Origin of the sequence: Collinsella sp. SGI.095 (assembly GCF_050314535.1) — a bacterium.
Lineage (GTDB): Bacteria > Actinomycetota > Coriobacteriia > Coriobacteriales > Coriobacteriaceae > Collinsella.
This window is the reverse complement of sequence record NZ_JBNPNG010000006.1, coordinates 1-108,872: the sequence shown is the minus strand read 5'-3', so window position 1 is coordinate 108,872 and position 108,872 is coordinate 1. Positions and strand designations below refer to the sequence as shown.

The 108,872-nt window shown below is 56.3% G+C and carries 79 protein-coding genes, 6 tRNA genes and 1 pseudogene; 58 read left to right on the top strand and 28 right to left on the bottom strand.

The window, feature by feature from the left end; genetic code table 11:
- Positions 1–79: 79 nt before the first annotated feature.
- The 4 genes from ACQRCA_RS04110 (at position 80) to proB (ending at position 3,472) form a co-directional block, all read left to right on the top strand.
- A tRNA-Ala gene (locus ACQRCA_RS04110) sits at positions 80–152 on the top strand.
- A 64-nt stretch (positions 153–216) separates the two neighbouring features.
- A complete protein-coding gene (locus ACQRCA_RS04105; RefSeq protein WP_427718842.1) occupies positions 217–675 on the top strand; it encodes a hypothetical protein in 459 nt (152 codons plus the stop codon).
- Positions 676–759: 84 nt separating this feature from the next.
- The gene (locus ACQRCA_RS04100; protein WP_427718840.1) at positions 760–2,265 is read left to right on the top strand and encodes a nicotinate phosphoribosyltransferase; all 1,506 of its coding nucleotides are present in this window, start codon (positions 760–762) and stop codon (positions 2,263–2,265) included.
- A 79-nt stretch (positions 2,266–2,344) separates the two neighbouring features.
- Positions 2,345–3,472: a glutamate 5-kinase gene (gene proB / locus ACQRCA_RS04095; protein ID WP_427718838.1), complete on the top strand. Its 1,128-nt coding sequence runs from the start codon at positions 2,345–2,347 to the stop codon at positions 3,470–3,472.
- A 99-nt stretch (positions 3,473–3,571) separates the two neighbouring features.
- Here the strand turns inward: proB and ACQRCA_RS04090 are convergent, their stop codons facing one another.
- Positions 3,572–4,990: an alpha/beta fold hydrolase gene (locus ACQRCA_RS04090; protein WP_427718836.1), complete on the bottom strand. Its 1,419-nt coding sequence runs from the start codon at positions 4,988–4,990 to the stop codon at positions 3,572–3,574.
- Between the two features lie 113 nt (positions 4,991–5,103).
- On the opposite strand from ACQRCA_RS04090, the gene ACQRCA_RS04085 reads away from it, so the two are divergent.
- Both ACQRCA_RS04085 and ACQRCA_RS04080 read left to right on the top strand, forming a co-directional pair.
- Positions 5,104–6,390 carry a glutamate-5-semialdehyde dehydrogenase gene (locus tag ACQRCA_RS04085; RefSeq protein WP_427718833.1) on the top strand — a complete coding sequence of 429 codons (1,287 nt, stop codon included), beginning with the start codon at positions 5,104–5,106 and terminating at the stop codon, positions 6,388–6,390.
- 171 nt (positions 6,391–6,561) lie between these two features.
- Positions 6,562–7,161 carry an HD domain-containing protein gene (locus tag ACQRCA_RS04080; protein ID WP_427718831.1) on the top strand — a complete coding sequence of 200 codons (600 nt, stop codon included), beginning with the start codon at positions 6,562–6,564 and terminating at the stop codon, positions 7,159–7,161.
- An 884-nt stretch (positions 7,162–8,045) separates the two neighbouring features.
- On the opposite strand, the gene ACQRCA_RS04075 is transcribed toward ACQRCA_RS04080, so the two are convergent.
- Complete coding sequence (locus ACQRCA_RS04075) at positions 8,046–8,531, bottom strand: CarD family transcriptional regulator (RefSeq protein WP_154518254.1); 486 nt, start codon at positions 8,529–8,531, stop codon at positions 8,046–8,048.
- Between the two features lie 342 nt (positions 8,532–8,873).
- On the opposite strand from ACQRCA_RS04075, the gene argS reads away from it, so the two are divergent.
- The 4 genes from argS to ACQRCA_RS04055 all read left to right on the top strand — a co-directional run bounded on the left by argS (position 8,874) and on the right by ACQRCA_RS04055 (position 16,303).
- On the top strand, positions 8,874–10,727 hold the full coding sequence (gene argS / locus ACQRCA_RS04070; protein ID WP_427718827.1) for an arginine--tRNA ligase: 1,854 nt from the start codon (positions 8,874–8,876) through the stop codon (positions 10,725–10,727).
- A 980-nt stretch (positions 10,728–11,707) separates the two neighbouring features.
- Positions 11,708–14,086 carry a transcription termination factor Rho gene (rho, locus tag ACQRCA_RS04065; RefSeq protein WP_427718825.1) on the top strand — a complete coding sequence of 793 codons (2,379 nt, stop codon included), beginning with the start codon at positions 11,708–11,710 and terminating at the stop codon, positions 14,084–14,086.
- A 312-nt stretch (positions 14,087–14,398) separates the two neighbouring features.
- Positions 14,399–15,847 (top strand): hypothetical protein, encoded by a 1,449-nt coding sequence (locus tag ACQRCA_RS04060; RefSeq protein ID WP_427718823.1) that lies wholly within the window; start codon positions 14,399–14,401, stop codon positions 15,845–15,847.
- Between the two features lie 6 nt (positions 15,848–15,853).
- Positions 15,854–16,303 carry a VanZ family protein gene (locus ACQRCA_RS04055; protein ID WP_427718820.1) on the top strand — a complete coding sequence of 150 codons (450 nt, stop codon included), beginning with the start codon at positions 15,854–15,856 and terminating at the stop codon, positions 16,301–16,303.
- 113 nt (positions 16,304–16,416) lie between these two features.
- Here the strand turns inward: ACQRCA_RS04055 and ACQRCA_RS04050 are convergent, their stop codons facing one another.
- Both ACQRCA_RS04050 and ACQRCA_RS04045 read right to left on the bottom strand, forming a co-directional pair.
- The gene (locus ACQRCA_RS04050) at positions 16,417–17,307 is read right to left on the bottom strand and encodes an ROK family protein (RefSeq protein ID WP_427718817.1); all 891 of its coding nucleotides are present in this window, start codon (positions 17,305–17,307) and stop codon (positions 16,417–16,419) included.
- 140 nt (positions 17,308–17,447) lie between these two features.
- Positions 17,448–18,629 (bottom strand): pyridoxal phosphate-dependent aminotransferase, encoded by a 1,182-nt coding sequence (locus tag ACQRCA_RS04045; protein ID WP_427718816.1) that lies wholly within the window; start codon positions 18,627–18,629, stop codon positions 17,448–17,450.
- Between the two features lie 165 nt (positions 18,630–18,794).
- On the opposite strand from ACQRCA_RS04045, the gene ACQRCA_RS04040 reads away from it, so the two are divergent.
- The 3 genes from ACQRCA_RS04040 to ACQRCA_RS04030 all read left to right on the top strand — a co-directional run bounded on the left by ACQRCA_RS04040 (position 18,795) and on the right by ACQRCA_RS04030 (position 19,088).
- A tRNA-His gene (locus ACQRCA_RS04040) sits at positions 18,795–18,871 on the top strand.
- Between the two features lie 22 nt (positions 18,872–18,893).
- Positions 18,894–18,969: transfer RNA gene (locus ACQRCA_RS04035), tRNA-Lys, on the top strand.
- Between the two features lie 43 nt (positions 18,970–19,012).
- Positions 19,013–19,088 (top strand) — tRNA-Lys (locus ACQRCA_RS04030).
- A gap of 694 nt (positions 19,089–19,782) precedes the next feature.
- Here ACQRCA_RS04030 and ACQRCA_RS04025 read toward each other — a convergent pair.
- The 4 genes from ACQRCA_RS04025 to ACQRCA_RS04010 all read right to left on the bottom strand — a co-directional run bounded on the left by ACQRCA_RS04025 (position 19,783) and on the right by ACQRCA_RS04010 (position 23,863).
- Entirely contained in the window at positions 19,783–19,926 is a 144-nt protein-coding gene (locus tag ACQRCA_RS04025) for a hypothetical protein (protein ID WP_427718814.1), read from the bottom strand.
- Between the two features lie 161 nt (positions 19,927–20,087).
- Positions 20,088–21,614 (bottom strand): FAD-dependent oxidoreductase, encoded by a 1,527-nt coding sequence (locus ACQRCA_RS04020; protein WP_427718812.1) that lies wholly within the window; start codon positions 21,612–21,614, stop codon positions 20,088–20,090.
- Between the two features lie 491 nt (positions 21,615–22,105).
- Positions 22,106–23,110 (bottom strand): GGGtGRT protein, encoded by a 1,005-nt coding sequence (locus ACQRCA_RS04015; protein ID WP_154518278.1) that lies wholly within the window; start codon positions 23,108–23,110, stop codon positions 22,106–22,108.
- An 18-nt stretch (positions 23,111–23,128) separates the two neighbouring features.
- Entirely contained in the window at positions 23,129–23,863 is a 735-nt protein-coding gene (locus ACQRCA_RS04010; protein WP_006235554.1) for an iron-sulfur cluster assembly scaffold protein, read from the bottom strand.
- 403 nt (positions 23,864–24,266) lie between these two features.
- Here ACQRCA_RS04010 and ACQRCA_RS04005 point away from each other — a divergent pair, with 403 nt between their 5' ends.
- Positions 24,267–25,079 carry a transposase gene (locus tag ACQRCA_RS04005; RefSeq protein ID WP_427718809.1) on the top strand — a complete coding sequence of 271 codons (813 nt, stop codon included), beginning with the start codon at positions 24,267–24,269 and terminating at the stop codon, positions 25,077–25,079.
- Positions 25,080–25,712: 633 nt separating this feature from the next.
- On the opposite strand, the gene sufU is transcribed toward ACQRCA_RS04005, so the two are convergent.
- Genes sufU through sufC form a run of 5 tightly spaced genes read right to left on the bottom strand, consistent with a single transcriptional unit; the run spans position 25,713 to position 31,066 of the window.
- Positions 25,713–26,147, bottom strand: coding sequence for a Fe-S cluster assembly sulfur transfer protein SufU (sufU, locus tag ACQRCA_RS04000; protein WP_427718807.1), 435 nt, complete (start codon positions 26,145–26,147; stop codon positions 25,713–25,715).
- The gene (locus tag ACQRCA_RS03995) at positions 26,140–27,465 is read right to left on the bottom strand and encodes an aminotransferase class V-fold PLP-dependent enzyme (RefSeq protein WP_427718804.1); all 1,326 of its coding nucleotides are present in this window, start codon (positions 27,463–27,465) and stop codon (positions 26,140–26,142) included. Before ACQRCA_RS03995 ends, sufU begins: the two co-directional genes overlap by 8 nt.
- Positions 27,462–28,841 carry a SufB/SufD family protein gene (locus tag ACQRCA_RS03990; protein ID WP_427718802.1) on the bottom strand — a complete coding sequence of 460 codons (1,380 nt, stop codon included), beginning with the start codon at positions 28,839–28,841 and terminating at the stop codon, positions 27,462–27,464. Before ACQRCA_RS03990 ends, ACQRCA_RS03995 begins: the two co-directional genes overlap by 4 nt.
- Positions 28,841–30,253, bottom strand: coding sequence for a Fe-S cluster assembly protein SufB (gene sufB / locus ACQRCA_RS03985; protein ID WP_022094821.1), 1,413 nt, complete (start codon positions 30,251–30,253; stop codon positions 28,841–28,843). Before sufB ends, ACQRCA_RS03990 begins: the two co-directional genes overlap by 1 nt.
- A gap of 12 nt (positions 30,254–30,265) precedes the next feature.
- Positions 30,266–31,066 (bottom strand): Fe-S cluster assembly ATPase SufC, encoded by an 801-nt coding sequence (sufC, locus tag ACQRCA_RS03980; protein WP_427718800.1) that lies wholly within the window; start codon positions 31,064–31,066, stop codon positions 30,266–30,268.
- Between the two features lie 223 nt (positions 31,067–31,289).
- On the opposite strand from sufC, the gene ACQRCA_RS03975 reads away from it, so the two are divergent.
- From ACQRCA_RS03975 to ACQRCA_RS03965, 3 genes are all read left to right on the top strand, one after another.
- A complete protein-coding gene (locus ACQRCA_RS03975) occupies positions 31,290–31,721 on the top strand; it encodes an RrF2 family transcriptional regulator (protein ID WP_154518293.1) in 432 nt (143 codons plus the stop codon).
- Positions 31,722–31,859: 138 nt separating this feature from the next.
- Positions 31,860–33,509 (top strand): hypothetical protein, encoded by a 1,650-nt coding sequence (locus tag ACQRCA_RS03970; RefSeq protein WP_427718798.1) that lies wholly within the window; start codon positions 31,860–31,862, stop codon positions 33,507–33,509.
- A gap of 202 nt (positions 33,510–33,711) precedes the next feature.
- Complete coding sequence (locus ACQRCA_RS03965) at positions 33,712–35,508, top strand: AAA family ATPase (protein WP_427718796.1); 1,797 nt, start codon at positions 33,712–33,714, stop codon at positions 35,506–35,508.
- 11 nt (positions 35,509–35,519) lie between these two features.
- On the opposite strand, the gene ACQRCA_RS03960 is transcribed toward ACQRCA_RS03965, so the two are convergent.
- Positions 35,520–36,539: a glycosyltransferase gene (locus ACQRCA_RS03960; RefSeq protein WP_427718794.1), complete on the bottom strand. Its 1,020-nt coding sequence runs from the start codon at positions 36,537–36,539 to the stop codon at positions 35,520–35,522.
- A gap of 155 nt (positions 36,540–36,694) precedes the next feature.
- Positions 36,695–37,840: an acyltransferase family protein gene (locus ACQRCA_RS03955; RefSeq protein WP_427718793.1), complete on the bottom strand. Its 1,146-nt coding sequence runs from the start codon at positions 37,838–37,840 to the stop codon at positions 36,695–36,697.
- 111 nt (positions 37,841–37,951) lie between these two features.
- Between ACQRCA_RS03955 and ACQRCA_RS03950 the strand changes: the two genes are divergently transcribed.
- From ACQRCA_RS03950 to ACQRCA_RS03865, 18 genes are all read left to right on the top strand, one after another.
- The gene (locus ACQRCA_RS03950; protein WP_427718791.1) at positions 37,952–39,055 is read left to right on the top strand and encodes a glycosyltransferase; all 1,104 of its coding nucleotides are present in this window, start codon (positions 37,952–37,954) and stop codon (positions 39,053–39,055) included.
- A 7-nt stretch (positions 39,056–39,062) separates the two neighbouring features.
- Complete coding sequence (locus ACQRCA_RS03945; protein WP_427718789.1) at positions 39,063–40,091, top strand: glycosyltransferase family 2 protein; 1,029 nt, start codon at positions 39,063–39,065, stop codon at positions 40,089–40,091.
- A gap of 34 nt (positions 40,092–40,125) precedes the next feature.
- Entirely contained in the window at positions 40,126–41,082 is a 957-nt protein-coding gene (gene rfbB, locus ACQRCA_RS03940) for a dTDP-glucose 4,6-dehydratase (RefSeq protein WP_427718786.1), read from the top strand.
- A 100-nt stretch (positions 41,083–41,182) separates the two neighbouring features.
- On the top strand, positions 41,183–44,581 hold the full coding sequence (locus ACQRCA_RS03935) for an RICIN domain-containing protein (protein WP_427718784.1): 3,399 nt from the start codon (positions 41,183–41,185) through the stop codon (positions 44,579–44,581).
- 254 nt (positions 44,582–44,835) lie between these two features.
- On the top strand, positions 44,836–48,351 hold the full coding sequence (locus tag ACQRCA_RS03930; protein ID WP_427718781.1) for an RICIN domain-containing protein: 3,516 nt from the start codon (positions 44,836–44,838) through the stop codon (positions 48,349–48,351).
- A 71-nt stretch (positions 48,352–48,422) separates the two neighbouring features.
- Positions 48,423–51,947: an RICIN domain-containing protein gene (locus ACQRCA_RS03925; protein ID WP_427718779.1), complete on the top strand. Its 3,525-nt coding sequence runs from the start codon at positions 48,423–48,425 to the stop codon at positions 51,945–51,947.
- 30 nt (positions 51,948–51,977) lie between these two features.
- The gene (locus ACQRCA_RS03920) at positions 51,978–54,428 is read left to right on the top strand and encodes an RICIN domain-containing protein (protein WP_427718777.1); all 2,451 of its coding nucleotides are present in this window, start codon (positions 51,978–51,980) and stop codon (positions 54,426–54,428) included.
- A gap of 21 nt (positions 54,429–54,449) precedes the next feature.
- The gene (locus ACQRCA_RS03915; protein ID WP_427718775.1) at positions 54,450–57,677 is read left to right on the top strand and encodes an RICIN domain-containing protein; all 3,228 of its coding nucleotides are present in this window, start codon (positions 54,450–54,452) and stop codon (positions 57,675–57,677) included.
- A gap of 1,035 nt (positions 57,678–58,712) precedes the next feature.
- Positions 58,713–60,659, top strand: coding sequence for a DUF6020 family protein (locus ACQRCA_RS03910; RefSeq protein ID WP_427718773.1), 1,947 nt, complete (start codon positions 58,713–58,715; stop codon positions 60,657–60,659).
- A 9-nt stretch (positions 60,660–60,668) separates the two neighbouring features.
- Positions 60,669–62,519, top strand: a complete 1,851-nt coding sequence (locus ACQRCA_RS03905) for a DUF6020 family protein (RefSeq protein ID WP_427718770.1) — start codon at positions 60,669–60,671, stop codon at positions 62,517–62,519.
- Positions 62,503–63,618, top strand: a complete 1,116-nt coding sequence (locus ACQRCA_RS03900; protein WP_427718767.1) for an acyltransferase family protein — start codon at positions 62,503–62,505, stop codon at positions 63,616–63,618. The genes ACQRCA_RS03905 and ACQRCA_RS03900 overlap by 17 nt, the downstream gene beginning before the upstream one ends.
- A gap of 14 nt (positions 63,619–63,632) precedes the next feature.
- Complete coding sequence (locus tag ACQRCA_RS03895; RefSeq protein ID WP_427718765.1) at positions 63,633–64,577, top strand: glycosyltransferase family 2 protein; 945 nt, start codon at positions 63,633–63,635, stop codon at positions 64,575–64,577.
- Positions 64,578–66,278 (top strand): glycosyltransferase, encoded by a 1,701-nt coding sequence (locus ACQRCA_RS03890; RefSeq protein ID WP_427718763.1) that lies wholly within the window; start codon positions 64,578–64,580, stop codon positions 66,276–66,278.
- The gene (locus tag ACQRCA_RS03885; RefSeq protein WP_427718760.1) at positions 66,268–67,185 is read left to right on the top strand and encodes a glycosyltransferase family 2 protein; all 918 of its coding nucleotides are present in this window, start codon (positions 66,268–66,270) and stop codon (positions 67,183–67,185) included. Before ACQRCA_RS03890 ends, ACQRCA_RS03885 begins: the two co-directional genes overlap by 11 nt.
- Positions 67,186–67,351: 166 nt before the next feature.
- Positions 67,352–68,188 carry an ABC transporter permease gene (locus tag ACQRCA_RS03880; protein WP_427718758.1) on the top strand — a complete coding sequence of 279 codons (837 nt, stop codon included), beginning with the start codon at positions 67,352–67,354 and terminating at the stop codon, positions 68,186–68,188.
- 9 nt (positions 68,189–68,197) lie between these two features.
- Entirely contained in the window at positions 68,198–68,965 is a 768-nt protein-coding gene (locus ACQRCA_RS03875) for an ABC transporter ATP-binding protein (protein WP_427718755.1), read from the top strand.
- A gap of 18 nt (positions 68,966–68,983) precedes the next feature.
- Positions 68,984–69,057, top strand: a tRNA-Arg gene (locus ACQRCA_RS03870).
- A 4-nt stretch (positions 69,058–69,061) separates the two neighbouring features.
- Positions 69,062–69,589 carry an adenylyltransferase/cytidyltransferase family protein gene (locus ACQRCA_RS03865; RefSeq protein ID WP_427718752.1) on the top strand — a complete coding sequence of 176 codons (528 nt, stop codon included), beginning with the start codon at positions 69,062–69,064 and terminating at the stop codon, positions 69,587–69,589.
- Positions 69,590–69,640: 51 nt separating this feature from the next.
- On the opposite strand, the gene ACQRCA_RS03860 is transcribed toward ACQRCA_RS03865, so the two are convergent.
- Together ACQRCA_RS03860 and ACQRCA_RS03855 are read right to left on the bottom strand one after the other, a co-directional pair.
- Positions 69,641–70,789: a LicD family protein gene (locus tag ACQRCA_RS03860; RefSeq protein ID WP_427718750.1), complete on the bottom strand. Its 1,149-nt coding sequence runs from the start codon at positions 70,787–70,789 to the stop codon at positions 69,641–69,643.
- 892 nt (positions 70,790–71,681) lie between these two features.
- Positions 71,682–72,098 (bottom strand): glycosyltransferase, encoded by a 417-nt coding sequence (locus ACQRCA_RS03855; protein WP_427718748.1) that lies wholly within the window; start codon positions 72,096–72,098, stop codon positions 71,682–71,684.
- Positions 72,099–72,399: 301 nt separating this feature from the next.
- On the opposite strand from ACQRCA_RS03855, the gene ACQRCA_RS03850 reads away from it, so the two are divergent.
- From ACQRCA_RS03850 to ACQRCA_RS03840, 3 genes and pseudogenes are all read left to right on the top strand, one after another.
- Positions 72,400–73,005: an RICIN domain-containing protein gene (locus ACQRCA_RS03850; RefSeq protein WP_427718745.1), complete on the top strand. Its 606-nt coding sequence runs from the start codon at positions 72,400–72,402 to the stop codon at positions 73,003–73,005.
- Positions 72,927–74,222 (top strand): annotated as a pseudogene (locus tag ACQRCA_RS03845) (RICIN domain-containing protein); the annotation flags it as partial. The gene ACQRCA_RS03850 and the pseudogene ACQRCA_RS03845, both read left to right, overlap by 79 nt.
- Before the next feature lie 96 nt (positions 74,223–74,318).
- Positions 74,319–75,845, top strand: a complete 1,527-nt coding sequence (locus ACQRCA_RS03840) for a CotH kinase family protein (protein ID WP_427718847.1) — start codon at positions 74,319–74,321, stop codon at positions 75,843–75,845.
- Between the two features lie 237 nt (positions 75,846–76,082).
- Here the strand turns inward: ACQRCA_RS03840 and glf are convergent, their stop codons facing one another.
- The 11 genes from glf to aroF form a co-directional block, all read right to left on the bottom strand.
- Positions 76,083–77,207 (bottom strand): UDP-galactopyranose mutase, encoded by a 1,125-nt coding sequence (glf, locus tag ACQRCA_RS03835; protein WP_427718743.1) that lies wholly within the window; start codon positions 77,205–77,207, stop codon positions 76,083–76,085.
- Positions 77,208–77,360: 153 nt separating this feature from the next.
- On the bottom strand, positions 77,361–78,362 hold the full coding sequence (locus ACQRCA_RS03830; protein ID WP_427718741.1) for a hypothetical protein: 1,002 nt from the start codon (positions 78,360–78,362) through the stop codon (positions 77,361–77,363).
- Positions 78,362–78,811, bottom strand: coding sequence for a DUF4869 domain-containing protein (locus ACQRCA_RS03825; RefSeq protein WP_427718739.1), 450 nt, complete (start codon positions 78,809–78,811; stop codon positions 78,362–78,364). Before ACQRCA_RS03825 ends, ACQRCA_RS03830 begins: the two co-directional genes overlap by 1 nt.
- Before the next feature lie 129 nt (positions 78,812–78,940).
- Positions 78,941–79,378 (bottom strand): type II 3-dehydroquinate dehydratase, encoded by a 438-nt coding sequence (gene aroQ, locus ACQRCA_RS03820; RefSeq protein ID WP_022094776.1) that lies wholly within the window; start codon positions 79,376–79,378, stop codon positions 78,941–78,943.
- 100 nt (positions 79,379–79,478) lie between these two features.
- The gene (locus ACQRCA_RS03815) at positions 79,479–80,717 is read right to left on the bottom strand and encodes a shikimate kinase (RefSeq protein WP_427718736.1); all 1,239 of its coding nucleotides are present in this window, start codon (positions 80,715–80,717) and stop codon (positions 79,479–79,481) included.
- The gene (gene pheA, locus ACQRCA_RS03810; RefSeq protein WP_427718734.1) at positions 80,718–81,863 is read right to left on the bottom strand and encodes a prephenate dehydratase; all 1,146 of its coding nucleotides are present in this window, start codon (positions 81,861–81,863) and stop codon (positions 80,718–80,720) included.
- Between the two features lie 169 nt (positions 81,864–82,032).
- Positions 82,033–83,130 carry a chorismate synthase gene (gene aroC / locus ACQRCA_RS03805; RefSeq protein ID WP_427718731.1) on the bottom strand — a complete coding sequence of 366 codons (1,098 nt, stop codon included), beginning with the start codon at positions 83,128–83,130 and terminating at the stop codon, positions 82,033–82,035.
- 1 nt (position 83,131) lies between these two features.
- Positions 83,132–84,451: a 3-phosphoshikimate 1-carboxyvinyltransferase gene (gene aroA / locus ACQRCA_RS03800; protein ID WP_427718728.1), complete on the bottom strand. Its 1,320-nt coding sequence runs from the start codon at positions 84,449–84,451 to the stop codon at positions 83,132–83,134.
- The gene (aroB, locus tag ACQRCA_RS03795; RefSeq protein WP_427718725.1) at positions 84,445–85,551 is read right to left on the bottom strand and encodes a 3-dehydroquinate synthase; all 1,107 of its coding nucleotides are present in this window, start codon (positions 85,549–85,551) and stop codon (positions 84,445–84,447) included. The genes aroA and aroB overlap by 7 nt, the downstream gene beginning before the upstream one ends.
- A gap of 36 nt (positions 85,552–85,587) precedes the next feature.
- Complete coding sequence (locus ACQRCA_RS03790) at positions 85,588–86,502, bottom strand: prephenate dehydrogenase (RefSeq protein WP_427718722.1); 915 nt, start codon at positions 86,500–86,502, stop codon at positions 85,588–85,590.
- Positions 86,503–86,505: 3 nt separating this feature from the next.
- Positions 86,506–87,528 carry a 3-deoxy-7-phosphoheptulonate synthase gene (aroF, locus tag ACQRCA_RS03785; protein WP_427718719.1) on the bottom strand — a complete coding sequence of 341 codons (1,023 nt, stop codon included), beginning with the start codon at positions 87,526–87,528 and terminating at the stop codon, positions 86,506–86,508.
- 203 nt (positions 87,529–87,731) lie between these two features.
- Here aroF and ACQRCA_RS03780 point away from each other — a divergent pair.
- From ACQRCA_RS03780 to ACQRCA_RS03685, 20 genes are all read left to right on the top strand, one after another.
- Positions 87,732–87,808, top strand: a tRNA-Arg gene (locus ACQRCA_RS03780).
- A 76-nt stretch (positions 87,809–87,884) separates the two neighbouring features.
- Positions 87,885–90,602: an HAD-IC family P-type ATPase gene (locus ACQRCA_RS03775; protein WP_427718716.1), complete on the top strand. Its 2,718-nt coding sequence runs from the start codon at positions 87,885–87,887 to the stop codon at positions 90,600–90,602.
- Between the two features lie 215 nt (positions 90,603–90,817).
- Positions 90,818–91,972, top strand: coding sequence for a zinc ribbon domain-containing protein (locus ACQRCA_RS03770; protein ID WP_154516175.1), 1,155 nt, complete (start codon positions 90,818–90,820; stop codon positions 91,970–91,972).
- Positions 91,973–92,077: 105 nt separating this feature from the next.
- Positions 92,078–92,620, top strand: a complete 543-nt coding sequence (locus tag ACQRCA_RS03765; RefSeq protein ID WP_154516178.1) for a peptidylprolyl isomerase — start codon at positions 92,078–92,080, stop codon at positions 92,618–92,620.
- Between the two features lie 12 nt (positions 92,621–92,632).
- Positions 92,633–93,937 carry a tetratricopeptide repeat protein gene (locus ACQRCA_RS03760; protein WP_427718713.1) on the top strand — a complete coding sequence of 435 codons (1,305 nt, stop codon included), beginning with the start codon at positions 92,633–92,635 and terminating at the stop codon, positions 93,935–93,937.
- Between the two features lie 127 nt (positions 93,938–94,064).
- A complete protein-coding gene (locus ACQRCA_RS03755) occupies positions 94,065–95,096 on the top strand; it encodes a rod shape-determining protein (protein ID WP_006236061.1) in 1,032 nt (343 codons plus the stop codon).
- A gap of 78 nt (positions 95,097–95,174) precedes the next feature.
- Positions 95,175–96,116, top strand: a complete 942-nt coding sequence (gene mreC / locus ACQRCA_RS03750; RefSeq protein WP_427718710.1) for a rod shape-determining protein MreC — start codon at positions 95,175–95,177, stop codon at positions 96,114–96,116.
- Between the two features lie 12 nt (positions 96,117–96,128).
- Positions 96,129–96,695, top strand: a complete 567-nt coding sequence (locus tag ACQRCA_RS03745) for a hypothetical protein (protein WP_427718707.1) — start codon at positions 96,129–96,131, stop codon at positions 96,693–96,695.
- 13 nt (positions 96,696–96,708) lie between these two features.
- Entirely contained in the window at positions 96,709–98,778 is a 2,070-nt protein-coding gene (gene mrdA, locus ACQRCA_RS03740) for a penicillin-binding protein 2 (RefSeq protein WP_154516187.1), read from the top strand.
- A 9-nt stretch (positions 98,779–98,787) separates the two neighbouring features.
- Positions 98,788–100,014 carry an FtsW/RodA/SpoVE family cell cycle protein gene (locus tag ACQRCA_RS03735; RefSeq protein ID WP_154516190.1) on the top strand — a complete coding sequence of 409 codons (1,227 nt, stop codon included), beginning with the start codon at positions 98,788–98,790 and terminating at the stop codon, positions 100,012–100,014.
- Between the two features lie 18 nt (positions 100,015–100,032).
- Positions 100,033–100,962 (top strand): YcjF family protein, encoded by a 930-nt coding sequence (locus tag ACQRCA_RS03730; protein WP_427718704.1) that lies wholly within the window; start codon positions 100,033–100,035, stop codon positions 100,960–100,962.
- 9 nt (positions 100,963–100,971) lie between these two features.
- Positions 100,972–102,849, top strand: a complete 1,878-nt coding sequence (locus ACQRCA_RS03725) for a TIGR03960 family B12-binding radical SAM protein (RefSeq protein WP_427718702.1) — start codon at positions 100,972–100,974, stop codon at positions 102,847–102,849.
- Positions 102,846–103,658 (top strand): TIGR03936 family radical SAM-associated protein, encoded by an 813-nt coding sequence (locus ACQRCA_RS03720; RefSeq protein ID WP_427718700.1) that lies wholly within the window; start codon positions 102,846–102,848, stop codon positions 103,656–103,658. The genes ACQRCA_RS03725 and ACQRCA_RS03720 overlap by 4 nt, the downstream gene beginning before the upstream one ends.
- A gap of 67 nt (positions 103,659–103,725) precedes the next feature.
- A complete protein-coding gene (gene rplU, locus ACQRCA_RS03715) occupies positions 103,726–104,100 on the top strand; it encodes a 50S ribosomal protein L21 (RefSeq protein ID WP_035138585.1) in 375 nt (124 codons plus the stop codon).
- Between the two features lie 33 nt (positions 104,101–104,133).
- Complete coding sequence (gene rpmA, locus ACQRCA_RS03710) at positions 104,134–104,391, top strand: 50S ribosomal protein L27 (RefSeq protein WP_154516202.1); 258 nt, start codon at positions 104,134–104,136, stop codon at positions 104,389–104,391.
- 85 nt (positions 104,392–104,476) lie between these two features.
- Positions 104,477–105,943 (top strand): GTPase ObgE, encoded by a 1,467-nt coding sequence (obgE, locus tag ACQRCA_RS03705; RefSeq protein WP_427718696.1) that lies wholly within the window; start codon positions 104,477–104,479, stop codon positions 105,941–105,943.
- Positions 105,944–105,946: 3 nt separating this feature from the next.
- Positions 105,947–106,624 (top strand): nicotinate-nucleotide adenylyltransferase, encoded by a 678-nt coding sequence (gene nadD, locus ACQRCA_RS03700; RefSeq protein WP_427718693.1) that lies wholly within the window; start codon positions 105,947–105,949, stop codon positions 106,622–106,624.
- A gap of 87 nt (positions 106,625–106,711) precedes the next feature.
- The gene (yqeK, locus tag ACQRCA_RS03695) at positions 106,712–107,245 is read left to right on the top strand and encodes a bis(5'-nucleosyl)-tetraphosphatase (symmetrical) YqeK (RefSeq protein ID WP_427718844.1); all 534 of its coding nucleotides are present in this window, start codon (positions 106,712–106,714) and stop codon (positions 107,243–107,245) included.
- A gap of 27 nt (positions 107,246–107,272) precedes the next feature.
- Complete coding sequence (gene rsfS / locus ACQRCA_RS03690; RefSeq protein WP_427718691.1) at positions 107,273–107,728, top strand: ribosome silencing factor; 456 nt, start codon at positions 107,273–107,275, stop codon at positions 107,726–107,728.
- A 230-nt stretch (positions 107,729–107,958) separates the two neighbouring features.
- Positions 107,959–108,708 carry a transposase gene (locus tag ACQRCA_RS03685; protein ID WP_427718688.1) on the top strand — a complete coding sequence of 250 codons (750 nt, stop codon included), beginning with the start codon at positions 107,959–107,961 and terminating at the stop codon, positions 108,706–108,708.
- Positions 108,709–108,872: the final 164 nt, after the last annotated feature.

Here is a 108,872-nt window from a genome sequence, read left to right as displayed (position 1 = left end):
CAAAAAAGCCCCGTCCCAAAAAGACTGGGTATTGGGCGTTGACAGTTGGCGAGCCGTAGGTAAAATAACAACTTGTCCTGGGGACGTAGCTCAGTTGGGAGAGCGCTGCCGTCGCATGGCAGAGGCCGAGGGTTCGACTCCCTTCGTCTCCACCCTTGGATTTGATAAGCCGCTGACATTGTGTCGGCGGCTTTTTTTGAAAGAAAGGGCTGCACCATGGCCGAGCTTGATTCCCAACCATTGTCCGACGAGGAGCGCGCCGAGTTGGAAGAGCTCCGCGCTGAGAAGGCCCGCCGCGAGGCCCAGGAAGAGGCCCGTCGCGAGCGTGAGGAGCTGGCCGCCCTGCGTGCCGAGCATGCGAAGGCCGAGGAGGCTGCCGCGAGCGCCGCATCCGAGCGCAAGCCCGCGCCCGCGCCCAGGCCCGCTGCTGCGAAGCCTGCGCCTGCTGCACCCAAGCCTCAGCCTAAAAAAGCCGCTCGTCCCAAGCCCGTCGATTCCAAGCCGAGCCGTGACGAGATGACGTTTGCCCAGCGCATGGTCACTTCCAAGGAGCCCACGGCCGAGGGCGAGATCCCCGGTATGGCTCCGGCTCAAAAGATCATCATCGCGCTCGCCTTGGTCGCGTTTGTCGTCTTTATGGGCTACACGATCATGACCAGCATGGGCCTGCTCTAACCGATTTGCATCGGGCGTCATGTCCGCATGCTCTGCTCTCGTCCAACCCTCAACCTCTGCACAACGCATCCGAAAGGTCGCCCCATGGCTTTGACCGACATCTCGCATCCCACCGACATCGCAATGCTCACCGATCTGTACGAGCTCACTATGGCCCAGGGCCTGTGGGAGAGCGGCAAGGCCAATGAGCAGGGCTGTTTTACGGCGTTTTACCGTGACCATCCGTTTGGCAGCGCCTACGCCGTTATGTGCGGCACCGCCGAGCTGCCCGAGCTGGTCGAAAACCTTCGCTTTACGCCCGAGGATATCGACTACCTCGCATCGCTCCAGGCCCCGGCCGGCGGCGCGATGTTCAAGCCCGAATTCCTCGACTACCTGCGCGATTTTCGTGCGCATGTAAACATCGACGCCGTCCCCGAGGGCGAGCTCGTCTTTCCGCGCGAGCCCATGGTGCGCGTCACCGGCCCCGCGCTGGAGTGCCAGCTGCTCGAGACGGCGCTGCTCAACATTGTCGGCTTCCAGACGCTTGTCGCCACCAAGACGGCGCGCGTGGTGTTGGCGGCGGACGGCCGTCCCGTGGCCGAGTTTGGCCTGCGCCGCGCCCAGGGTCCCGATGGCGGTCTGGCCGTCGCGCGCGCGAGCTACGTTGCCGGCTGTTCCTCTACGTCCAATGTGCTTGCCGGTCGCCGCTACGGTATTCCCGTCTTTGGCACGCATGCGCACAGCTGGGTGATGAGCTTCGATTCCGAGCTCGAGGCTTTCCGTGCCTTTGCCAAGTCGAGCCCCAAGAACTGCACGCTGCTCATTGACACTTACGACGTGCGCGAGGGCTGCGAGCATGCCATTACGGTTGCCAAGGAGATGGAGGCGGTGGGCGAGCGTCTGTCGGCCATTCGCATCGACTCAGGCGACCTCGCCAAGCTGTCCAAGTATGTCCGCGGCCGTTTTGATGCCGAGGGCTTGCCCTATGTGGGGATCTCGGTTTCCAACGATCTGGATGAATACACGATTCAGTCGCTGCTCGACCAGGGCGCGCCCATCGACAGCTTTGGCGTGGGTACTAAGCTCGCGACCTGCTACGACCAACCGGCACTGGGCGGCGTGTACAAGCTTTCCGCCCGCCGTGCGAGCGAGGCGGACCCGTGGACTCCGGTGGTCAAGCTCTCCGAGCAGCCCTACAAGCGCACGATTCCAGGCGTGCAGCGCGTGCGCCGCTATTACGACGGCTTTGGCGGCCCGGTCTGCGACATGATCTATGACGAGGACCATCTGGCGGGGGAGGGCGCCGCGCGCGGCAATACCCTCGTGGCCGTGAACGATGCCGCTCTAGTGACCGACGTGTCCGAGCTTGAGTATCGCGAGCTGCTGGCGCCGATCGTGCGCGATGGCAGTGCTGTTGCCCCGCGCGAGAGCATCGAGGCCGCACGCGAGCGTTGCGCTTGGGCGCTGGACCATCTGGATCCGGTCTACAAGCGCTTCCTGTACCCGCAGACCTATGTGGTGGGCATGGAGCAGGGCCTGGCGCAGGTGCGCGACGACCTCGTGCGCAAGAACATGGCCGCGGCTTCTGCTTTCCCCTGGGCTCGCTAATTTTGTTGGGTGTAGGGTGGAATTACGTTCCCTCGGCCGTCAGCTCGCCCGAACCCTCAACAGTTGATTGGTTTGACGTATGACGACTTCTTATAAAACGATGGTGGTAAAGATCGGTTCGTCCACGGTGGTGGGCGCCGATGGCAAGGTCAACCGCGCCTTTATCGGCGGGCTTGCCGATCAGGCTGCTGCCCTGCGCAAACTCGGCTGGCGTCTGGTCGTGGTGAGTTCGGGCGCCATTGCCTGTGGCTATCCCGTGCTGGGCTTTGACCGCAAACCGGTCGGTGACCTGCCGAGCCTGCAGGCCTGCGCCTCGGCCGGTCAGTGCATCATCTCGTCGGCCTACGACGAGGAGTTCCATGCGCGCGACCTGCTCACCTCGCTCGTGCTGCTCACGCGTCACGACACGGCCCGTCGCACGTCCTATCTGCACGCGCGCGACGCGCTGCTGCGTCTGGTGGAACTGAGCGTGGTGCCGGTCGTCAACGAGAACGACACCGTTACCGTCGACGAGATCAAGTTTGGCGACAACGACACGCTGGCGGCGCTTGTGGGCTGCCTGGTTTCTGCCGACCTGTGCGTGACGCTCTCGGACATCGATGGCCTCTATACCGCCAATCCGCACGAGGACCCCACGGCCGAGTTCGTCCCAGTCGTGCATAGGATCGATGCCAAGATCATTGCCTCGGCGGGCGATTCTTCCACATCGGTTGGCACAGGCGGCATGATTACCAAGATCCGCGCGAGCCGCATCCTGATGACGGCGGGCATTCAGAGCGTGATTTGCTCGGGCGAGGAGCCCGATGCGCTCGTGCGCCTTGCCCGCGGCGAGAGCGTGGGTACGCTGTTCGATCCTCCGGCGGAGCGCCTGGACATTGCGCCCCGCAAGCTGTGGATTGCACTGGGCGACAAGGCGCATGGCTCGGTGACGGTCGATGACGGCGCCGCGAAGGCGCTGGTCAGCCGCGGTTCTTCCCTGCTTGCGGTGGGTATTCGCGAGGTCGATGGCACGTTTGCCGAGGGCGATGTGCTCGACGTGTGCGACCCGAGCGGTATGGTTGTCGCCCGCGGTATCGCCGAGGCCGATTCGGACGTGCTGGAGCTTGCAGCCGGACGCCGCCAGGACCAGATTGCCGGCAACCGCTTGCTGGCAGACTTGGCCGAGAAGCCCGCGATCCACCGAGACAACTTGATCGTCTTTGCATAAAGAAAGACAGCGCTGCGGATCGTTTCCCGCAGCGCTGTCTTTCTCGTGCCGGCACTTGGGGGCGTTTCTTATGTGCCGGCAGGTGGGGACACTCCTTTGCTAGAAGATCTGGCGCAGGTCTCCGCGGTTGAGGGCCTCGTCGAAGAGGTGCTTGAACACCACGCTGCCGTGCAGGCCGTCGTGCTCGAACTCGTTGGTCACCCAGGCGTGTGAGTTGCCCACGCGGCTGAGCGTGTCGAGCTGCAGGCCCGAATCCACGTACATGTCGTCGAAATACACCGCGGCTTGGAGCGGCACCTCGTTGCAGGCCAGGCGCTGCGGGTCGTAGATCTTGTCCCAGCTGGTGTCTTCCATCAGCAGGTCCATGGCGGGCTTGAAGGGCTTGAGCTCGGGCATCTGCTCAAACATCCACGGGAACATGGCCTCGCCGGTAAACATGAGTGGGCGCGCGAGGGTGTCGAACTCGGCACGATGGGCCTTTTCCTCGGCGGCTGCCCAGCCAATGGGCATCGTGTCGCCATCGGCGTAGATGAACTCCTGTAGCGTCCAGTACAGCGGATTCGTGCGCGTGTTGGTGCGCTCGTAGGCGCGCATCAAAAAGCTGTCTGATACCGAGGAGCCGCAACTCAGCGTACCGTCGCCATTAACAAACGCGTGGTCGATAATCCAGTGCATGCGCTCAAAGCTCGGCTTCATGCCAAAGTCGCTGCCCATGAGCTGCAGGCGCTCGACCGTCATCGGCGAGCCGTCGGGCAGTACGGGCTTTTGCTCCTCGAGGGCATCTGCCAGGGCCGCCACGCGCTCGACGTCGGCGGGGTACCGGTCGTAATACTGCTGAGTCTTGGCCGCCATACGCGGGAAGGTGTGCGCGTAGACCTCGCTGGCACTCGCCGGTACGTGCGGAATGCCACCGCAGGTAAAGCTCGCCGCCACGCCCTCGGGGAAGAGCGACAGATAGCTCAACGTCAAAAAGCCACCGTAGCTCTGGCCGAGTGTGACCCAGGGCTTGCCGCCAAAGCCCACCAGGCGCAGGTACTCAAAGTCGCGCACGATGGAGCTGGCGAGGTGGCGCTTGAGAAAATCCGCCTGCGAGCGGGCCGCATCGGAGCCTGCCGCCTCGGCGCGCTCGCCCAGTGCGGCAATCGTGCGCCCGTCTACACAGCTGCTGCGCCCGGTACCGCGCTGGTCGGGCAGGACGACGCGGAAGTGCTTGACGGCCTCCTCGATCCAGCCGTCGCTTGTGGGCGACAGCGGACGCGGGCTCTCGCCGCCGGGGCCGCCCTGCAAAAAGAGGAGGAGTGGCAGGTCGTCGTTGATACGGTCGGGAGCGCAAACCACGCGGTAGAAAAGCTTGATGCTCTCGGGTGCGCCGGCGATGGGCGCCGGCATGGCGCCGCGGCGCATGGTGCTGCCGAAGGCCAAAAGCATTGGCTCCAGGCCGCGCCAATCCAAGGGGACGTCGATGCTGTGGTCCTCGACATAGAGGCCGGGGACGTGGTACGAAGTGATGAGGGCCATGCGGTACTTCCGTTCGTTGCGGTGTTTCGGGTTGACCAATTCTACCGCCATGCGCGAGGGCATGCACAAATCGGCTACCATGGTTGGCAAACTACTAAGAGAAAGGGCCGTCCATGTCGGTCGATATAGCCACGTATGTCTACGATCTTGCCGTTGCCGCCAAGGCAGCGTCAGCCTCGCTTGCCACGGCGAGCGACGAGCAGCGCCAGGAGGCCGTGCGCGCCATGGCCGCGGCGCTGCGCGATGGCGTCGATTCCATCGTCGCCGCCAACGAGCTCGATATGTCCGCTGCGCGCGATGCGGGCACCTCGGCGGGGCTCCTCGACCGTCTGCTGCTGACGCCCGAGCGCGTCGAGGGCATGGCCGCCGGCTTGGAGAAGCTCGCTGAGCTGCCCGATCCTGTCGGCCGCGTGCTCGACCACCGCGTACTTGCAAGTGGTGTGGACCTCACCCGCGTGAGCGTGCCGCTGGGCCTGGTCGCCATGGTCTATGAGGCGCGTCCCAACGTGACGGCCGATGCCGCGGGCATCTGCATCCGCACCGGCAACGCCTGTATTCTGCGCGGCGGTTCGCTGGCCTATCACTCGTGCGCCATGATTGCCGAACTGCTGGCCGATGCGCTCGAGGCCAAGGGTTTCCCGCGCGAGGCTATCTCGATGATCGAGTCCACCGATCGCGAGGCCACCGGCGAGCTCATGAAGCTTCGCGGCATCGTCGACGTGCTTATTCCGCGTGGCGGTGCGGGCCTGATCCAGCGCTGCGTGCGCGAGTCGCTTGTGCCGGTTATCGAGACGGGCACGGGAAACTGCCACATCTACGTGCATGAGTCGGCCGACTTTGATAAAGCGCTCAACATTATCGTCAATGCTAAGACCCAGCGCGTGGGTGTGTGCAACGCCGCCGAGTCGCTGCTTGTGGACCGCGTCGTGGCAGATTCGTTTTTGCCGGCGGTCGTGGCCGTGCTGCACGACCACGGCGTGCTGATTCACGGCGACGGGGCCGCGTGTGCCGCATGCGCCGCCGCCGGTCTTGCCGAGGGCGATGACTACGTGGTCGCGACCGAGGAGGACTGGGGCCGCGAGTACCTGGCGCTCGAGATGAGCGTAAAGGTCGTGGCGAACGAGGACGAGGCCATCGCGCACATCAACCGCTATGGCACTATGCATTCCGAGGCCATCATCGCCGAGGACGCGGACGCCTGCGAGCGCTTTTTGGATGAGATCGATGCCTCGGCCGTGTATGCCAACGCCAGCACGCGCTTTACCGACGGCGGCGAGTTTGGCCTGGGCGCCGAGATCGGCATCTCGACCCAAAAGCTCCACGCCCGCGGCCCCTTTGCCGCCGAGGCCCTCACCACCTACAAATACAAGCTCCGCGGCACCGGCCAGGTCCGCCCCTAAACCTACCAAAAAGGGACAGGTTTATTTTGGCAGGTTTTATCTGCGGTTTTGCCGGGCGACGCGTTCGCCCGGCTTTTTTCTCCGTATGCCTTTTCTGCCTTTCGGCTTGAGCCGCGGCGATATACGATAGTGACACCGTGTCTTAGCACCGACTCACCTGGAGGTATTGCCATGTCTCAGACGCTTTCCGCCGGAATCACCCGTGACCGCGCGTTCGAACTGCTCAACGAGCACAACAAAGATCCGTTCCACATCACCCATGGTGAGACGGTCGAGGGCACCATGCGCTACTTTGCGCGCGAGTTCGACCCCGAGAACGAGGAGTTTTGGGGCATCGTCGGACTGCTGCACGACTTGGATTGGGAGGAGCATGAGGACGACCCCGTGAACCACACCATCTATGCGGCCGAAATCCTCGAGGGCGAGGGCGCATCGCCCGAGCTCATCCGCGCCATCCAGACGCATACCTCGGACTTCAACACCTCGCTGCCCAAGCCCGAGCTGCAGATGGAAAAGATCCTGTTTGCCTGCGACGAACTTACCGGCCTGATTGGGGCTGCCGTGATCATGCGTCCGAGCAAGAGCGTCATGGACTTTACGACCAAGTCGCTCAAGAAGAAGTTCAAGGACAAGCGCTTTGCCGCCGGCTGCTCGCGCGACGTGATTTCGCAGGGCGCCGAGATGCTGGGCTGGGAGCTCCCCGAGCTTTTCGACCGCACCATCGCGGCCATGCAGTCCTTCGCGCCCGACCGCGACACCTTCCAGGCTTAACCTGCCAAAAAGGGACAGGTTTATTTTGGTAGGTTTTATCTGGGAAAACGCTCCCGTTGAACGTTATTCAGCGGAAGCGTTTTCTGTTTGACCTGGTGACGTTGGCGAATGGCGGCGCCTCGCGGCAGGTGGCTGCGCTTCGCCGTACCCGTAACTCGGCAAACGCGACGTTAGGACGCGTTCTTGATAATCCATGTTCCGAGTCCTGTCAGCAGCTGAACTTGCTTAACGGTTAGCCCTTGTTTTCGAAGCGCGAGAATCGCCTCATTGCGAAGTGGCTTGGAGACGGATTTGAGTTCCGTCGGAGTGCATCCTGCGACACTCTGCACGATTGCCGTGCCAAATGAATATGGTTTCCCATAAGGCACCAAGCGATAAGCTCGATATTGTGTTTGGGGAGGATTGCATCGAGGATCTGAAGCATGGCGATTCGGTCCTCGGCATCGTCAAACAGCAATTGCCCTCCGTTTCCACGCAACGTGACGTGGAAATAACCGGTTGGTGACTTTGAACGAGGTTTTCTCGGCATGGCCCCTCCTTTAGCTTGGATGGGCTGAAGATACCTCATTCGGAGGCTTCGGTTGTCGAGATTCAGTTTACCGACTATAGCTGCTACCTGCCGAAATGTTATTGCGTTTTCAAATTGATGCTTTTTAATGGTAATTGAGCAAGACGGGTGCGCTTGTTGCGGATACGGGCGTTGGTTGCGTCGATCTGGACGGCCCTCGCGTGATGTCATCACAAATGGGCTTCACGCATTTTCGCGGCGATAGAAAAATGGCCGGGGCTTACAAACAAAACGGAGCACCCGACCATTTACCAATTGTTTGTTGACGTTTGGCCAGATAAAACCTGCCAAAATAAACCTGTCCCTTTTTGGCAGGTTAGTTGAGGGCGGCTTGGGCTAGGCGGGCTTCGGCGTCTTCCTCGGTGACGCCCAGGGCCACGGCAATCTCCTCGATGGAGCGGCGCTTGGCTTCCTTGAGTACGCGCATGTAATAAGAGCTGGGTTTTTTATCTGCTTCCTCGGCCTGGCGAATACGGTGCATCATTGTTTTTGCCACGCGGACCGTCTCGGGCGCACCCAGCTTGAGCTGCTGCTTAAAGTGCGTCTCCTCGAGCGAGCTGTTGCGCTCGGTAAAGGTGTCGCACTCCAGCTCGTCGTAATGGCTCAGTAGGTGCTCGGCATCTTGCTGGGAGATGGCGGCATGCAGACGGTCGGCCTGCGCCACGGGGTACATGAGGATCGTCTGCGCATGTCCCTGCTTGGTCTCGAGCAACAGCATGGGCTGCGGTGTGTCTTCCCTAAAACCGACGACGGTGCAGACTCCCTGACCCGGATGAATGACGTGTTGACCGATTGAGAACATGCTACCTCCAACTTATACGAATTTACGTATGTCTAGAATACCACGCTGACGTGCGCAAACCCTTACTTTATGCAGGAAAAGCACACAAATCCGATAGGTAAGAGTATTCGATATTCTGAGCTGCCCATGCAGATGTTTATGCATTTTCGGCGGGTGCACAACCAGCAGGCAGACCGCCATCTTTGAATGGCCTTGCGACAACTGTGGTCAATTATGTGCATATGCAATATCGATTGACTTTACCCTGCGACAGTAGTTACCGCTTGTGATAGAGTGCTGCAAACTCTGGCTTTTGCCCTACGAGTGACCAAGAGCTCGGGGGCTTTAACACAAGGAGGATCTATGCCCGAGAAGATTGAAGAGCTGGTACGCGCTGCGCTTGCTGCGGCCCAGGAGGCCGGCGACCTTTCCGCATTTGAACTTGACGATTGCGCTATCGAGCGACCGGCTGACACTTCTCATGGCGAGTGGACCTCCACCATGGCCCTGAAGTCCGCCAAGCTGGCTCACTGCGCCCCGCGCAAGATCGCCGAGGCCGTCGTTGCCCATATGCCCGAGGATCCCGCGATCGAGAAGGTCGAGATCGCCGGCCCTGGCTTCATCAACTTCTACCTCTCCGTCGCCGTCAAGAACGCCATCTTCGGCGAGGCTCGCGAGAAGGGTATGGACTTCGCTAAGTCCAACGTCGGCGGCGGCCTGAAGACCCAGATCGAGTTTGTCTCCGCCAATCCCGTCGGCCCCATGCATATTGGCCATGGCCGTTGGGCCGCTCTGGGCGACTCCCTCTGCCGTGTTATGGACCATGCCGGTTACGATATCCAGCGTGAGTTCTATATCAACGACCACGGCTCTCAGATGAACACCTTCGGCAACTCCATCAGCACACGCTATATGCAGCTTGCCGACATCATCGCCAAGCAGGGCGTGGATATCGACGAGGCTCACAAGCTGCTGATTGCCGACCGCGATGCCTTTGTTGCCGACGAGAACGACGAGCATCCCGAGACCCATCCGTATCAGGACAACTTTGCCGAGACTCTGGGCAAGGATTCCTACGGCGGCGACTACATCATCGACGAGGCCGCCGAGTTCTGGCGCACCGACGGTGACAAGTGGGTCGACGCCGATCCGCAGGAGCGTATGGAGAGCTTCCGCGAGCGCGGCTACGTAAAGATGGTCGACAACATGCGTAATCTCTGCCACGCCGTCAACTGCGATTTCGATCGTTGGTTCTCCGAGCGCTCGCTGTACGTGAAGGACACCGAGGGCGAGACCGCCGGCACCTCCGCTGTCGACCGCGCTTTCGAGAAGCTCGACAAGATGGGCTACCTCTACACCAAGGACGGCGCTCTGTGGTTCCGCTCCACCGACCTGGGCGACGACAAGGACCGCGTCCTGATCAAGTCCGACGGCGAGTACACCTACTTCGCCTCCGACGTTGCCTATCACTGGGACAAGTTCCAGCGCGTCGACCACGTCATCGACATCTGGGGCGCCGACCACCATGGCTACATCGACCGCGTCCGCTGCGTCTGCGACGCTCTTGGCTATCCCGGCAAGTTCGAGGTTCTGCTGGGCCAGCTCGTCAACCTGCTGCGCAACGGCAAGCCCGTCCGTATGTCCAAGCGCAAGGGCACCATGGTGACCCTGCAGGAGCTTGTTGACGAGGTCGGCTCCGACGCCGCCCGTTACACGCTCATCTCCAAGAGCTCCAACCAGATGGTCGACTTCGACATCGAGGCCGTTAAGAAGCGCGATAACTCCAATCCGGTCTACTACGTGCAGTACGCTCACGCTCGTGTGTGCTCCATTCTGCGCCGTGCCGCTGACGTTACGCCCGAGCAGGCTGACGAGATGGGCATGAAGGCCGTCGCCGCCAAGGCCATCGGTGAGAACGTCGACTACTCGCTGCTGACCGACCCCACCGAGCTTGCCCTTTCGCGTAAGCTCAACGAGCTCACCGACCTCATCGCCAGCTGCGCTCGCGACCGCGCCCCGTTCCGTCTGACGCACTTTGCCGAGGAGCTCGCCGGCGACTTCCACAGCTTCTATGCTGCCTGCCAGGTGCTTCCGAGCGAGGGCCGTCCCGTCGACCCCGAGCTTTCGCGCGCCCGTCTGGCCGCTTGTGACGCCGTCCGCGTGACGCTCGCCCTGGTGCTCACCCTCGTTGGCGTTTCCGCACCCGAGCAGATGTAATCTACGGGTCGTTTGACCGTGTAGGTTTGGCTTTGCTGAGCCCTATAAGCCCGATCTCCATGCGGAGGTCGGGCTTTTTGCGTTTGGCGGGGCTTTTTGGCGTGTTGGAAAATGCTACAAAAACGCAACTATACCGGTTTACGGGGCTGAATCGCTGCCTGGCGACCATAGCAACAGCAGCGAAAATAAAATCGCAGGTAGACGGCTTGCCAAATATTAAAAATGCAGGGTATGGTTGGCTTACGCCGTTCTTGCACCGTAATCCGCGATCGTTTTGAAAACGACCCCTTGGGGACGGAGGAAAACGGATCATTTTTGTCCGGTGGGAGAGCGGTGCGAAACCGTCCGCCACGAATCGGGCTTATCTACTACGTTTAGTCGCATACCCCGAACCATGCCGAAAAGTACGATATTAAAACCGCAGGTAGCGGGCTTGCGATTTTAGGAAGATCGAGGGGATGGTCAGGGGTCGCGGGTCAAACGTAGTAGATAGGCGCGTTTCGTGGCGCGGCTATTCCGGATGCCACGGCTTCACTCCTCTGGTGAGACAGAGGAAGCGCTTTTGAGGGAGAGTGTCCCTTTTGACCAGTTGTATAAGAACGTCCAATGACTAAGTTGCAGGTGGTGGCGGTTGTGTTACACTAACGCTGCGTATTTGACGTAATCATCTCGATACAGATCAATGATGCCCGTTGTGTTTTGAACGGAGCTAGACTGTTTAGCCGCCCTGAAGGTTTATGCAGGGAGCATGTGATCACAGGGCTTTAAAAGAAAGTTGAGCAAACACTGTGTCTGATCAACAGCAAGAAAATGAAATAAGCACGGCACAAACCACTCCCACTGCACCGGTTGCGTTGGACCAGATCGCGAAACCCGTACCGTCGCAGGCGTCGGTCCCCGAGACACACCAGAACGCTGCCTCGGCTTCGAGTGAGAACCCTGTTCCCGTCGCGCCTGCTACCGGGGAGGAGGCTGCGCCCGTGAAGCCCAAGCGCACGCGTCGTGTGGCCAAGCCCGCTGCGGATGGCGATGAGGCTGCAAAGCCCAAACGCCGCACCACGCGCACGACGCGTGCCAAGCGTCCGGTTTCCGCCGAGGTTTCGGCGCCGCTTTCAGATGAGGTTGCGCAGGCCCGCGCGCTTGCGCAGATCAGCGAAGCCCAGGTTGTTCGTGCTCGCCGTCGTGCCGCCGAGCGCGATGCCGCGGCTCTGACCGAACTCGCGGCTTCGTCCGCCCCCGAGGAGCCTTCGGCTCCGGCTCCCGAGCAGGTAGCAGAAAAGCCGGCTCCGCGCACGCGCCGTCGCACGGCGGCCAAGGTCCAGCAGGCTGCCGAGCAGGTTTCGTCCGATGCCGCCGAGACCCCGGTTCGCTCTGCGGCGGGGGAGGACGCTTCCTCTGCTGAGGCTGTCGTGCCTGCCGAGGCCGGCGGTGCATTTGTCGTCGATCCTGCTTTGCGCCCGCATCGCCGCGGCCGCAAGCCCAAGGCATTTGTCGAGGCGGAGAAGGCGGCCGCTGCCGCGGCTTCTGTCCAAGATGCCCCGGCGTTCGTCGAGCCTACAACGGCTGTCGTGGTTTCGGCCGAGGGTGCTGATGTTCCTGAGGTCGCTGTTTCTGCCGCTGCCGAGTCTGCCGACGTTCGTCCCGGGCGCAGCCGTCACACCGCAGCCAAACGCCCAGCTAAGGCAGAGGCGAAGTCCGGCGCCGAATCTGCGGTAGCTGAGTCTACCGAGGCGAGTGTCGACACGACTCCCGAGACGGAGGGCACCGATCGGTCGGCAGGCGAGAAGCCCAAGCGCACGCGCAAGAAATCTTCCAAGACCAAGTCTGCCGAACAGCAGGGGGATGCTGAGCAACAGCCCGAGTCCGACGCTAAGTCGGACGGCGAGACCCCGGCGACCGCCGATGCGCCCACGACGCCTGCCGTCGAGAGCGCTGAGGCCGAAGAGGGTTCCCGCCCCAACCGCCGTCAGCACAAGCGCAACGATGAGCGCAGCGAGCGCAAGGATGATCGTAACAACGACCGCCGCAGCCGTCAGCGCGACCGCAAACAGCGCAACAAGGAGCGCAACGCAGCTCCGACCGAGCCAACGCTTTCGCGCGAGGAGCTCGCGGCCATGAAGGTCGCCGAGCTGCGCGAGAAGGCCAAGGAGTTCGAGATCGAGACGACCGGCAAGAAGAAGGCCGAGCTCGTCGAAGAGATCTACACCACAGCCGCGAAGGCCGAGGGCTTCCGCGATATTAAGGGCATCCTGCAGATTCGCCCGGACAGCTCCGGCATCATCCATGCCCACGGCTACATGAAGTCCAATGACGACGCCTTCGTGCCCGCCTACCTCATCCGCTCCGCGCGTCTGCGCACGGGCGACGTGATCGAGGGCTCGCTTCGTCCCTCGCGCGGCGGCGACAAGCGTGCCGGTCTCGCCAAAATTACGACCGTCAACGGTCTTGATCCTGAGCAGGCCCGTAACCGCCCCAAGTTCGGCGATCTCACGCCGGTCTACCCCAATGAGCCGCTGCGCATGGAGCATGGCAAGGATTCCATTACCGGTCGCGCCATCGATATCGTGTCGCCGATCGGCAAGGGCCAGCGTGGCCTGATCGTGTCACCGCCCAAGGCCGGTAAGACCACGATTCTCAAGAAGATCTGCCAGTCTATCTCGATCAACAACCCCGAGGTGCACCTCATCTGCCTGCTCGTCGACGAGCGCCCCGAAGAGGTCACCGATATGCAGCGCTCCATTGAGGGCGAGGTCGTGGCCTCGACCTTCGATATGCCCGCCGACAACCATACCCGCGTGGCCGAGCTCGTCATCGAGCGCGCCAAGCGCATCGTGGAGCTGGGCGGCGACGTCGTGGTGGTGCTCGACTCCATTACGCGTCTTGCCCGTGCGTACAACCTGGCGGCGCCCGCCTCGGGCCGCATCCTTTCGGGCGGCGTCGATTCGGCGGCCCTGTATCCGCCTAAACGCTTCCTGGGTGCTGCCCGCAATATCGAAAACGGCGGCTCACTCACCATCCTTGCTTCCGCCCTTATCGATACCGGCTCCAAGATGGACGAGGTCATCTTTGAGGAGTTCAAGGGCACCGGCAACATGGAGCTCAAGCTCGATCGCGATCTGGCCGACCGCCGCATCTTCCCGGCCATCGACCCCGTTGCCTCCGGTACGCGCAACGAGGACCTGTTGGTCGACGAGCAAATGCGCCCGTTTGTCTTTGGCCTGCGTCGCATCCTCGCCGGCATGAATAACACCGAGCGCGCGGCCGCGTCGTTTATCAAGGGCCTTAAGGGCACCAATACCAACCAGGAGTTCCTGGTGCGTTCGGCAAAAAAGCACAGCGACTACGAGCAGATGTTCTAGTCCGTCCGCTGCACGCGACAGCAACCATAGACATGCCAGAAGGGCCGGGGTTTAGATCCTGGCCCTTTTCGTATAGCCGCTCGCCAACGATTATTGACCTCACGACCGGCAAGCAGCGATTTTCCCGTTTCAATTCCGCTTCGTCGCTTGCAATCCCCAAGGGGGTTTCGCATAATAGCAGTTAAGCTTCGCGACGGAAAACGCAGATGAAACGAACCTTATACCGTTGCTTTGGGGCATAGCCCCGCTTCATCTCCTCTCGCGCAGCCAACTGAATGATGCGATTTGGGTGCTGGAAGATGGGGAGAGCTCATGGCTTCTTCTGATGCAACACAACGAGCAGTCCTTGCCGGACTTTCCTGCGGGATCGGCCTTGCCGCACCCGTGGTCGTGTATGCCGCTACACTGCCGTTTTCGTCAATCAACGAGACGGTCGTCGCGGGTGCTGTTCCCTTTGCCGTGGGCGCAGTGGCCGGCGTGGGTATCTATGCTGCCTCGCTGGGTATCTCTGAGTATCGTGCGGAGCACGATGGCCGCCTGTTTGAGCCCGATGCCGTGGGCGGCGCCGCTCAGTTTAGTCGGACCTACAACGAGTTCAAGACCGCCTCTATTCCCGCGCAGCAGGAGGAGGCTGCTCCCCGGGCTGCTGCTCCTGTCACTTTGGACGAGCAGGGTCAATCCTCTTCGCTTCTCTCCGGTCTGACCGGCGCGTTTCAGCGCCGCCACGCCGATGATGGCGTTCCGACCATCGCCCGTGCCGCCAATGCCATGGACGAGGCCGATGCCTGGGCTATGATCGATAGCATGCTCGACGACGATTCGCCGGTTAGCTGCGATCCCGCTCGCTCGCGCGATGTCTACCAGGTCGCAATTGACGAGCTCACAAACGGTGAAAAGACTGGCTCCTATAACCGCGACGACATCGCTGCTGCCGCACGTGCCGTTTCGGGCTCTCATGCCGCTCCTGCGGGCAGCACTGCAGCTTTCGTGGCGCTTGTGGCCAACGCTGCCAACAATGCCGCCTATAACGGTGCTTCTTCGGCTGCGTACGACTCTGCCGCGGCGGCCGCTTCGACCGGCCAGCAGGGCGCGGCTCAGCCGGCTCCTGTCGCCGACCCCTTTGCCGATGAGCCCCTGGTTGTTGATGAGGAGACCATCGCCGCTCGTCGTGCTGCCGAAAGCTCGCTTTGGGGTGCTTCGGCCCAAATGCAGGCCGCGGAGGCGGTGCCGTACAACGCCAAGCTCGCCAGCATGCCCATCATTTCCGATGCCAAGGGTGTGGATCTCACCGATTTGGACGAGCCCGCCGCCATCACTGCCTCTATCGATGCCCAGAATCGCGTGGATACCGACAGTCTCCCCGATGCCTCCCTCGAGGAAGATATCCCCATGGCCGATTATTCGGGCCACGAGGACATGTGGGCCGCCGCTATGGCGATCATGGCCGAGGTCGCCGAGCCCGCCCCCGCGCCGATGCCCTACCCTGCGGCCTCACCTGTGTCTGTTGCTCCCGTCTATGTCGGCCGCCACAGCTCCGTGTTTCCCGAGGATACCGCGCGTATCTCGCGCGAGAGTATCGAGCGCGCCGAGGCTATCGCCGCCGGCGTTATGGAAAACCGTCGCCATGAGCGTGTCAATCAGATCCTTGAGGAAGAGATCGAGCGCCTGCAGTCCTCTACCGCCAAGCGTACGGGCCGTGCCTATTTGAGTGTTATCGAGGGCGGTACCGCCAGTTTTACGCCGCTTCGTGCCGAGGCCTAGTTCTGCATGATTAAGATCGATCGTAAGTGGGCGGTTGCGGCCTGCGTCATGGTGTTGCTGATCTGGGGCAATTCACTGGTTCCCGGCACGGGGTCCGGCTCACTGAGCTTGGCGATCATGGAGGACGTCCGCGGGTTTTTGCATAGCTTGAGCCTGCCGTATGAATGGGTAACCAACTTTGTCGTCCGCAAGTGCGCACACTTTACCGAGTATATGGTGCTCGGTGTTTTGGTGACACATGCCTTTGATATCGAGGGTCGACGCACTTTTGACAGACTGCTTCCCACGGTGGTTTTTCTGTTGCTGGTCCCCTCAATCGACGAGATGATTCAGTTATTTGTGCCGGGGCGCGCCGGTATGATCACCGACGTGATGATTGACTGCTGCGGAGCGGCTACCGGCGTCGTGCTCCGATATCTCCTCCGATCGCTTGTATGCACCAGAAAGGCCGCCTAGGACGTTTTGCTTGGTCCTAGGCGGCCTTGTGCGTTTGGGGGCCCTGCAGGGCGCGATAGCGTTGTCTGCGCGTTATACGGGCCCGGTAATACCGTGTGTCGTTGGTGCACCCTTTACTGGAGCGCCTGTGCGCCAAGGGCCAGACAGCCCATGATGCCCTGCTTACCATCGAGGCTGTTGTTGACAATGTAGGTATCGATGTCATTGACCTCGGGCGTGACGATATAGCCGTTGAGCATCTCGGCGCACTTTTTGCGGGCGAGCGGCACGATGGGGGTGTGGTCGGCCACGCCGCCGCCGATGATGATCTTTTGCGGCGCATAGCACAGCGTGTAGGTCATGAGCGCCTGTGCCAGGTAGCCTGCGAGCAGGTCCATGGCCTCCGGGTCATCGGCTATGTCTCCGGCGCTTTTGCCATCCCAGCGCTTTTTAATGCCGGGGCCAGCGATGAGGCCCTCGAGGCAGTTGTCGTGGAAAGGACAGCCGCTGTGCTCGCCGATGGTGTCGCGCGGATCGCGCGTGACCAGGATGTGGCCTGCCTCGGGATGCATCATGCCATGAACGAGCTGGCCGCCCGAGAGCACGCCGGCGCCCACACCGGTGCCGATGGTCAGATACACCACGTCGGTGAGGCCCTGGGCGCAACCAAAGGTGACCTCGCCCAGACAGGCGACGTTGACGTCGGTGTCGTAGCCACAGGGAATATTGAGCTCGTTTTGGATGGTGCCCAGCAGGTCAAAGTAGCGCCATGCCGTCTTGGGCGTCTCCAAAATCTTGCCGTATTGGGGCGAGGCAGGGTTGACTGCGGTGGGGCCAAAGGCGCCGATGCCCAGCGCGGCGATGCCCTTGTTTGCAAACCATGCGTTGACGGCCTCAACGGTCTCCTGCGGGGTCGTGGTTGCGATCTGCTCACGCTCCAGAACCGTACCGTCTGCATAGCCCGTGGCGCAGATCATCTTGGTGCCGCCGGCCTCGAGCGCTCCGATAAGCTGCTGCTCTGCCATAGTATTCCTCCCCCTGGGACGAGTTGCTCCGTGACTAAAGTATAGCGCTTTAAACAAATTAAGAAAGCGCTATAAAAAGAAGCCCCACAACGCGCGTGCGGTGCGGGGCTTCTTTGGGTGCTTTAGTTGCCGGGCCGTCCTTACCCGCGCGGCTTGATTTTATCGCGTAGCGACTTGAGGTTCTCCAGCGCCGCGTTAATCGTCTCGTCTCGCTTGGCAAAGTGGAGGCGAATCAGATGGTTGACGGGCTCACGGAAGAAGCTCGAGCCGGGCACGGCGCCCACGCCCACCTTAGACGCGAGGTCCTCGCAGAAGTCGAGGTCGCTGTCATAGCCAAACTCAGAGATGTCCATCATGACGTAGTAGGCGCCCTGCGGCACGTTATGCTCAAGACCAATGCTATCGAGCCCCTGACAGAACAGATCGCGCTTGGCTGTGTAGAGATCGAGGACCTCCTGGTAATAGCTGTCGTCGAAGTTGAGGGCGGTGACGACGGCTTCCTGCAGGGGAGCGGCGGCACCCACAGTGAGGAAGTCGTGGACCTTCTTGATGCGCTCGGTAATCTGGGCCGGGGCGATGGTGTAGCCCAGACGCCAGCCGGTGATGGAGTACGTCTTGGATAGCGAACTGCAGCTGATGGTGCGCTCGAACATGCCGGGCAGCGTGGCCATATAGACGTGCTCGTGGGGCGCGTAGACGATGTGCTCGTATACCTCGTCGGTGATGCAGTAGGCGTCGTACTTTTTGCAGAGATCGGCGATAAAGGTGAGCTCTTCGCGCGTAAAGACCTTACCGCAGGGATTGGAAGGGTTGCATAGGACGATGGCCTTGGGGTCGTTGTCGCGGAAGGCCGCCTCGAGTGTCTCGCGGTCAAAGTCGAATGTGGGCGGGTTGAGCGGCACGTAGATGGGCTCGGCACCCGAAAGGATCGTGTCGGCGCCGTAGTTCTCGTAGAACGGCGAGAAGATGACGACCTTGTCGCCGGGGTTGGTGACCGTCATCATGGCAGCCATCATGGCCTCGGTGGAGCCGCAAGTGACCACGATGTTCTGGTTGGGGTCGATCGGTATGCCCATAAAGTGCTCCTGTTTGGCGGCAAGCGCCTCGCGCATGGCCTGGGAGCCCCAGGTGATGGAGTACTGGTGGTAGAGCGGTTTGGGATCAGTGGCGATGGTGCCCAGGCTCTTGAGCAGCTGCGCTGGGGGATCAAAGTCGGGGAAGCCCTGCGAGAGGTTGACGGCACCGTACATATCGGAGATGCGCGTCATGCGGCGGATGACCGAATCGGTAAACGTTGCCGTGCGATTGGAGAGTTCTTTCATGCTTGTCCTTTCGAACATCGGGGTGGGGCAAGTTTACTCCTGTGGAACCGGTGGGATTTGCTCGAAATGGATCAGAAAAACTCTTTTCAAAATTCTTGAAAATTGGGGCTTGCGTCGCGTGGCGTTCCTTGCAATAATAGTCGAGCGCGAAGCGCACAGGACACGGTGGGTGTAGCTCAGTTGGCTAGAGCGACGGGTTGTGGTCCCGTAGGTCGAGGGTTCGAGTCCCTTTACCCACCCCAGTTCTTGCTTCGTGTTGATATCGGGTCGTTAGCTCAGTTGGTAGAGCAGGGGACTCTTAATCCCAAGGTCCAGGGTTCGACCCCCTGACGGCCCACCACACGATATCTCCTCTAAAGTCCGCCACTACGGACTTTAGCTTTGGGTCGTTAGCTCAGTTGGTAGAGCAGGGGACTCTTAATCCCAAGGTCCAGGGTTCGACCCCCTGACGGCCCACCAAAGAACGTTAAAGCGACTGGCATAGGCTGGTCGCTTTTTTGTTAACCATACATGGGTCGAACCCGAAAGGGCGCGGAGCTGAGGAAACGCGTAAGCGTTTGCCAGCGCAGCGCGCAAGGCGCGAAGCGCCGCAGCGGCCGCCTGCGCAGCAGGCTGACCCCCTGACGGCCCACCAAAGCATGTTAAAGCGACTGGCTTCGGCTAGTCGCTTTTTTGTTGACCTTGCATGGGGTCGAACCCGAAAGGGCACAGACGCTTTACAAGTCGAGCCTGCCCTCTTGGGTACGCCGAGCTGCTGCTTCATTTCCGCCGTGCTTCTGCCGCCGAATAACGCTTCATCGCCCTTCGACTTGATGATCGCGAATCCTTTGGAGTCAACGCCGCGTTTGAACGCAATACTCGAGAGCTGTTTCTCTGAATCGGATAGCGAGTGGCGCGCCTGCAAGCGCTGAATCTCTGCGAAGCGCTGTTCTATGAGCTCTTGGCGGCGCGTCTGCACGGCAAAGTATGCCTGGGCGAGCGCGATCTCTGGCTTGTTTGAATCTCCGTTCTGTGCGATTAAATAGCATGCATAGCGAGTAAGTTTGTAGTCTTTAACCGCGCGAGCGGCGACACCGGCTGTTACCATTTTCGTGGTATCACGAAAATGGGAATCAACTGGAGTTTTGTTTGTTTCGCACGAGACTTTTGCCCTCTAAACAACTTCGGCGAAGTTCTCCCATCGAGTGTACCCCATGGGTTCCATTAAATCGCGTGCGAGCCGATACTCAACGCCGTCTTCCACATTGGCGTAGCTATCAAGTTTGACACGCCACTTCTCGATATCACGACTGTCCATATCTCCTCCCCGCTGGTCTATTGTCTGTGCGGGCTTTGCCTGCTCTGTATTCAGAATAAGGATACGCTGCCGTGCGGACACGAATGGACCCCGTGCCACCTCGAGCTCACGGGGCCCATAGATATCGATTAGTTGTGTTCTGCTTTAGATGAGTGTCCAGTTTAGTCCGCTCGATAGTGCGATCCGAGGCTTTCGGTCCGTTTGCGCATGGCTTTGACCATTTCCGCTGCCAGCTGAATCTGCGATTGCAGGCGGGCGAGGGCTGCGATTTCGCTGTCCTGGGCTTTCTGCGTGCTCAAGGTCGTTGCCTCCGTCTTCAAGCCCTCAAGCTCGTGTAGTGCCTTGGATAGGCCCCCCTCGGTGCGGTTGATCATGCAGTAGGTGCTCATCGTGTGCTTGAGGCTACGGGTCAGGCGCTCGGCGTCTGTTGTGGCAATGCCATGCTGGGGGAGGGCGACATCCGCCTTTGGGGCCACCTCAGGTGCATTCTGTGCTGCTTGGGCTGCCGAGGCGCCCGCGATGCGCCCAAACACGATGCCGTTGGCGCTTGACAGACCACCAATGCGATCGGCACCGTGCATGCCGCCTGTCGCCTCGCCGCAGGCATAGAGGCCCTCAACGCCCGTGTACGCGGTCTTGTCGATTTTGATGCCGCCATTGGCGGCGTGGGCATACATCGCCACACGCATCTCGTCGGTCGGCGCGATGCCGTGCTCGTCTTGTAGCCAGGTGGCAAAGGTCTGCACAAACTCGGGGACGTTCTCGCGGGGGAAATCGTAGTGGAGCGCCAGACCTTCAGCACCCGCTTGATCGATGGCAAGATCGATGGCGCGGGAGGCCAAGCGCGAAGTGAAGGGACCATATCCGGAGCGTTGCTCAAGTAGATCGTCCAGCTTGTCGTCGGCGATATCGACCGGCTGGTCTACATGTACGTAGCGCCAGGTCTTCTCGTTAAAGACAAGGTTGCGCTTGGGCTCGATGAAGCCCGGCATCATCTGCATGAACTCTATATTAGTGAGCGTTGCGCCGTGTGCCAGCGCGATGGACTGCGAGGAGCTGAGCACGTCGGCGGAAGTGAGACTGCGCTCGAACAGGCCACCCGTGCCGCCCGCAGCGATGATGGTGGCCTTGGCTGCCATAGGCACGAGATGCTCGTTTGTGCGGTCGTAGAGTACGGCGCCGATAATCTTTCCGGTTGTGTCCTCAACAAGGTCGATAAGCTCGTGGCGGGGGAACAGGCGAATGCCGAGAGACTTGATCTGGGCCGTACACGCGTCCTCAAGGGGCTTGCGGGTGAGGCCGCGCCAATTTCGTGTCTTATGGTCAAAGCAGGGGATAAATTGCTTTTGCTGGGCGCTCTCGGCGCTTTGCGGACGATGGAGCTCAACACCTAGATCCTGCTCGAGCCATTGGATGGCCTGGGGAATGCCGTGGACGAACGTCTGGACGAGCGTAGGGTCGGCGACACCGCCGCCGACGGCTTGGATGGTGTCGATGAGATCCTGTTCGTCGTCTTCGTTAACGGGACCGATGAGACCTAGGCCCCAGGTGCCCGGGAAAAAGCTCGATCCGCTCATGGTCTTGCCGGCGCTTGCGACGGCAACGGTCGTGCCCGCGCGCGCCGCTTCTATGGCGGCACAAAGGCCCGCAATGCCAGATCCTATTACCAGTACATCAGTCGATTCCATCGGATTCCTTTCTCGTCCGGCGCATTTTCGCATGGGTGATCGACTAATGCGATGCAAAGGCCGCGCTATTCGGTAAAGGGCGAATATGGCAGGTGGACGTTATACGCATTCGCTGGCTTCGTCTCCGGGCATCTCGTATTTCGCTGCAACTGATATATCGGACATTTATTTTGGAGTAGTCAATTTGAGACGGGGCTTTACGAGCTGTCCTGCGCCTCGGGTCGATCCGCTCGCCACGAAATGGGCCTATCTACTACGTTTGAGCGGTCACCCCCAACCATACCGAGAATTACAAAATTAAAACCGCAGGTAGACGGCTTATTGATTTTCAAAAAACCCAGCTATGGTCGACCTGCGCGGGTTAAACGTAGTAGATGGGCCGTTTTCGTGGAGCAATCCAAAGCGATTGGCTGTTTTGGAATAAAAAAGAGCCGCTACCCGGGTGGATAGCGGCTCCGAAGCTCAACTATATGAGCATCGCGCGGGCGCGATTAGGCCTTGAGGGCCTCCTCGACGGCGACAGCGCAGGCGACGGTGGCACCGACCATGGGGTTGTTGCCCATGCCGATGAGACCCATCATGTCGACGTGCGCAGGCACGGAGGAAGAACCGGCGAACTGGGCGTCGGAGTGCATACGGCCCATGGTGTCGGTCATGCCGTAGGAGGCAGGGCCGGCGCCCATGTTGTCCGGGTGCAGGGTACGGCCAGTGCCGCCACCAGAAGCGACGGAGAAGTACTTCTTGCCAGCCTCGATGCGCTCCTTCTTGTAGGTGCCAGCGACGGGGTGCTGGAAGCGCGTGGGGTTGGTGGAGTTACCGGTGATCGAGATGTCGACGTTCTCGTGCCACATGATGGCAACGCCCTCACGGACGTCGTCGGAGCCGTAGCAGTTAACGGCAGCACGGGGACCATCGGAGTAGGGGATGGTCTCGACGACCTTGAGCTCGCCCGTGTAGTAGTCGAACTGGGTCTTCACGTAGGTGAAGCCGTTGATGCGGGCGATGATCTGGGCGGCGTCCTTGCCCAGACCGTTGAGGATAACGCGCAGCGGCTTCTTACGAGCCTTGTTGGCGTTCAGAGCCAGGCCGATAGCGCCCTCAGCGGCAGCGAAGGACTCGTGGCCGGCCAGGAAGGCGAAGCACTCGGTGTCGTCGGAGAGCAGCATAGCGCCCAGGTTGCCGTGGCCCAGACCGACCTTGCGGTCCTCGGCGACGGAGCCGGGAACGGTGAAGGCCTGGATGCCCTCGCCGATGATGGCGGCAGCCTCAGAAGCGTTCTTGGCGCCACGCTTGACAGCGAGAGCGCAGCCGAGGGTGTAGGCCCACTCGGCGTTCTGGAAGGCGATGGACTGGGTGTTGTTGACGATCTCACGCGGGTTGAAGCCCTTGTCGGTGCAGATCTGCAGAGCTTCCTCGAGGGAGGCGATGCCGTTGTCGGCGAGGCACTTGTTGATCTTGTCAGCGCGGCGCTCGTAACCTTCGAACGTAACAGTCATAGTTATTTCCCTCCCTTTCTACTCGTGAACCGGGAACACGCTGGCGACGGAGTGAGTCTCCTCGTCGGTGCGCGGGTCGATGTACTTGGCAGCGTTCTCCCACTGACCATAGTGGCCCATAGCGCCAGCGATGGCCTCCTCGGGGGTCTTGCCGGCCTTGACGGCGTCGGTGAACTTGCCGAGGTTCAGGAACTCGAACGCGATAATCTCGTTCTTGTCGTTGAGAGCCATGCGGGTGACGTAGCCCTGAGCGAGCTCGAGGTAACGAGCGCCCTTGGCCTTGGTGCCGAACATGGTGCCGACCTGAGAGCGAAGGCCCTTGCCGAGGTCGTCGAGGGAGGCGCCCACGGGCAGGCCGCCCTCGGAGAACGCGGTCTGGCTGCGGCCGTAAACGATCTGCAGGAAGATCTCGCGCATAGCAACGTTGATGGCGTCGCAGACGAGGTCGGTGTTGAGGGCCTCGAGGATGGTCTTGCCGGGAAGGATCTCGGAAGCCATGGCAGCAGAGTGGGTCATGCCCGAGCAGCCGATGGTCTCAACGAGGGCCTCCTCGATGATGCCGTCCTTGACGTTCAGCGTGAGCTTGCAGGCACCCTGCTGAGGTGCGCACCAACCCACACCGTGCGTAAGACCGGAGATGTCGGAAATCTCCTTAGCCTGGACCCACTTGCCCTCCTCGGGGATGGGTGCGGGGCCGTGGTATGCACCCTTGGCAACGGGGCACATGTTCTCCACTTCCTGTGAGTACTGCATGCCTCTCCTCTCTATCGTGTTGGCGTCCCGTCTGGAGGTCGTGGCTGGTGATTGCCGGGCGACCCTTCGAAAGGGACATGACATGCAACCCCTATAATACCGCGAAATGCACGGAATATTCGGCGAACGGCGCAGTTTTCGTAACGAGAAGCGCGGAACTTTCAATTGAAACGATTTAACAAGCTTGGTTGCGGTTATGCGATACGTTTTAGGGGGTCAGTTCTGGTCAAGTTATTGGTTAGTTCTTGCCCCTGTTGCGGTGTCTAGCCTGTGGTTATGATGCCATTCGCCGTCGGTTTGCCGCCTTTTACCGTCGACGGGTGCCATTTTGCGTGAATGTTTTGATGGCACGTTTCAATCGTGATGTATTGGACGGTAAGCAGATCCCGGCGAAGGGAGCGCCATGCAGCGTGTTTGGAAAACGATCACCGGTTTTTACCATGTCTGTGCCCGCGGTATGGGCAGTCAGCTGATCTTTGAGAGCGACGAGGACCGGTGGGAGTTTTTGGAGCTGATGCGCGACTGCTGCCGCGATGCCCAGGTAACGATTGTGGCGTGGTGCCTCATGGGCGACCATGTGGATCTGGTACTTTTGGATTATGAGGACAATATGAGTGCAGCTATGCAACGGTTGCTGTTGACGTATGCTCGTCGGTTCAATAGGCGTACTGGGCGATCGGGCTGCCTGTTCCGGGAACGTTTTGAGCGCTGTTCGCTCGATACCGACCGGCAGGTGATGGAGGCTGTTCGCTCCGTTCACGCCGATCCGCAGGATGCGGGCATCAACCTAATTGAGCGTTATCCCTGGAGCAGCTTTGCGGAGCATCTGCGTGTTTACGACGGTGACGAGGCAGATGCTAGGAGGGGATTTTCCGATCCTTCTTGCGTACTTGAGCTTTTTGGTTCTGCCAAAGCCTTTATTGCCTATTCGCTTTCGACGCCCGACGGCGGCGATCCGGCGATGCGCGATTTGGTAGAGATGGAGTTGGAGCGGCGCGCCTTTGCCGACGAGTTGGCGAAGGGATGCGGGGTTGCGCTCCAGGGGGTTAAGGCGGCGCCGCCGGCGCAGCGCAATATCGTTATTCTTGGCTTGCACGATGCTGGTTTTACGGTGCGCCAGATTGAGCGGTATACGGGGATAAGCAAAAGTACCGCTTCTCGTATTGTGCGCGCCCGTGCTCGAACGGCGGTGCGGACTGATGACAGCCTGGGATAGGGCTGTCTGCCCACTGGGACCATCATTCTAAATGCTTGGACGTTAACTACACTTCTAAATATGCATAGAATGATTGCCGTCTTGCATAAAACAATAGCTCAGTCCGGTTTTGCCCGTGCCTACCCCCGTCCACGCCGTGCAAAAAGCGGAGTTTTCAGCATCGTAGTGCTGTCGGAACTGCTATAACCTTGCAACTTGCGGGCCCCGAGACAATTATTTGTCTGCCAATACGCCCCGAAGCACGCGTTTGCGTCCCCGTAGACCGTAATGCCTGTTCTAAAACGCAATATATACGCGCCCGAAGGCGCTAATTTATGCTCGTGATTTGTATGCACATAGCTTGGCGTGCTGAATACTCGCAAAAATGCACGCCGCACCCTATGGGACCCGTCTGCGGCAGGCAGGAGGCGAGCCGGAGCCTAGTAGGACGGTGCCTGGCGCTTTGCTCGGCGTGCCCCGTGGCCCTGTGGCAAGCCTTTGGTACTGTGAAAAACGCTTGTGCTTGCGGTTGGCCGTGCGATAAATGGCAGATTGGGCGCCGGAAGCGTGGCTGCGCGTGCGCTCGTTATGAAAAAGCCGAGCCGCCCGTATCGGGCGGCTCGGCAATCAAAAACCTTGGATTCGGGGCATCCGTTACTGGTTAGCCTGACCCTCGAGCATGCCGTCGAGGGTGCGCCAGGCGAGCTCGGCGCATTTGACGCGGGCGGGCATGTGTGAGATGTCCTGGAGCTGAGCAGCCTCGTCCAAGTCTTCCAAGTCTTCCTCGGAGAGCTCCTCGCCACGGATCATGGCGAGGAAAAGCCCTGCCAGACGACGAGCCTCCTCGACCGTTTCGCCCGTGATGAGGTCGGCCATGATGTCGGCGCTGGCCTGGCTGATGGCGCAGCCGTGCCCGGTAAACGAGGCCTCCTCGATCACATCGTTCTCGACACGCAGCTGCAGGGTGAGCTCATCGCCGCAGCTGGGGTTGATGCCGTCGTGTTCGTGCGTGGGGGCATCCATCTCGTACTTGTAGTCGGGGTGCGAGTTGTGCTCCATAAACGTGGTGGAGGTGTACAGATTACCCATTGAACGTGCTCCAAACGTGATACAGGCCGGCGATGAACTTATCGATATCGGCCTTGTCGTTGTAGAAGGCCACGCTGGCGCGGCAGCAGGCAAGGTTCTCGACGCCCAGCCAGGTGAGCAGCGGCTGCGCGCAGTGGTGGCCGGCACGGATGCAGACGCCGTCCATGTCCATGATGCTCGCGACGTCGTGAGGGTGGATGCCCTTGACGTTAAAGCTCACGACCCCGTGGTGGTTGTCCCAATAGATGGAGCCGATGATCTGGACAAAGTCGAGCTGCATGAGCTCGCCCATCAGGTAGTGGACAAGTGCCTGCTCGCGGGCCTGGATGTTTTCGTAGCCCACTGTGTTGACGAGGTAATCAAGCGCCGCGCCCGTGGCGAAGATGCCGGCGGCGTCCTGCGTGCCGGCCTCGAACTTCTCGGGGACGGGCGCCCAGATGGCGTCCTGCTCGGTGACCGAATCGATCATCTCGCCACCGGTAAGCATGGGCGGCATGGCGTTGAGCAGATCCATCTTGCCCCACAGCACGCCGATGCCCATGGGGCCCATGGCCTTGTGCGCGCTAAAGGCAAAGAAGTCGGCTCCCAGATCGGCCACATCGACCGGCATGTGCGGCAGCGACTGCGCGCCGTCGACGACCAGATAGCCGCCGTACTTGTGCACGAGCTTGCCGAGATTCTTGACCGGGTTCTCGACGCCCAGCACGTTAGAGATCTGACCCACGGCCAGAATCTTGGTCTTGGGGCCAACCTTGGCAAGCACTTCCTCGGTCGTGAGCTGACCGGTCTTGGTGGGGTAGAGGTAGACGAGCTTGGCGCCGGTCTCGCGGCAGACCTGCTGCCACGGAATCAGGTTGGAGTGGTGCTCCATGATGGTGATGACGACCTCGTCGCCGGGTTCGAGCACCGTGGGCGCAAAGCTCTTGGCGACCAGGTTGAGCGACTCGCTCGTGTTGCGGGTGAAGACGATCTCATTAGCCTGGGAGGCGCCGATGAGGTCGGCGATCTGCTGACGCACCTTCGCGATGGCCTCGGTGGCCTCGACGGACAGCGAGTACAGGCCGCGCAGGGGGTTGGCGTTCATACGCTGGTAGAAGTCACGCTCGGCGTCGAGCACACAGGCGGGGCGCTGCGCGGTGGCGGCGCTATCGAGGAAGGCGATCTCGGGGTGTTGTTGGAACAGCGGGAACTGCGCCTTGTAGGGGTTGGTCTCGATGTCTACGGTAGGCCAGCCGCGCGAGGCCTCATCGCTGGCGTCGAACTCCATGGGCTCGGGGGCAGTACAGGTATCGCATTTAACGTGCTCGGTGTCGATCATGCGAGCTCCTCCTCAAAGTTATCGATCAGGTTGTTGCCCAGGCGGACGACGGCGCCGCGGGTGCGCTCGTCGGTCGCGGAAAGTGCGGCGTCCTCCAGCTTGGCACGGATGAACAGGTCCTCGGCGGCATTTTGGTCAAGGCCGCGGCAGGCGAGGTAGAACAGCTGCTCGTCGCGGACGTGGCCGATGGTGGCGCCGTGGTTGCCGGCGACGTCGTCCTCGTCGCAGAGGATGACGGGAACGGTCTTGTTGTCGACGCCCTTGTTGGCCAAGAGCACCGTCTCGCGCTCGGTGCCGACGGCACCCTTGCAGCCGTGCACGAGATCGATAGTGCCGCGGTAGACCTTCTTGGACGTGCCGGTCAGCACGCCGTTGGCATCGATTTCGCACTCGGTCTTGCGGCCGCGGTGACGAAGCTCGTAGTTAAAGTCGCGCACCTGCTGGCGGGCGCCCAGGTAATCGGTATCGATCGTAACCTTGGCGGTGTCGCCTAGCAGGTCGCCGGCAAGGCCGGTGGCGCTGGCGCCGGCACCCAGTACGGTGTGCTGCACGTTGACGCGCGCGCCCTCGTCCAGGAACAGGCCGGTGTCGTCGAGTGCGATCCAGCTGTCGTCGAGCGTCTGCGTACAGGCAACGTTGACGGTGGCGTACTCGTGGGCACACACACGCAGCACGGAGCCCACGACGCCCTCGCCGGTAACGGGGGAGTCCAGGGCGATCTGCAGGTCGAGCGTTGCCTGCGGGCGGGCGACGACATCGATGGCGGCGATGGCAGCCGCGGCATCGACGCCGCTCACGCGCACGGTGACCGTGGCACGGCCGTAGGCGGGCACGTCGATGACGATGCGCTTGGTGGCATGGTCGGCCAGATAGGTGTAGGCGGCCTCGCCCATGCCGGTCTCGAAGGCCTCGGCGGGGGAGAGCTCCTCCTCGAGCTTGATGGCGCCGGCCTGGTAGACGGAAGTGGCGGGCACGTCGAGCTCGGTCTCGGGTGTGATGCGGGCGCGGTCGGCGGCGTCGCCGGGGGCTGAGGCGCGGCGCTCGGGGAAGCGCTCGGCCATGGCGTCCATGGCGGCGTCGAAGGCGTCGGCCGCGCCATGGATCTGCTCGTCCAGCCCCTCGACCTCAACGGCCTCGGCGGGAGCGGCGGCAAGTTCGTCCGAAAGCTCGAGCTTGGTCTGGTTCATCTTGAGCCAGCCCCAAGTGGCGGCCGGCATCGCGTTGACGCCCCCGATCTCCTGCAGCACGCCGTCTCGGGGCTCCGACCCTCCTCGCGTACCTTTAGTACGCGTCGTCGGGCTCGTCGCTCCCGATACGTCGCACTGCAGAAGCTCGGATGACGTAAATGCGTTCGGCGTGTTGGTGGTCTGATTCATTATCCGATCGCTCCTTCCATCTCGAGCTTGATCAGGTTGTTCATTTCGACGGCGTACTCCAGCGGCAGCTCCTTGGAGACCGGGTTGGCAAAGCCGTTGACGATCATGGTGCGGGCCTCTTCCTCCGAGATGCCGCGGCTCATCAGATAGAACACCTTGTCGTCGCCGATGCGACCGATGGTGGCCTCGTGGCCGATGTCGACGTTCTTGGCGCGGATGTCCATGGCGGGGATGGTGTCGGAGCGGCTTTGGTCGTCGAGCATGAGCGACTGGCAGCTCACGGTTGCCTTGGAACCCTCGGCCTTAGGCGTGGCCACGATGGAGCTGCGGAAGGTCTGGATGCCGCCGCTCTTGGAGATGCCCTTGGTCTCGACGGTTGCCGAGGTCTCGGGCGCGTTGAGCACGACTTTGCAGCCGGTATCGAGGTTCTGACCGGCGCCGGCAAAGGTGATGCCGGTAAAGCTCGAGCGGGCGCGGCGGCCGTTGAGCACGCTCATAGGGTAGAGGTAGCCCACGTGGCTGCCGAAGGAGCCGCTGATCCACTCGATGTCGCCGTCCTCGTCCACGCGCGCACGCTTGGTGTTGAGGTTGTACATGTTCTTGGACCAGTTCTCGATGGTCGAATAGCGCAGGTGCGCGCGCTTGCCCACAAAGAGCTCCACAGCGCCGGCGTGGAGGTTGGCCACGTTGTACTTGGGTGCGGAGCAACCTTCAATGAAGTGCAGGTCGGCGTCGTCCTCGACGATGATGAGCGTGTGCTCAAACTGGCCGGCGCCCTTGGCGTTGAGGCGGAAGTAGCTCTGCAGCGGAAAATCGAGCTTGGTGCCCTTGGGCACGTAGACAAACGAGCCGCCCGACCATACGGCGCCATGCAGGGCCGCAAACTTGTGGTCGGTGGGCGGGATGAGCGTCATAAACTTCTCGTGGATGAGCGGTTCCCACTGCGGGTCGTGCAGGGCCTCCTCGATGCCGGAGTAGACGATGCCCATCTTGGACGCGGTGTCCTGCATGTTGTGGTAGACGAGCTCGGAGTCGTACTGCGCGCCGACGCCCGCCAGGTAGCTGCGCTCGGCCTCGGGGATGCCCAGGCGCTCAAAGGTGTTCTTGATGTCGTCGGGCACCGACTCCCAGTCGTGCTTTTGGTCGGTGTTGGGCTTGACGTAGGTGACGATGTTGTCCATGTCCAGGCCCTCGATGGAGGGGCCCCACGTCGGGTCGGGAAAACGGTTGAAGATCTCGAGGGACTTGAGGCGCAGGTCGAGCATCCACTGCGGCTCGTCCTTCTTGGCGCTGATCTCGCGCACGATGTCGGGCGTGATGCCGGCGTCGAGGCGCTCGAATCCCTCCTCGCCATAGGTGAAGTCGTAGAGGCTGCGGTCGATGTCCGCGACCTCGGTGCGGTTCTTGGTCATTGCGTCGCCCCTTTACGCCTGCTGCTCGGCAGCGGCGGCCTCGGCCTGGGCGCGCTGCTCGGCGGCCTCGCGCTCGAAGGCCTCAAAGCCGTTCTTGTCGATCCAAGGGATCAGCGAGGCGTCGTCCTCGCGCACGATGTGGCCCTTGACCATAACGTGGACGCGGTCGACATCCAGGTGCTCCAGGATGCGCGTGTTGTGCGTGATGATAAGCATGGAACCGTTGCAGCTCTTGCGGTAGGCGTCCATGCCGTGGCTGACGGTGGACAGGGCGTCGACGTCCAGGCCGGAGTCGGTCTCGTCCAGGATGGCGAGTTTGGGCTGCAGCAGCAGAAGCTGGAGCATCTCGACCTTCTTTTTCTCGCCGCCCGAGAAGCCTACGCCCAGCTCGCGGTTGAGGTAAGCGGTATCCATGTTGAGCTCGGCCGCGAGCTCCTTGACGCGACGGCGGAATTCCTTGCCCTTCATCTCCAGGCCGGGGCGGCCGGCGATGCTGGCGCGCAAAAAGCTCGACAGCGGCACGCCCGGGATCTCGACCGGAGCCTGGAAGCTCAGGAACAGGCCGGCGCGCGAACGCTTGTCGGTGGTGAGCTCGGTGATGTCCTGGCCGTCAAAGACGATGCGGCCGTTCTGCACGGTGTAGACGGGGTCGCCCATGACCAGGTGGCCGAGGGTGGACTTGCCGGCGCCGTTGGGCCCCATCAGCACATGGGTCTCGCCGGCGGCGACGTTGAGGTTGACGTTGTGGAGGATGGTCTTCTCGTCCACGGAGGCGGTCAGACCTTCGATGGAAAGCAGCGGATTTGCGCTCATGCTGTCCCTCTCTGTTTATGGTGTACTCATAGGTGTACTAAACCCTAGGAATCTTCTCGGAATAAAGTTACTATGGGTTCGGCGTTAGTCAAGGGAAAACCCGACTAATCCACTCGACTTTTCAGATGTGGGACATAATAGTCGGGATTGTCTGTCCCACACGCTTGGCATCGGGGGCAAACTCTGCTGATGATTTTGTCTCAAGCGCACCGGGAGGGTAGGTATGCTCATTTCTTCTAAGGGCCGCTATGCCCTCCGTTTGATGATTTATATCGCGGCGCTCGGTGACGCCGAGGGCAAAATCGCCCTGCGCGAGATTGCCGACCGTGAGCATATTTCGCAAAAGTATTTGGAGCAGCTGGTCCGTCCGCTTATGAAGGCGGGCCTGCTCAAGAGTGTGCGCGGCAAGGGCGGCGGCTACATGATGGCCGTGGACCCGGCCGAGGTGCGAGCCGGCGATATACTGCGCGCCGTCGAGGGCAGCACGGCGCCCGTCGCATGCGATGGCATCGATAACAACTGCACTCGCAGCGATCTGTGCTCTACTGTGAAGTTCTGGCGCGGTCTGGACGACGTGATTGAAAAGTACGTCGACGGCGTGACATTGGCCGACTTGGCGGCCGTGCCCGAGATTAACTTCGATATCAAGCTGTAACTCGAGCGCAATTCCTTAAGATTTCGCGGAGGGCGTTATCGTTTGTCGAGTTGTTGTTGTACGACATCGGTCTTGCTGCGATACTTAAATCTATCTTTGCAAACTGCACTTTAACTACACCAATGCAAGGAGGATCTTATGCAGCCCAAGCATTCTGCGATTGTTGCCGGATTGACGCTGGCTCTTTCGTTTGGCGCCGTTGCCGCGCCCGCGCCCGCTGCTGCGGATGAGCCCACGCCGGGCGTTGCCTCGGATGCCACCGATATCGATAAGGGTCTTTATACCCAGCAGTCTTTCTCGGGCGTGCTGAGGTCGGTCCAAGGTGTCTCGTTTGTTAATGTGACCAGCGAGATGAAGTACTTTACCAAGTATGAGAGCCACGGCAACTATAACCAGGGCTTTTCGTACGGCGATGGTTACAACGCTCTCGGTTACTACCAGTTCGATCGACGCTGGTCGCTCATCCCGTTTATGAAGCAGGTCTATAACTACAATCCTGCCAAGTACGGCATGCTTAAGTCTGCAATTGACCGCGGGGGCGATATCTCCAACGCAAGCAACCCCATGTATTCGAACGGTCAGCTGACGGAGCTGGGCCGCATTGCACAGGAGGCCTTCCAGGGCGCCTATAACGCCGATCCGGCTGAGTTCTCGGCGCTGCAAGATTCATATGCATACAACTCCTATTACGCGGTGACCGAGGCCTGGCTCAAGAGCGCGCTTGGTATTGATATCTCTGGCCGCGCCGATTGCGTCAAGGGTATGGTGTGGAGCATCACCAACATGTGCGGCACCTATGGCTGCCAGGACTTTTTCCGCTGGGCAAATCTTACAAACGATATGACCGACCGTGAATTTGTGACGGCGCTTTCCAGCAGCGTGGTCAATAACGTTGCCCGTAAGTACTCGAGCCAGCCGCAATATCACGAGGGCTGGAAGAACCGTTACAAGAACGAGCTTAAGGATTGCCTGGTCTATATTACCGAGGACGAGGCCGCGGCGACGCCGCCGGTCGAGCCTGAACCCGAGCCTGAGCCCAAGCCCGTGACTCCAGCGCCTAGCCAGGCGCCCGCCGCTCCCGTTGCTCCCTCTGGGCCTAGTGCTGATACCAATGGTGCTGACGAGGATACCGTCGATGCTCCTTCATACGATGCCGGAGCAAGCGACGGAAATGGCGATGTCGCATCGGGCGGCAGCGCGGGGTCTGCCTCGCCTTCGAATTCCGCAGATGCTGCGGCAGGGTCTGGTTCTTCCGCCGGTGGATCGACTGCCGGCTCGAGCGACTCGTCGACGAATGGCAAACCCTCTGCGAGCGAACAACTTGGCTCCATGTTTGGCTCCTCGCTGATGGTTGACATCAACAGCAGCTCGTCTTCCAAGAAGGATGGCTCCGACCAGGGCGCTACGGAAAAGACCGAGGATGCTAAGGGCGATTCGAAGGACGAGGGTTCTAAGGGGTCTGATTCCGACAAGGGCACGGAATCAGACGGTGCGGAATCGAAGGATCCCCGCCTTGATAAGGATGGCAAGCACACGGACGACAATGGGTCCAAGGGCCTGGTTGATGATGCCGCCGACCAGAACCAGGGTAAGACCAAGGTTGTGACTGCTTCAGCCACGACGACTGAGTCCTCTAAGGGCAGCATGCCCAAGACGGGTGACTTGATTTTGATGGCGAGCCTTGCCAGCGCGAGCTTGGCCACATTGGGCGCTACGTCTATTGTGAGCGGTAAGCATAAACTTGACCAGCAAAACAAAGACGCTGCGGAGAAAGACGCCCAAAAGTAGGCTCTCAGCGAGTGTTTTGCCTTAGGGATTGAAATAGGGGCCCGATGCGATAGCAACGGACCCCTATTTGTTGCGAATCGTTTTGTTATGCCCCCCTTATGGAGTCATTTCTACCGTTACCCGAATCATTTGTTGAACAATAAAATTGTTATCAAGATGGTCGCTAAAATGGCATCGTTATTATAAAAGGGGAGATAAAACGGTGTCTGAACAGGCAATGTATGATATTGATAACACCTTTGGCGTGAAGTTGCTCAATCCCGGCGGAAATGCTGTTCTGCCGATTGATATTCATGATTTTGCCGACGCCGCCGATCATTGTGTTTTAGTTGATAAGACCATGTTTATTGCCGATATCTTAGATTGCGAATCGACTGTGGCGCTCTGTTGTCGGCCTCATGGTTTTGGCAAGAGTATGAACCTCTCCATGCTCAAATGTTATCTGGAGCGTCCTGTGCCCGGCTCGTCTAACGTCAATCTCTTCATCGGTAGCCAAATATGGGACGCAGAAGATGGCATCTATCGTGATGAGTATGCACGCTATCCGGTCATTGCTTTGGATTTTTCTGCTTCCTCCTATCGAGGCGCCGATGCCGAGGCCGCCATGCGCGATGCCGTCGCTCGTGAGTGCGCTCGTCTGTTGCCGCTGCTGGAAGTTCCCGATTTAGCGCGCGGCGACGTGCGCCATATCGAGCGCGTAGCGCGCGGTGTTGCCGCTCCTGATGAGATCGATTCGGCTCTTGGCGTGTTAATCGAGCTCCTCCGTATGGCATGTGATGAACAGGTTGTGCTGCTGGTTGATGGGTATGACGCGGCGTTTTCGAATCATATGCAGGTGCAGGCCGCCTATGGCTCGTGCTTTATCGAGTTGCTTGACCGCCTGCTCTTTGACGGCATTGTCGCCTCGACCGATTCTTTGCGGCTGGTTTGCTTGATGGGGGAGCGACCCGGCCCCGCACGGGCGGCACTTGCGCATCGCAACTGCCCGTATTGTTTGGCTTCTCCCTTGTCGAGCTGGTGCGATCGCCGCTTTGGTTTTTCGGATGCCGAAAACAGGGCGCTGCTAGATCGCGCTGGTCAGAGCGACAGACTGGCTTGCGCGCGTGAATGGTTCGAAGGCTACCGGTTTGGCGGGTTCTATTGTTCGAACCCGGCTCGTGTGGTTGAGTTCTTGGCTCGGGGCTGCCTGCCGCCAACGCGCTTTGACGTATGTTGCTATGCCGATTGTCTGAACGAGACTGTGGGCGCCTGGGATTTAAGATGGCTTGCGGCAATGTTTGATTTGCTTAATCCGTATGGCTGTGTTGAGGCGCCGCTGTGCATAGACGCCGTGAAGCCTGATGCCGGGACAGCAGAAGGTATTTGGACCGATTTGTATCTGAGTGGACTCCTGACGACAGATGCGACCGATCACCAGACGGACGGCAATCTGCCCCGCGCCCTGCGCCTTCCCAATAACGAGCTCCGGCATGCGCTGCGTCTTGTGATTATCGAATGGTTCGAGTGCGCTGCCGAGAGTGCCGAGACTATCGATGATTTCCAAAAGGGTCTTTGCCGCGGAGACGAGCGTGCAGTTAGGCGAGCTTTGGGCGTAATAATTAATGACTTGGGTGTCGAAGGAGACGAGTCGGATTTGCTGCTGGCTTTTCGTTTGGCACTGCAGGGTCTTTGTTTTGGGTTGCCTGGGTATGACAATCCCGTTACAAAACGAGCGCACGGTTCGGAGTTTGGGGGTTTCCAGGTGTTTCCGACCGCCAATACCTTTGATGCGGCGGATACACTTGGCATATTGGATAGCCGTCCGCTGATCTCGGTCAGCATGCTGTACGACCCCGATGTCGATGCGTTGGGCCTAGAGCTTCTGTCGGTACAGGCATTGCTCGATATCGAGCGGAGCGGTCTCGACGACATTCGCGTGCCACGTCCTGCTGTGGGCCGCATACGCTGGGGGTTTGGCTTTGATGGACAACGAGTTGCCGTCGCATGTCAGAAGTTATAGGAGGGCCGGCTTTACTCGGTTTCCTTCATGGGCGGCATGGGCTTCCAGTTGGGGTCGCGTACGATCTTGCGGGCATCCTTCATGCCACGGCGCAGCGCCGGAATGCCGGTCTTAAAGCACTTGTCGACGGCGGCAAGGCGGATAAACTCCTTGCAGAAGGTCGCCACATTGCCCAAGCGGAACAAAATGGGGTGGTAATCACCGTAGATCTGCATGTAGCGGGCCAAGTAGCCGCGGTTACGCATGATGTAGTAGCGATTGGTGTCACTGGTGGAATTGAGCTGACGCTTACCGGCGATATCCCAGTTGGAGACGGCGCGGGCGCGCTTGAGCACCACGTCGGCAACCACGGCAGCGGGGAAGTGCTGGCTCGCAACATAGCCGTAGCAGGCATCGTCGCCGTAGATGAAAAAGCGTGCATCGGGCAGGCCGATCTTGTCGACTACGCGGCGCGAGAACAGGCCTCCCTCAAAGCACAGCTGGTTCATGGCGCGATAGCCCTCGGGGCCCAGGTCCCACTTAGCGATGGGGTTGGGGATACCAAGCGAAAGGATGAGCTGGTACTGCCAAAAGAAGGCGCCGCCGTCAAAGTCCAGGCGCGAACCCTGGATAACGTCGTAGCGGTCCGTCCACTTGGCAAGGAGCTCGATGCCCTCCGGGATGACGAGCACGTCGTCGTCCATCACCCAAAACCACTGGGCGCCCAGGTCATAGGCGCATTTGGTGCCAGCAGAAAAGCCGCCCGCGCCGCCACTGTTTTCGAGCTGTGGGGCGTAGATGACACGGTCGGTGCCACCCTGCGCGTCGGGCTGATCGGTGTCGACGCCCCACAGGTTGGCCAGGCGCTCGTTAAACGCCGCGCACATGGCCTCGGTCTCGCGCGAATTCTCGTTGTCGACGATCACGATACGCCACGGCGCGGCCGTGAGCTCGGTCATGGAGTCGAACAAGTTGGCCAGGAGCTCCTGACGCTTGTACGTGACGACGACGATGGCGAGCTTGTCGATGGGAGCGGGAAGGGTAGAAGTCATGGGGAATATATCCTTTCACGCGCGGCGGGCGAGCGCTGCGCGGAAGCTATCGAATGCGTCCGTTGGACGGCACCTATTGTAAAGGGTCGCTGCGCCATGTTGGCAAGGTTTGAATAAAACGCAGGAACCTGCCATGGGCATGGTGGCCGCGATACTCAATGGTGATGCGTTGATTGCTGCTTGAGACTACGGGCGATAAGGCTTCTAGCTGCATCGATGATGAGAAGCGTCAGCGCAAAGACGATGCTAATGACGGTACCCGTGACGATACATATAGCTGCCGGGCTGTTTTGGCTGACCAGTATGTTTGCGAGCAACGTATTGAAGATTGGACGCCACAGGCTACTGGTGAGCGACTGCATCACATAGAAACCGAGCGTGGCGGTCGATAGGGTGACGATGACATTCGCGGCGCGAGGATTACTCGATTTATTGTCGCGGGTTGCCGCAAAGAACAACGAGGTGGCAGCGAGGGCGAACGAGACGACCGAGGTCGACTTATAGGAAAGCATTGCCATTGCCGACAGATTACCGGTTGCGGAGAGTGCGGCTTCCAGGGCGATCGTGATGATCAAAACTGCTGCAAGCAATCGTTTGGCGACGGTGCGCGCTTTGCGCGGAGTTGTCGTCCCGGTATAGTCGCGGAGCAGCCCTCCCATCAAAAAGGCGACGACGTAGGTGACGGCGCTCATGATCTTCTGCAGCCAAGAAAACTCAGCGCTGCTTGCCGAGTATTGCGTCGCCAGATGGCCATTGACAATAAAAACGAGGACGCCGACGGCGACAACTGCTGCTGTGTGGCTTTTCTTGCCGAGTTGGTTTTTAGCCAGCGCAAACAACGGCGCCATGCAGACCGTGGCGGCATAGACCCAGATAAACTCAAGCCCCAGCGTGTACCAATAGTGCGTGTGAAAGGAGACATCGGGAATGGGGGAGACGGCTGTGGACCATGCGAGTGCCGCGAGGCAATAAAACGCGGTGGGCAAGATGACTTTGCCAAGGCGCTGCGTCGTCCGCTGAAGTTGCGACGTCCATGTGGCCCCGTCGCTCCAGGCGCGAGCAGCCGAAGTAATAAGGAAGTAGCCCGAGATCATAAAGAAGACCTCGTTGGCCCAGCAGCCAAGCAGGTTGATGAACCCCAAGATGCCTGAATAAGGTAAGACCGTGAGTGGCGCGTATTCCGGCAAGCCGACGCAGATGGCTTGAAAGGTCCACTGAAAGGTATGGAATATCGCGATGCCAGCGACCGCGACCAAGCGCAGCGCTTCGATGGATATGTTGCGTGCGGCTTTGGGCTGCATGACTTCCTTTCGTATCGGTTTGCCCCTGCGGGCTCCATAGATTATATAAACGCCCGCGGGCTGGACGACCCTTTGATACCATTAACGACAGGTATTTCCTAAGGAGCACATTTGTCTACTAATTCTTCTGGCAGCCCCGTCCTGTCGCTGCTAATTCCCATCTACAACGTTGAGCGCTACCTGCACGAGTGCCTCGATTCCGCCGTGGCGCAGACGCTCAAGGATATTGAGATCATCTGTATCAACGACGGCTCTACCGACAACTCGCCGGCGATTATCCGCGAGTACATGGAGCGCGACGCGCGTGTGAAGATGATCGATAAGGCCAACAGCGGCTACGGTGACTCGATGAACCGCGGCCTGGAGATGGCGCGTGGTAAGTACGTGGGCATTCTAGAGTCCGATGACTTTATGACGCCCGATGCGCTGGAGAAGCTCGTGGCAGCTGCCGAGTGCTTTGACGCCGATTTTGCAAAGGCGAATTTTGACCTGTATTGGTCGAAGCCGGAGGAGCGCCGAGAGCTGATGGAGCTCTTTAAAGCTAAGGACTGCCGCAAGCCGGTACACCCGAGTGATACCGTCAATGCCTTCTCGCTTAAGCCATCGATTTGGTCTGCGGTGTATCGTCGAGACTTCTTGAACCGTAATGCCATTCGTTTCTTGCCGACGCCTGGCGCTGCGTTTCAGGACGCCTCGTTTACCTTTAAGGTGTTCGCTCTTGCCGATACCGCGGTTTACCTGCATGATTCCGTGCTTTCATATCGCCAGGACAACGAGGGGTCTTCGGTCAACTCTCCTAATAAGGTTCACTGTGTTAACGACGAGTATGCCGAGATTCATCGCTGGATTGTTGAGGATTTTGCCGAGTCGCACTCTTCGCAGGACGTTGCCAAGCTGCTCAGGTTTGCAAATATCATTAAATACGATTCGTATATGTGGAGCTACATTCGCCTGAATCCCAAGTTTTACGCTGAGTTTTTGGACCGTATGGCCCAGGAGTTCCGCGGCGCGCTTGAGGCACATGAGTTTGAGCTAACGGACCTTAAGCCGTGGAAGCGTGCGAATCTCAAGGCTATTGTCGACGATCCGCAAAAGTGGCTGGCTGCGTCTCCAGACTTTGCCGGAGCGGGCGCGATGGGTCGCGCGAAGCATTATGCGCGTGTCGGCGGCCCGGGCGTGGTCGCGGCATTCGTCCTGGATGCAATTAAGAAATAGGGGAGTTATGGCAAACCCGAAGGTATCCTTTATTGTTCCTGTCTATAACACTCAGGAATTCCTGCCTCGTTGTCTTGACTCCCTTTTGGGGCAGACCTGTCCGGATATTGAGATCGTCGTTGTTAACGATGGATCGCCGGATGACTCTGCTGCGATTATTGGCAAGTATGCGTGCAAGGATTCTCGCGTGTGCGTTGTCGAGAAATCTAACGGCGGACTGTCGTCTGCCCGTAATGCGGGCATGGATGTTGCGCGCGGCGACATTATCGACTTCGTCGATTCGGACGATTACGTCGAGCCTAATCTTACCGAGTTCTTGGTCGATACGTTTGCCAAGGAGCATCCCGAGATTGTTGTGTTTGGAGCCGTTTGCGAGCCTGCCGAGTTGGCCTCTAAGCGCATCAAGCAGTTGCTTTCTCCTGAGGCGTGCGTGTTCGAGTCATTTGATCCAGCGCTGCTATTTTCCGCGAATGCACAGCCCTATGTCTGGCGTGCGGCATACTCTCGCGGGCTGATTGAGCGTGAGTCTTTGCGTTTTGCCGAAAATGTCCGGTTTGCTGAGGACGTTGTGTTTCAGTTTGAATCGTATCCGCTGTCTGCCAGGACGGTCCTAGCGCCCGAGAAGCTGTATCACTACGTGATGCAGGAGAAGTCGCTGACGCATACGTTTAATGCCGGCGCCAAGCGCACGGACAAGGTCGATGCCCACTTGCTGGTGCTTCATGAAGTGCTGGAGCGCTGGGACAGGCGAGGACTGTTGGGTTTGCGTCCCGGAGAGCTTGCCACGTGGTTTTTGGATCTGGTTGTGTTCGACCTTGCACGCTTGGATGCGGAGGGTTATGCCGTGGTTGCTGCGAGCGTTAAAGGCGAGTTCCGACAGTACTTTGGTTCCAGCTGGATGGATCTTCCTTCTGCTACTGCCGTTCGCAACGTGGCAAGAAAAATCGCCGCCGGCGCGGGCGTTTCTCTCATCGACGTCGTTCGCCTCTATCTATCGACCCGTGGGCTGAAGGCTTGCATCGAGCGGTTTGTTTAGGGGTCACCTATCATGGCTTGGGAGTGCTGCGCGTATGGAATCTAATTACAAGAACATCCTGATTACGGGCGGTTGTGGTTTTTGCGGTTCGGCGTTTGTTCGCTATGTTGTGAACAACGTTCCAAATGCGCGTGTCACCATCCTGGATAAGCTGACCTATGCTGCTAATCCTGACGGCATAGCTGGGCTTCCGGAGGACAGGGTTAAGCTTGTTGTTGGTGACATCTGCGATTCGGATTTGCTTGATCGAGTCGTTCCCGGGCACGATGCAATTATTCACTATGCCGCGGAGTCCCATAATGACAATTCGATTGTCGATCCTAGCCCGTTTATAAAAACGAATGTCGAGGGCACATACCAACTCTTGGAAGCTGCTCGTAGACACCATGTCAGGTTTCATCACATTTCGACTGATGAAGTGTTTGGAGACCTGGCGCTTGATGATCCGCGTAGATTTACCGAGGAGTCTCCTTATCGACCGAGTAGCCCCTATTCAAGCTCCAAGGCGGCATCTGACATGCTTGTGAGAGCTTGGATTCGTACCTATGGTCTGCAGGCAACAATTTCTAATTGCTGTAATAACTATGGTCCATATCAGCACACCGAGAAGTTCATTCCGCATTCGATTGCATGCGTCCGGCGCGGGGAGTGTCCTAAATTGTACGGGGACGGTCTAAACGTACGCGATTGGATTCATGTCGATGACCACGCTCGTGCTGTTTGGCTCATTTTGACCAAAGGGAGGATCGGGGAGACCTATCTTGTCGGAGCCAATTGCGAGCGCAGCAATCTCGAAGTCCTCAAGACCATTCTTAAAGCAATGGGCAAAGACGAAGACTTTATCGATTGGGTTAAGGACCGTCCCGGCCATGATCGACGGTACGCCATAGACGCTAGCAAGCTCTGCCGCGAGCTTGGTTGGGCGCCGATCCATGGTGACTTTGCAGCAGAGATTTCGCGATTGTGCTATTGCAACATGCTTTTAACCTGATTGGCCTTTCGGGGTTAAGCTGCTGCTGCTCACGAATCTCTCGACGATGGGGCGCGCTTCTTGGCATAGAGTGTAAGCAACCGTATGAAAGGGGACAGACATGGGCAATCGAAAAGCTATGTTTGCTTCGGTGTTTATCGTGCTTCTGTTGGGAATTTGTCTCGTTCCCGCATTTGCTGAAGACAACGTGGCTACCGGCCAAGATACAAATGCCTCCCTGGCTGCAGACCAGTTGAACGAGTCCGAGCTCGTTACCAACGAAGTTATGTCCGTGGACAGTACGTCCGATTCGAATGCATCGGATTCGACCGATGCTGTGAAACCGGAAAAGCCCGAGTCTGTCTATGATCTCGCTTCCGAGCACGTCGATGACCTTACGGATGGGTTGTACACTTTTGGCTCTTCGGTTAACAGCAATTTTGTACTTGATGTTCCTGGTGGCACGGCGTCTGCTGGCAGAAAGCTGCAGCTGTACAGTGAGAACAAGACGAATGCTCAGGTCTGGCGAGTGTCTCACGATCAGAATGGCTTTGTTGTCATTGCTTCTGTCAAGGGTTGCACGCTTGATGTCCCCGGCGGCAGCGCGAGCAATAGGAATCCCGTTCAGCTTTGGTCCGATAACGGCGCCCTTGCGCAGCGCTGGGTCGCAATTAAAGAAACCGATGGCAGCTACACCTTTATTTCGGCGCTCAACCAGTCGTTTGCCATTGACGTGGCGGGTGGAGTTACCGCAAATGGCTCTGCCGTGCAGTTGTATGAGGCAAATGGTACGGCAGCTCAGCGATGGGTACTAACGCCTGCCAAAACCGAGCAGCAGCAGCTCGATGATCGGGCGGCGGCGCATCTCGCTGACCTTCCTGATGGGACATATGCTATGTTGGCCTCGAATGATTCGTTTGCGCTGATCACAGACGGCGGATCGCTGTCCTTTGACAAGTTCGGATATTCAGGCGTTCAAATGTTCGATGTCTCAACTACGTCGGACGGGTATCGCACCATTGCGATTCATGGTGCCGGGGCGGTTCTGGATGCGGCGGGCGGCAATGACGCCAACGGCACGAAGCTGCAGACCTATGCCGCCAATGGAACCAAGGCCCAAAAGTGGATCATCGAGAAAGACGGCGAGCGCTATCGGATTGTGTCGGGCTTGAACGGACAAAAGGTCGCCGACGTCCCCGGTGGCTCTATTGTGCCCGGCGCAGGACTTCAGCTATACAGTGCAAATGGAACAGCAGCCCAATCCTTCTATTTTGTGGATCCGACGGCCGTACGTTCCGAGCTCGATAAGCTCGCTTCCGTTAACCGGGAAGTCGTCAAAGACGGAGACTATGCGATCGTTGCTGGTCCGGACTTGTCTCGAATGGTTCTCGATGTTGTCGGCGGCTCTGCTTCTAGCGGTGCAAACGTGCAGATCTATCAATCGAATACGACTGCCGCACAGCGTTGGCGTGTTTCGCATGACGATGACGGCTACCTCACAATAGCGAACGTAAAGTCTGGCAAAGTCCTTGATGTTTCCGCGGGTTCAACTTCCCTGGGAGCGAACGTCCAGCAGCACGCGGCTTGTGGCGATGCGAACTATGCGCAAAAGTGGATTGCGGTACCGAATGGTGATGGAAGCGTTCGACTTCTTTCTGCTGTTTGGCAACAGCGCGCACTTGACGTTGCCGGCGGCTCGCTGAGCTCTCAGACAAACGTGCAGTTGTATGCTTCGAATGGAACTGCCGCGCAGCGCTTTACCTTTATTGCCGCGAACCCTGCGTCAGTTGGTCCGTGCGATGACATTTTGAAAGACAAGGGCTGGTTCGTTATTTCACCCTCTTCAAATGGCGCTGTTGCCTTTGACGTTGCCGGTGGCTCATTAAAGAACGGGGGCAACGTTCAGACATATTCCTGCAATGGCACGCTGTCCCAGCTATTTAAGGCTGAGTATCGAGACGGTTACTATGTTCTGCGTAATGCTGGTTCCGGTAAGGTGCTCGATGTTGCGGCTGGTGACGTTGTCCCCGGGACGAATGTCCAGCAGTGGGATGAAAGTCCCAACGACAACCAGCTTTTCAGTGTCATTGCCAATGAGGACGGAAGCTATTCGTTCATCAATAAGGGCACAGGGCTCATGCTCGCTGTGTCCGGTTCAAATCTGGTTGTTGCCACGGCGGGAGATTCTGTCCAGACGTCGTTTGTCTTTGCCGAGCAAGAAGACCTGCTGAGCGAAGGCCTTTATGAGGTATATCCGTCTGCAAATTCCTCCTATGCACTTGATGTCGCGGGTGCATCCGCTGACTCCGGCGCTAAAGTTCAGCTCTATACCGGCAATGGTTCCTTCGCCCAAAAATGGCTGCTTAAAAAGGTGGATGGAGCGAAGAATACCTATACGTTTGAATCTGTTTGCTCAACTAACAGACTTGCTGTTTCCGGTACCAATGTTTGCACGATGGCACCGGCAGATGTGAAGGTGCAGCAATGGGTGGCGCGAATCGATAGCAATGGTATTGAGTTTGTGTCGGCGGATGACCAAGACCTTTCGCTTGATGTGAAGGGCGGTAATTTTGCGTCGACTTCCAATATTCAAGTCCACTCCTCCAATGGCTCCGCTGCGCAGAGATTCCGCCTGCGCGCCACTTCGGCAACCATCGACAATGGTACGTATTTCATCCGAATGGCTTCTCACGCGGGATCGGTTTTAGATGTTTCTGGCGGATCGCACTCGGACGGTGCAAACGTTCAGATTTGGCAGAACAACGATTCGGGTGCTCAAAAATGGAACTTCTCTCGTAACGGTGATGGCTCTTACAATATCGTAAATGCCGCCAGTGGCAAGGCTCTTGACGTAAAAGATGGGGCTGCATCTTCTGGAACCAATATCCAACAATGGTCTAGGAATGGCAGTGCTGCCCAGCGTTGGTTTATCGATTATATACCCGGTGGATTTAAGCTGTCTTCCGCTCTGAATGGAGCGTTCGTAATCGATGTTTCTGGAGGCAACAGCGCAAACGGAACGAACGTCACTCTGCACGCAAGTAACGATTCAAGGGCGCAGCGGTTTACCTTCAGAGCTACTACGTACGTGCAGCCGCTGCCTGCCGATCAGCAGGCAATGTATAACCGTGCGCAGTGGTATAACAGCAACACGGAATGGCTAATTTTGACTGATACCGTTGGATGCCGTACAGGTATTTTTAGGGGCTCTCGTGGTAATTGGAGGCTCTGGTCTTTCTGGCAGTGTGCTCCAGGCAAAAATGGGTCGCCAACGGTGCTGGGTGAGTTCTCTGTTTACGGAAAGGGCATTTCGTTTGGACACGGATATACCTGCTGGTACTACACGCAGTTTTATGGAGACTATTTATTCCATTCGCAGCCTTGTTATACGGGAACGTTCAATGTGATGGATCACACGATGGGCCATCGCGCGTCGGCTGGGTGCATTAGGCTTACAACCGATCACGCTAAATGGATCTATGACAACATCCCCTATGGAACGAAGGTAGTTAACTACTAAAACTACTAAGGTAGAAGGCGGCTCGCGTTTGGCGAGCTGCCTTCTTTTGACGCAAAGAGTTGCATATTGCTCTAAACCGCGATTAAATGAAACAAAAGTATAGGCATTTTTTCCACATGTTGGATTGCATGATGCGATGCTTAAGCAATACGAGCTCGTGGGGGGATGCACTATGTCGTAGGTGTTGGCGAGACCTTCTGGGGGATGTCATGCGTCATATAAAACGTGCTTGCACATTATTGCAAGTGGGATGTTTGCTGGGGCTGTTTCTGGCGCTGCCCATCGGGCTCAATTCGGGTTCAACGGCATTTGCCGAGACTTCTTCGACCGGGCTTTCCGCCGAAGATACTGAGCAAACCGAGGAGACCGCCGCCCCTGTTTCAGATTCACTTTCAAGCGATATTGCCCAGGAGGGTGAGTCGAGCGACGAGAACCTCGACAGTGCATCCGAGGACTCCACTGAGGGCGTTGATCTGACAAAATATGCGACCCTTGACGCGGGTACCTATTTTCTTACCTCGACTTTGTCGGGGCATCGAGTGCTCGATGTTCCGGGCGGTTCGGTGAGTGCCGGCGCTGCGATACAGTTATATGGGAGAAATGAGACGACTGCACAGCAGTTTGTCCTTGTTGATCTTGGCAGCCGTCAATACGCTTTTAAAAACATTAAATCGGGGTTGTACCTTTGCTACCCAAACGATGCCTCTCGTTTCTCGGACCATCCGCGTCTTACGCAGAATGCTGGCGATGATGGCGCCTGGGGCTTTGCATGGCATGCTCGACAGGTTGGCGGCGGACTCGTCTTTTCGCCTGTCGTCGATGATGATTTTGCCATCGACATCGCTGGCGCCAGCGATTCCAACGGAACAGAAATCCGTCTCTATCAATGCAATGAATCCGCTGCTCAGACGTTTTCGCTTGAGAAGCCCAAGGCTACCATCCTTGCCGAGCTTGCTACTGCCCACGCCTCCGACCTCGCTGACGGCACCTACTATATCCGCTCGGCAAAAAGCTCCTGGCAGACGCTTGATGTTGCGGGTGGATCTAGGTCATCGCGTGTGAATGTCCAAATATATGCCCTCAACGCCACGGCTGCACAAACGTGGACCGTTTCTCATGATCAAAATGGCTTTGTCACATTAACCAACAGTGGTTCCGGTCTTGTTCTTGATGTTTCTGGCGGAAGCGCTCAATCTGGAACGAACGTCCAACAATATGCGTCAAATGGTTCTGCGGCGCAAAAATGGATTGCTGTTAAGGATGGGGGCTCCATCAAGCTGGTGTCCGCGCTTGATCCGTCGATCTGCCTTGATATCGCCAACGGTAATACAAGTAGCGGCACGAACGTGCGAACTTGGTCGGATAATGGCACGATTGCTCAACGTTGGACATTTTTCAATTTAGACGTTCAGCGCGAACAACTGGATGCGCTTGCCCAGCAAAATGCTGGCAATATTGCTGATGGGCGCTATGTCTTGGCACTCGGCGTTGAAGGAGCTAAGGTTCTGGACGTGAACGGTGGCTCTAAAGCCAACGGCGGCAATGTTCAGTCGTATGTGTCGAATATGATAGCGGCTCAACAGTGGGACATTTCGCATGATGAACTTGGCTATTTGATTGTTAAAAATGTTTCCTCTGGCAAGGTGCTTGATATTGCGGGCGGTTCTTGTACGTTGGGGACCAATATTCAACAGTATTCATTCAATGGATCGCGTGCCCAGCGCTGGATCGCCGTTCCCTCGGTGCCTGCTGGCTCGTTCCGGTTGCAGTCCGCAGTTCTGCCCGATCTTGTTCTAGATGTTGCAGGCGGATCTTCCTCGAATGGCGCCAATGTGCAAACATATGAGAGCAACGGTACCGCTGCCCAAAACGTTCGTTTTGTATCGGCCGTTCCCGATGTGGCCCCGTCCGACGATCTTGGTTTGGACGGCTGGTTCACTATTTCGCTGGCATCGGATTCATCTCGTGTGTTTGATATCTCCGGTGGGTCCTCTTCCAACGGGGCAAACGTCCAGACTTATGCTGCTAATGGCACGTTTGCTCAGTTTTTTAAATTTGTATATGAGAATGGCTACTATCGAATCGTGAACGCCCAGTCTGGCAAGGCTCTCGATGTTGATGGTGGCAATGTGTGCCCCGGAACTAATGTCCACCAATGGAGCGGTGACGGCAATAACGCTAATCAGCTGTATTCCATTGTTCGTAACGATGACGGCTCCTATACGGCAACGAATAAAGCAACCGGATTGGTCCTAAGTGTTGCCAACTCTAATGTGTACGGAGACATCCCGTCTGATTCCGCGTCGCAGCGTCTTGCCTTTACAAAGCTGACCTCGCTTTTGCCCGAGGGCTTCTTTACCATTTCGAACTCTGCTTCTTCTGCGGTTTTGGACGTTGCGAGCGGCTCGGCCAGTGATGGCGCTAACGTTCAGCTCTATGGAAGCAACAAGTCGATTGCTCAGAAATGGAAAGTTGCTAAGGTTGCCGACCGTGATAATACGTATACCGTTGAAAGCCTGGTGTCTGGCAAGGTCTTAACGGCAGATGAAGATGGCAACGTTTGCGTCCGATCTTCTGATAATGGTGGTGCTCAGCTTTGGACCGCCCAGATTGACAAGGGCGGCGTCAACTTCGTTAACGTTGCAACCGGCAAGGTCCTAGGTGCCGCAGGTGGCTCAACAAGCAATGGAGCTAATATTAGGGTGTATGATTCTAACGGCACCTTGGCACAGTCTTTCAAGTTGTCTGCCTGCTCGTTAGTTGATTCGGGCACCTATGTTATTGCCACTGCTTCTAACCGTTCCAAGGTGCTAGACGTGGCGAGTGGCTCTCGTTCAAACGGTGCTAACGTGCAACTTTGGTCTTCCAATGATTCTGGCGCTCAAAAATGGAACGTCAGCGTTAACTCGGATGGAACCATTTCGATTCAAAACTGCCGAAGCAAAAAATATCTTGATGTCCTGAATGCCCAGGGTGCTTCGGGCGCTAACGTTCAGCAGTGGCAGGGGAATGGAAGCTCCGCTCAGCGCTGGCGTGTTGATTACGTGGGCGGCGGCTCCTTTGTCCTTCGTTCTGCGCTTAACGACTCGCTCGTTTTGGATGTGAACGGGGGTGCGCTTAATGATGGAGCCAATATCCAGATTTACGCTGCTAACGGCTCCGACGCGCAGGGATTTTACTTTACCCAGACGAGCTATACGCCCGAGGCGGTAGATCTGGCTGTCCCAGTTTACAATCAGTACTCCGCTGGTCTTCCCAACGGCTGTGAATCGGCGGCCCTGACCAACGTCCTTAACTATTACGGTTTTGGTGTTGGTCCGTGTGAGATGGCCGATCGATGGATCCCCCGTAGCTCTTGGGACTTTGTCTGGTGCTTCTGGGGAGACCCTCACAGCTACAACAATGGTAACGAGATCTGCGCTCCTGGACTCAATAGGGCTGCCAATAATTTCCTGGCAAGTAGGGGGAGCAGCCTGCGTTCGTACGACATGTCGGGAACCTCTCTGTATGACCTCTGCAATTACCTTGATGATGGACATCCGGTCATTATTTGGACTACCGTTCATCAGGGCAACGTTGGAAATATCTATGCCCGACAGGGTGGATATTTTGCTTGCGTTAACTCGCATACGGTTGTTCTGAAGGGTTATAACCCTCAAACAAACAAGGTCATGATCTCCGATACCATCGATGGCTATACCACCTACGATCGAGATTGGATTGCTTGGGTCTACCAGCAAAGAGGTGCGCAAGCAGTCGTTATTAAGTAACCAATTGCAACAATATCGCGGCTCGTATCAACTATTATAGATTCAGTGTTAATTTGAATCGGGGGTCTGATATGAGTTGCAGCCGATATACCCGTGGCCTAGCTGCTATTTCGGTAGTTGCTTTGGCTGCGGGTCTTTTTGTTTCCTCCGTTGGAGTATCTCCGTTATTTGCCGAAGAAGTGTCCACGAACGGACCCGACGCTAATCGAGTAATCGAATTTGGTGCAGCCGATGACGGTGACGGTAGCTTAGCTCCGAATAGCTCGACTGTGCTATCTAGCGAGGGGCGATCTGAAGACTCGTCGACATCTGCCGTCGAATCGGCCGATGGTACGACGCCTCAAGATGCTGAGAGCGTTGAGGACTTGGCTGCTAAAAACAAGGGGACGCTTTCTGGCGGTACGACCTATGTTTTTGCTTGCAGCAATGCCTCGCGTAAGGTGTGGGACGTTGCGGGTGGATCTTCCTCAAATGGCGCTAATGTTCAGATGTACTACTCGAATATGACTAAAGCTCAGCGCTGGTTAGTACATGAGGACGAGAACGGCTTTTTAACGTTCGAAAACACCGGTTCCGGCTTGGTGCTTGATGTTTCTGGTGGTATAGCCGAGTCTGGTCGTAACGTTCAGCAGCATGTGGCTAACGGTACGCGCGCGCAAAAGTGGATTGCCGTTAAGGACGCCGATGGAGGCTTGACGATACATTCCGCCCTTAACTTTGATTACGTGCTCGATATCGCGGGTGGTAGCTCTTCTGATGGAGCTAATGTCCAGCTATATAAGGCCAATCAGACCGCCGCGCAGCTGTTTTTTGCAATCGACTCTAATCCGGTCATTGACTCTTTAGGACAGAACGTCGCCGACGGTGTTTATTGTTTTGAATCTGTCGGTTTGGCGCTCGATGTGAAAGGCGCTTCTGCTGAGTCCGGTGCGGCTCTTCAGTCGTATGCAAACAACGGTACTGTCGCGCAGGCGTTCCGTCTTACGTATGACAGCGCATCCGGTTATTACACGATTGCTTCGCTTGTTTCAGGCAAGTTGATTGACGCCGATTACGGTAGCGTCGTGCCCCGCGGCGCCGCCCACCTCTACGGATCTCTTGATGACGCTGGTTCATATACAAAGAATCGTTTTTGGATCCTTGAGCCTTCTGGAGAGGGTTTTGCCATTAAAAACGCCGCGAATGGGCTGTATCTTTCGTTTGAAAGCGGCGTCGCCGTCACCTCGACTGATGCCGTCACTTGGACTTTGACGCAGACGAAGGGCTTTACCTGGACGCAGGCTGATGTCGATGCCTTCGCTGCTGCACAGGGTTTGCAGATCCCCGATGGAACTTACGCCCTCGGTATGGACTCATCACCGCGAAGTGCTGTCGATGTTTCTGGTGGATCTGTTTCGAATGGCGCTAACATCCAAATCTATGCCTCCAACAACACCGCAGCTCAACGTTGGGTCATTAAGAATACGCTCGACTCAAATGGCCAGCCTACCGGCTATGTGACGATTGCTCATGCAGGAACCTCTTCGGCCCTCGATGTCACGGGTGGAGGCAAAAAGTCCGGCACCAACGTTCAGCAATATGCCGTGAATGGCACTGCCGCGCAGCGATGGATTCCTGTTAAGCAGACAAATGGGTCATTCGTATTTTATTCCGGCCTTGGACGAAATCTTGTTTTAGACGTAAGCGGCGGAAGCGTCTCTAATGGCGCAAATGTTCAAATTTGGACAGCAAATGGCTCTGCAGCGCAGCGTTTTATCGCCATCGATGCTAATCCTCATGTCACGGCGGGCACCCAGTCGGTTGCGGATGGTATGTATCAGATCAATTCCGTTTCCGATTCTTCTACATGCCTTGACGTGACGGGAGGTTCCGTCTCTAACGGCGCCCGAATTCAAACGTATGCCACAAATGGCACAATGGCTCAGTGTTTTAAGCTTTCGTTCGATTCCGCCACGGGTTTCTACTCGATCCGTTCCGCGAAGTCTACCAAGGGACTTGATCTTGATAGCGGCGATATTTTCCCGGGCGCAAAAGTTCAACAGTGGGATTTCCCCGGCCTTGGCTCAAATCAGCAGTGGCGTATTGAGCCCGATGGAGATAGCTATGCAATCCGTTCCGTTGCGAGCAATCTGGTGTTGGAACGTAAACCCGATGGTTCCGTGACGACTGCCTATGAGTCCGGCAGTGCTGCACAGCATTGGACTTTCGAAGTCTTTACCGTTTCGCTCGATGAAGGCTGCTACTCCATCTGTTCGGATTCTACGGGTAAATATCTCGACGTTACCGGTGGTTCCTATGCAGACGAAGCTCCACTGCAGGTTTATACGGGAAACGGTACCCTGGCTCAGAAATTCTGGGCTCGTAAGGATGATCGGGGCTATTACTCGTTCCAATGCGCCAATTCTGCCAGGTATCTTTCGGCTCGAGAGTCCGACGGTGCCATTCTTCAAATCTCGGACAAAGAAGACGACGAGGCCAAATGGTCGATTGAAATCTGCTTTGGGAAGGGGATTGAGCTTAAGAATAAAAAGACCGGTAAGGTACTGTCCATTTCTGGTTCTGGCGGATCTGTTGTCTGCGTTGACGAGAACGGGGCCACGTCGCAAGGGTGGAGCATCACGTCCGTCCCCCTTATTTCTGACGGTTTCTATGAGTTCGCTCCCATGCATGCAACTGGACAACGACTTGATGTGACTGGTGGCTCTCGCTCGAATGGCGCAAACGTTCAAATATATGTTTCTAACGGTACGCTAAGCCAGCGTGTTTGGGTCCGTAGCGTCGGTGGCGGCTGGCACTCGCTTACGGCTTGTTGTTCTGCTTACCCACTTGATGTTCTCAACTGTTCTGATGCGGATGGCACGAACGTCCAGCAGTGGCAGTGGAATGGTTCGAATGCGCAAAAGTGGCGTTTCGAAATGGGGGAGAGCGGAATCAAGATTGTTTCGGCTTGCGGCAATAAGGTCCTGGAGGTAAGCGACGGGGCTACCGCGAATGGAGCCAATGTCCAGCTTTGGTCTTATACGGGCTCCGCTGCTCAGTCTTGGCGCGCTCTCTCTGCTGAGCGTCCTGCGAAGATCGGTTATCAGAATCCTTCGAACTATCCGCAGGTAAGTAGCTTGACGGTGAAGCTTCCGAGCTATTGCACGGGCGAGTTCACCTATGTTACGCCGTCTCGTATTGCGATCGATGCCACACGAGACGACTGCGTCAATGCCTTTATCCAGCGTGCCTATGAGTATGTTGGCACGAAGTACATCGAGCCCTACTCTACCGCGCCTGGCGGCGCCGTCGATTGCTCGGGTTTTGTGCTGCAGTGCCTCTATGCCACGGGCATGGATATGGGTATCTACAACCCCTATAACCATCGTTGGCTTTCTTGGCAGACGTACAACTCTATGAATTGGTACAATAACGGTACCTTTATGCCGGTAAGCGTCAACAGTATGCAGCGCGGCGACGTTATCTATTACCGCGGGCATATCGCCATCTATTTGGGGGATGGGCGCATGATTGACTCCTGGCCCCGTCAGGGTGTCGGCGTCCATGGTGTTTACGAGCGCGGTAATCCCATTGGTGCTGCACGCCCGTTCGTATAATCCAATTTTGTTTATCGAGGTCCATTAGAGATGAAAAAATCAGTTCTGTTCATGCCTTTGATTCCTGCATGCTTCGCGGTTGCTGCCTTGTGCTCTCCCATTCAGGCGTACTCAATTGAATTGGCTGCCCCAAATGATGAGGTCTTAATTTCTTCGGTAGTGTCGACAGATGATGATTCGATCGAAGCCGATGGTGCTTTTGAAAAGGATTCCGAGAGGTCCACGGAAGATGCTGGTGATATCACTCCTGGCGATGTACAGACTCCTGCAATGGGTGATGACGGGGCTGACACCTCTTCTCCTGCCCTGGCTGCTCCTGTTGAGCCTTCTGCCCTGCCTTCGAATCCGCAGATTCCCGACTTTCCTGAAGCGGACATCGATGAGGGCGTCTATGAGATCTCTAACGCCGGCTCAAATAGGGTCCTCGATGTCTCGGGCGGCTCATGCGATAACGGAGCTAACGTCCAGCAGTATGGTCAAAATGGCACGCCCGCTCAGCGCTGGAGAATCGAGAAGTTTAATGGGCATTATTTGCTCGTAAATGTCGCGAGCGGCAAGGCACTCGATGTGTCTGGCGGTAACGGTGCAAACGGCACGAATGTTCAGCAATATGTTATCAATCACACGAATGCGCAGCTTTGGGACTTTGTTGCCCGTCAAGATGGCGGCTATTATATTAAGTCCTGCTTTGGCGACTATGTGCTCGATATTTCTGGCGGTAGCGTTGCCAATGGGGGAAATGCACAGGTTTATAGCTGGAATGCTACGAATGCGCAGGTCTGGAATCTCATTAAGATCGCTCAGACTATCGATGATGGACTGTATCGACTTGGCTCCATGCTTAACGGTGGTCAGGTTGTCGATGTTACAGGTGGCTCTTTGAGCGATTCGGCGCAAACTCAGCTTTATGGTTCCAATGATACGCTTGCTCAGTATTGGACGTTTACGTATAACAAGTCGACGGGATATTATACGGTCCGCTCTGCGGTGTCGGGTAAGGTTCTTGATTGTCGCGGTGGTGGTGTTTCGAATGGAACTGCGGTCCAACAATATGCCGAAAACGGTACGACTGCTCAATGGTGGCGCGTCGTTGTTAACTCCGACGGCAGCGTGTCTCTTATCTCCGCGAAAAGTGGGTTGGCCCTTGATGTTACAGGGGCTAATTCTGCCAACGGAACTAAGCTGCAGCTCTATTCCCAAAATGGAACGCTCGCGCAAAAATGGACGCTGTCGGTTCCGACGGTATTTGTGCGTGACGGACTGTACGAGATCTACTCTCGCGTAGACGGCAACCGTCTCATCGATGTCTCTGGTGGATCGAAGGCGGACGACGCTAAATTACAGGTCTGGAATCGTAACGGCACTTTGGCTCAGAAATGGTCGGTTAGTGTTTGCGACGATGGATCAGTTCTTATCAAGGGCGCAAATTCGGGTAAGTACCTTTCGCAAAGCGACGGCAAGCTGATGAGTGCTAAGGAGGCGGTGGAGGGTTCTCACTGGATTCCGCGTGTGTCTCCAATGGGCGGTCTTGTTCTTGTGAATGCAGTCTCGGGTGCTGTGATTGATTTGACAGGTGGCAATGCCACTGTGGGCACCGCGATTCAGATGTACGTCAATAACTTTACGGCTGCTCAGGCATGGCGTTTTGTTGCGGCTTCACTTATTGACGATGGTTATTATGTTGTGGTGAACCAATCGAGCGGTAATCGTGTTCTGGATGTTGCCGGCGGATCCAGCAGTGCCGGGGCACGCGTACAGCTGTATACCGCTAATGGAACGAACGCGCAAAAGTGGTATGTCCGTTCTTTGGGAAACGGCGCCTACAGTCTGACTGCCTTTGTATCTGGAAAGGCGCTCGACGTGCCGAGCGCTAACGCATCTAATGGCGCTTCTGTTCAGCAATGGGATTGGAATGGTTCTGGTGCACAAAAGTGGCTGCTTCGCCTTGCTGACGACGGCGGCATCGCATTTTATTCGATGCTCGCTGACGGTTCTTTCGCTTTGGTGAACAGCGATAACGGTCTTGTTCTTGGCAATGGAGATGGCGATTCGTGGCGTTTTGATATTACGAATGTTTCTGAGCAGCCTTACGCTGACGCTAACGGTGCGCAAAGGCGACTCGTCGACATTGCTTATTCCACTCCTACCCCTGGTGCCAATCTTTGCTCCGAGTGGATTTCGAGGGTGTTTAATGCAGCCGGTTATGGCTATGCATACGGCGATGCCTGCGACATGTTTTGGTCTTATTGCCACGACAGCAACCGTGCTAATTTGAAAGTTGGTATGATTGTCGCTGTTCCGTCCCATTCCCACAATTGGGCGGGCTCTAGGTGGGGCCATATTGCAATCTATATTGGTGATGGCAAAGTTATTGAGAATATTGGTCGAGTTAACGTTCGCGGACTTAATGACTGGGTCAATTATTATGGAACCACGTATACGCCGCTTTGGGGTTGGTATCGCAATATCGCCCTATGTTAGTTTGGATTTAGGTTGATGGTTATGCGCAAGAAAACTTTTCTCGCTTCGTCGCTATTGGTTGCTCTCGGTCTGCTTTGCAGCCTGGGGGCAACCCCTGTTTTTGCCGACGATGGTTCGCTTCCGGTCGATGCATCTCTAGAGGAGCGTCTTGCCTATGGCGAGGCACATCCCGCGGATGATTCCAACGACTATACCGCCGGCAGCTCGATGGATGGTGAACCGCTTGTCGCAGCGCTCGACGATCGTTCTGCAAGCGGGTCTCCCTATTGGGGCGGCACGAATGCTTCTAAAGTGTTCTATAACGGGTATGGCGAGGTTTTTGCGTCTCCGGCGCTAAAGGTCATTGATGTTTCTGAGTGGCAGGGGTCGATTGACTGGAATAAGGTTCAAAATTCTGGCGTTGATGCTGTAATTTTGCGCTTTGGTTATTCGACGACCCATTTTGATAAACAGTTCGAGCGCAATTTACGTGAGGTTCGTCGCTTGGGAATTCCTTTTGGTGTGTATATCTTTAGTACGGCTCAGAATTCGAATGATGCTACAAGTGAGGCGTACTTTACCCAACAGATCGTATATAAGTACAGCCTGTACGATCTGTCGCTGCCGATTTTTTATGACCTTGAATCGTTCTATGACAGCAACGGTAATGCGATATCGCCTAATAGCGCCTCTGCGTACGAGGGTATCGTGAATGCGTATTTTAATACCCTCTCTGGTTTTGGCATTAACAACGTGTCCATTTATTCTGGTCGTTGGTACGCGGATACGTATCTAAAAGCTGCAAGTGTGCGCCCCCGTGTGTCTTGGATTGCGGAATATGGCCCTAAGCTCAGAACTTCGTTTAGTTGCGCCGGACAGTACGGATGGCAGTACACTTCGTCGGAGCGACTTGACGGCATCACCGCCAACACTGTTGACATGAATGCTTTTTCTTCGGCCGATTTTGTCAACGTAGTTAATCTGCCCGATCATGCTCTCGCAGACGGGACTTACTATATTGATTCGATAGCAAAGGATTCCTCGAGCGTTACTGTTGGTGATGACGGGCAGCTTTCTTTGTTCCATGCTCAAGGGTCTTCAAATCAGCGCTTTATTCTTGAGTCGTCTGGTTCCGGGGCCTATCGAATTAAGTGCGAATCTACTGGACAATATCTATCCGTTGCCGGCGACGATGCGCAAAGTGGTTCTTCGGTTATTCAAGCCGCTTATGCTCAAGACAATCGTCAGCTTTGGCATATTCGTGTTGCCGATAGCGGCTTTTATATCCAGTCTGCTCTGGGTAACTGGGTGCTCGATCTTTGCAGCGGTAACACTGCGGATGGCACTTCGGTTAGGATTTGGGCTCCGAACAAATCGAATGCCCAACGTTTTACCTTTGCTTCTTCCTCGACCGTGGAGACCGACAAAGCTTTTGTTGTTAAGAGTGCGCTCAACTCGCAGCTGGTCATGGATATCAACGGTGGGTCTTCTGACAATCGCGCGCGTCTCCAGATTTACACTTCCAACAATAGCCAAGCGCAGATGTTTACCTTTAAGCAGGTCGGTAATGGCCTATACGAAATCGTAAACGTTAACTCTGGCAAGCCCTTTGAGGCTCAGGGGGGCTCCGTTTCAAACGGTGGCACCATCTCTCAATACTCTTCTAACGGAACCAGTGCACAGCATTGGTCTGTTATTGACTGTGGTAATGGCGAGTATTCATTCATAAACTCTAAGTCCGGCAAAGCCATTGATGTTCCTGGCGCCAATGGCGTGAGTGGGTCCGCACTGCAAATTTATACCTATAACGGATCTGACGCTCAAAAATGGACGCTCGCTTCGGCACGCACCCTTCGCCAGCAGCTTGATGATCTTGCCGCTTCAAGCAGGGGACTTGTAAAGGAGGACGCTGAATACGCCATCGGTTCTTTATCTGAGCGTCAGGTCCTTGATATTTCCGGCGGATCTGCGAATTCCGGTGCAAATCTGCAGGTGTATGCATCTAACGCTACACCGGCTCAGCGCTGGACGTTTACGTATGACAAGAATGGTTATGTATCCATTACCAATGTGGGGTCGGGCAAGGTTTTAGACGTTTCCGGTGGCAGTAAGAAAGCCGGCGCCAATGTTCAGCAATACGCGTCTAACGGGTCTTGGGCTCAGAAGTGGATTCTTGTAAATTGCGGCGACGGCTCGGTTAAGATCTGTTCCGCGCTTAAGACCGATTTTGTCTTGGACCTTGCCGGTGGGGCCACTTCGAATGGTACAAATGTCCAAGTTTATGACGATAATGGTACCAATGCCCAGCGATTCCGCCTGTATACAGCCGGAGATGTTTCTAAGGGTCAAACAATTGATTCTCAGTCTGCTGTCGTAACGGCTCCTGATGGCCGTGTCTTTGATGTGACCAGCGGTAGCATGGATAGCGGTGCCGCTATTCAGCTATATAGCCCTAACGGGACTATTGCGCAGGGATTTGGCTTTGAATACGATGCCGACAAGGGTCTTTACGCAATCAAGTCTGCAAAATCTTATCGCTATCTATTTGCCCAGGACGGGGATATAGTTCCCGGCTCTGATGTTAAGCAGGGGAGTGCCTCGCCCTCGTCTTCTAATTATTATTGGGCTATCGAAGATGCTGGTAATGGCCTGTACCGTATCGTTAACGCTGCTTCTGGCTGTGCTCTAGGCGCAAACGCTTCTGGTAAATTGGCCACGGTTTCCAGAGGCGATTCCCGTGAGCTTTCGGTCGCATTTACACCTTCTGGCTTTAAGTGCTTGCGCTCCGAGCAAGATGCTGAGGCCAAGGCGCACGTATCCGATTTGGCAGACGGCGAGTATCTCGTAAGCTCCAGCAAGAGCTCCTCGTATGTCTTGGATGTTACTGGCGGCTCGAAAAGCAATAGCGCCAATATCCAGTTGTACAGGTCGAACATGACCAATGCCCAGCGTTGGGTTGTTTCCCATGACGACAGGGGCTATGTTACGTTTACGAATGCTGGCTCCAATAAGGTGATCGATGTCGCTGGAGGAAACGCTTCCGCAGGAACAAACATTGCCCAGTACGTCTCCAACGGCACGTATGCTCAAAAGTGGATTGCCGCCATGCAGCCTGATGGTACGTATCTCATTGAGAGCGCGCTGAGGACCGGTTTATACCTTGGATCGAGAGGATCCGGCGCGTCCAATGGTGTAAACGTTGAGCTGAGCTCTAATGAGGGCGCCTCTCACTTTGCCCTGTTGGGTACGTCCCCGTCTGTCGCAAAATGAGGCGATATCCTTCTGAAGGGTTATTTCAAGTTAAGTCGCGCTTGCAGTTCCACCGTTAAGGTCATTGGCGATGCCTGTAGCTTAAGCTCGAACTGAGCAATAATTTAGCCTTGCAACAGCAATAGAACGTTTGCTCAGTTTTTTAGCTTCAAGTATCGCGATGACTATCATGCTATCTCTATTGCAAAGTCATAAAGGCGCTTGATGTAAATGGCATTAAACTTATTTTAGACGCCGATGTTCAGCAATGGCCCTTGGTTTTTGAAAAAACGAATAGGCTTTTTGCTGCACTCGATAATGGTGATGGTGTGTCATCCCTTGCGAGTATATTAACTGGCTTAGTTTTTGATGCAGCTCAGGCATATATACATGCATATCTTCCCAATGGAACCGCCGCTCAAAAGCAGTTGCCTCATCGGGTTAATGAGTTTTTGGATGAAGGCGCCTTTTCTTTCGAGTCGGACACGAGCTCAAAAGTCCTGGATGTTGTCGGCGGTTCAATGAATGACGGCGCTGCGGTCCAGCTATATACATCAAATGGGTTGCGTGCTCTAAAACGGTATTTGAGCAAGATAACTGGGCCGCAGACCGAATACGAGATTAAGTGCGTCGGTTCTAGAAAAGTGTTTTCTCTGACTGATGGGGGCTGGTTCAGCTGACATCCAGCGGTGCTGACTCTCAGCGGTGGCGTAGTGCATTTTCTTGCGGCAAGATTGTCCCGCAAAATATAGCTACAGGTCAGCGTCTCCGGGCTTCCGGCTCCTCCGCGTCCTTAGGAATGGTCGATCGATCATATGGGGACTACGGCCAATACGCCTTAGTATGCTACTCTTATTATAAAAACACAATCTAAGGCTGCGCTCGCTAGATCCAAAGGGTGGAGACATTTGACGATGGGGGGGGATAATGTCGGAATTTACAAGTGGTATTCATCGGCTAGCCGTCCTGTCGGTACGGATGTTAACTGGCTTGTAGTAAAGGCGATTCAGTATTTAGGTAATTTGAACCATTTTGAGAGAGAGAGTAGTTCATTCAATGCAGTCCTCAAACAAAAATAACAATGAAGTTGGGCTAAATAAGTTTATTCTGCTCCTGATCTTGTCTGTAGCCTCTGCTTGCGCACTTTCGTTTAAGGTGCTTGATCAGGCACAGACTTTTTCACTCCGGCAATTGCTGCTCCATGTTTGTGATGTGATCGGAAGCAAAGGGGCTCTTTCTCTTACTATTGTCAGCGCGGCTCTTTTTTGCTGTGCGTTTTTTGGTGAGTCATATTTTGCCAATTTGAGTCGAAGAAAAAAAAATCTAACCGTATTCTTTTCATTTGTGGTCTCATGCAGCCTCGTTATTCCTGGGGTTTGGGGCCAGGGACAAGAATCGAACGTTTCATTTCCTTGGTATACTAACGTCGATTTGAGTCAGGCAAGTGTTTATTTAATTGCTCTCTATATTGTTGAAATTGCATTATGTACTTGGGCATTTTCAATAATAATTGCGTCGGTAATTCGGGCTGTCAAATCGGAGAAGATAAAGATTGTAAGCTTTAAAGCTCAAGTTTATTTAGAGAGAATTAATTTTAGCTTAAGCTCCATCATTAAATTGGCCTTAGTGATTTTCGGTTGTTGGATTCCAATTCTGGTTATAAATGGACCAGTTTGCATTCCGATGGATTCTATGGTCCAGCTAATTCAAGTTAGAGGTTTTCCTGCATGGGATCCTATGATGATGATCCCGCTTCCTGGATATTGGTTCAGCGACCATAATCCTGCGTTGGATACTATTATCTATGGGGCATTTGATTTCTTTGGTCGTTTGTTTAATAGCGAGTTATTTGGATTGGCTCTGTATACTTGGGTTTGGGCTTTTTTTGCTTCCGTTTCGCTTTCAGCTGAGATTTTATGGGTGAAGTCGCGTTTTAAGTTGCCAACGAGTGTCTTATTTATTTGCGTGGCTTTAATTTCATTCATCCCTGCTTGCTCTTCATACATGACAATCTTGATGAAAGATAGCACGTGGATTCCCTTTTATGTTCTCTGGATGGTGGCTTTTGAGGAATTGTGCTACAGGGTGTATTTAAACAAGAAGATAGGATGGAAGTTTGTACTGTTTTCGGTATGTTTAACAGTTTTAGCTGGATTAACAAAAAAGACTTCCATCTATATTTCTGTACTGTCCCTTTTGACGGTATTGATTTCAGCAAATTCAAACCGAATTAAAATATTGTTCTCATTACTTTTTCCGGCTGTTGTGGTTTTATTTTTAGTTCCCGCCTTTATATTTCCTTTACTTAGGATTGCCCCCGGTGGTGGTCAGGAGATGTTGGGAACTCCGATTCAGCAAACCGTATATGTCGTTAGTTTGCATCAATCTGAAATTGAAAAAAAAGATATTGATACAATTTCTCGTGTTGTTGATCTAAGTTCTGCAAAACAAAATTGGAACAAAGCGACTGTCGATCCCGCTAAGCAGTCTTATAAATCGCATGCTTCGACGATGGACAAGCTTGCTTTTATAGGTTTATGGGTCAAACTATTAATTCACTATCCGCTTGATTGTGTAAATGCAGTTCCCTTTTTAAGAAATTTCTTTTTGCTTGGGCCAACTTACTATACAAATGGTGCTTTAAAGAATGGATGGGAGCCGAGTGGCGGATACGCCATTTTGTCCCAATTCTCTGATTGTGAACTGTCATGGGCTCAGGAGCATCTGTCTGTTCCCCTAATTAACTTCTTAAATAAGACCCCTGTGTTAATGCTGCTTGGAGCTGAGGTGCTTTATACATTGTGGCTCCCTTTGGCTGTTCTTTGCGTTAATCTTGCCCATCGTAAGAAAGTTTTTATTCCGATGGCCATGCCTTTTCTGTTTACATATCTTACGATGTTGATGCTTCCTGCATACCAAACTAGGTACTCAATATCTTTTCTGTTTTGTTTCATCTTTCTGATTGCATTTGCATTCCCGGTAAATAAAAATACCCTTTGTTAGGATCTTATTTTGAAGTTTTCAGAGTTTAAAATTCTCGATATACAGCGGAAGACATCAATACTTGTTTTTGTTGCCCTGTGTTCTTGTTTTATATTCAGTTTCAGTTGCTCACTCGACTCAAATGGTTGCGCTATTTGGGTTCGAAGCTCTGTTTTGGAAATCACGGCCTGGATTTTAGCGGTATTGCTTACCACTTATTTTTATATTTTCCATTGTTCTGGCACTCAACTCGATTTGGGTGTTTACGTAGTTTCGTTCTTTATTGCAATGCTTGATATGCTTGGCGGGTCTCTTCATAAAACGAGTTCCCTTTCGCCTCTATGCGATAGTCCGATTCGAGCTGTGAGATCAATTGCATATGTTTTGTTGTTTACTTGGTTTATCTACATGTTATTTAAAGTCGGAGTTTATTTTGCTTCCAATTTTGAAAGATGCAAATGGCTTGCACGGGCAAACAACTGGATTGTGTCGCAAAATACTGCCAAAATTGGTCTGATTTTAATTATTCTTTGGCTTCCGTACCTGATTGTGTTCTTCCCGGGATCCTTGCCGACTGACACAGCCCGTCAACTTGGTCAGTGGTATGGCGCTCGTGGAGTAGCACTTGATAATCATTTTCCCTATCTAACAACTTTAACCTATGCTTTGATTTATAGCTGTGGGCGTTATTTTGGATCAAACGGAGTTGCATCTATGGTTTTTCTGACTGTCTTTCAGACGGTCTGCGGGGCCTATGTTTTCTCTATCTCACTTAAAAGACTTGAGAATGCCTTTCATTCTAATATTGCTTTATTTGCCCTTTTGTTTTTCGGTCTCTTTCCTGTAATACCGAGTTACGTTTTATCAATTAGCAAGGATTATCTTCATGCGCTTGCTGTTCTATATTTCTGTGTCTGTTTGCTTTTGTTTTACCAGCAAGATAGTACCGTCGAGCAAAAGCATTCTATTAAATGCCGTATTGAAATGGTAATTAGTTCAACACTTGTTTTGCTTACGCGAAATAACGGTTTCGTAATTGTATTTATCGGTTTAATCGCATTACTTGCCCTTTCCGAATCAAAGGGATTTAAATTATTCCTAATTATGTTTAATGTTGCATTTTTTGTCCTATGGAATTCTTTTCTTCTCCCAATATTTGGGGTGCTTCCTACTGAATCAGGGGAGATGCTTTCGATTCCAGTGCAGATGATCGGCAGGGTGTATCAAACCGAGAAGGAAGTTCCTGAAGACTTGGATGCCCAGATTAAATGTTTCTTTGATTCCGACGAGTTTGATATTAAAAAAGCATATAACCCTTTAATTTCCGATCCGCTAAAGGGTCACCTTAAGTTTGATGATCAACACTCGGCTATTGATTTTGCAATTCTTTCTCTTAGACTTGCTTGTCTGTTTCCATGTACATCTTTATCTGGCGCGCTTTGCACGACATTCGCTTATTGGTACCCGTTTACTCAGGGTACGTATTGGATGGAGGATGCTCCTTATTATTCATGGGATCAATGGTCTCTAATAGATGCGGGCTGGTTCGAGGGCTATTCGTGGAGCCAAGAGTGGAATGACAAACATTCAATTGATAGTGTTGCTCTTAATGATATTCACTTGAATAGCGTTGTTTCAATTCTTTATAAACCTGGTTTTTATTGCTGGTTTTATTTAGTTTTGATTTGTCTTTCGTCGATTTATAAGAAATATCAACGGGAAGTTACGATCTTTTGTGTTCCTATGTTCTCTCTACTTCTATCATTGGTGGCCGGCCCGTGTGCTTCGCTTCGATATACTCTTCCCTTTATCTTTTCGCTTCCAATTGCTGTTTATTTATTAGTGAATATTGCTGGAGGTAAAAGTGCGTTGCAGGAATAGCAAGATTGAAGCACTCAGGCTTGTGTCAATGTTAATGATCGTTGCGGGGCACTATTTTTCTGAGGATAACTGGGCATGTCATGCCGATGGATCTCTTTTGCATTCATGGTGTGCATGCTTTCATAATGCACTGATTATGTTTGGACAAATTGGGGTGTGTTTATTCGTTTTAATTAGCGCATTTTTCCTCTCAAAATCAAACTCATCTCCTAAACGACGTTTATTTCGGCTCTGGGTGCAGGTGGAGTTTTATTCAGTATCGTTCCTGGTGGTTTTTGCTTTCCTTATCATGTATGGGTTTATTGATCAGAGTTATGCCGAATGGCTCTCCTTTAGGAATGTGTTGACCTCATTTTTCCCAGTTGTTCAAGGTGCCTATTGGTTTATCAGTGCGTTTTTTGTGTTAAATTTAGTTGCTCCATATGTCAATAAATTACTTAATGATATGGATGGTGCTGCTGTTCGTAACTTCGCTGTATCTTTTTGTATGATTACATTCGTTTGGAAGTATATTAATCCATCCAACTGCTATTTCAATGATATTTTGTATCTAGTGGCTGTTTATTTAGTTGGATATATGGTGAATAGGTTTTTGGATCAGTTGCCAAGATTTAATCTCCTAACTGTTTTTGGAATAATTTGTTTCTGCTACTTAGCGGTTGTAGTTGGTACGCGAGCCATCACTTCCGCAACTGTTGCTAATCTTGGGATGTCCTATCCTTCAAATCTATTTATTGCCGGTCCTGGAGCTTCTCCTCTGTTCTCGCTTGTAGCTGCGTGCCCTCTTTTTATTTACGTTGTTCAAAAGGGCTCATCTTTTGAGTCGGATTGGTTTAATCGTATAGTCAACTCACTTGCATCTGCTACGCTCGGGGTCTATTTGATTCATGAAAATATGTTCTTGAAACCCTTTATTTGGGCGACAGTTTTTCAATTGTCGGAGCCTGCTTCAATTCTTGGGAAAATCGTTCTTTCCTCTGTTTCTATTTTTATTTTATATACTTTATTGTTGCTTCTATCGTTTGTAATCCAGCGGGTTATTGTTAAACGTATCGGTAATCTTGCTTCTATTTCTTTTTTATCTAAAAAAGTTTCCTGATTTCGGAGAGATTGATGTCAAAAAAAATCGCTGTTTTAATTCCTTGTTATAACGAAGCTCTAACAATTGGAAAAGTTGTCGATGATTTTATGCGCGAGCTTCCAGAAGCAAATATCTATGTTTATGACAATAATTCAAGCGATGATACTGCTTGCATTGCTCGTGAACATGGGGCCATTGTTCGATTTGAGCCTCGTCAGGGTAAGGGCAATGTTTGCCGTCAAATGTTTCGTGATATCGATGCCGACTGTTATCTGATGGTTGATGGCGATGATACTTATGACGAGACAATGGCTCGCGCGATGTGTGAGCCGATTCTAAAAGGCGAAGCGGATATGACGGTTGGAGACCGCCTTTCTAACGGTACCTACGCCGAAGAGAACAAAAGGGCCTTTCACGGGTTCGGTAATAATCTTGTTAGGGCAATGATCAAATGGATCTATGGCTATTCTTTTGATGATGTTATGACGGGTTATCGAGCGATGAGTCGGCCTTTTGTCAAAACTTTCCCTGTACTATCTGAAGGTTTTCAAATTGAGACCGAACTTTCAATTCATGCTGTTGATCGTCGTTGGCGCATCAAGGATATTCCAATTGTTTACCGCGACAGGCCAGCCGGATCTGAATCTAAGCTGTCTACTTTTTCTGATGGAATTAAAGTTGTTTGTATGATTGGCACCTTATTCAAGGACTACCGTCCTCTGAAGTTCTTTGGTCTGGTTTCTGTTCTTTTCTTGCTTCTGGGCCTTATTGCTGGAATTCCTGTAATTGTTGATTTCGCACGCACTGGCCTTGTTGCACGCCTTCCTACCGCTATTCTCGCTACTGCCTTTATATTCCTTTGTGGTCTGTCTTTGACAACAGGGTTTATTCTGGATTCTGTTGCCAAAGTTGAGCGTAAGGAATGGGAACTTAGCGTCTATAAGATTAGCCAAAGTTCCCAAGTTAAGGAGTGCTAGATGTCTCATGCTTTATATGGGGTTTTCTATGAGGATGTTTGCAGCGACGGCTTAATGTCGAGTCGAATTAGGTCTCTTGTAGATTCAGCAATTAAGTACAACTCTCTTATTCAGCCCGGCCGCTCGCTTGTCTATCATTTTTATATGGGAGAAAAGTGGCAATACCCTTGTTTAACTGATCAATCAACGCTAAATGGTGGGTTAACTTTTTCCAATGGACTTCAACCTTTCTTTTCTGTAAAAGCTGAATCTTTGATTCATCCTTTATCCGAGTATTCTCCTCATTATTTCGCAGGCCTTGAGCATATTAAAGACGATGGACATCGTTATATTCTTTTGACGCCTGACGACGCTACCGATGCTGACGTTGAGATGCATAACCCTCTTTCGTCGAAGCAGGAAATCTATCGTAATCTTGAAGCATGCTGTCCCGTTGCTTTTGACGATTTTCGCGAAATTCAGCGACAGCGTCGTTGGAATAGGGGATTGGGTCCTGTTGATCAATTTGAGGCTCCAGATTTAGCGAAGATTAATCAAGAGCAGACTACTCACCATCCCTATCTAGAGATTGCCCCCGGAGCCGTTAGGCACGGGGCTGAGAAAGCCGTCATTATCGGTATGCATTGGCTCCAGGCCGGCGGCGCTGAGCGCTGGGCTGTTGAGACGGTGCGCCTTGTTCGCGAAGCGGGCATGCTGCCTATCGTCATAACGGATCGACCCAGCCATCAGCCTTGGATTGATAGACCGGAGTTCAAAGATGCCTTGGTGCTGTGCCTTACGTTCCCCATACAGGAGCGTCCAGGCGATGAGCCTTTGCTTCGCTCGCTTGTTGAACAATTCGATATTAGGGGCGTCCTCGTTCACCATTGCCAATGGCTTTATGATCGTCTGTGGTGGATCAAAAAGTATCGTCCCAATGCGACCGTAGTTGATTCACTGCATATTGTTGAATATCCCTATGGTGGTGGTTATCCCAATCAGGCCGTTAGTCGTGATACGTTCATTGATTTACATCATGTGATTTCTCCCCAGCTTGTATCTTGGCTTGTTGATTCTCATGGGGTTGATGCCAATAAGGTTATAGACGCTCCGCTTGTTGGGCTTACTGCCGACAGGGCTGCTAAGGCATGCAAGGAATCTGTGTCTAAGGGCAAACTCACTGTTTGCTTCGTCGGCAGGATCTCTCGCCAGAAAAGGCCCGAAGCATTTGTCCTTCTTGCCAAGAAGCTTGATAAGTGTGCTCCTGGTCGTTTTAGATTTATCATGCACGGCAACGGTGATTTGGACCCTATGGTGGACAAGATCATTGCTCGTCATGGACTTTCCGATGTAATTGAGCGGAGGGGAATGCAGATTCCTGTCGATAAGACGTATTCTGATTCTGATGTCCTCGTGGTTTCTGCCATTAATGAAGGAATTACTTTGACGACGATTGAGTCTCTCAGTGCTGGACTGCCTGTTGTCTCAACTGATGTCGGTTCTCAGAATACGCTTATTCCAACTGAAGCATTGACTCCACGTTCTACCCGCGATTTCATTAAGTGCGCATCGCGTATCCTTTTAAAGATGCTCGAGGATGACGATTTCCGTAAATCCGTCTGGCAATCTGAGATGGATAGGCTAGTGGAGTTTTCAAAGCTAAAAAATGCCAACACCCTCTTTACTGAGATTCTGGGGAAGTGGAGTGATGATGAGCGATAGCCCTACTGTTACCGCCGTTGTAGTGACATATAACCGTCTCGACAAGTTGAAGAATGTTCTTTCTGCTCTTGAGGATCAGACACTTCCTCCCAGTGAGCTCGTTGTTGTCGACAACGCCTCGACTGACGGCACCGGTGATTTCTTGGCTTCATATGCATCTGAGCAGCACGGCGGCATGTCCGTTAAGGTAATTTCTTGCGCGGAGAATCTTGGCGGTGCCGGTGGTTTTTCCACCGGAATGAAATCTGGTTACGATAGCGGCTCTGATTTTGTTTGGATCTTTGACGATGACGGCTATCCCGAGCCCGATGCCTTAGAGAAGCTGATTCAAGGCTATAACGGTGCCGTTGATGAGCTTGGTCCCGATGTCCCATACGCTTGCTCGGTTGTAAAGTTTATTGATGGTTCTATTTGCGAGATGAACAATCCTGTGCCCACTTGGGATTGGGGTCGATTGCTCGCAAAGGGGCAAAACTCTGTCATGGTCACCTCCTGCTCGTTTGTTTCGGTGCTGATTCCACGTTGGGTTATCGAATCTTTCGGCCTGCCTTTTAAGGAATATTTTATTTGGTTTGATGATGCCGAGTACACGCTTCGCATTACTAAGACCTGCCCCGGTATTCAGGTGCTTGACAGCGTGATTATTCATGACATGGCATCTAATAAGGGCGTCAATTTCTCGATGATTGATGAAAAGAATGCGTGGAAATTCTCTTACGGCATTCGTAATCAGGCATCGTATAGGCTCCACCATGAAGGCAAGGCTGCCTATTTGTTGTTTTGTGCTCAGGTTTGCCGCAGCATGAAAGCCGGAGGAGTGGATAAGAAGCTACAGCGTCAGATGCGTAAAAAGATGCGTGAAGCAATTAAGTTCAATCCTAAAATTGATTACCCTCAGTCAATGTAGTTGGCTCTGTGAGTTGATTGGTTATTTGGCTCGTCATCTATATGGCGGGCCTTTTTTACTGTTGGTATTTACTGTATTGCATGATGCGCGATGGAGAGCTTCGCTCTTACGGGTATTATTACTCTTAAAATATTGTTGATATTGGAATTGGACGGCGGAGCTGTTAATGATATCTAAAAGCGATCAGGGAATGATTGTCTCGTCTCATGCGAAGAATGAGGTAGAGAAAGATCGATTTATTCTCAAGCAGCTGGTTACCAAGGATTTTAAGATTAAATATAGGCGGAGTTTTTTGGGCGTTGCTTGGTCCGTTTTGAATCCGCTGCTCATGATGATTGTTATGGCCGTTGTCTTTTCGACCATCTTTGCTCAGGGACGAAACGGCGCAGTGAGTCCTGAGCTTTACCCGCTGTATCTTATTGTGGGTAATGTTACCTTTTCCGTAATGTCGGAATCTACTAACCAGGCTCTCATGTCCATCATATGGGCGTCATCGCTGCTAAAGAAAGTAAAAGTCCATCGATGGGTTTTCCCCGTTCAAAAGGTGCTCTTTTCGCTTGTTAACTTTGGTTTTTCCCTAATCGCCGTTGCCATTGTTATGATCTGGTTCCATGTTGTTCCGACTTGGCATTTAATTCTGCTGCCCGTCTGTCTCTTCCTTCTCATGCTGTTTTGCATGGGGCTGGGCATGATGCTCTCGGCTCTAACCGTATTCTTCCGCGACATTATGCACTTGTGGAGTGTTGTGATTACTGCTTGGACCTATCTCACTCCTATTTTCTGGACAACAGACTTTATCGGTCGGATGCCACATGTTGTTCGCATTATCATGTACGCGAATCCCATGTATAACTACATTCAGTTTATGCGCGATATTTTCTTGTTCCAGACGACTCCGACTTTTTTCACTGTTGGTATGTGCGTAGCTTGGGCGGTTGTTGCCCTTGTATTGGGATACGTCGTATTCCATAAGTCAGAGCATAAATTTATTCTCTATATTTAAGGATTGACCATGCCTTTTTCTGTTAAGGACTACACGGATCAGCCTCTCGCCGTTGAAGTCAAAGATGTAACTATGATTTTCAATATGGCCTCAGAGTCTCTCACTAATCTCAAAGAGTATTTTATTAAGCTTGCAAAGCATCAGCTCTTTTTTGAAGAGTTTCGTGCCCTTAAACACATCTCTTTTGATATCCATCGAGGCGAGGTTGTGGGTCTTGTTGGTACAAACGGATCCGGCAAGTCAACCATGCTTAAGATCATTGCCGGCGTTCTTGAGCCTTCTGAAGGCGAGGTAAAGGTCCATGGCAACATCGCACCTCTGATTGAGCTTGGTGCAGGCTTTGATTCCGAGCTCACTGCTCGTGAGAATATTTATCTCAATGGCGCACTTTTGGGTTATACAAAAGAGTTCATTGACGCCAATTTTGACGGCATAATAGAGTTTGCCGAGCTTCATGATTTTGTTGATATGCCGTTGAAGAATTTCTCTTCGGGTATGGTCGCGCGCATCGCCTTTGCTATTGCCACGATTACCGAGCCCGATATCCTGATCGTCGATGAGACGCTCTCTGTCGGCGATGTATTCTTCCAAGAAAAATGCGAGCGTCGTATTCAGCATTTTATTAAGTCTGGTGACGTTACCGTCCTTTTCGTTTCTCATTCGATGGAGCAGGTTGAGCGTATTTGTCAGCGTGCAGTGTGGATTGAGAAGGGCGATCTTAGGATGGACGGTCCTGTGGATGATGTTTGCAAAGCATATCGAGATCAGTTCAATTAGGATATACTTTCTTTATTTGCTCCATTAGCTCAGTTGGATAGAGCAGGGGACTTCTAATCCCAAGGTCGACGGTTCGAATCCGCCATGGAGCACCCTTTGTATATCAGAGCCATCTTTATGATGGCTCTTAATCTATTGGAGTATGGAATGGGCTCGCTTTCATCTGTTCGCCTGGAAGCTAATTCCGAACTGCTTTCTTCGAAGTATTCCGAACCTGGTGGCCGACATTCATTAAAACGAGTGCTGACATACGGAACGTTTGATTTGCTTCACTATGGTCACGTGCGACTTCTTCAGCAGGCTTCAAAACTTGGCGATTATTTGATTGTTGGCCTTTCAACGGATGAGTTTAATTCGCTTAAGGGTAAGAAGAGTTTTTATCCATATGAGGTCAGGCGTGAGATGCTTGAGGCGCTGCGGTACGTTGATCTGGTAATTCCGGAAGACAGTTGGAATCAGAAACTGGGGGATATACAGGCGTATCATGTAGATATAGTTTGTATGGGTGGCGACTGGAAAGACGATGAGCGATTTGAAGCTCTTAGACCGTATTGCGATGTTGTTTATTTACATCGCACTGCCGGCATCTCGACTACAGAGGTAAAGAGTCGTCTTGCTCAGTAAAAAAATCTTCCGGTGCATCTTAATGATGCACCGGAAGATTTTTATGGCTTGCTAGTCACTAGCAATTATTTTTCTAATCGCATTATTTGCATTTCCACATTCGAGATCATCATGATTTACGTGTTCAAAATGCGTATTGATATCCTTTGGAAGATCGTATATGTTGCCATAACGGCTCCATAGAAAGATATCAGGATTGCACGGCGCTTTAAGCTGTTCCCCTTCAAACTCTATTTGCTGTGTAGGGTACAAATCTTCTATAGGATAGACCCACTGCCTTTGTTTGCCGTCATCTAGATTATCGATAGACCACATGATGCCGACTGCATCTTTCTTATCACAGATGAGTCCAGCTTCCTTAGACCTTTCTAGGCAGCTGTCAAAATACTTCTGGATGTTAAAGTTTTTTTCGCCGGAGTAGTATGGTTCATTTTTCCAGAAATCGAGCTCTGAATCTGTTTCCATTTCCTCAACCATTGTCCGCCGTAATTCCCTTTGCTTTTCAGCGGAGCCGTTATCAATTGAGGGTGCCCAGTCATAGATAAACAAATCAAGGAAACATGGGATATCTTCGTCGTTGTAGAGAAAACGAATTTGACGACAATGCACATAGTAATCATAGACGACAGTAATTTTATATCTATGGTCACTGCGGACAATTTCCTGTAACCTTTCGAGATCATCTCGCATTATGCCAAGATCAGTATCATCGTCCCAAGGTATGAATCCTTTGTGTCTGATGGCACCGATAAGGGTTCCGAAATTAATCCAGTAGTCTATGTTATTGTCTTTGCACAGCGTGTCGAATTCTCCGAGCAATTTTCCGCATCCGAGCTGGAGTAGGCGAAGACCACCCTCTGCTTTGGGCAGTTCTCTGAAAAAGCGTTTTTTGGCGTCCTGTATGCTCTCGCTCGGTTTCCGATAGTTATCCCAGGCGAACATCTTCATGTGTTCGTCGTGTGCGTCAATATCGTTAGCGATAGATTCGATCATTGGAATGGTTCGACAATCAAACTTGTAATCGATATTCATGTTAATACCGTTATCGGCGGTCTCGACTCGTTTATAAAGACGCTTAATCTGTTCTTGCGTTTCTTGTTGGAAACGAATGATGTCATCACGAAGGATTTGAATGTCGTTGTGCATGGCATGTAGGGAACGCGAGGAACCTGGGAGGAATTGTTTAATCATACTGAGCATAATAGGCTTCCCTTCATAAATGGCTTCCAATAGCTCATGGCAAATTTGGTGCGAAAGTGGAATTGGCAGGGTTAAAGTGTCTTGATTGTTTGCGTGACAGGGGGATCTTCCTACTAATAGAATTCCGGCTTTTATATTGCTTAACTATTAATTATATTATCGACTCTCTTCTATTGTGAGCGGCACAAGAACTGTGCTTGGAACATTAATACTCTTCTGCAGCACAGAGGCCTATTTTAATTTCTAAGTGCAACGCTGCTATTGTTCTAATGGGGCGACGATAATTGATTCGGCTATGGTTGTTGTTGAATCAATTGAAAACGTTGACACGGGCTGCCGCTTATTTTCTGAGTCGGTAAGAAGAACCTTAAAACAGTGACTACTGATCGTTTATCTTTTTTGCCTTAGGTTTCCATTCCTTTCGCTCCACCTTGACGACGGAATCCAAGATGAAGCCTGTGACGAGCGGCAATCCGCACGGGAACATAAATGCGATTGCGAGTGTTGCGGTGGGGAAGCGAGGCATCAAACCGGCGGCAAGGTATTCTGTGATGAGAGGGACTCCTAGGATAGGACAGATAGCCGCAAAGATGAGCGCAGCAAGCGAGAAGAACTTAAGCGGACGGTAGTTCTTAAAAAAGGGTACCGATCATGGCAATGACTCTAATAACAACGCTTACGATATTGAGTTAGGACTCCAATCCAGCCGGGCGGTCGCGGTAATCTATGGATACATCTTCGATCCGGCAACGATGGTCAACCGCGTGGATGGATTGTTCTGTTTCGATTTGGAAGTCCTCGGATAGCTCGGGAAGCGTTTTAACTAAGGGCTTGCTTTTGGCACGATAGCCAGTCATGACGTCGTCAGAGCTGTAACCATTAATCCGCTTGTTCATACCGCGTACAAGGTTGTTGCCAAATTCGTGAAAGCGCGCTTGTTCTCCTCGGCGTACGTTTCGTTGGACAGACGATCGTCGACGGTCATATCAGCTTCACCGGCAAAGATGGGTTTGCACAAAGCGTGCACTGACTCCGCTGGATAGGTGTCGTCTCCATCGGCTATGAGATAACAATCGGCCTCGATTTCACGGAACATTTGACGGCTTACGTTGCCCTTGCCTTGACGGGGTTCAGATTTTACGGACGCTCCGTGTTTACGTGCAATTTGCGCGGTGCTATCAGTCGAATTGTTGTCATAGGCGTAGAGTGTGGCTTCTGGCAGCTCGCGGTGAAAATCGTCTACAACCTTGGCGATGGCCAGCGCTTCTTTGCTACAGGGAATGATTGCGGCAATATCGCTTGAATTCACGTTGCTCGCTATGGTTTTATTTTTGACCGTAAGAAGTGTAGCCGTTGGTTATTTAGTCTGGTTTTAAAGGCTTTAAAACCAGATAGGATTCATTCATGAATCGTGCTTTTGTTTAAACAAAGGCCGTAAGACATGGGGATGACTTACGGCCCAGTTTGTTAATCTGGACCGTGGTGTGCTTCAATCGTCGCATAAAGAGACCCGGTACAGCAATTTCACCGCTTATCGATTTCCGTATTGCTCAAATTGGGCTGTTCGTTCAAGCTGTAGTTAAGTATTGTTTAGGGGATTGGGTGATTTGATGGTTGGTACTGATGCAGTTCTAATCTGCTTTCGGAAACGATCGAGGGGAATGGCGCTGCTTCTCTTATTCATCGCGCTTTGCGTAATGCCAACTCAGGCAGAGGCCAAAAGCTATGCTGAGCTTGATGACGGTGTTTACACTATCACTAATGTTATTGCCGATAAATCATTGGATGTTGCGGGCGGTAATTGCGTTAATGGGTCGAACGTGCAGGTTTATGAAGGTAATCATACCTATGCCCAGGCTTGGAGAATTTCTAAGAAAGGGTCCTCTTATTCCATTGAGAATTCGATTACCGGCATGGTGCTTGATGTTGCTGGTGGTTCAAAAATAGCGGGTGCTAATGCGCAGCTATATGATTCGAACAACACGCTGGCCCAACGATGGAAATTTGTCCAGAATGCTGACGGATCGTATTCAATTCGTTCTGACTGCAATGGATTATTTCTTGATGTTGTCGGTGGAAGCAAAAAAATGGAGCCAATGTTTGCCTTTATACGTCAAATGGCACCAAGGCGCAAAAATGGAGGGTCGAGCGCGTCACTCGACCTGTTACAGACGGCTCCTATCGTATTTCTACCGCTCTGTCGGATAAAAAGATGATTGACCTTTGTGGCGGATCTTTAGATAACGGAGCCGCTGTTCAAATCTACGAAGATAATGATTCGTCGGCTCAGGCTTGGAATGTTGTGTTCGACCAGAATACGGGCTACTATTCCATTTTCTCTGCGCTGTCTGGTCGTTCATTTGATATTCCTGGTGGTTCCAAGTCTTCCGGCGTGCGTATTCAACAGTACTCATCTAACCGAACTCCGGCACAGCAATGGCGTCTTCTGCAGACTTCTGACGGTCGCATTGAAGTTGTCTCGGCACTAACAGGTAAGGCGTTGGACGTTCCCGGTGGTTCTCTCTCTAATGGCAACCAACTGCAAATGTATCAGGTGAACCATACCGACGCTCAAAAATGGACGTTCAACACGTCTCCAATAGATCATTCTGGTTCTTTTCAACTTAAGACAACTGTTGACGAATCAGGTGTTCTTGACGTTCCCGGTGGGTCAAAGGATTCTGGTGCCGCATTGCAGCTTTGGGGCTCAAATCTGTCTCTGGCGCAGAAGTGGGTGCTTGAGCGTCAAGACGATGGCTCGTTTACCTTTATAAATGCCAACTCGGGCCTGTATTTGACGGAAATTGCGAAAAGTGGAATCGAATATCGTAAAGAGCCTTCGGGTCGTTCATACTGGATCTTGGATGCTAGCTTAAACGGGGGATATCGTATTAAAAACAAACATTCCGGCAGATGTATTGATCTTTCTGGTGGATCGAGCGCTGCTGGTAACAGTGTTTCTACGTACTCGAGTAACGGAACTAAGGCCCAATCGTGGTTGCTCGTCCCATGCAATTTGATTGAGAATGGTGACTACTATCTACTAAACCAGAGTGGCACCAGGCAAGTTCTTGATGTTCCGAACGATTCGTCTGACGGGGGACTTGCGCTTCAGACGTACGTTTTCAAAGGCTCGGCGGCTCAACAGTGGCATCTCGAGAACAAGGGCGGCGGTTTCTTTACCATTAAGAACATCAACTCGGGTTTGTGTCTTGATGTTCGCTCAGGCCGTGCCAAATCGGGCACCATTGTCCAGCAGTATGCTGAGAACGATACCAAAGCTCAGTCTTGGAAGTATGTTCCCACTTTTAGCGGTGGTTATATCCAGTCTGCGCTTGGTGACTATGTGCTCTCGACCAAGCGCGGGGCCGAATCGGGCGTGCTCACTATTATTTCTATCGACAAGACAACTCCGCAATCCGAATGGGAGTTTAGGAATGTTAACAATCCCGGTGATCTTGTCATTTCCCATAGCGTGGCCGCGTCTGAGTACAATCTGAGTCTTCGCTCGGGCTCGCTTGAAATTGGGATGACCTTTGACCGTTATGGCAATGCACACTTTGCGCTTCCGTCTGTTTTTGACCTTAACTCTGCTCAGCTTGCATACAGTGGTGGGCCGGAGACGTCTATTACTGTTGGAGACTGCTCTGTTGGACTTACCGTGGGGTCTTCGGTGGCGTTAAGCGATCTTGGCCTGACAAGCAGTGCGAACTCTGGTAGTCCGATCGTCGTTCAATCCAACCTTGATTCGGCCGATTTGTTCGTGTTTGACATTAAGCAGACCACTGGCGTGGCATCGATGTTTATTAGCAGCGACGATCCGGTCAATTATGGGCGTGGCTACATCGAATCGAGTGGAGACCATACTGCAGTTGCTACCGGTTCCATGAAGCTTGTTGACGCCTCCGGCGTCTCCGTGTATGACGGCGCACTGTCTCAGATTAAGGGCCGCGGCAACAGCACATGGGGGATGGACAAGAAGCCATATCAGATCAAGCTCGATAAGAAGGCTGACCTTTTGGAGACAGGCGACAAAGCGAATAAGAATAAGACCTGGGTGCTTTTGGCAAACGCTTACGATGGAACTTCGATGCGTAATGCTGCGGCATATTCGCTTGCGTCTGCATTGGGGACCCATGCGCCGATTGAGTACCGTGCCGTTGATCTGTATTACGACGGACAATACCGCGGCGCTTATATGCTCTGTGAGAAGGTCCAGATCAACTCCGGTCGCGTGGATATCGACAACCTTGAAGACGCTAACGATGCCGTTAATAGCGGGATAAGCTATCAACTTGTCGAGGGGGTTAACTCTCGCGGTAATCGAATGAAGTACGCTGAGGGCCTTCAAAATCCCGCCGACATCACGGGCGGCTATCTGATTGAGTTTGACCAGGAGCGCTATGTGAATGAGGACGCTTGGTTTAGCGTAGATTCTGGAAACGGCATACTGTACTTTGTGTGCAAGTCGCCTGGTGTTTGGACCAAGGATGAAGCTGAATATTTGAGTTGTCGTTTCCAGGAATTCTTCGATTGCATTCGCAACGGAGGTGTCAATCCTGAGACAGGAAAAACGACGGCGGATTACTGCGACATTGATTCTCTTGCGCGCCTCTACTGGCTCAATGAGATCACCAAGTGCGTTGACGGTTTTAATTATTCATCAACCTATCTGTTTAAGAATTCTGATTCCTCTGGCGACTCGCGGTTTGTTTTCGGTCCAGCCTGGGATTTTGACTTGGCGATGGGAAACGCTCTTTCGTCCCAGTCAAGTGATAGTTACTTGTCGCCGCAGGGTTGGCTTACGCGCAACGCTGTTTTAGGCTCACGTCTGCTGCAGGATCCGACGGTTCGCGCTGCAGTTGATGCTGTCAAGCAAGAAGTGCTTGACGAAGCCCGGGGTTGCATCAATGGGCAGGATTATCTTGCGTATGAGTCCAGTGTTGCTACCTCTGCGAGCATGGAGTCCATGCTGTGGGGTGTCTCTTCTGAGTCTCCCGATGCTGTACGCGCATGGCTTAACAGTCGTCTGGATTGGCTTGAGACGGCGCAGTAGAGCTTTAGACTGATTTTTTACGTCCGTGTTTAGGGTCCTGTTGATTTATTGGCTATCTATTAAGGTCGTTCGACTTGCGTCGGGCGGCCTTTTCTGTTGGTGAGTAACTCATGGGCTGGGCCGTTTGCTTGAACGCCCCGAATTTTGCCATCGGGGTGCGCTTGATTGCTCCACATATAAGCCCGGTACAGCAATGAACTGTACCTGGCTTACTGCTTGTGTGTATGGCCGCCTTGTTTACGCCTCAGTCGGCTCCACGCCCAGCTCGTTGCGGACGAGCTCGAAGGCGGCGGCGATGGCCTTGTCCATGTCGTAATATTTGTAGCCGCCCAGGCGACCGGCGAAGACCACGTCGCCCTCCTGCGCCGCCAGCTCCTCGTACTGCTTGTACAGGGCCTCGTTTTTGGCGTCGTTGATGGGGTAGTAGGGCTCGTCACCGGGCTTCCAGTCGGCCGGGTACTCGCGCGTGATGACGGTCTTGTCCTGCGTGCCGAACTCGAAGTGCTTGTGCTCGATGATGCGCGTATAGGGGATCTCGCGCTCGGTGTAGTTGACCACGGCCACGCCCTGGTGGTCCTGCTCGTCGAGCGTCTCGGTCTCAAAGCGCAGGCTGCGGTACTCGAGCGTGCCCAGCTTAAAGTCGTAGAACGCGTCGATGGGGCCGCAGTAGATCGTCTTGGCGGCGATATCGGGCTCGGAGGCGATCAGCTCCTTGTACTCCACGCCGCAGCGCACCTCGACGCCCACGAGCATGTTGGCGACCATCTTGGTGTAGCCGCCCATGGGGATGCCCTGGTAGCGGTCGTTGAAGTAGTTGTTGTCGTAGGTAAAGCGGCAGGGGAGGCGCTTGATGATGCTCTCGGGCAGGTCGCGGCAATCACGGCCCCACTGCTTCTCGGTGTAGCCCTTCACGAGCGTCTCGAAGATGTCTCGGCCGACGAGCGACAGCGCCTGCTCCTCAAGGTTCTGCGGCTCGCCGATGTTCTCGGCGGCCACCTGCTCGGCGATCTTGGCCTTGGCGTCCGCCGGCGTAACGACGCCCGGCCACATCTTGGCGAAGGTGTTCATGTTGAAGGGCATGTTGTACATGTTGCCATGGAAGTTGGCGACCGGCGAGTTGACGTAGTTGTTGAACTCGGCGAAGCGGTTGACGTAGTCCCAGACGTCCTTCATGGAGGTGTGGAAGATGTGCGCGCCGTAGCGGTGGACCTGGATACCCTCGACGTCCTCGGTGTAGATGTTGCCGGCGATGTGGTCGCGGCGGTCGATGACCAGGACCGACTTGCCGGCGCGCTTGGCGGCATTGGCAAAGACGGCACCCGAAAGGCCGGCACCGACGACGAGGTAATCGTACTGGGACATGGATATGCTCCTTTGTATGTCAATTGGACGGTTACAAATGATTCAGGGCAAACGCCACTGGCTCATTTGCTCCATAGATTAGTGTAGCAGATGCACTTTCAGCAGCTCCAGCGCGTGTGCGTAGCCTGGTTTCCAAATGATCTTAAGAGCCCGCTATTCTGCCCTTAGACACTCGGGCAAGACGCTCCCGACTGCATCCATTGCCTGCGGCCCCAGGTACTGCTCATTGAGCTTTGCCTTTTTGTAGGCATAGCGAGTGTCTGTCGAGTACTTGATCAATACGTCGGTGAAGAATCGCTCCCAACTTAGGTACTTGCGGCTTTCGATATAGCTCGAAGGGTCCTTGAGGATTTTTGGAATGTCGTTGTTGGGGATGAGGCCGGATTGCAGAAGCGTCCACTCAAATGATTCCGGGAGGAACAAGCGAACGTTCTTGTAAACGCGCTGTCCGAGCACCTTTTCGATGTAGGGACCAAACGCCGCGCCGTCTCCGATGGCAAGGACGTTTTGCTCGGGGCATTCGTGAATTGTCCGCTTTAGATTCGCTACGCCGGTGGCGGTGTAGCAGGGGATTCCCAGTCGGTTGCAAAGGGCGCTGTAGAATTGATAACCAGACTTGCTATCCTCGACAATTACGGCATCGGGATTGTCGAAACCTACGTTAAGGTCCTGATACAGCATACTTGCCGTGTGGTCATATAGCGGCTTGGTCACCGAGTAGAAGCGCCTGTCGCTCTTGCGGCCATTGATCGTCTTGCTTGTGGTGTTGACCAGTTTTAGGATCTCGTCGACGCTGTAGGGGAGCTCGTTGGCGTCGCGACGAGATATCAGAACAAAATAGTTGGACGAGCCGTTGACGGCTTTGGCGAAGTCCTTTGAGTAGATAAACTCGTTACCCTCATCTAGAAAGACGATTGAATCTTCGATGATCGACAGCTCGCGCTCCCAGCGTCTGCCAGAAAGCGTTTCGCAAGGTACGTCGCAGCTGAGTGCAACGCCGCTTTCCGGTCCTCGGTCGTTGTAGTCGCGAATCATCGAGATGAGCGTCGTTTTGCCCGTGCCGCTGTTGCCGCGTATGAAGGAAATATTTCGTTTAAACGTGAGCGTGTATTTGACCTTTGCACGCTCTACGACAACGGTGTGCGTTCCCCTCATTACTCATCAACATCCAAAAAGTCATTCGTGGCGCCGACAAACTCCTGCATGTTTCTGACGATGCGGCCATCGTTTTCAATGCGGATTTCAAAGTTCTTCCAGGGGAATTTCATGATGTGGTAAAGGGTCACCAGCACATCCTGTTCTTTGCCGATCTTGAGTAGCCAGCGGGCACAGTTGTCTCCGCAGGTGGATGCGTTAAACACCATATTTGGGAGATTGCGCACCAGCAGCAGCGTCTTAACGCCGCCGGACAGTTCGAGTGGAGTGATTGAGCCCAGCTGCTTGCTTACGATGTTGTGGGGACCGATGAGCTCCGAACCGTCAACACCTTTAATGATCTGTGCAGCCATGGGATCTTCGAACCATGAGTCCAAGTATGAGTTCCTAAAATAGGTTTCGGTATCGTAGATGGAACCGGGGTAATCTCCCAGATGGATGCTTAGCATGCGGGTCTCCAGACGTTGTGTGACAGCAATGATTATATGCCAGTAATAAAATGCCGGCAGCAGCGAGGTCGCTACTGCCGGCGCTGGCTTTATTAGCGCGTAGTCGTGTTGATGGATTTGCTCGCGACGCTACTTTTCGAGATGCTCCTTCAGCAGCTCCAGCGCGTGGGCATACCCCTGCAGGCCCTCGCCGGTGATGGTGGCGAAGCAGGCCAGGCGCGCATAGCTCACCTGGCGGAAGTCTTCGCGCGTCTCGACGGCGCTGATGTGAACCTCGACAGCGGGGATGGCGACGGCTTTGAGGGCGTCGAGAATCGCCACGCTCGTATGCGTGTAGGCAGCCGGGTTGATGACGATGCCGTCGACCTTGCCGTAGGCTTCCTGGATCTTGTCGACGATGCTGCCCTCGTGGTTGGACTGGAAGACTTCGACCTCGTCAAAGCCCTGCGCGGCGCCTGCCTCCTGGCAGATCTGGACCAGGCGGTCGTAGTTGTCGCTGCCGTAGATGCCCGGCTCGCGAATGCCGAGCATGTTGAGGTTGGGGCCGTTGATGACGAGTGCTTTCATGGTTGCTTCCTTTGCGGTCTGGTTGGTGGCGGGGCTTGCTGTCTGCGGCGTTTGCCAAGATAAAACCTGCCAAAATAAACCTGTCCCTTTTTGGCAGGTTTTAGAGGGTGTCGAGGAGGGCGCGTGCGGTGTTGGCGGCGCAGTCGCGTGAGTCGATGATGTAGTCGGCCCAGGCGCGGTAGCGCGGCATGCGCTGCTCGGCGAGCTTATCGATGCCGTCGCGGGCAGTGATGGGGCGTCCCTTGTGGGCCAGCTCGTCGAGCTTGCGGTTGAGCATCACGATTTGGCTGTTCTGGTGCAGCAGCGGATAGTTCTCGTCACGCGTGACCACGCCGCCGCCGGTGGAGAGCACCAGGCCACTGCGCTTGGAGATGTCGGCCAGCGCCGCCGTCTCCTGCTCGCGGAAGGCCGCCTCGCCGCGCTCGACGATAAAGTCGGCGCAGGGCATGCCCAGGCGCTCCTCGAGCGCGCGATCCAAGTCGATGTGCTCGCGGCCCGTGAGCTGGGCGATCTGCTCGCCCACGCGGGTCTTGCCCGAGCCCGGCATGCCAATGAGCGCGATGTTCTGCTCGCGGCGGGACAGGCGCTCCGTCACATCCAGGATGCGCTCGCGCGGTGTAATCTGGCCGGTGTAGCGCTCAACAGCCTGTGCCGCTTGGGCCACGAGCATCAGCAGGCCGCCGATGCAGGGGATGCCACGGCGCTCGGCCTCGAGCATCAGACCCGTGCGGGCGGGATTGTAGACAATGTCGATGACGCCCTTGAGCGCATCGAGTCCTTCGAGCGTGCAGGGAGCGTCGGGGCAGTGGGGAAACATGCCAGCAGGCGTGCAGTTGACGAGCAGCGCCGCGTCGGACTGCTGTGCGATGTTATCGTAGTTGACCTCGCTCGTGCGGCCGACAGGCACAACGACCGCGCCCAGGTCGCCGAGCACCATACTGGCCGTGGTGCCGGCACCACCGGTGGCGCCGAGCACGAGGACCTTCTTTCCGGCAACCTCAACGCCCAGCTCCTCGACCAGGCACTGAAAACCAAAGTAGTCTGTGTTGTCGCCGCGCAGGCGGCCGTCGGGTAGGCGCGTGATGGTGTTGACGTTGCCCATGCGCTTGGCCAGGGGGCTCAGTTCGTCCAGGTATTCCATGACGGCGCGCTTGTAGGGGATGGTCACGTTGGTGCCTTCCCACTCGTCGCCCGTCATAAAGGCCGCGAGGTCCTCGGGCTCGCGCTCAAAGCGCACGTACTCGAGCCCCGCGAGCTCTTTGTAGATGGTCGGGGTGTAGCTGTGGCCCAGCACGCGGCCCAGCACGCCGTAGGGACGGGTTGCGGCGGTATCGGTCATCTAAAGCACCTCCGTGTAGCTGCCAAAGTAGGTGAAACTCTCGCACACGTCGTCGATGGAATCGAGCAAGTCGTCGAGGGCCTTGCTGCCAAAGGGGCAGTCCAGGTCAAAGTAGAACATAAACTCAAAGTCGTGCCCGGGGATGGGGCGGCTTTCGAGCTTGATGAGGTTGATGTTGAGCGCGTAGAAGCGCTCGAGTACGCGGTAGAGGGCACCCGGCTCATTGGCCGTGGTGATCATGAGCGAGGTACGGTTGGCACCGGGATAGACGCGCGGCTCGCGGCAGATGACGACAAAGCGCGTGTAGTTATTGTCCGAGTCTTGAATGTTGGGCTCCAGCACCTCGAGGCCATACAGCGCGGCGCAGCTGCGCGAGGCGATGGCGGCGACGTCGGTGCGTTCGGAATTGGCGACCATCTCGGCCGACATGGCGGTGTTGGGGTACTTGGTGGCATGCAGGCCGTGGGCCTCGATAAAGCCGGCGCACTGGGCGATGGCCTGACCATGGCTGTAGACCTCGCGCACGTCGGCGAGCTTGGTGCCGGGTTTGACGAGCAGGTTGTGATCGATCTTGAGCCGCAGCGAGCGCACGATGTGGAAGTCGAACTGGGCGAGCAGGTCATAGACGGCGTTGACCGAGCCGGCGGTGGAGTTTTCGATGGGCAGTACGCCAAACTCGCAGAAGCCGTCGCGCACGGCGCGCATAACGCCCTCAAAGGTCTCAAAGAACGCAATGTCGGGTACGTCGAAGAGCTTGCATGCGGCGATTTGGCTGTAGGCGCCTTCGACGCCCTGGCAGGCGACGGTGGCCGTCTGAGGGAAAGGTGTGTCAAATGCTGCTGCCGTGGCATGGGCCTTTTGCGACACGGTGATGCCCTTGAGCTCGTTGATGTAGCGCTGCTGCTCGGCCTTGCTCATGCTCATGAGAAGGCGGAACAGGGTGATGGTCTGAGCTTCGTAGCGCTCGGGTGCTCGGCTGGCGAGGTTGTTGAGTTTGGAACGCTCGCGGGCGGGGTCGAAGACGGCCTTGCCCATCTCGAGCTTTGATTTGGCGACCTCGGTGGCAATGTCCATGCGCTCGACAAAGCTATTGAGGAGCGTGGTATCGATGCCGTCGATGGCTTGGCGAATATCGGCAAGGTCCATGGAGACCCCTTTCGTGAATCGTTGCCTGGGGTAGTTAATTTGGGACGGGGCTTTTTTAGCTACCCTTTGACTGGTGGCGAATCGATGGGTGCCGGGGCAAATACTCACTGGCATATGGGGGTAGCTAAAAAAGCCCCGTCCCAAATTAGCTACCCTCGGGGTGGGTGGGCTAAAGCTGGGCGGCGTCTTCTAGGAGGGCGTCCCAGATGGCGAGCGCCGCGGCTGCTTCGGCTACGGGGACGGCGCGCGGGACGATGCAGGGGTCGTGGCGGCCGTGGACCGAGAGCTCCGCATTTTCCATGGCGTCCATGTCCACGGTCTGCTGCTCGCGACCGATGGAGGGCGTCGGCTTTACGGCCATCCGCCACATGACGGGTGCGCCGGTGGAGATGCCGCCCAGGATGCCGCCGGCGTTGTTGGACTCGACCGCAATCTCGCCGGTCTCGGCATCAACGCGATACGGATCGTTGTTCTCGCTGCCGCGCATGGCGGCCACGGCAAAGCCCATACCAAACTCCACGCCCTTTACGGCGGGAATGCCAAACGCGATTTGCGCGATGCGGTTTTCGATACCGTCGAACATGGGATCGCCGATGCCCGCGGGGAGCCCATAGATGCCGCACTCCACGATGCCACCGATGCTATCAAGCTCGTCGCGTGCGGCGAGAATCTCCTCGCGCATACGGCCGGCGGCCGCGGCGTCAATACAGGGCAGGTCGTTCGTAAGGATTGCCTTGCGGTCGGCCTCGCGATAGACCATGTCGTCCATGGGCAGGTCGGAAATACCGCCGATCTGCGCGACGTGCGCCATCACCTGAATGCCGCGGGCCTCGAGCGCCTGCAGCGCAATACCGCCGGCGATGCATAGGGGAGCCGTAAGACGTCCGGAGAAATGTCCGCCGCCGGCGACATCGTGCATGTTGTGGTACTTCACGCGCGCGGGGTAGTCCGCATGGCCCGGACGTGGCTTGCGGCGCAGCTCGGAGTAGTCCTTGGAGCGCGTGTTGGTGTTCTCAATGATCGCAGCGATGGGCGCGCCGGTGGTGTGCCCATCGACCACGCCGGCAATGATGTGCGCGGCGTCGGCCTCGCGGCGCTTGGTCGCGGTCTCGTCGCGACCGGGGGCGCGACGATCGAGGAAGGCCTGCAGCTGCTCCTGGTCAACGGCGATACCTGCCGGAATGCCGTCGAGCGAGCAGCCGATGGCGGGGGAGTGCGACTGGCCGAAGATGCTTAAGTGCAAAACGTTGCCAAAGGTCGAGGACATGCTATTCCTCCTCGAGCGTGACCTTGCCGCCCAGCAGGCGGTAGTGGTCAAAGAAATCGGGATAGGACTTATTGACGGCCTCGGCGCCGTGGATCACAACTTCGCCGGTGGCACGGCTCGCGGCGATAGCGGCCATCATGGCGATACGATGGTCGTTGTGCGAATCGACCTCGCCGCCGGTAAAGGCATCGACACCCTTGATAATGAGGTCGTCGCCGGCAATGCGCACCTGCGCGCCCAGCGCGGTGAGCTCGCGGGTGGTAGTGGCAAGACGGTCGGATTCTTTGATGCGCAGGCGGGCACAATCGCGGATGAACGTGCGGCCTTGTGCCAGCGATGCCACGGCAGAGATGACGGGTACCAGGTCGGGAATGTCGTGGGCACTCATCTCAAAGCCGGCGAGCTTGTCGGACTGCACGGTGGCGGCGTTGGTGGAGCGCACGATGCGGGCACCAAAGCGCGAAAGCGCGGCGAGCACGTTGCGGTCGCCCTGCGCGGAGCTCAGTGACACGCCTTCCACAGTGATGGGGTCGGAGCCGATGGCGCCGGCACACAGCCAAAAGGCGGCGTTGGACCAGTCGCCCTCAACAGCCACGTTGCCAGGCGTGCGGTACGAGCCGCTGCTCACGCGGAAGTTCGTGACCTCGGGCTTGCCATTCTTGGCGGGGATGCGCTCGACGTTGACCTCGACGCCGAAGGCCTTCATGGCCTGGATGGTCAGGTTGATATAGGGGCGACTCTCGATGAGCCCGGTCACCTGCACGCAGGAGGGCTGGGCCAGCAGCGGGGCCGCCAGCAGCAAGCCGGAAATGTACTGCGAGCTCACGTTGCCCGGCAGGATAAATGTGCCCGGGCGCATGCGGCCGCTCGTCTTGAGCGGAAAGCCGCCCAGGCCCTGCAGGTCGCAGCCGGCGGCGATGATCTCGTCGGAGAGCGGGGAGAGGGGACGTGCGCCCAGGCGGCCCTGGCCCACAAAGGTTGCCTCTGCCCCCAGCGCGCAGGCCACGGGCAGCATAAAGCGGAGCGTGGAGCCGCTCTCGCCGCAGTCGAGCGTGCCGCCGGCAAGTGCCTTGAGCAGGCCGAACTCAACACTTTTCATAGTGGGATGGACTTGGAAGCCATCCTCGACGGTCTCGATGCGGGCGCCGAGCGCCGTGAGGCAGCGCACCGTGGCCTCGATATCGGCGCAGGTGGTGTTGCAGGTCACATGCGTCTCTCCGTTGGCAAGGGCGGCGCAGATGATCAGGCGGTGCGCCATCGACTTGGATGCGATGGCGGGGACGGTGCCCTTGAGTGGGGACGGAGTGATGCGGGCTAGCATGTGGAGGCGTCTCCCTTCTGGCCGAGGCCCTCGGCAATTAAATCATGAAAGACGGAAAGCGGCGTGTGGTCGATGCTGCAGCGGCCAATGCCGTGCGGAATTACCAGGTCGATGGTGTCACCGGCGCGCTTTTTATCGTGGAGTGCCTCGGCAAAGACGGCGTCGGCCGAAAGCTCGCAGCGGGTCTTAAGGCCGTGGCGGGCGCAGAGCTCCTCGATGCGGCCGGGCAGCTCGGCGTCGCAAATGCCGTGCAGGGCTGCGGCGCGCGTGATGATGCCCATGCCGATCGACACGCAGTTGCCATGTCCCAGCTCAAAGTGCTCGCAGGCCTCGACAGCGTGTCCAGCGCTGTGTCCAAAGTTGAGGAGCTTGCGCTGGTTGGACTCGCGCTCATCGGCGACAACCACGGCGCGCTTGATGTCGATATTGCGGGCGATGATGAGCGCCACGCGGGCCACGTCGCGGTTGAGGAGCTCCAGCGTGAGCGGGGTCTTCTCCAACTCGGTGAAAAGCTCGGGGTCGGCGATCACGGCGTGTTTAACGACCTCTCCGCAGCCGTCGGCGAACTGCTCGGGCGTGAGGGTGGCGAGACACCCCACGTCGGCAATAACAACACTCGGTTGCCAAAAGGCGCCGGCCAGGTTTTTGCCGGCAGCTAGGTCGATGGCCGTCTTGCCGCCCACCGACGAATCCACCATGGCGAGCAGGCTCGTGGGGATCTGCACAAATTTACAGCCGCGCATGTAGGTGGCGGCCACAAAGCCAGCCACGTCGCCTACAACGCCGCCGCCGAGTGCCACGATCACGTCGGAGCGCGAAAGCTCGTGCTCGGCCACAAACTCCAGGATGGCAATGTAGGTCTCGGCGCGCTTGTGGGCCTCGCCGGCCTCGAAGGTGCAGACACTCACCGTATAGCCCGCAGCCTCCAGGCTCTGCTTAACGGGCATCTGGTAGAGCGGGCCCACATTGGTGTCTGTCACAATGACGGCTTTGGTGCCGCCGGCGGTGGCGCGGACGAGCGGGCCCGCCTGCTCCAGCAAAAACGTGCCGACGTGCACCTGGTAGGGGCGTGCGGTGTCGATATCGATGGTAATCGCCATAAGCTTTGGTCCTTTCGACCTGGCGTGATAGGTGGTCTAGTGGGTGGCCTCGTCGTCGAGCGCGCGCTTGATGCGGTCGCCCTCGGCAAGGAGGTTCTCAAGATAACGCTGGTCGCGGTCCTTGAGCGCGCGGCTGTAGGCGCTAAGCGAGTCGATCAGATGATCGATCTCGAAGGCGAGTGCGTCGGCGTCGTCGATCATGAGCTCCGACCACATCTGGGGGTTGAGGTGCGCCACGCGGGTAAGGTCGCGGTAGCTACCGGCCGAAAAGCCGTGGTGAACCTGGGCAGTCGGGCTTTTGACGTAGGCGTTTGAGACGACGTGCGCGAGCTGGCTCGTAAAGGCGATCACGCGGTCGTGCTCGGCGGCGGTGGTCACGCTGAACTTGCCAAACCCTAAGGGGCGCACCATCTCTCGCACCTGGCCTAAAAGCTCCAGCTTGAGCGCATCGTCCACCGCGGGCGGCACGAGCACGAGTGGCGCGCCCTGGAACAGGTCGGCACGGGAGTGCGCGTAGCCCGAGTACTGGGTGCCCGCCATGGGGTGCGCGCCCACAAAGTAAAACCCGTACTCGCGGGCAAGCTCAAAGGCACGCTCGCACACGATGCCCTTCACGCCTACGGTGTCAATCACCACGGGGCCCATGATGGCCTCGGTATCGGTGGCGTCGGCGAGCGCTTGGGCGTGCGCCTCGAGCCACTCGATGCAGGCCTCGGGGTAACAGGCCAGCACGATGATGTCGCACTCGCCGAGCGTCTCGTCGTTGAGCTCGCCGGCGACGGTGCCCATGCTGGCGGCCGTCATGACGTCATCGTCGGGGTCCCAGGCCAGCACGCGGACGCCCGCCTGCGCATAGCCGCGGGCAAAGCTGCCGCCGATCAGACCCAGGCCCACAATGCCGGCGCATTTGGGGCCGCCCTGGTTGACGCGTGCGTTTCTCACCGTACCCATGGGCTACTCCATGGTCTCTTGGCAGACAACCTCGCGGATGGCGCGGATGCGGCGCATGGTGTCGTCAAACTGGTCGGGGGTGAGGGCCTGGGCGCCGTCGGACCATGCGCGGCTGGGCTCGTCGTGGACCTCGATCTCCAGACCGTTGGCGCCGCAGGCGGTCGCGGCGAGCGCCATGGGTTCAACGTAGCGGGTGTAGCCGGTGGCATGGCTGGGGTCGGCCACGACGGGCAGGTGCGACAGGTGGTGCAGCACCGGCACGGCGTTAAGGTCGAAGGTGTTACGGGTGCGGGTCTCGAAGGTGCGAATGCCGCGCTCGCACAGGATAACGTTGTCGTTGCCCTCGCTCATGATGTACTCGGCAGCCATGAGCAGCTCGTCGACGGTGCCGGACATGCCGCGCTTGAGCAGGACCGGGGTCTTGGTCTTGCCGACCTCCTTGAGCAGGGGGAAGTTCTGCGCGTTGCGGGCGCCAATTTGCATGACGTCAATCTTCTTATCCAAGAAGACCTGCACGTCGCGCGGGTCCATGATTTCGGTGACGATCGGCATGTCGAGCTCGGCCGATGCCTCGCATAGCAGGTCCAGGCCGGCGGGGCCCATGCCCTGGTAGGCGTAAGGGGAGGTGCGGGGCTTGTAGGCACCGCCACGCAGCATGGTGGCGCCGGCGGCCTTTACGCGGCGTGCGATGCGAATGAGGTTTTCGCCCTCGACGGAGCAGGGTCCGGCGATGACCTGGAACTGGTCGCCGCCGATCTTGATGCCGTGGCCGCAGTCGATGACGGAGTCCTCGGGGTGGAACTTGCGGTTGGCACGCTTGAACGGCTCGGAGACGCGCTGCACACGCTCGACGACGTCCATGGACTCGAGGAGGAACGGGTCGATCTTGGTCGTATCGCCCACCAGGCCGATGATGGTCTCGTTCTCGCCCCGCGACACGTCGGTTTTGAGACCCTTCTTCTCAATCCAGCTGACGATGTGGCTGATGGCCTCATCGCTGGCGCTCCGCTTTAAAATTGCAATCATGGTGTGCCTCTCACCTCGATGGATAACTTTTGCAAAAACGGCCCGCAGTGCGAGCCGTATCATATGGTGCATGAGAGTTTATACTAATTATTTCACTTTTGCGTCCTAAAGTGAGCCGTTGCGCTTCGTCTCCCACGTAATTGCAGAGCTTTTTCTATTATGTTGTTAGCTCGTGGCGCACTTGGGTATAATGCCAACCGTTGGCCCTATTAGCTCAGGGGATTAGAGCGTCTGCCTCCGGAGCAGAAGGCCGTTGGTTCGAATCCAACATGGGGCACCATAGAAAGCAAGGCCGTCCGAACCTCGTATGGTCCGGGCGGTTTTTCTTATACCGACGCGACGTGATAGGACGTGGTATGGCAACGACGGATATCGAGCGCGGACTTTCGACCGCCGAGGTCGAGGAGCGCATTGCCGCCGGCAAGATCAACCGCAACATGGAGCTCAAGACCAAATCGGTTCGTGAGCTTATCATCGAAAATCTCTGCACGCTGTTCAATCTGATCAACGTGGTCTTAGCGATTTTGGTCATTATGACCGGATCGTTTAAGAACCTGACGTTCCTGTTCGTGGTGTTCCTCAATACCGCCATTGGCGTCATCCAGTCCATGCGCTCCAAGAAGATGGTCGATAAGCTCACGCTGCTGACCTCTAAGAAGGCCATCGCGGTGCGCGATGGTGCCGAGGTGGAGCTCGACTTGGACCAGATCGTGCTCGACGACATCATTCGTCTGGGGCGCGGGGACCAGATACCTGCCGACGCCGTGGTGGTATCGGGCGAGGCGCTCGTTAACGAAAGTCTGCTGACGGGCGAGAGCGACCTTATTAAGAAGCTACCTGGTTCCGAGCTCATGAGCGGCAGCTTTATCGACTCGGGTCTGTTGCGTGCCCGCGTGGTCCATGTTGGTGCGGATAACTATGTGGCCAAGATCAACAACGAGGCCAAGTACGTCAAAAAGGTCAATTCCGAGATCATGAACGCGCTCAACGCCATCGTGCGCTTTGCGAGCGTCATTATGATTCCGCTTGGTCTGGCTCTGTTCGCCTCGAGTGTAAGTGGGTTGTGGGACGCCGCGGGCGCGCCGGGCGATAGCGCGCTTTCGTGGTGCTTTTCCGAGCTGCTGGCCGGTCGCGTGCCTTCGTCGGCGCTGCTGTCCACGGTGGGCGCTCTTTTGGGCATGATTCCGCAGGGCCTGGTGCTGCTGACCTCGTCAGTGCTTGCCATCGCGACGGTGCGCCTGGCGCGCCGCAAGGTACTCGCGCAGCAGCTCTATTGCATCGAGACGCTCGCGCGCGTCGACGTGCTGTGCCTGGACAAGACGGGCACCATCACGTCGGGTCGCATGGAGGTCGAGGGCACTTATCCGTTGCCCGTTGAGGGTGTGGGCTTGGCCCCGGACGAGGCACCTGTCCCCGTCGATACTACCGTGCTCGATTTTGCGCTTGCCAATGTCGCGCGCGCGACCTCGGCTGATGCCAATGAGACCTGCCAGGCGCTGCTCAACTACTACGCCGACCGCCCGGTCGAGGTGTCCGAGCCGCTGTCGGTCATTCCGTTTTCGTCCTCCAAAAAGTGGAGCGGCGCCTCGTTTGCGCAGGGCTCCTATGTGATGGGCGCGGCGCAATTTGTGCTTTCGGAGCGTATCTTTGCGCAGGTCGAAAATCGTGTGGCCGAGCTTGCCGACACCTGCCGCGTGCTCGTGGTGGCCCGTGTGGACGGCTTTACGCCCGATGGCGATATGGTGGGCGAGGCCGAGCCCGTGGGCTTTGTGACCATTCGCGATGAGATTCGCACTTCGGCCGCCGAGACCATCGGCTACTTTAACGAGCAGGGCGTGACCCTCAACGTGATCAGCGGCGACGACCCTCGTACCGTGTCGTCGATCGCACGCGTGGTGGGCGTGCCGGGGGCGGACGCTTATGTGGACGCCACGACGCTCGATACGCCGTCCAAGATTGATGCGGCGGTGGACCGCTATCACGTCTTTGGCCGCGTGACCCCGCAGCAGAAGCGCGAGCTCGTGCAGGCGCTCAAGCGTCGCGGCCATACCGTTGCCATGACGGGCGACGGCGTCAACGATGTGCTGGCACTCAAAGAGGCCGACTGCTCCGTGGCCATGGCCGCCGGTTCCGACGCCGCACGCAACGTGGCCGAGATCGTGCTGGTCGATAACGACTTTGCTTCGATGCCCGCCGTGGTGGCCGAGGGCCGTCGCTCCATCAACAACCTGCAGCGTTCGGCCTCGCTGTTCCTGACCAAGACGCTGTTCTCGATGGGCCTGGCGGCACTGTGCATCGCGCTGCCGCCGTATCCCTTTGAGCCTATCCAGATGACGCTCATTAACTTCTTCTGCATCGGCGCGCCGGGCTTTGTGCTGGGCCTTGAGCCCAACAATGCCCGCGTGAAGGGGTCATTCTTAACCAACGTACTCAAGCGTGCGTTGCCGGCATCGGTTGCAGTCATTTTGGCCGCGGCGCTCGATATCTTTGTGGCGCGCGTGTTTGGCTTTAGCCAGCTCACGCTGTCGACGATGTGCCTTCTCACGTCGTGCGCGGCAAGCGTGAGCCTGATCTGGCGTATCTCGCAGCCGCTCACGCCCTTGCGCGTGGTGCTCTTTGTATTTGTCGTCCTCGGCATCTTGGTGGGCGTTATCGGATTCCCCGAGCTGCTGTCTATCGCCAACTTGTCGATGGGCGAGGCAATTATCCTTCTGGTGATTGTGGTCTTTACTTGCAGCGTGTTCTTTAAACTCGCCACGATGATGGATTCGCTTAAGCCGCGTCGCCGTCATGCCGCCACTGGCTTTGGCCGCGGCGTGCGCGTTCGCTTGGGCCGCGGTGGCGGCAAGGTGAGCTCGACGGGCTCGACGGCCGAGCGTTTTGCCAAGCGCGTCGCCGCCGACATGGCGCAGCGTCGCGAGGAGCGTACGACCCGTGAGGCCGAGGCCCGAGCGCTCGAGGGCGTGGAAAAGACCCAGCCCAAGAAAAAGAAGGGCCCGGGCGTCAAGCGCTCGCGCGTGACCAAGTCCGCCCAGGGCATTAAGGTCTCGATGCCGAGCAAAAAGAAGAAGTAACCGCACCTCACAGGGTAGCTAATTTGGGACGGGGCTTTTTTAGCTACCCGGCTGATGACGCGATCTATTTGGCCGATTGGCGGCCAGGGCAGCTAAAAAAGCCCCGTCCCAAATTAGCTACCCTGCGATGTTGAATTGGTGCCCTGTGCCTTTAGGGGCGTAGCGATGTTATGCTCTAACCTCGATTGTTCGAATGATTCCGAAAAGAGGATGCCGTGATTTGCCCGCATTGTCTCAAGACCATAGAGGACGGCTCCTCGTTCTGCCCCTATTGCAATACCTATGTTGGCCCGGGCGATGGCCCCGAGCACACCGAGTTTGTGTTCTGCGAAGGCTGCGGTGCCCGTCTGTCGCCGCATGACCGTACCTGTTCCAAGTGCGGGCGCCCTGCCCCGGGCATTCTCTCCGAGGATGCGGCAGCATCCGACCTGGCTGCTGGGCGCACGGCTGGTTTTCCCCGCCTGACGCAGGAGCAGATCGATACCGAGGTGCCCCATGCGCCGGCCTCTGCCGCCGCGGTACTTTCCGATGCCGCCGATCCCAATGAGACCTGCGTGCTGCCGGCTTTCGACAGGGATTTTGGCATTCCCAAGGTCGATATCCCGCTGCCGGTGTCCCTTCGTGACGACGCTCAGTCCAAAAATCAAAAACCCAAGCGCAAGGTGCATCCTGACGAGGATGCCTACCACAAGCACAAGCGCCGTATTCCCAAGCCGCTCATCGTCATCGCGTTGCTCGCTGCCGTGTGCGGCAGTGCCTATTGGTTTGTGACGTCGGACCCCATGGGCGTTATGCCGGGCTTTTACGACCAGTTTGGCCAGGCCGCCAAGACGACGTTCCCTTCGCGCCAGAAGGGCGAGGCTACCGAGGAAGAGACCAAGTCCGACGATACCGCCGAGGTGGTCCAGGAGGAGACCGTCCTTTCCGACGACCAGCTCTATACCAAGCTCGACGGTCTATATCGGACCATCGTGTCGTATGGCGACGATGATCAGATCGGCGAGGTTGTCGACTCGTTTAACAGCGGGTACCTGCGCACGCCGCTCTCCACGCGTCAGGAGCTGTCGCAGAGCGCTTATGCCCTGCGCGACCAGATCAAAAAGACCCAAGACGAGCTCAACAACCTTAAGGTGCAAGATGATACCGTCTACGCGGAGGATATCGAGCACCTCAAGCAGCTTGCCGAGTGGATGTACGAGCGCGTCGACATGATCTGCCAGAGCTGGGATATCTCGCTGTCCATTCCCGATGGCGAGTCGCTGAGCGCCCGCCAGAGTGAAATCTTGGCGCCCATCGCACAGGGCGGTAACAGCGCCCTTAATCAGTACGATGCCAATGTGAGCGCTTGGAAGCCGCAGCCGCGTTCGTAATTTGTTGCCCTCCGACGGCATAACCTGCGTGCGCAATTGATGGAAGCCTGTGCTTATTGCTACAATTCGTACAAATATGCTTTAAACGCACGAGGAAGGAACCACATGTTTGGTTTTAAGAAAGAGCTTTATACGCCCGAGTACCAGCTCGCTGGTGACGAGTGTGCGATCATCGAGACGTCGAAGGGTACGATCAAGGTCAAATTTGACGGCGAGGGCGCTCCCATCCATGTGGCGAACTTCTGCGAGCTTTCCACCATGGGCTTTTATGACGGCCTTAAGTTTCACCGCTATGTGCCCGGCTTTGTGATCCAGGGCGGCGACCCCAATACCCGCGATATGTCCGGCGCTGACGTCGCCGCCGGCCTTGAGGGCCCCGACGGTATGCCCGGCACCGGCGGCCCCGGCTACTGCATCAAGGGAGAGTTTGCCACCAACCCGCGCAACAGCCATGTGGACGGTGCGCTTGCCATGGCGCGTTCCATGGATCCCGATTCCGCGGGCTCCCAGTTCTACTTCTGCCTGGGCGCCCAGCACAATCTGGATTCCGGTTACACCGTCTTTGGCACCACGGTCGAGGGCCTCGACGTGATTTCGCAGCTGCGTGCCGGCGACGAGATCGTCCATGTCGAGATCGTTCACGAGTAAAAGGGGACTTCCTTGAATAGCCAGCTGATTCAACAGGGTCGAGCCGCTTATCGTGCGGGCGACTTTTCTGCAGCCGCTCAGATGCTCGGTGCGGCAAAGACCCCCAGCGAGATCATGGGCGAGGCCGACCATCTGCGTGGCAACGCTCTGATGCACCTGGGTATGTATGCCGAGGCTGCCGAGGCGTACGCGGCTGCCCTCAACGACGGCACCTATGGAAAGCGCGGCGCGCTGCTCACCAACCGCGGCAAGGCGCTCGCTGCCGTGGGTGACTATGTGACCGCAGCCCAGGCGTTCTCCGCCGCAACGCAGGATGCTTCCTATGCCACGCCGTTTAAGGCCTATCTGGGTCTTGGCAACGCGCTGTTCCAGTCGGGCGATTTCGCCAATGCAGGCACTGCCTTCCGCCAGGCCGCCATCGATGGCGCCAATCCAGCCCCCGCGGCCGCCCTTGGCGAACTCGGCCGCTGCTTCATCAAACTTGGCCGACCGGCGGACGCCGTGGAGACCTATCGCACGGCCATCGACTTTGCCGGTCCGCGCGATGACACGCGTGCGCTTAACGCGGGTATGGGCGAGGCGCTTTCTGCCGCGGGTCGTCCTTCCGAGGCGCTCGATGCCTTTAATGCCGCCACCGCCGACGGCATCTATCAGCTCACACCCGAGCAGGCCGATGAGCTTGCCCGCGTGCACGATTCACTTGCCGCGCTTTCGGCCCAGACCGCCATGGCCACGGCCCCGGCGCCCTCCATGGATACGACTGCTGTCGATTCGCTCGATCCCACGGGTGCCACTGGCCAGTTTATGCCCGATCCGTCCGACACGGGCTTCTTTACGCTGTCCGAGTCCGAGATGGTCCAGCAGGATCGTCAGGACCGCAAGCAGGCCAAGGTCCGTCGTCGCCATCGCCATACGGGTCTCAAGGTCTTCCTGGTTTTGCTTCTGCTGATTGTTCTTGCCGCGGGCGGTTTGGGCTTTGCCTACACGCGCGGCATGGGTATCCCCTCGCAGGAGTCCGTCATCACCGATCTGTTCCAGGCTGCCGGCGACGGTGATACCGCCAAGGCCGAGTCCTGCCTGGCCTCCAGCCTGTCCGAGGACGCCAAGGCGATGATTATCTCCTCGATCCCACAGGGCGCCACCGTCTCCATCGAGGGCATGGATCAGTCCATGACCGAGACCACCGCGAAGGTGAAGGCTTCGCTGTCCAAGGGCGGCGAGCAGGAATATACCGTCAAATTCGTGCGCTCCGATAACCATATCGGCTGGGCGGTATCTTCGCTCGACATCGATTTCTCGGCCGCTGACAACCAGTAGTGACCTTATGAGATTTGGCGCTGCCCGGTGCTTCACCGCAAGTGAGGTGCCGGGCTTGCGCTAGTATGATGGGCTAGTAGTTTTCCAGCAATCATCCAACACATCAGGAGTTGCGTTGTTTTCTTTGATGGACATGTTCTTCGGTAGCTATGCGGGCGATCTAGCCATCGACCTCGGCACCGCCAATACGCTTGTCTCTGTGCGCGGCAAGGGCATCGTCATTCGCGAGCCTTCCGTCGTCGCTATCGACAAAAACGATGAGCGCATCCTTGCAGTCGGTATCGAGGCTAAGCGTATGCTTGGCCGTACGCCCGGCAACATTGTGGCCGTGCGTCCTCTTAAGGATGGCGTCATCGCCGACTTCGATGTCACCGAGGCCATGCTTCGCTACTTTATCGATAAGGCTTCCGAGAAGCGCTATCCGTGGACCCCTCGTCCGCGCGTCGTCGTATGCGTTCCCTCTGGTGTCACGTCGGTCGAGAAGCGCGCCGTGTTCGAGGCTACGATTCAGGCTGGCGCTCGCCAGGCCTATCTGATCGAGGAGCCTATGGCCGCGGCTATCGGTGCTGACTTGCCTGTCGAGGAGCCGACCGGCTCCATGGTCATCGATATCGGTGGCGGCACCACCGAGGTTGCCGTTATCGCCATGGGCGGTATCGTCGTGTCGCAGTCCATCCGCATTGCCGGCGACGAGTTCGATCAGGCTATCCTCACGCATGTTCGCGATGCCTACAATTTGGCCATCGGCGAGCGCACGGCCGAGGACATTAAGATTAAGGTCGGCTCTGCCGTGCCGCTCAAGGACGAGCTCGACGTCGAGGTCAATGGCCGCGACGTGATCACGGGCCTGCCCAAGACCGTGCGCATCGAGAGCGAGGAGATTCGTCGTGCGCTCAATAAGCCGCTCGACGAGATGGCCAAGGCCGTCAAGGACGCACTCGACGCCACGCCGCCCGATCTTGCCTCGGATCTTATGTACTACGGCATTCTGTTGACCGGCGGCGGTGCGCTGCTGCGCGGCCTCGACGTCCGCTTGCGCGACGAGACAGGCGTTTCGGTCAACGTGAGCCCCACGGCGCTCGACAACGTCGTAAACGGTTGCGCCCGCGTGCTCGAGGCCAACGCGTTTGACGGCGGTTTCGTCCAGACCAACGCTTAATTTCCAAAAGGTGGATTCCATTTGGCACGATCTTCGGGTTTCTCTTCAAATCTGAATACCAAACGACAATCAACGGGTATGCGCCCGTTGATTGTTTTCAGCCTGATTTCTGTGTTGCTGCTCACGTTTTACATTCGAGAGGGCGAGGCCGGGCCGATACATGCCGTGCGTTCGGGCGTCACGACAATCACCTCTCCGGTGCGTTTTGTTGGCTCGGCGGTGGCGGCGCCATTCAATGCCATCGGCAACGTGTTCTCCAACCTCACCGCTTCGCAGGAGTCGCTCGACGACCTTAAGAAGCAAAACGAGGTCCTCACTTCCAAGGTCGCGGAGCTTTCCGAGGCCCAAAAGACCGCAGAGCGCCTTGAGGGTCTTGTGGGTCTGCAGTCGACCTATAACCTCAAGTCTACTGCGGCTCGTATTGTCGGAGCCTCGGGTGACGCCTGGACGTCGACCGTCACCATCGATAAGGGTTCTGCCGACGGGCTTACCATCAACATGCCCGTGACGAGCTCGGCCGGCGTCATCGGCCAGATTATCGAGGTTTCGGCCAAGACATCGACCGTGCGCCTGATTGGCGACGAGAACTCTGGTGTGTCCGCCATGGTGCAGGACACGCGCGCACAAGGCATGCTACAGGGCCAGCCCGATGGCACGCTGCGTCTTGAGTACGTGAGCGTCGACTCCGATGTTAAGGTGGGCGATATCATCGTGACCTCGGGCATCGGTGGCGTGTTCCCCAAGGGACTGCCGCTTGGCACCGTGTCTTCGGTCGAGAAGTCGGCTAACGACGTGTACTACACCATTGTGGTGCGCGCGCAGACCACGGCCGAAAATAACGAGGAAGTGCTCGTCATCACCTCGCTCACCGACGAGCAGTCGGCTTCGGACGAGGACGTGAGCTCGGCCAATAGTACCCCGCAGGGCTCGTCGCGCGATGCCGCGACTCAGTCTAAGGACGAGAAATCGGATGATGATTCCGACACGGCCGAAGCGTCCGATTCTGGATCGAGCGAATAGGGAGGCATGTCCATGGATCTACACGAACAGGGGACTGGCTCCCGTGCCTTTGCAATCGCCGCTATCGTCTGCGTGCTGCTGCAGGCGGGACTGGCACCGCAAATCTCCATCGCGGGCGGTCGCGTCAACTTTATGATCATCTTGGTGTGCCTGGCCGTGTTTTCGGGCGACCCTACGCGTGCCGTCGTGTGCGGCTTTTGCAGCGGTCTGTTTTACGACCTTTCCGCCGCCGTGCCGGTGGGCGTTATGTCGCTGCTGCTGACCGTGGGCAGTTTTGCTTTGGTGCACAGCGCGGCTGGTCAGACGGGCGGCTCGCCGAGCGCGCGCGGCATTACCGTGGGCGCCTTTGCTCTTGCCATCAACGTGGTCTACAGCATCATCTTGCTGTTTATGGGTCTGGAGACGAGCTTTGTGGTGGCCATCTTTGGGCACGCTCTGCCGTCCTCGATCCTGACGGGCTTGATTGCCATTCCGTTTTTGATGTCCGGCGCCGCTCCGCAGTCTGGCTATGGGTTCTCCGCGCGCGGTGGGCGTCAGACGGGCATGCGCTTTAAGCCCAAGACCCGTAAGCTCAAATAGGGGAGGCCTCAAGATGTCTTCCCAGTTGACGGTTGTTGTCGCCGGTATCGCGCTGGTCGTGGCCATTGTGGTCGCGCTGGTCATCATGCGCCGCGGCGACTCCCGCTTTACCTACGACACACAGCACGGAACGGCACCGCGCGCCACCGAGGGCGAGGGCAATACGGCCGCCACGGCCTTCAAGGGCCGTTTTTCCATCCTCACCACGGGTGTGGGCGCCATGTTTGCCGCGCTTGCCGTTAAGCTGTGGGGCATGCAGATGGTCTCGTCGGACTACTACGACAAGCAGGCCAAGAGCAATCAGACCCGTACCGTTACCACGCCGGCCGTGCGTGGCCGCATCTTGGACCGCAACGGCGTCGCACTGGTGCAAAACCGCCCCTCGCTCGCCGTCGTCGCCTATCGCGACCTTGCCGACGACAAGGTGCTGGTGCGTCATCTTGCCAACGTGCTCGGCATGCCGTATGTCGCGGTGCTGCGCAACATCCAGGACAATTCCGAGGGCGCGCAGAGCCTGCATACGATCGCGACTGACGTGCGCCGCTCTACCGTCGCCTACATTCAGGAGCACGCCGGTGAGTTTCCCGGCGTGAAGATCGCCGAGCGCACCGAGCGCCAGTACCCGTATGGCGAGACCGCCTGCCATATTTTGGGCTATACCGGCACCATTACCTCCGAGCAGCTCGAGGCGCAGAACAAGAAGTCGTCGGACGGCAACGAAAGCGCGGCTGGCCAGATCTCGTATCAATCGGGCGATATTGTGGGTCAGGCGGGCGTAGAGATTTACTACGAAAATCTGCTGCAGGGTATTCGCGGTGAGCAGACCGTGAAAGTTGACGCCTCGGGTAACGTTACCGGTCAAGCCGGCGCCGTTCCCGCCAAGGCCGGTTCTGACATTAAGCTTACGCTCGATCTTAAGATTCAACAGGCCTGCGAGACGGCTCTGGCGAATGCCATTGAGCTTGCCAAGACTACGGGCCATAGCAATGCCGGCAACGGAGCCGTGGTGTGCCTCGACCCCAACAACGGCGAGATCTTGGGCATGGCAAGCGAACCCAAGTTTGATCCTTCTGTCTTTATCGGCGGCGTCTCCAATGACGTGTGGACCGAGCTTAACGATGACGAGGGCTCGCATCCGCTGCTCAACCGCGCCATTAGCGGCCAGTACATGTCCGCCTCGACCATCAAACCCCTCTCGGCGTTGGCTGGCCTCGAATTTGGCACGTACACTTCGAGTCAAACGACCAACTGCACGGGATATTGGACCGGCTTGGGCAAATCTTGGGGAAAGTACTGCTGGCTGCACTCCGGCCACGGCACGATGACGCTGCAGTCCGGTATCGCCAACTCCTGCGACCCCGTGTTCTACGATATGGGCAAGGCCTTTTTCTACAACGACCAGCATCCCGAAGGCCTGCAAGAGGTCTTTCGCCGTTGGGGCCTGGGCAAGACCTGCGGCATCGACCTGCCGAGTGAGGGTGCGGGCCGCATTCCCGATGCCGAGTGGAAAGAGTCGTACTTTACCGACGCCTCGGCCGAGGACCGCAAGTGGAATGCCGGCGATATGACCAACATCGCCATCGGCCAGGGCGACATTCTGGTGACACCGCTGCAGATGGCCTGCGCCTACATGGGTATTGCCAACGGCGGCAAACAGTATGTGCCGCATGTGTTCTTGTCTGCTGTCTCGCGTGATGGCGACGGCGATGCCTACAAGTACAACGGCAAGGGCAAAAAGAAGCGCCTTGAGGCCCAAATTAACAACGATGCCGATCTTGCGCTGGTCCGCAACGGCATGCACGATGTGATTTACTCGGCGTCGACTTCGACCGCCGCGCACTTTAACTCCCTGACCCCTACGGTCTACGGCAAGTCCGGCACGGGCGAGAAGAGCGGCGAGGACGATTACGCGTGGTTTTGCGCCTACGCGCCGGCCGATGACCCCAAGTACGTGATCGCCACTGTCTTGGAACAGGGCGGTGGCGGCTCCGATACCGCGCTGCACGTTGTGCGCGATGTCCTCGGTGCGATTTATGACGAGCCCGACACGTCGACGGCCACGGGCGATTCCTCGGTTCGATAGGAGGTTGCGATGGACTTTTCGCCGGCGGACCTGTTCCGCTCAACCAAAACCGGCTCTCGCAGCAGCCTGGACCGCGTCAACAAGCAGATTTCCGCATCGCGCGGAACGTTTCGCCAAAAGGTGCACGTCGGCGTGCTGTTGGCGACTGTGGCGCTCGTCACCTATGGCGCCATTATTATCTGGTCCGCCTCGCAGTTTAAAGCCGACGCCTCGTTCTCGCGTCACCTGCTGGGTATCGGTATTGGCGCGGTGCTGGCGGTGCTCGTCTGGCGCACCGACCTGCGCGGCATTTCCAACTTTTCGACGGCCCTGCTCGTCATCGATCTCATCGTGATCTTCTCGCCTAAGATTCCGGGCCTGTCCTACACGGGCGGCTTGGGAATGACGGGTTGGATCAAGATTCCCGGTATCGGTTTAACATTCCAGCCCGTTGAGCTTGCCAAGCTCATCACCATCTTCTTTATGGCCACGCTTGGCTCGCAGTACAACGGGCGCATCGATACCGCTCGCGACTACATTAAGCTCTGCGGCATGCTGTCCGTTCCGTTTTTGGCCGTCGTCGCCATGGGCGACCTGGGCTCGGGTCTGGTCGTGCTGGTGTCGGGCGCCATCGTCATCTGCATGAGCGGTGCGCGCCGCGAATGGGTGCTGTCGACTTTGGCTCTGCTCGTGGGTTTGGTGGCGCTCGTCCTGGCGCTCGATTCGGTCTTCGATTCGCTGCTCGGCCACGATGTGCTCATTAAGCAGTACCAGATGAATCGTCTGACGGTCTTTATCGACCCCGACAACGCCGATTCGGACGATGCGTACAACCTGCAGCAGTCGTTGATCGCGGTCGGCTCGGGCGGTTTCTTTGGTAAGGGCCTGGGGCATGCGACGCAGTCGGCCGGCGGCTTTCTGCCCGAGTTCCATACCGACTTCGTCTTCGCCTTTTTGTCAGAGACGTTCGGCTTTTGCGGTTCCTTTTTGTTGCTGTGCTTGTACGTGCTGCTCATCTTCTCGACGATCCGCGTCGCCTTTAAGTGCGAGTCTCTGTTTCTACGCTTGTCATGCGTGGGTATTGTCGGCATGTGGGCATTTCAGACGTTCGAGAACATCGGCATGTGCATTGGCATGATGCCGATTACCGGTATTCCGCTGCCGTTCATTAGCTTTGGTTCGTCGTCGATGATGATCCAGTTGTTGACGGTGGGTATCGTACAATCCATATGGCGGCATCGTTCGGGCGCCGCGTAACCGCTGGAGGGGTTTGCCATGAAGATTCCCGTGGAAAAGCTGACCCGCGCTTTTAAAATGGGCGCGACCACCAAGAGGGATTCCGATACGCCGGTGCGCGTTTCGGTCTACCTGGATTCGACTGCCTCGCGTTTTTTGGTCGAGACGGTGCGCGATGCCTTTGTGCCGCAGACGACGTCGGGTATTGTCCGCGTTGAGCGCCTGGGTGAGGAGCGTATCGTCCCCAAGACCGATACCGACGTGGTGCTGGTGCTTTCGTGCGGATCTGAGCGCCTTGAGAGTGCTGTACAGGAGCTCGTCATTGCCGGTGCGCCCGTGTGCGTGCTGGCCGAGTCCGCTGTCGAGGTACCTTTTATCCAGGAGTCCACGCCCATGCTCGGCGTGGTAGCGGCCACCGATAAGACGTATCTGCTCGAGACACTCGCCCGCTGGATCCTGGACCGTACGGAAAAGGAGACGGCCTTTGCGGCGAACTTTGCCTTTATGCGCATCGCCGCCGCCAACCGCATCATCACCTCGTGCGCGCTTACCAATATGGCGACGGGCGCCCTGGTGTTTTTGCCGGGGGCCGATTATCCCGTTATGGCGCTGGCGCAGGTTGGCATGCTCTTTGAGCTTGCGGCTATCTTTGGGCGCGGCATTAAGCCCGAGCGTGGCTACGAGGTCGCGGGCGTGCTTGCCGGCGGCTTGGTAATGCGCGCCGTCACTCGCGCCCTGGTAAAGCAGACGCCGCATATCGGCTTTGCCGTCAAGGCGCTCTCCGCCGCCGTCGGCACCTATGGCATGGGTCGTGCGCTCGTGTCTCTCTACGAGCGCGATATCGACTACAGCCGTGCCAACGAGGTGGTTGCCGCCACGTTCTCGCGTGTCCGCGACCTGGTGACCACGGTTGCCGGCGCTACCCGTCCCATGAATCCTTTTGAGGATGCATCCGATCTCGCTGCTTAGGGGTTTCTTTTGCGCGTTCCATACCAAGACTGTTTTCATTTGATCGAGCCGCTGCTCGCGAAGGTCGAAAAGCCGAGTCGCTATATCGACCACGAGTGGGGTACGCTCTCCAAGGCCGATGCCGACTATCGTTGCTGCATGATTTACCCGGACGTGTACGAGGTCGGCCTGCCCAACCAGGGTATCGCCATCCTGTACAACATCCTTAACCAGGCCGAGGGCATCTCCTGCGAGCGCGGTTATGTGCCGTGGCCCGATATGGGCGATGCCATGCGCGAGGCCGGTATCCCGCTGCTGTCGCTCGAGGGCGCAGCGCCCGTGGCCTCGTTTGATATCGTCGGTATGCACGTGCCGCACGAGATGGCCGTGACAAACTTTCTCGAGGCGCTCGATCTCGCCGGCATTCCGCTGCTGGCTGCTGACCGCACCGAGGACGATCCCATCATCGTCGCCGGCGGACCTTCGGTTTATAACCCCGAGCCGTATGCGGCCTTCTTCGATGCCATCCTGATTGGCGAGGGTGAGGAGTCGCTGCTCGAGATCTGCCAGTTGCATCGCCGCCTGCGTGACGAGGGCGTCCCGCGCGCCCAGATTGTCGAGCGGCTCGCGACGGTCGGTGGCACCTATGTGCCGTCGCTGTACGAGGTGCGCTATGACGAACCCTGCTCACCGCATGGCTACACCGTGCCGCGTGAGGGCAAGGACGTGCCGCCGGTGGTCTACAAGCGCGTCGTCGAGGACTTTGGCGCTACCAATCCGTTGTCGCAGTCGTGCGTGCCCTATGCGCAGCTCGTTCACGATCGCCTGTCTATCGAGATCCTGCGCGGCTGCGCTCGCGGTTGCCGTTTTTGCCAGGCCGGCATGACGTATCGCCCGGTGCGCGAGCGCTCGGCCGACCAGATTGTGTCCTCGGTGATCCAGGGCCTGGAAAAGACCGGCTATGACGAGGTGTCGCTTACCTCGCTTTCGACCACCGACCACTCCTGCATCCGCGACGTGCTCGGTCGCCTTAACCGCCGCCTGGAGGATACGGGCATTCGCGTGTCCATTCCCTCGCAGCGCCTGGATTCGTTTGGCGTGGATATGGCCGAGTCGGTCGCCGGAGAAAAGAAGGGTGGCCTGACGTTTGCCCCCGAGGCCGGTAGCCAGCGTATGCGCGACATCATCAACAAGAATGTGACCGAGGAGGATGTGGACCGCGCGGCCAAGGCGGCCTTCGAGGCCGGTTGGAACCGCATGAAGCTCTACTTTATGATGGGTCTTCCCGGCGAGCGCGATGAGGATATCGTGGCCATCGCCAACCTGGCGGACCATGTGCTCGAGCTCGGCCGCTCCGTGGTACCCAAGGCGCGCCGCGGTTCCATCTCGGTGTCCATCTCGGTGTCGGTGTTTATTCCCAAGGCCGCCACGCCTTTCCAGTGGTGCCCGCAGCTCGATTACGACGACGTCAAACGCCGTCAGAAGCTCCTCATTACGAGCGTTCGCAACCGTGCGGTCCGCGTGCACTACCACGATGCCGAGACCTCGCTTATCGAGGCGGCGCTGTCTCGTGCAGGCCGCGACATGACGCCGGTTATCATCGATGCCTGGCGTGCCGGTTCGCGTTTTGACGCCTGGGTGGAGCATTTCTCGCTCGATAACTGGAAGGAGGCCGCGGCCAAAAACGGCATCGACCTCAACGAGCTCGTGCACCTGCCCTACGAGCTGGACTGGCATCTGCCCTGGGAGCACGTGAGCCCCGGCTGCTCGCGTGGCTTCCTCGAGCGCGAGTACCGTCGCTCGCTGGAGGGTGTCACGACGCCCGACTGCACCCGCACGTCGTGCACCGGCTGCGGAATCTGCCCCACGCTCCACGCCAAGAACGTATTGGTGGGTGATCGCGCATGAGTGAGCGTTTGACCGACAACCCCACGCTCTTTAGGCTTCGCGTTCGCTACGGCAAGCGCGACCGCCTTAAGTACCTGGGCCACCTGGAACTGATTCATACCATTGAACGCATCGTGCGTCGCGCGGGCCTGCCTTATGCTGTCACGCAGGGTTTCTCTCCGCATATGCGTGTGGGTTTTTCCTCGGCGCTGCCCGTGGGCACGTCGTCGACCTGCGAGTGGTATGACCTGTTTATGACTGAGTTCGTCGCGCTCGACGAGGCCTTTGGGCGCCTGGCCGCGGCATCTCCGGCCGATTTGGCGCCCATCGAGGCCGCCTACATCGACGTGCGCACGCCGGCGCTCACGGCCCAGCTCACGCGCCTGTCGTACCGCATCGACCTGCACCTGGACCCTGAGGCGCCGGTCTCTGTCGACGAGGTGCGTCGCGCAATTGACACGTTGCGTGCGGCCCACGGCATCGACTATGCGCGCGGCAAAAAGAGCAAGCGCCTGGACTTGGACCATACGCTCGTGGGCTACGAGCTTAAGGCGGGGGAGTGCCCGGACCATCTGGTGCTCATACTCGACACCCATGCCGACAACGAGGGCTCCATGCGTCCGGAGATTTTGCTTTCTGCTGCTGATGTTTTGTTGCAGGGCTTGACCCCGGGCGTCGATGCACCTATTGTTTCCACCGGTATGCAAGACCTCGTGACCATCTGCTCCTACGATGTCGAGCGTCAGAATCAAGCATGCGAAGACGACGAGGGCCGACTCGTCAGCCCCATACCTGTGCGAACTTGTGGATTTGCTCCACATACTCGTTGACGGGGGTATTATCGCCTGCTACTATATTCGGCTGTTGCACTAACTGATGCATGAAGGGCAAGTAAACATGTACGCAATCGTTAACACGGGCGGCAAGCAGTACAAGGTCGCCACCGACGATGTCATCACCGTCGAGAAGATCGAGGGCAATGAGGGCGACAAGGTCACCCTGCCGGTCATCTTCCTCAACGATGGTAAGAAGATCGTCACCGATCCCGACAAGCTGGCCAAGGCCAAGGTTACCGCTCAGATCGTTGAGCAGTTCAAGGGCGAGAAGCAGCTGGTCTTCAAGTTCCACAAGCGTAAGCGCTATCGTCGTCTGAAGGGTCACCGTCAGCAGCTCACCAAGCTGAAGATCGTGAAGGTTCAGGCTACCTCCCGCGCCAAGAAGGCTGTCAAGGCAGAGGCTGAGGCTGTTGCCGAGGCTCCCGTCGCCGAGTAGATTACACTCGTAACGAAAGAGTAGGTATACACAATGGCACACAAAAAAGGACTCGGTTCCTCCCGTAATGGCCGTGACTCCCGCGGTCAGCGCCTTGGCACGAAGCGCTTCGCCGGCCAGACGGTAACCACGGGCACGATTCTCGTCCGTCAGCATGGCACGCACATCCACCCGGGTGCGAACGTTGGCCGTGGCAAGGACGACACGCTGTTCGCGCTGGTCGACGGTACCGTTGAGTTCCACAAGGGTATCAAGCACAGGGTCAGCGTACGCCCGCTCGCGAACGCGTAATTCACCCTTCATAGAGCACATATGTGGGAGGCACTTGAGTTTTAGGATTCAAGGGTCTCCCTCTTTTTTGTAGGAGGCGATTCTGTTGTCACAGTTCACCGATATCAGCCGCATTAACGTTTGCGGCGGCGACGGCGGAGCCGGATGCATGTCGTTTAGGCGCGAGGCATTTGTTCCCAAGGGCGGCCCTGATGGCGGCGACGGCGGTCGTGGCGGCAATGTCGTCATCCAGGCCGATGCTCAGCTGTCTTCGCTGATCGATTACCGCTTTAAGCATCACTTCCGTGCCGAGCGCGGCACGCACGGCCAGGGCGCCCGTCGCAATGGCAAGAGCGGCGAGGACCTGATTTTGAAAGTTCCCATGGGCACCGTAGTCCGCGAGCTCGATCCCGAGACGCAGACCCCGATGTTCGAGATTGCCGACCTGGTGCACGATGGCGAGCGCGTTGTCGTGGCGCCCGGTGGGGCCGGCGGTCTGGGCAACACCCACTTTGTGACGTCGGTGCGCCGCGCGCCCGCGTTTGCCCAGCTGGGTGAGCCTGCCGAGGAGCACTGGATCGAGCTCGAGATGAAACTTATGGCCGATGCCGCGCTCGTGGGCTTTCCCTCGGTGGGCAAGTCCTCGCTCATCGCGCGTATGAGTGCCGCCCGTCCTAAGATCGCCGACTACCCGTTTACCACGCTCGTGCCCAATCTGGGCATGGTGCGTGCCGGCGAATATTCTTACGTCGTTGCCGACGTCCCCGGTCTCATCGAGGGTGCGAGTGAAGGCAAGGGCTTGGGTCACCAGTTCCTGCGCCATATTGAGCGCACTGCTTTGATCATGCACGTTGTCGATATGACGGGCGGTTTTGAGGATCGCGATCCGGTCGAGGACTATCGCATCATTAACCGTGAGCTCGAACAGTATGGTGCCGAGCTCTCGGAGCGCCCGCAGATCGTTGTCGCCAACAAGTGCGATGCGCCGGGCACGGCCGACAAGATTGCCGACCTTAAGCGTGCAGCGCTCGACGACGGCCATATGTTCTTTGCCGTTTCCGCCGTGACGGGTGCCGGCCTCAACACCCTGATGCTTGCCGTGGGCGAGCAGGTGGCTAAGCTTCGCGCGGAGCTTACGGTTTCCGATGAGCCGGTCGATCTGCGCGATGAGGAGTGGGAGCGTCGCCGCCTGCAGCGCGAGAAGCGCTTCCGCATTGTTGAGGAAGAGCCGGGTGCTTTCCGCGTGGTTGGTCGCGCGATCGAGCGCATGGTTATCCAAACCGACTGGGAAAACGAGGAAGCTGTCATCTACCTGCAGCATAAGTTTGCGCGCATGGGTGTCGACGACGCGCTCGAGAAGGCCGGCTGCCGTGCGGGCGACGAGGTTCGCATTTGCCAGCGCGCCTTTGACTTCGAGGGCGCCGAGGACTTCTCGGAGTTCGAGGACGAGCTCGAGGATGCTGGCGTTGAGGTTATTGACGTAGCGGCCGAGGATGCGGACGCGGCTCATGTCGCCGATGGCTCCGAAGGCGCTACCGAAGTCGACGTTATTGAGACCCCGGAGGGCGAGTAAGCCATGTCGCTGCGCGGTGGAATCGGATTGCCTGAGCTGCCCATCAAGGATGGGCACGAGTTTCGGCTTGGCATTATGGGCGGCACCTTTGACCCGATTCATTACGGGCACTTGGTTACCGCCGAGCAGGCTCGCGAGTCGCTCGACTTGGACGCCGTGCTCTTTATGCCGGCCGGCTCTCCTGCCTTTAAACTCGACAAACCGGTGACGCCTGCCGAGGACCGTTATGCCATGACGGTCCTCGCGACTGCCGCGAACCCGGCCTTTTTGGCAAGCCGCTTCGAGATCGATCGTGCCGGTGTCACCTATACAGCCGATACGCTGCGTGCCCTTCGCGAGTTTTACCCGCCACAGGTGAAGCTTTACTTTATTACGGGTGCCGATGCGATTATCGATATTGTGACCTGGCACAATGCTCACGAGATTGCCGAACTGGCAACCTTTATCGCTGCGACGCGTCCCGGCTTTGACATCGATACGGCCCGGTCGAGGATTAAGGAATCGGGGCTGCCATTCGATGTGCGCTATATTCAGATTCCGGCGCTGGCGATTAGCTCGACCAACATTCGCAAGCGGGTTGCCCGCGGCATGAGCGTGCGCTATCTTACGAGCGAGTCCGTGCTCGGCTATATCCGTAAACGCGGCCTGTATGCCGATCTTGGGCAAGACGATTTTGATTGACGGGGGGAAACGTTGTCGGTAGAAGATCAGTTTGAGGGCGACGAGCGCGCGCTCTTGACGCGTATCCACGAGTTGCTCGATGTGCGCATGAAGGATAAGCGTAAGCGCTACGTGCATTCGCTCGGGGTTGCCGAGACGGCGCTGCACCTAGCCGAGGTATACGGCGTCGACCGCTTTGATGCCGCTGCCGCCGGCCTGATCCATGACTGGGACAAAGTGCTCTCCGACGACGAGCTGGTCACGCGCGCTCTGCATTATGGCATTAAGATTGCCGGCTCTCCGTCTGCCGCGACGCCGCTTTTGCATGGCCCGGTTGCCGCCTATGAGCTTCCGCAGCTTTTTCCCGAGCTGTCGCCGGCGGTCTTTCAGGCTGTCGACCGTCACACCGTGGGCGCTTGCGACATGACGCCACTCGATATGGTGGTCTTTGTGGCCGATGCCATCGAACCCAACCGCCACGGCGATTATGCCCATGCGCTGCGCAAGATGGTGGGGAAGTCCTCGCTCGACGAGTTGTTCTTCTCCTGTTTTGCGCAGGGTCTGGTCTATGTGATCCAGTCCGGGCGCTATCTTTATCCCACGGCTATTACGATTTACAACCATTACGCCCAGCTGCGCTAGCTTGGGCTGTCTAGAAAGAGGTATTCCATGGCCGATGAGACCATGACCGACGAGCAGATTCTTGAAGGTGAGGAGCACAAGAGTTTCGTGGCCACGTCCGACCGCACCGCCGCGACGCTCTCCGCCAGCGGTGTCGCCGCCGAGGATGTCGCCCGCGCTGCCGCGCAGGCCGCCTACGACAAGAAAGGCGAGGACGTTCAGGTGCTCGACCTGACTGAGCTTTCCGATGTTTGCGACTACTTTGTCCTTGCTACCGGCACCAACAACCGCCAGGTTGATTCCATCGTCGACGAGATTGAGGAGAAAGTCGCCGAGGCTTGCGGCGAACACCCGTTTTCCATTGAGGGCCGCGAGCAGAAGACCTGGATGCTCATGGACTACGGTTCGGTTGTCGTCCACGTCTTCACTCCCGAGGCGCGTGAGTTCTACCGTCTCGAAAAGCTCTGGGGCGATGCTCCCCAGCTCTCCCTGGACCTCCTCTAGTAGCTCATTTGGGACGGGGCTTTTTTAGCTACCCTCAAGTATTTCGCCGGGCAGTCGCGTTTTTCCGCGGCCGCCCGGCTTTCTTTTTGCCCAAAAGTAGCTAATTTGGGACGGGGCTTTTTTAGCTACTACCTACCGTTCGCCGAACATCGCGATTTATAGCTCCCAGTACGTTTTTTTCTACTCTGGCTCGGGTAACGTAATTGTTATCTGTAGAGGAGGGGATGCGTATGACTCGGACTGCGCGAGAAATCTCTGTATATGGTTTTTACCATGTCGTCCAAAAGGGATGTGCCGACCAACTCATATTTGAGGATGACGAAGATCGGCTCTATCTGATTCGGCTGATTGCTTCGAAATGCCAGAAGTTTAAAGTGGATGTCATCGCGTGGTGCCTTATGGATAACCATATTCATCTTCTGCTTGACGACGAGCATGTTCATCTGAGCGATTGCATGCATTCGATTACGACGGCGTATGCCATGTATTTCAACTCAAAGACAGGCAGGAAGGGGCCTGTTTTCCAGGATCGATTTAAGAGTGTGCCGATCCTCGATGATGATCAGCTGCTCAACTGCGTGAGATACATTCACGACAATCCCGCGAAGGCGAGGATTGGGACCGCTTCGCTGTATCGATGGAGCAGCTTTCGCGAGTATATGGGATATCCGGGTATCTGCAAAACGGATTGCGTTCTTGGGTTGCTCGGTGACTCTCAGAGATTTTTTGCCTTCAGCACCTCGGGTGAGCCCAATCGCTATTGCTTCCGTGACGGCGCTCATGTGAGCGACACAGATGCGCTGGAGTTTGCGCAGGCTCTTCTTAAGCCGTACGGGCCTCATCACCTTAAGGCTTTGCCAAAGGGGGCGCGCGATGCCTGCATTCGTACTTTGAAGAGCGAGGGCTTTTCGATTAAACAGATCGTCCGTCTTACGGGCATTGGACACTGCACCATACAAAAGGTCAAAGTCAAAAAATAGCTCATTTTGGACGAGGTCTGTGTTGCGACCGCGTCAGGTATGGGTTGGGTAGCTAATTTGGGACGGGGCTATTTTAGCTAACCCTACAAATCGGTTGAGTTTTATTCCGGCCCCGGGTGATTCGCTGCCAGCTGAAGGGTAGCTAAAAAAGCCCCGTCCCAAAT

Excerpts from the sequence above, each read along its gene's own strand:
- ACQRCA_RS03960 (WP_427718794.1), bottom strand. The coding sequence starts at position 36,539 with ATGACTTCTACCCTTCCCGCTCCCATCGACAAGCTCGCCATCGTCGTC.
- proB (WP_427718838.1), top strand. The coding sequence starts at position 2,345 with ATGACGACTTCTTATAAAACGATGGTGGTAAAGATCGGTTCGTCCACG.
- ACQRCA_RS03860 (WP_427718750.1), bottom strand. The coding sequence starts at position 70,789 with ATGCTCAGTATGATTAAACAATTCCTCCCAGGTTCCTCGCGTTCCCTA.
- ACQRCA_RS03880 (WP_427718758.1), top strand. The coding sequence starts at position 67,352 with ATGATATCTAAAAGCGATCAGGGAATGATTGTCTCGTCTCATGCGAAG.
- ACQRCA_RS03730 (WP_427718704.1), top strand. The coding sequence starts at position 100,033 with ATGAAGATTCCCGTGGAAAAGCTGACCCGCGCTTTTAAAATGGGCGCG.
- ACQRCA_RS03735 (WP_154516190.1), top strand. The coding sequence starts at position 98,788 with ATGGACTTTTCGCCGGCGGACCTGTTCCGCTCAACCAAAACCGGCTCT.
- ACQRCA_RS03920 (WP_427718777.1), top strand. The coding sequence starts at position 51,978 with ATGAAAAAATCAGTTCTGTTCATGCCTTTGATTCCTGCATGCTTCGCG.
- ACQRCA_RS03955 (WP_427718793.1), bottom strand. The coding sequence starts at position 37,840 with ATGCAGCCCAAAGCCGCACGCAACATATCCATCGAAGCGCTGCGCTTG.
- aroA (WP_427718728.1), bottom strand. The coding sequence starts at position 84,451 with ATGCTAGCCCGCATCACTCCGTCCCCACTCAAGGGCACCGTCCCCGCC.
- ACQRCA_RS03825 (WP_427718739.1), bottom strand. The coding sequence starts at position 78,811 with ATGCTAAGCATCCATCTGGGAGATTACCCCGGTTCCATCTACGATACC.
- ACQRCA_RS03745 (WP_427718707.1), top strand. The coding sequence starts at position 96,129 with ATGGATCTACACGAACAGGGGACTGGCTCCCGTGCCTTTGCAATCGCC.
- ACQRCA_RS04085 (WP_427718833.1), top strand. The coding sequence starts at position 5,104 with ATGTCGGTCGATATAGCCACGTATGTCTACGATCTTGCCGTTGCCGCC.
- sufU (WP_427718807.1), bottom strand. The coding sequence starts at position 26,147 with ATGGGTAATCTGTACACCTCCACCACGTTTATGGAGCACAACTCGCAC.
- ACQRCA_RS03990 (WP_427718802.1), bottom strand. The coding sequence starts at position 28,841 with ATGAATCAGACCACCAACACGCCGAACGCATTTACGTCATCCGAGCTT.
- glf (WP_427718743.1), bottom strand. The coding sequence starts at position 77,207 with ATGTCCCAGTACGATTACCTCGTCGTCGGTGCCGGCCTTTCGGGTGCC.
- ACQRCA_RS03850 (WP_427718745.1), top strand. The coding sequence starts at position 72,400 with ATGGTTGGTACTGATGCAGTTCTAATCTGCTTTCGGAAACGATCGAGG.
- rpmA (WP_154516202.1), top strand. The coding sequence starts at position 104,134 with ATGGCACACAAAAAAGGACTCGGTTCCTCCCGTAATGGCCGTGACTCC.
- ACQRCA_RS04025 (WP_427718814.1), bottom strand. The coding sequence starts at position 19,926 with ATGGACAGTCGTGATATCGAGAAGTGGCGTGTCAAACTTGATAGCTAC.
- ACQRCA_RS03970 (WP_427718798.1), top strand. The coding sequence starts at position 31,860 with ATGCAGCCCAAGCATTCTGCGATTGTTGCCGGATTGACGCTGGCTCTT.
- ACQRCA_RS04080 (WP_427718831.1), top strand. The coding sequence starts at position 6,562 with ATGTCTCAGACGCTTTCCGCCGGAATCACCCGTGACCGCGCGTTCGAA.
- ACQRCA_RS03840 (WP_427718847.1), top strand. The coding sequence starts at position 74,319 with ATGACCTTTGACCGTTATGGCAATGCACACTTTGCGCTTCCGTCTGTT.
- ACQRCA_RS03790 (WP_427718722.1), bottom strand. The coding sequence starts at position 86,502 with ATGGGTACGGTGAGAAACGCACGCGTCAACCAGGGCGGCCCCAAATGC.
- ACQRCA_RS04055 (WP_427718820.1), top strand. The coding sequence starts at position 15,854 with ATGATTAAGATCGATCGTAAGTGGGCGGTTGCGGCCTGCGTCATGGTG.
- ACQRCA_RS04075 (WP_154518254.1), bottom strand. The coding sequence starts at position 8,531 with ATGTTCTCAATCGGTCAACACGTCATTCATCCGGGTCAGGGAGTCTGC.
- ACQRCA_RS04005 (WP_427718809.1), top strand. The coding sequence starts at position 24,267 with ATGCAGCGTGTTTGGAAAACGATCACCGGTTTTTACCATGTCTGTGCC.
- ACQRCA_RS03875 (WP_427718755.1), top strand. The coding sequence starts at position 68,198 with ATGCCTTTTTCTGTTAAGGACTACACGGATCAGCCTCTCGCCGTTGAA.
- rfbB (WP_427718786.1), top strand. The coding sequence starts at position 40,126 with ATGGAATCTAATTACAAGAACATCCTGATTACGGGCGGTTGTGGTTTT.
- ACQRCA_RS03995 (WP_427718804.1), bottom strand. The coding sequence starts at position 27,465 with ATGATCGACACCGAGCACGTTAAATGCGATACCTGTACTGCCCCCGAG.
- ACQRCA_RS03915 (WP_427718775.1), top strand. The coding sequence starts at position 54,450 with ATGCGCAAGAAAACTTTTCTCGCTTCGTCGCTATTGGTTGCTCTCGGT.
- ACQRCA_RS03935 (WP_427718784.1), top strand. The coding sequence starts at position 41,183 with ATGGGCAATCGAAAAGCTATGTTTGCTTCGGTGTTTATCGTGCTTCTG.
- ACQRCA_RS03890 (WP_427718763.1), top strand. The coding sequence starts at position 64,578 with ATGTCTCATGCTTTATATGGGGTTTTCTATGAGGATGTTTGCAGCGAC.
- ACQRCA_RS04045 (WP_427718816.1), bottom strand. The coding sequence starts at position 18,629 with ATGAAAGAACTCTCCAATCGCACGGCAACGTTTACCGATTCGGTCATC.
- aroF (WP_427718719.1), bottom strand. The coding sequence starts at position 87,528 with ATGATTGCAATTTTAAAGCGGAGCGCCAGCGATGAGGCCATCAGCCAC.
- ACQRCA_RS03885 (WP_427718760.1), top strand. The coding sequence starts at position 66,268 with ATGAGCGATAGCCCTACTGTTACCGCCGTTGTAGTGACATATAACCGT.
- ACQRCA_RS03975 (WP_154518293.1), top strand. The coding sequence starts at position 31,290 with ATGCTCATTTCTTCTAAGGGCCGCTATGCCCTCCGTTTGATGATTTAT.
- sufB (WP_022094821.1), bottom strand. The coding sequence starts at position 30,253 with ATGACCAAGAACCGCACCGAGGTCGCGGACATCGACCGCAGCCTCTAC.
- ACQRCA_RS04060 (WP_427718823.1), top strand. The coding sequence starts at position 14,399 with ATGGCTTCTTCTGATGCAACACAACGAGCAGTCCTTGCCGGACTTTCC.
- ACQRCA_RS03945 (WP_427718789.1), top strand. The coding sequence starts at position 39,063 with ATGGCAAACCCGAAGGTATCCTTTATTGTTCCTGTCTATAACACTCAG.
- ACQRCA_RS04015 (WP_154518278.1), bottom strand. The coding sequence starts at position 23,110 with ATGACTGTTACGTTCGAAGGTTACGAGCGCCGCGCTGACAAGATCAAC.
- aroQ (WP_022094776.1), bottom strand. The coding sequence starts at position 79,378 with ATGAAAGCACTCGTCATCAACGGCCCCAACCTCAACATGCTCGGCATT.
- mrdA (WP_154516187.1), top strand. The coding sequence starts at position 96,709 with ATGTCTTCCCAGTTGACGGTTGTTGTCGCCGGTATCGCGCTGGTCGTG.
- ACQRCA_RS03765 (WP_154516178.1), top strand. The coding sequence starts at position 92,078 with ATGTTTGGTTTTAAGAAAGAGCTTTATACGCCCGAGTACCAGCTCGCT.
- rsfS (WP_427718691.1), top strand. The coding sequence starts at position 107,273 with ATGGCCGATGAGACCATGACCGACGAGCAGATTCTTGAAGGTGAGGAG.
- ACQRCA_RS03910 (WP_427718773.1), top strand. The coding sequence starts at position 58,713 with ATGCAGTCCTCAAACAAAAATAACAATGAAGTTGGGCTAAATAAGTTT.
- nadD (WP_427718693.1), top strand. The coding sequence starts at position 105,947 with ATGTCGCTGCGCGGTGGAATCGGATTGCCTGAGCTGCCCATCAAGGAT.
- rplU (WP_035138585.1), top strand. The coding sequence starts at position 103,726 with ATGTACGCAATCGTTAACACGGGCGGCAAGCAGTACAAGGTCGCCACC.
- ACQRCA_RS03720 (WP_427718700.1), top strand. The coding sequence starts at position 102,846 with ATGAGTGAGCGTTTGACCGACAACCCCACGCTCTTTAGGCTTCGCGTT.
- ACQRCA_RS04020 (WP_427718812.1), bottom strand. The coding sequence starts at position 21,614 with ATGGAATCGACTGATGTACTGGTAATAGGATCTGGCATTGCGGGCCTT.
- ACQRCA_RS03755 (WP_006236061.1), top strand. The coding sequence starts at position 94,065 with ATGGACATGTTCTTCGGTAGCTATGCGGGCGATCTAGCCATCGACCTC.
- ACQRCA_RS03775 (WP_427718716.1), top strand. The coding sequence starts at position 87,885 with ATGGCAACGACGGATATCGAGCGCGGACTTTCGACCGCCGAGGTCGAG.
- aroC (WP_427718731.1), bottom strand. The coding sequence starts at position 83,130 with ATGTCCTCGACCTTTGGCAACGTTTTGCACTTAAGCATCTTCGGCCAG.
- yqeK (WP_427718844.1), top strand. The coding sequence starts at position 106,712 with ATGAAGGATAAGCGTAAGCGCTACGTGCATTCGCTCGGGGTTGCCGAG.
- aroB (WP_427718725.1), bottom strand. The coding sequence starts at position 85,551 with ATGGCGATTACCATCGATATCGACACCGCACGCCCCTACCAGGTGCAC.
- pheA (WP_427718734.1), bottom strand. The coding sequence starts at position 81,863 with ATGGACCTTGCCGATATTCGCCAAGCCATCGACGGCATCGATACCACG.
- ACQRCA_RS03895 (WP_427718765.1), top strand. The coding sequence starts at position 63,633 with ATGTCAAAAAAAATCGCTGTTTTAATTCCTTGTTATAACGAAGCTCTA.
- ACQRCA_RS04090 (WP_427718836.1), bottom strand. The coding sequence starts at position 4,990 with ATGGCCCTCATCACTTCGTACCACGTCCCCGGCCTCTATGTCGAGGAC.
- ACQRCA_RS04100 (WP_427718840.1), top strand. The coding sequence starts at position 760 with ATGGCTTTGACCGACATCTCGCATCCCACCGACATCGCAATGCTCACC.
- sufC (WP_427718800.1), bottom strand. The coding sequence starts at position 31,066 with ATGAGCGCAAATCCGCTGCTTTCCATCGAAGGTCTGACCGCCTCCGTG.
- ACQRCA_RS03685 (WP_427718688.1), top strand. The coding sequence starts at position 107,959 with ATGACTCGGACTGCGCGAGAAATCTCTGTATATGGTTTTTACCATGTC.
- ACQRCA_RS03830 (WP_427718741.1), bottom strand. The coding sequence starts at position 78,362 with ATGAGGGGAACGCACACCGTTGTCGTAGAGCGTGCAAAGGTCAAATAC.
- ACQRCA_RS03815 (WP_427718736.1), bottom strand. The coding sequence starts at position 80,717 with ATGACCGATACCGCCGCAACCCGTCCCTACGGCGTGCTGGGCCGCGTG.
- ACQRCA_RS04010 (WP_006235554.1), bottom strand. The coding sequence starts at position 23,863 with ATGCAGTACTCACAGGAAGTGGAGAACATGTGCCCCGTTGCCAAGGGT.
- argS (WP_427718827.1), top strand. The coding sequence starts at position 8,874 with ATGCCCGAGAAGATTGAAGAGCTGGTACGCGCTGCGCTTGCTGCGGCC.
- mreC (WP_427718710.1), top strand. The coding sequence starts at position 95,175 with ATGCGCCCGTTGATTGTTTTCAGCCTGATTTCTGTGTTGCTGCTCACG.
- ACQRCA_RS03925 (WP_427718779.1), top strand. The coding sequence starts at position 48,423 with ATGAGTTGCAGCCGATATACCCGTGGCCTAGCTGCTATTTCGGTAGTT.
- ACQRCA_RS04105 (WP_427718842.1), top strand. The coding sequence starts at position 217 with ATGGCCGAGCTTGATTCCCAACCATTGTCCGACGAGGAGCGCGCCGAG.
- ACQRCA_RS04050 (WP_427718817.1), bottom strand. The coding sequence starts at position 17,307 with ATGGCAGAGCAGCAGCTTATCGGAGCGCTCGAGGCCGGCGGCACCAAG.